The organism is Pseudomonas sp. PvP027 (assembly GCF_017833005.1).
Classification (GTDB): domain Bacteria; phylum Pseudomonadota; class Gammaproteobacteria; order Pseudomonadales; family Pseudomonadaceae; genus Aquipseudomonas; species Aquipseudomonas congelans.
The window spans coordinates 1384118-1499460 of record NZ_JAFIBK010000001.1; the positions used below are offsets into that span (position 1 = coordinate 1384118).

The window sequence follows — 115343 nt, forward strand, 5'->3', positions numbered from 1 at the left end:
CCAGAAGCGGACCGCCGATCAACGCCAGATAGAGGTTCAGCGCGCGATGCATGCAGCCATCTGCACCGGCATGCATGGCATCGATGCTGCCGAGCAAGGTGTCGAGCTTTTTCAGCTTGCCCATCCAGTTGTAGGACGGATCTGAAATCACGTTCGGCCGCTCACCGACACTGCTCTGGGCAGCGGGGCCCCAGACGCTGTCAAAGCCAAGCCGGTCCTGACGCCAGCGCCCTGCGTCGTGCATGTTCAATAGCCGACCATCGAGCAGCTTGCGGATGTCCAGTGCATCGTCGATCCGCGCCGGATTTTTTTCGGAGTGAAGGGCTGGCAGGTCAAGTACGTAGCGCAGGTCGCGCTTTTGCAGGGCGATCAGGGCATCGATGAACTCGCTGAAAAAGTCCTCGGTGAGCGTGTCATAACGCAGCTCAAGCTGACCTTCCAGGCTGATGACGGAATGATCGTTCAGCGATGAATAAAACAACAGCCCGGCGCGTGAAGGCCCCCTCAGCACATGCTCAATGGCCTGAGCCTGATCTCCAAAGCGCAGGAAGCCCGGCTGCGACGAATAGAGAAACGCCGCCGGTGACGCCTCTCCGGGGAAATCGATGAGGAATACGCCGACCAGCTTGACGGGGTCCTGGCCGGCCACGACGACTGATAACCTGCTGACCCTCGGCACCGGCGCAACGGGCGCGCCAGACTGCGAAGGCAGCAGGGTCAGCAGGCAGCGGTATTCAGCCTCGGTCATGGTGCGATGCGCCCTGCCCGATAACAGATGCTGGCGAAAGCACTCGACCAGCGCATCAGCGGTGAGGTCGCGGCGCGTGCGCCCGCCCTGCCCCTGAGACGTCCAATAGTCAGATAGCAATTGCTCATACGCAGTGCCGACTGAAGCAGCCGAGTCTGCCAGAGCATGATCGAAAACGATTGCCAGTGCCTCGGGCAACGCCACCCCCTTGGCATCCAGATAGCGACGTGTCTGGCCTTCCGGTAGAGCTTCGTAGGAAAACGCCTGCATGGCGGCATCGGCAAGGTACTGAGTCCCGATGACTGTAGACGCTGCCGGAGCAGCACCGGGCGCCGTGTGCACAAGCTGGACAGTCTGGGCAACGGCGTCGAGGCCCCTTTCTACCAGCACATCCTGCAAGGCCTTCCCTGTCGCCTCTCGAAGATCGGGCAGCGCCTCCAATCCGGCCGCCAGACGCTGCAGATGTCCGGCTTGCTGGCGCATGACCGTCTGCGTGCACGCGTCAAACAGCGAGCCCTCGATGCGCTGGCTCTCGACGATCGACACGGCAGTAATATCGTCGAATCGTTGCTGCAAGGCGCTGAACAGCGCACTGCGGCTCTCGAACTGCTCGATGCCGAAGGTCAGGGTACTGAGAAAGACCCGTGCCAAGGGGTTGGCTGCATCGCTGATGAACAAGGCTGCGGCCAATTCCGCATTAACGGGCAACTGGTCATTTATCAGCAGTCTGTCGACTCGGGGAACCGCATCGTTGGTTGGCTCGGTACTTTCGGCAGCCAAGAGCTGCAACCACGCACCGTCGTCACGGCTGATTCGGGACTGTCCGACGGCGTCATGAATGTCTTGTGTGAATCGCGCGCGCAGAGTGTCGCTGAAAAAATAGGGAGCTGCTGACATGTACTGTTTCCTTTGGAGGGCGCCTCTGCGCACAGCGCCCAGGCGCGTGACAGAGAAAAGGAAACAGCTTATGGGGATGGACCGAAGCGCCTGCGTTACATAAAGCAATAGATCGGCAGACGCGCTTCGTCAAAAAAATCAGTTGGCGGCAGCCCTGCCGTTCTTGTCGACCCAGGCAGCGAAGGCATCGATGAACTTCTGCAGGAAGGGCCTGGTTTTATCGGACAATGCGCCGGACTCGTCGAAAAAGCTCCCGGCACCGCCAAGATAGGCTTCGGGCTGCTGAAGGCACAGCACGTCCAGAAACACCAGCGACTGGCGCAGATGATGGTTGGCACCAAAGCCACCGACAGCACCCGGCGAGGCACTGATCACTGCGCCCGGCTTGCCGCTGAATGCACTTTTGCCGTAAGGACGCGAGCCCACGTCAATGGCGTTCTTCAGAGCACCCGGCACCGAGCGGTTGTATTCCGGCGTGACAAACAGCACGCCGTCGGCAGCGCCCAGTTGCTCGCGAAAGGTGGTGTATGCAGGCGGCGGTGAGTCGCCATCGATGTCTTCGTTGTACAACGGCAAGTCGCCGATCTCGACGAGATTCAGTTTCAGGCTGGCAGGTGCCAGTTCTGCCAGAGCAAGAGCGATCTTGCGGTTGATGGACTCTTTTCGCAGACTGCCGACCAACACGGCAATGGTATGAACCTGGCTCATGAAAATATCCGTCATCTGATTCAAGGAAAGGTTAGGTATAGAACAGAAGCCGGGTTTAGACGACCTTTGCGCCAGTCAATTCCCTACGCGCTTGAACAGCAGGGATTATTTTTTCCCTCAAAGGCAAACTCACCTATAGATCAGTGGTCTACTAGCCTCGATGGATTCGTAAACCAGCAGTTATATTCAGTTTCAGAGGTTACAGAGCAAATGGCTTCAGTTCTCGTCGGACAATTTCATGCCAGGGACGCCGAAGGTCGCGTTTATCCGGTTCATGAGTTCCAGGAATCGCAGCCGGATGCGGCGCAGGGCGGGCAACCGGTGATCACCTACAGACTGGCAATCGGCGACCGGGTCAAGCATTTGGGTGGTGAGGACTTTGAGCTGGTGCAATCAGGCATAAAGATCACCCGCACACCCACGTAACACCGGCAGCATTCCCGCTCAGGCTGCATGGCCAGCGGGAAGCTGTCAGTCCGAAAAGATCAGATACCAGAAAATTGCCGTTTCACGAGTGTTCGGATCGATGCCCCGATAGCGCATGTGATCCACCCCACCGACTACGTAGCCGCAACTCTCGTACAGCCTGCAGGCACCCAGATTATTGTTCTGCGTTTCCAGAACGATGCCCGGCAGATTGCGCTTGCGAGTCCAGAATTGCGCGGCGTCGAGCAATGAGCGTGCGACGCCATGACGGCGCGCCGACTCGTCTACTGCCAACTCGTCAATGTAGGCAAAGCCGCTCCAGTGAGTGCTCATCACGATATGACCGACGGGATGGTCATCCAGCCAGGCAACCATCACCGAACTGGTAGCGGCGTCGCGATGATCGGCAAATTCCTGAGAGTCGATGCCGTAATTCTTGCTGTACGGCTCGACCAGCTCGACCGGCCATGAATCCACGCGCTCGCCAATACGCGGCTGGGCATAGCCAAGCACTGTAAACGTGAATTCGCTGTTGAGGATGTAGTCCTCGAAGCATTCGTCTGCAACCCGAATGCTCAAAGCAGGATGTGCCACGTTCATGTCACCTTTGCCGCTTGCTGTCAGGAAGATGCCTGTGCTCCCGCTTCCAGCATCTGTACCCAGAGTGGAGAAGCACCGCAAGCCTTGGCGATGGTGCTCATACGCACTTCATGCTCGGCCAGCTCACTTTCAGAGGCGCGAATGATGCGGCAAGGCTTGCGATCGGCGGGCAGGCGGCGAATTTCGCTGCCCCGGTTGCCGGAGCCTTCGCCCGAGCCATTGCCGTCGGAGGCATTGCCAGCCAGCGACAGGCTGGTCTGCCCGCCGGTCATCGCCAGATAGACGTCGGCCAGAATCTCGGAGTCGAGCAATGCGCCGTGCAGCTCACGACCCGAGTTGTCGACGCCGTAGCGCTTGCACAGTGCATCCAGACTGTTGCGCTGACCCGGGTGACGCTCTCGCGCCATCATCAGGGTGTCGAGAATCGAACAGTGCTGAGTGATATCCGCCCTGTCCTGCGAACCCATCAAGGCAAATTCGTTGTTGATGAAACCAACGTCGAACGCTGCGTTGTGAATGATCAGCTGCGCGCCCTTGATGAACTCGAAGAATTCATCGGCGACTTCGGCAAACCGCGGCTTGCCGACCAGAAACTCGTTAGTGATACCGTGAACACCGATCGCGCCTTCGTCACTTTCGCGATCAGGTTGCAGGTAAACGTGAAAATGCCGACCGGTCAGGCGGCGACCGATCAACTCGACGCAACCGATCTCGATGATGCGGTGACCATCCGTCACCGGCATACCGGTGGTTTCGGTATCCAGGACGATCGATCTGTTATCCAGATTTTGCAATGCCATTGACTGTTGCCTCATGTACAGGCCGCGATTCTAGCACGCAGCGGCCGTTGCAAGCCCTTGTGCGTCTAGCCGTGCCGGATGCCACGCACTTCGTCGACGCCACGGTTGGCGAGCTGGTCGGCACGCTCGTTGCCAGGGTGGCCGATATGCCCACGCACCCACTGCCATTTCACCGTGTGGCGACTGACCTGTTCATCCAGAAGCTGCCAAAGATCGGCATTTTTGACCGGCTCTTTGGCGGCGGTTTTCCAGCCGCGCTTCTTCCAGTTGGCCATCCACTCGGTAATGCCTTTCATCACGTACTGAGAGTCGGTCACCAGCGTCACTTCGCAGGGGCGCTTGAGTTCCTCAAGCCCGCGAATCGCACCGGTCAGTTCCATACGGTTGTTGGTGGTATTGGCTTCGCCACCCCACAGCTCTTTCTCGACGCCCTTGCACACCAGCAGGGCTCCCCACCCGCCCGGGCCGGGATTGCCCTTGCAGGCACCATCGGTGAAGAGTTCAACACTATCGCTCATTACGACCTTTCCAGAATGATGGGCTTCATGTGCAGCAAGGCGTTATTCAAGCCTGATCCTGAGTATTGCGGCTGACCTTGGCCATCGGCATGGGGATCAGCTTGCCGATGGGGTCGCGGCGCACCTGGCGCAAGGGCCTGAGACCTACCACCAGTTTGCGCGCTACCAGTACGTAGAAGCCGCCACCAGGGCTCTGACGTCCCTCGCCAAGGCTTTCAAGCCCTGCAAGACGCGACTGCCATGCTGCTGAAGCAAGGGGCGGACGATAGCATCCGAAGCGCCGTTTCTCCAGCGCGAAGCCCAGCAGATTCAGCCAGTCAGCGACCCGCGAGGATGAAATGCAGCGTGCCTTGCGCAACGCATCCCGGGCGAAAACGTGGCGTATGCCCCAGGTGCTCCAGGGGTTGATGCCGATAATCAGCAAGTGCCCGCCCGGCCGCACGCTGCTGGCCGCTTCGCGCAGCAGGCCGTGGGGCGACAGGCAGAAATCCAGGCCGTGCTGCAGCACCACGACATCGGCCGCGTGCTCACTCAATGGCCACGCCTGTTCCTCACAGACGATCTCGACACCCGGCAACGGCGCACCGAGGCGTACATTGCGCTGCACCTGGGGAGCCACCGGCGGGGTTTGCGCCGATGGGCCGTAATGCACCAGATAGCCACCGAAATATCGCCCCAGTTCTTCGTCGAGAACGCGCCGTTCCTCTTCGAGCAGAAGCTGCCCGAGCGGCCCGGAAAGCCATTCGCGGGCAGCGCGGATCAATGCAAGCCACTCAGGATCAGCCTGAGCGAACGCTTCATCGGTCATGAGTTCTCCTCCAGAGGTGCTCGCATACAGCGGCAACAGACTCTAAGATGCACCATTGTCCGCCGCTATGCGAACTGCGCCATGATACAGATCCACGCCCTTCCTGCTTTCAATGACAACTACATATGGTTGTTACAAGACCTTTCGAGCCAGCAGTGCGCTGTCGTCGATCCGGGCGACGCAAAGCCGGTGCTGGGCTGGCTGGCGCAGAATCCCGACTACCGGCTGACCGATATTCTGATCACGCACCACCACAATGATCATGTGGGCGGTGTTGCGGAACTCAAGCAGTCGACTGCCGCCCGCGTGCTGGGCCCTGCGACCGAGACCATACCGGCGCGCGACATCGCGCTGGTCGACAATGACCGGCTGACCGTTCTGGGCCTGGAATTTGTGGTGCATGCGGTTCCAGGCCATACGCTGGGTCATATCGCGTTTTATCATGAAGACGCCACGACCCCCCTGCTGTTTAGCGGCGACACGCTGTTTGCCGCTGGCTGTGGACGGCTGTTCGAAGGTACACCGCAACAGATGCACGATTCGCTCGGCCGCCTGGCCGAGCTGCCGGACAGCACATTGATCTACTGCGCTCACGAATACACGCTGAGCAATCTGCGCTTTGCACAGGCCGTCGAGCCCGACAATGTCGATATTGCCGAACGCCTTGCGGAAGTGACCCGCTGGCGCAGCGAAAATCGCATCAGTCTTCCGTCAAATCTGGCACTGGAAAAACGCACCAATCCCTTTCTGCGTACCGGGGAAACATCCGTTAAAGAAAAAGCGGACGAACGGAGCGGCGGGCAAAACACCTCGCAAAGTGCGGTCTTTGCCTGCTTGAGGGCATGGAAAGATAAGTTCTGACCAGACCGTAAAACCGCAATAAAATTCTGAAAGGTTGACCGACGGCAGGCTGCTTCCTAGAATCGCCCGACATTTTCGTCTGGATGTACCCCCCGAACAATGTCGTCATCTACCAGCAAGCCTTCACATTCGGACGCATTGACTCGGTTGGCTCAGGCCATGGCTGTCACCGCGAGTGCCCTTCTGGCCGGTTGCCAGAGCACCGCCAGCGTCGACCCGGTCAGTAGCCATCGCGCGCCTAACCTGGCCGCCGGCATCAAGCAAAAACCGGTTTTTCTGTCTCACAAGCCTGCCACCCCTCTCGCACCTCCACAGGATGTCTGGGAGCGCATGCGTCAGGGCTTTCAACTGCAACAAGGCAACGATCAGAACCCCCGCATCGATCAGCAGCGCCTGTGGTTCGCCAACAACCCTTCCTTTCTGGAAAACGCTGGCGAGCGCGGCAGCCTGTACATGCACTACATCGTCGAGCGCCTTGAAGAACGCAACATGCCGCTGGAACTGGCCCTGCTTCCGGTCATCGAAAGCGCCTACAACCCGATGGCCGTTTCGCGCAGCCAGGCGGTCGGCCTCTGGCAGTTCATCCCGTCGACCGGGCGTTACTTCAACCTGCGCCAGACCAGCTTTTACGACGGACGTCGCGACATCCAGGCCTCGACCGTTGCGGCACTGGATTACCTGACCCGCCTGCACGACATGTTCAACGGTGACTGGCTGCTGGCCCTCGCCGCCTACAATGCCGGTGAAGGCACGGTGAGCCGCGCCATCGAGCGCAATGACAAGCTTAACCTGCCGACCGACTACTGGAACCTGCCGCTGCCGCAGGAAACCCGCGACTACGTACCCAAGCTGCTGGCCCTGTCCCAGGTGGTGCTATCGCCAGAAGCCTATGGCGTCAACCTGAACCCGATCGCCAACCAGCCCTACTTCGAAGTCGTCGAGCTCAACAAGCGTGTCGACCTGTCCAAAGTCGCCAGCGCCGCCGACATCGACGAAGACGAGCTTATCCAGCTCAACCCCGCCTACAAGAAGCGCCTGACCGTCGATGGCCCCCAGCACCTGCTGGTGCCCACCTCCAAGGCGCAACTGCTGACGGCCAGCCTGCTGACCATGAAACAGGAAGAACTGGTCGCCTGGCAGCCTTACCGGGTGCGTAAGGGCGATACCCTGGAAAGCCTGGCAAGTCGTTATCAGGTTACGGTCAGCTCGCTCAAGGGCAATAACAAGCTGTCCGGCAACCGCCTGAAGATCGGTCAGTCGCTGAGCATACCGGTCAAGCCCGGCATGCAGAATTCACAACCCGTGTTCGAGGCGCTGGCCAGCAATGACAAGCCGGCCCGGACGCGCACCTACAAGGTCAGAAGTGGCGACAACCTGACCACCATCGCGCAGGCCAACAAGGTTGATGTCGAGGACCTGCAACGCTGGAACAAGCTGACCGGCAAAAAGCTCAAGGTCGGGCAGGCGCTGGTCATGCAGGACACCAGCAAACCTGCCGGCAAAGCCGCCAGCAAGGCGGTCGCCAGCACCGGTGGCAAGGACGGCGAAAAGAAATCCATGCAGTACAAGATCCAGAAAGGCGACTCGATGTACCTGGTCGCCAAGCGCTTCAACGTCGAGATGCAACATCTCAAGCGCTGGAATCCACGTAGCGGGCAGGCCCTCAAACCCGGCCAGACCCTGACCGTTTACCTGCCACACTGATGATCCCGGCCACTTGCCCTTCGATAACCTTGGGGCGGGTGGCCGACGCAGCCCCGCCAGTGCCATCACCTGCAGTCTTTTTCCAGCAGGAACAAGCTGTTACTGTTAGCGACCCGAAAGCCCAAGCCGCCTGGATCGTGATACGTCCCTTCCTGCTAACCATCAGCCTGGCCTTGAGCTTCTGCGCCAACGCAGCCATCACTGAAAGTCATGGTTATGCGCAGTTTGGCGTTCTCAAGTACCCGGCCAGTTTCACTCATTTCGACTGGGTCAATCCCGAGGCGCCGAAAGGTGGCACCCTGAGAATGATGGCCTTCGGCACGTTCGACACACTCAACCCCTACACATTCAAGGGCAGCAGCCCGGTCTCGACCGGCAACTTCCTGCAGTATGGCGTCAACGAGCTGAACGAACCGCTGATGGTCGGCACAGGCCAGTACGACCCGTCCGGCGACGAACCGACATCCAGTTACGGGCTGATCGCCCAGTCGGTGGAATACAGCGAGGACCGCAGCTGGGTAGTGTTCAACCTGCGCCCGCAGGCGCGCTTCCACGACGGCAAGCCCATCACCGCCTACGACGTGGCGTTTTCCTACCGGACACTGCTCAAGGACGGTCACCCTCAATACCGCACCGCCCTGCAGGAGGTGCAGCGCGTCGACATCCTCAATCGTCATCGCATCCGGTTTGTTTTCAAGCGCTCAGGCAACCCGCTGCTGATCCTGCGCCTGGGCGAACTGCCGGTGCTGCCGCAGCATTACTGGAAAGACCGGGATTTCAAGGCGACCACCTTCGAGCCGCCGCTGGGCAGCGGCCCCTACCGCATCACCCGCGTCCAGCCTGGGCGGCAACTGGTGTTCGAGCGGGTCAAGGATTACTGGGGCAAGGACCTGCCGGTCAACCGGGGCAAATACAATTTCGACCGGGTCGAGGTCGAGTTCTACCGCGACAGCGACGTGGCGTTCGAAGCGTTCAAGGCGGGCGAATTCGACATCTACATCGAGCATCAGGCCAAGAACTGGGCCAATGGCTATGACTTCCCTGCGGTGGCCAACGGTCAGGTGATCAAGGCGCAGATCCCGCACCGCATACCGACCCAGACCCAGGGCCTGTTCATGAACACCCGGCGCGCCGCCTTCGCCGACATCCGCGTGCGCGAAGCCCTGGGGCTATTGTTCAATTTCGAATGGACCAATCGCACGCTGTTCAGCGACGCCTATGACCGCTCGATCAGCTACTACCCCAACAGCGAATTTTCTGCGACGGGCTTGCCGACCGGGGCCGAATGGCTGCTCCTGGCGCCCTATCGCGATCAACTGCCCGCCAGCCTGTTCACACAGCCGTTCACTCCTTCGAAGACAGATGGCGGCGGGATCCCGCGCGAGACCTTGCGCAAGGCCCTGAAGCTGCTTGCCGAGGCAGGCTGGACGCTGTCGGACAAGGGGTTGCTCAATGCCGACAAGCAACCCTTGCGCTTCGAGATCCTGCTGGTCAACCCCAACCTTGAACGCATTCTGCAGCCTTACATCGAAGACCTGCGTCGCCTGGGGATCAATGCGGGGCTGCGCACCGTCGACCGCGCCCAGTACAAACAACGTCTTGACCGTTTCGATTTCGACATGATTCTGATGACCCTGCAACAGACCCTGAGCCCCGGTCTGGAGCAGTGGCAATACTTCCATTCCAGTCAGGCCGCGATCAACGGCAGCAAGAACTACGCGGGCATCGCCAACCCGGTGATCGATGCCCTGCTGAACAAACTGCTGGCCGCACAGACCCGCGACGAACAGGTCGCCGCAGCGCGGGCACTGGACCGCGTACTGCTGTCGCAGCACTACAGCATTCCCAACTGGTATCTGAACAATCATCGGCTTGCCTATCGCAACCGATTCGCCATGGTCACTACCCCGCCCTACACCCTGGGGCTGCGTGCGTGGTGGCTCAAGACTCTGGAGAAGCCCCGATGAACCCTCTGCACTCCCTGCGCTCGCAGGCAGCCGGTCTGCTGCTGGCCAGCCTCGCCTGCACGGTACAGGCTGCGCCACTGCACGGCGTGACGCTGTACGACGAAGCGCCGAAATACCCGGCTGATTTCAAGCATTTCGACTACGTGAACCCGGATGCTCCCAAAGGCGGCACGCTGCGCCAGGCAGGCTTCGGCGGCTTTGACAGTCTCAACCCATTCATCAACAAGGGCGTACCGGCAGACGACATCGGTATGATCTACGACACCCTGGCCCGCTCGAGCCTGGATGAGCCGTTCACCGAATACGGGCTGGTCGCGGGCAAGATCGAGAAATCCCCGGACAACAGCTGGGTGCGCTTCTATCTGCGGCCCGAGGCGCGCTTTCATGACGGCCACCCGATCCGCGCCGACGATGTCGAATTCAGCTTCAAGACCCTGATGGAGCATGGCTCGCCCATGTACAAGGGCTACTACGCCGACGTCGACCAGGTCATCGTCGAAGATCCGTTGCGTGTGCTGTTCAAATTCAAGCACAAGGGCAGCCGCGAGTTGCCGTTGATCCTTGGCCAGTTGCCGGTGCTGCCCAAGCATTTCTGGGCTGATCGCGACTTCAGCAAAGGCAACCTGGACTTCCCGCTGGGCAGCGGACCTTACAAGGTTGCCGAGGTGAAGGCCGGCCGTTCGGTGAGCTATGAGCGGGTCAAGGACTACTGGGCTAAGGACTTGCCGATCAACAAGGGCTTCTACAACTTCGACGTACTGACCACCGACTACTACCGCGACAACACGGTCGCGCTGGAGGCCGGCAAGGCCGGGCAATTCGACTATTGGATCGAAACCAGTGCCAAGAACTGGGCGACCGCCTACGACACGCCCGCAGTGCGCGACGGCAGGCTGATCAAGGAAGAGCTGCCCAACGGCAACCCGACCGGCATGCAGGGTTTTGTCTTCAACCTGCGCAAGCCGGTGTTTCAGGACGTCAGGGTCCGCGAGGCGCTGACTCTGCTGCTGGACTTCGAGTGGACCAACAAACAGCTGTTCAACGGCTCGTACAGCCGCACCAAAAGTTATTTCGACAACTCGGAAATGGCCGCCAGCGGCCTGCCGTCCGCCGAAGAACTCAAGCTTCTCGAACCGTTGCGCGGCAAGATTCCGGATCGCGTGTTCAGCGAACCCTTCACCCTGCCGGTCACCGATGGCAGCGGCATGATCCGGCCGCAGCAGCGTCGGGCCTTCCAGCTGTTGCAGGAGGCGGGCTGGAAGATCGTCGACGACAAGATGGTCGACGCGCAGGGCAACCCGGTAAAACTAGAGTTTCTGATTGCCCAGACCGAGTTCGAGCGCATTCTGCTGCCTTACAAGCGCAACCTGAGCGACCTGGGTATCGAACTGGTGATTCGTCGGGCCGACGTGTCGCAATACATCAACCGCCTACGCTCGCGGGACTACGACATGATCGTCACGGGCTATCCGCAGTCCAGCTCGCCCGGTAACGAGCAGCGCGTGTACTTCGACTCATCCAGCGCCGACAACCCGGGCAGCCGTAACTTCATGGGCCTCAAGGACCCTGCGGTGGACTCGCTGGTCAACGGCCTGATCAACGCCGACTCACGGCAAAGCCTGATCACCCATACCAAGGCGCTGGACCGCGTGCTGCTGTGGGGCTTTTACGTCGTCCCGAACTGGCACATCAAGACCTGGCGGGTGGCTTACTGGAATCACCTCGACCATCCCAGGGCCAAAGCGCTTTCCGATATCGGCCTGATGACCTGGTGGGCCAAGCCGGATGTCAAACCGGTGACCGCAACCCCGTCAGCCCCTGATCAGGCCAAGCCTGCGAACGCGGAGCAATAACATGCTGGCTTATATTCTGCGACGGCTGCTGCTGATCATTCCTACCCTGCTCGGCATCCTGATCATCAACTTCGTCATCATTCAGGCTGCGCCCGGTGGCCCGGTCGAACAGATGATCGCCAAGATCGAAGGCTTCGATGGCGCCACCAGCCGGATTGCCGGAGGCGGCGCCGAAGTCTCGGTGGCCGGCTCCAACTACCGCGGCGCGCAAGGCCTGGACCCGGCACTGGTCAAGGAAATCGAACGCATGTACGGTTTCGACAAGTCGGCGCCGGAACGCCTGTGGATCATGATCAAGAACTACGCCACGCTGGATTTCGGCGACAGTTTCTTTCGCGATGCCAAGGTCATCGACCTGATTGTCGAGAAGATGCCGGTGTCCATTTCCCTCGGGTTATGGAGCACCCTGATCATGTACCTGGTGTCGATCCCGCTGGGGATTGCCAAGGCCACGCGCCACGGCAGCCAGTTCGACGTGTGGACCAGCTCGGCAATCATCGTCGGCTACGCCATTCCGGCGTTCCTGTTTGCGATTCTGCTGATCGTGGTGTTTGCCGGGGGCAGCTACTTCAACTGGTTCCCGCTGCGCGGGCTGACCTCCAACAACTATGACGAACTGAGCACACTGGGCAAGCTATTCGATTACTTCTGGCATCTGGTATTGCCGGTCACCGCGCTGGTGATCGGCAACTTTGCCACCATGACGCTGCTGACCAAGAACAGCTTTCTCGACGAAATCAGCAAGCAATACGTGACCACGGCCAAAGCCAAGGGCCTGAGCAACCACAAGGTGCTCTACGGCCATGTGTTTCGCAACGCGATGCTGCTGGTGATCGCCGGCTTCCCGTCAGCGTTCATCGGTATCTTCTTCACCGGCTCGCTGCTGGTGGAAGTGATCTTCTCGCTGGACGGCCTGGGCCTGATGAGCTTTGAAGCCGCGATCAACCGCGACTATCCGGTGGTGTTCGGCACGCTGTTCATCTTCACCCTGCTGGGGCTGGTGGTGAAGCTGATCGGCGACATCACCTACACCCTCGTAGACCCGCGCATCGACTTCGAAAGCAGGAAGCATTGATATGAAGCTGTCTCCTCTCAATCGCCGTCGCTTCGAACGCTTCAAGGCCAACAGGCGTGGCTGGTGGTCATTGTGGCTGTTCCTGATTCTGTTCGGCCTGAGCCTGGGCGCCGAACTGATCGCCAATGACAAACCGCTGGCCGTGCGTTATGACGGCAGCTGGTACTTCCCGGTATTCGAGCGTTACCCGGAAACCACCTTCGGCGGCGAATTCCCGCTGGAAGCCAACTACAAGAGCCCGTACATCAAGGAACTGCTCGCTGCGAAGGATGGCTGGACCCTGTGGGCGCCCATCCCGTTCAGCTACCAGAGCATCAACTACGACCTGAAAGTCCCTGCCCCGGCGCCGCCTTCGCGGGAGAACCTGCTGGGCACCGATGATCAGGGCCGTGACGTCCTGGCTCGGGTGATCTACGGTTTCAGGATTTCGGTACTGTTCGCCCTGACCCTGACCATCCTCAGCTCGATCATCGGCGTCATCGCCGGTGCCCTGCAGGGCTACTATGGCGGCTGGGTCGACCTGCTGGGCCAGCGCTTCCTCGAGGTCTGGTCGGGCCTGCCGGTCCTGTATCTGCTGATCATCCTCGCCAGCTTCGTACAACCCAACTTCTGGTGGTTGCTGGGCATCATGCTGCTGTTTTCCTGGATGAGCCTGGTGGACGTGGTACGCGCCGAGTTCCTGCGCGGCCGCAATCTGGAATACGTAAGGGCCGCGCGGGCGCTGGGCATGGAGAACGGCGCGATCATGTTCCGCCACATTCTGCCCAACGCGATGGTATCGACCATGACCTTTCTGCCGTTCATTCTCACCGGCGCCATCGGCACGCTGACAGCGCTGGACTTTCTGGGCTTCGGCCTGCCGGCAGGTTCGCCGTCACTGGGCGAACTGGTAGCTCAGGGCAAATCCAATCTGCAGGCGCCCTGGCTGGGCATCAGCGCCTTCGCTGTGCTGGCCATCATGCTGAGTCTGCTGGTGTTCATCGGCGAGTCCGCCCGCGATGCTTTCGACCCAAGGAAATAAGATGAACAATGACAATCTGATCGAAATCCGCGATCTGGCGGTCGAGTTCGTGACGGGCGATTCGCGGCAACGCGTGGTCGAGAACATCAGCTTCGATATTCGTCGCGGTGAAACGCTCGCGCTGGTCGGCGAAAGCGGCTCGGGCAAGTCAGTCACCGCGCACTCGATCCTGCGCCTGCTGCCCTACCCCATCGCCAGCCACCCGAGCGGCACGATCCGCTACGCAGGTGAAGACCTGCTGAAAGTGGAAGAGAAAAAACTGCGCACGATCCGTGGCAACCGGATCGCCATGATCTTCCAGGAGCCGATGACCTCACTCAATCCGCTGCACTCGGTGGAAAAACAGATCAACGAGGTCCTGGGCCTGCACAAGGGCCTGACCGGCAAGGCGGCCACCGAGCGCACGCTGGAGCTGCTTGATCTGGTTGGCATCCCTGAGCCACGCAAACGTCTCAAAGCGCTGCCACACGAGCTGTCAGGTGGCCAGCGTCAGCGTGTAATGATCGCCATGGCCCTGGCCAACGAACCCGAGCTGCTGATTGCCGATGAGCCGACCACCGCGCTGGATGTGACGGTACAGCTGAAAATCCTCGAATTGCTCAAGCAGTTGCAGGCTCGCCTGGGTATGGCACTGCTGCTTATCAGCCACGATCTGAACGTCGTAAGGCAAATAGCCAATCGAGTATGTGTCATGCAACGCGGTTGCATCGTCGAACAGGCATCGTGCGAAGAATTGTTCCGTTCGCCGCAACATCCGTACACCAGGGTTTTGCTCAGCGCCGAGCCCAGCGGCGGTCCTTCGACCAACCCCGCAGGTGCTCCGCTGCTTGAAATCGAGGACCTGAAAGTCTGGTTCCCGATCAAAAAGGGCCTGCTCAAGCGCACGGTCGACCACGTCAAGGCGGTGGACGGCATACGTTTCAGCCTGCCGGAAGGGCAAACACTGGGTATTGTCGGTGAAAGCGGGTCGGGCAAATCGACGCTGGGCCTGGCGATTCTCAGACTGATCGGCAGCCAAGGCACCATACGGTTCAAGGGCAACGCGCTAGAATCCCTGTCGCAACAGCAGATCCGTCCGCTGCGCAGGCAGATGCAAGTGGTTTTCCAGGACCCGTTTGGCAGTTTGAGCCCACGCATGTCGGTGGCTGAAATCGTTGGCGAAGGCTTGCGAATCCACGGCATGGGTACGGCCGCCGAACAGCAGACGGCGATCATCGAAGCACTCAGGGAGGTTGGTCTGGACCCGGATACCCGGCACCGCTACCCTCACGAGTTCTCCGGTGGCCAACGCCAGCGGATCGCAATTGCACGTGCACTGGTCTTGAAGCCGGCGCTGATTTTGCTGGACGAGCCGACTTCGGCCCTCGACCGGACCGTACAGCGTCAGGTCGTCGAGTTGCTTCGCTCGCTGCAAACCAAGTACAACCTGACGTATTTGTTCATCAGCCATGACCTGGCTGTCGTCAAAGCGCTGAGCCACCAGTTGATGGTGGTCAAGCAAGGCCAAGTGGTCGAACAGGGTGCAGCGCAGGATATCTTTGCCGCACCGCAACATCCTTATACACAGCAGCTGCTGGAGGCCGCCTTTTTGGCGCCGGTAGCTGTCGATTAACCTGAAGAGGAACAACACATGGGTTTTCTCGCCGGTAAGCGCGTCCTGATCGTCGGTGTCGCCAGTAAACTGTCCATCGCATCCGGCATTGCTGCCGCCATGCATCGTGAAGGCGCAGAGCTTGCCTTCACCTACCAGAACGACAAACTCAAGGGTCGTGTCGAAGAGTTCGCCGCAGGCTGGGGTTCGGGCCCTGAGCTGTGCTTCCCTTGCGACGTGGCCAGCGACGAAGAGATCAACAAGGTCTTCGAAGAACTGAGCAAGAAGTGGGACGGCCTGGACGTAATCGTTCACTCGGTCGGCTTCGCGCCGGGCGACCAACTCGATGGCGACTTCACCGAAGCCACCACGCGCGAAGGTTTCCGCATCGCTCATGACATCAGCGCCTACAGCTTCGTGGCCTTGGCCAAAGCCGGTCGCGAAATGATGAAGGGCCGTAACGGCAGCCTGCTGACCCTGTCCTACCTGGGCGCAGAGCGCACCATGCCCAACTACAACGTCATGGGTATGGCCAAGGCCAGCCTGGAAGCCGGCGTTCGTTACCTGGCCGGCAGCCTCGGCCCGGAAGGTACTCGCGTCAATGCCGTATCGGCCGGCCCGATCCGCACCCTGGCCGCGTCAGGCATCAAGAACTTCCGCAAGATGCTGGCTGCCAACGAAGCGCAGACTCCTCTGCGTCGCAACGTCACCATCGACGAAGTCGGCAACGCCGGCGCGTTCCTGTGCTCCGATCTGGCGTCGGGCATCAGCGGTGAAATCATGTACGTCGACGGCGGCTTCAACACCACCGCGATGGGCAGCATGGACGAGTAATACGGTAAACGCCGCTCCTCGCGAGCGGCATTTTCCCGCACTCGAAAAGAAGGCCGCTCAATGAGCGGCCTTTTTTGTTGTCCTGAATTAGCCGGCTAATTCACCTTGCCCCCCCCGAAGCCTTCAAAAATGGATGAAACTCCACATCAGGTATGAAATGCCTTTTCGCTGATCCGTGATATCTCTGGAACCTCTGATGTGATCATTAACCGATTTCCAGTGCACTGATCAGTCCGTCAGTCAGTGCGAACCTGAACCTTGCTACTGCAGGGCTTCCAGGAAATGTTCCACTGAGTCTCACCTTCACAATAACCAGCCCGTCGCTTTCCAGGCTCTCGACAGGCTCGACGGTATATTGATATTTGTGTTTCGCTGCTCGCTTCCACGCCTTGATCGCTTCAATCCCGCAGACCGTCACGCCCTCATCAGTGACACGAGCGTCATGGGTAAACAAGTCCTCCAGCACATCCACGGCTGCGCCTGCTTCGCTGGCAAGATATGCTTCAATGACCGGGTACCGAGTGATGTTCATCGAGATGCCTCATTATTAAATGACGAGGCACTCATGATCATCGCCAAGGGGTAGCCCCACAAGAACGCACGAAAAAGTAAGTGACAGCAATGAGCAATCGAACGCTGTATACACCCGACTCTGCTGCCGAAGATGTCAACAACGTATTCGCGCTGTTGCGCGGCAGGTGGAAACTGGTGATTTTGTTCCACCTGTTCGACGGTAAGATTCAGCGCTTTTCGGATCTCGAACGCCGAGTGAAAGGCATATCGCAAAAAATGCTCGCTCAACAATTACGTAGCCTGGAAAGCGATGGGTTGGTCATTCGAACCGTCCACGACTTCAAACCTCCTCAGGTTGATTATCGCCTTACACCATGGGGACAACGGCTTTGCCCAGTGCTGGATAGCATGCTCGGATGGTCAGAGTCTCGTGAGTGAATACGTGTCATGACTTACCCTGACACGGGTACGTAATCGGCGCCCCGCCGCCACTCCAAAAAAAAGGCCGCTCAATGAGCGGCCTTTTTGTGTGCGCGTTTCGAGATCAGAACTTCTCGATCTTCGCCTTGCTTTCCAGCTGTGCACGGTACGCCGCGAAATCCTGTTGCCCCTCACGGGAGGCGAGGAAGCGACGGTACTGTGCCTTCTCTGCATCAGTCGGCGCAGCCGCCTGATTGACGCCATTGAGACGGACGATCACGAAGCTGCCATCAGAAGCAGTGATGCTGGCGAATTCCGGCTTGTCCTTACCTGTCGGCTTGGGCATGCGGAACAGCGTCTGCAGCACTTGCGGGTCAACCCCTTCCTGACTGCGAGTAACCGCTTCCATCATCTTCCAGTCACGACCTTCCTGCTTGGCCGCCAACGGGATTTTGCCGTCACGCAGACCGGCCAGCAGGGCCTCACCCTTGGTCTTGGCAGCTGCCGAAGCATGCTCCTTGACCAGTTGAGCGCGAATCGAGCTGGCAACGCTCTCTAGTGGCAACTGCTGTGGTTGCAGGTGCTCTTTGGAACGCACCACCACGACCGTTTCCGGATCCAGCTCCAGTGTGTTGCTGTTGGCGCCTTCTTCCAGCACTTCAGGGCTGAATGCCGCCTGGATGACCGCGCGGTTGGCTGTCAGGCCTTCGCCGCCTTCACGACCGAAGGGTGCAGTGGTCTGAACCTTCAGACCCAGGTCCTGTGCCGGCTGGGACAGGTCGGACGATTCGAACGCAGAATCTTCCAGCTGCTTGGTCACTTCGACAAACTTCTGCTCGACCAGCTGCGATTTCAAATCGTTGGTCAGCTTGCCTTTCAGACTGGCGAAGGTCGGCACCGAAGGTGCTTCAACGCCCAGCAGCTTGATCAGGTGCCAGCCGAAGTCGGTACGCACCGGCTGCGAAACCTGGTCCTTGTTCAAGGCATACAATGCCTCTTCGAAAGCCGGGTCATAGACACCCTTGCCTGCGTAGCCCAGATCACCGCCCTTGTTCGACGAACCAGGGTCCTGCGAGTATTCCTTGGCCAGCGCCGCGAAATCCTCACCCTTGGCCAGACGCTGTTGAATTTCTTCAATCTTCGCCTTGGCCTGCTCTTCGTTCAGCTTGTCGTTCACTTCGATCAGGATGTGTGCCGCACGACGCTGTTCGGACAGATTGGCAATTTCCTTCTGATAAGCCGCCTGCAAGTCCTCGTCCTTGACCTGCACCTTGTCGAAGAAAGACGACTTCTTCAATTCGATGTAGTCGAGTACGACCTGCTCAGGGCTCATGAACTCCTTGGCATGCTCGTCGTAGTGAGCCTTGACTTCATCATCGGTCACTTTGACCGCCGAGGTATCGGCAGGCAGGGTCAGCGAGGCGAAATCACGGGTCTGCTTTTCGAGGCGTGCGAAGGCTTCAACCTGTGCGTCGGTTACAAAGGCACTGCCGGCAACACCTGCACGCACCTGGCCAATGAGCATTTCCTGACCAAGCATCTGGCGGAACTGCAGACGGCTGTAACCCAACTGGCGAATCACCTGATCGAAACGGTCTGCGCTGAATTTGCCATCCACCTGAAATTCAGGCGTCTGCAAAAGCTGCTGATCAAGTGCCGCGTCGGAAAACGAGAACTTGGCATCCGCCGCGCCTTGCAGCAGCAGCTTGCGATCGATCAGACCCTTGAGGGCTGACTCGCGCAACAGCTTTTCGTCCAGCATGGCAGGATCGAAATCCTTGCCCAACTGCTGCGAAAGCTGTTGAGCCAACTGGCGGCGCTGCATGTCGACAGCTTGGCTCAACTCATTCTGAGAGATGTCCTCGCCGTTGACTTCAGCCGCGTTCTGCTTGTTGCTGGTAGCGGTAAACATCGCCTCGATGCCGGTGAAGGCCATCAAGGCGATGATGATTCCGATAATTGTCTTGGCAATCCAGCCTTGTGAATTGTCCCTGATGTTCTGCAGCATTGCGTCCCCCAAAACGGTTGTACTGACTAACCAACCGCGGAGCGTGGGTAGAAAGCGGATAGAAGAAAGGCGCATCCGAGGATGCGCCTTCTCGTAACTGACGAAGCGGTAGGGCTCGAACCCTTCGGTGTCGCAACCGAATGCACCACCGCTCCGCTACTGGATCAGGACAGGCCCGATCCAGCGGGCAAAGGCATAGAGAGGCTTAGTTGACAGCTTCTTTAAGGGCTTTACCGGCTTTGAAACCTGGTTTCTTGGCAGCAGCGATTTCCAGCGTCTTACCAGTCTGAGGGTTGCGACCGATGCGAGCAGGACGATCAGTCACGGAGAACGTACCAAAGCCAACCAAAACAACCGAGTCGCCAGCCTTCAGAGCGCCAGTGACGGATTCGATCACTGCGTCCAGCGCACGGCCAGCAGCAGCTTTCGGGATATCAGCAGATGCAGCGATAGCATCAATCAGTTCCGACTTGTTCACTCTAAGTCCCCTTATCTCTATATTGAGTATGTTTCTAAGTTTTAGGTGTTAAGCAAAACGAGCGCTGGAAGGCTTGCCGGTGATTGCTTTAAAGAGCCGCTTTATAACAAGGGCTCTAAAAAGCTGTCAAGGAAGCCTGCCCAGTCTTAATGCGTGCTAATTCTGTCCTTAGAGTCAGACTCGCGCTTCTCTTCCTTGGCGACCAGATCTGTAGCCACGTCCGGCAAAGGCTCCGGCGCGTATTGCAGCGCAATTTGCAGGACTTCGTCAATCCATTTAACGGGCTTGATCTGCAGATCCTGCTTGATATTGTCAGGAATCTCCTTCAAATCACGCACGTTTTCTTCTGGAATGATCACAGTCTTGATTCCGCCGCGGTGTGCAGCCAGAAGTTTTTCCTTCAAACCACCAATAGCCAGCACTTGGCCGCGCAGGGTAATTTCACCGGTCATTGCCACATCCGCCCGCACAGGGATCTGTGTAAGCGCCGAGACAAGTGCGGTGCACATGCCAACCCCAGCACTCGGTCCATCCTTCGGCGTGGCGCCTTCCGGCATGTGGATATGCGTGTCGTGTTTCTCGTGGAAATCAGCTGGAATGCCCAGACTACGGGCACGGCTGCGAACTACGGTCTGGGCTGCTGTAATGGATTCGACCATGACATCACCCAGCGAACCGGTCTTGATCAACTGACCCTTGCCCGATACGACCGCCGCTTCGATGGTCAGCAATTCGCCGCCCACCTGAGTCCACGCCAGACCGGTGACCTGACCGATCTGATCCTGCTGCTCTGCCAGCCCGTAGCGGAACTTGCGCACGCCCAGGAAGTGCTCGAGCATGTCAGCCGTGACCTGCACCGCGAAACGTTTTTCCATCGCGTGCTCTTTGACCGCCTTGCGGCAGACCTTGGCAATCTGCCGCTCAAGCCCGCGCACGCCCGCTTCGCGGGTGTAATAACGGATGATGTCGCGGATCGCTTCCTCGTCAAAGCTGATCTCGCCTTTCTTCAAGCCGTTGGCCTGAATCTGCTTGGGCGAGAGGTATTTGACGGCGATGTTGATCTTTTCGTCTTCGGTGTAGCCCGGCAGGCGAATGACTTCCATCCGGTCCAGCAGCGCTGGCGGAATGTTCATCGAGTTCGACGTGCACAGGAACATCACGTCCGAAAGATCGTAGTCGACCTCAAGGTAGTGATCGTTGAAATTGTGGTTCTGCTCGGGATCAAGTACCTCGAGCAATGCCGACGCCGGATCGCCACGCATGTCGCTGCCCATCTTGTCGATTTCGTCAAGCAGGAACAGCGGGTTGCGAACACCCACCTTTGTCATCTTTTGTATCAATCTTCCTGGCATCGAACCGATATAAGTCCGGCGATGACCACGAATTTCAGCCTCGTCACGCACGCCACCCAATGCCATACGCACGAATTTGCGATTGGTCGCGTTGGCTATGGACTCGGCCAGGGAAGTTTTACCCACACCCGGTGGACCCACCAGACACAGCACAGGACCACGAATTTTCTTCACGCGCTTTTGCACGGCGAGGTATTCAAGGATGCGTTCCTTGACCTCGTCCAGACCGTAGTGGTCGGCATCAAGAATCGCTTCGGCGCGCGCAAGATCCAGACGCACCTTGCTTTGCGCCTTCCACGGCACCTGAACCAGCCAGTCGATGTAGGAGCGCACCACGGTCGCTTCAGCCGACATCGGCGACATCTGCTTGAGCTTGTTCAGCTCGGCATTTGCCTTGGTCAGAGCGTCCTTGGGCAGGCCCGCAGCGTCGATGCGCTTCTTCAGCTCTTCGATTTCGTTGTGGCCTTCGTCGCCATCGCCAAGCTCCTTCTGAATGGCCTTCATCTGCTCATTCAGGTAGTACTCGCGCTGGCTGCGCTCCATTTGCTTCTTCACACGACCGCGAATGCGCTTTTCGACCTGCAGCAGGTCGATTTCGGCATCCAGCAAGGCCAGCACGTGCTCGACACGGGCTGACAGGTCGATAATCTCGAGTATTTCCTGCTTCTGCTCGATTTTGAGCGCCATGTGCGCAGCCATGGTGTCGACCAGGCGGCCAGGCTCATCGATGCTGTTAAGCGACGACAGGACCTCTGCAGGGACTTTCTTGCCCAGTTGCACGTACTGCTCGAACTGAGCCAGCAGGCTGCGCACGAACACCTCGGACTCACGGTCCGGTGCATCGACTTCGTCGATCAGCGCGACGTCTGCGCGGTAGTGGCCATCGACTTCGATGAAACGCTCTACCGAACCGCGCTGCTCGCCTTCGACCAGCACCTTTACGGTGCCATCGGGCAGCTTGAGCAACTGCAATACGGTGGCGATGGTGCCGACGCTGTACAGAGCCTTTTCATCAGGATCGTCGTCAGCCGGATTTCTTTGCGCGAGCAGCAGGATCTGCTTGTCGCCTGTCATTGCCGCTTCAAGGGCTTCGATAGACTTCTCGCGCCCCACGAACAGCGGGATAACCATGTGCGGATAAACCACGACATCACGCAATGGCAAGAGAGGCAATTCAATAGTGGTCTTCATGATTTCGCCTCTACGGCGGCCAATAGGCCGGGACAGATGGAATTAGCTTGAAGCCAAGATGGGGGTAGCGTCCGAAAAAAACAAGCTCTAGAGGCGCGACCCGCAAAGATCAGTTTCTTCATACAATACGAATGAACGGACTAAAAATGCAAAAGGGGACCAAAAAGGCCCCCTTCAGTGTTACTTCACACGCATATGAACATGCGTTTATGCGTCGGGAGCAACCTTGGCAGGCGGCTCGCTGTTTTCGTATATCAACAGCGGCTTGGATGAGCCATCGATGACACTCTCATCGATCACTACCTTGCTCACATCGCTCTGCGAAGGAATTTCGTACATGGTGTCGAGCAGAACGCCTTCCAGAATCGAACGCAGGCCACGGGCACCGGTCTTGCGCTCCAGCGCGCGACGGGCAACCGACTTCAGCGCATCGGTCCGGAACTCGAGGTCCACACCTTCCATCTCGAACAGCTTGGCATACTGCTTGGTCAGTGCGTTCTTCGGCTCGGTGAGGATCTGTATCAAAGCAGCCTCATCCAGCTCGTCCAGCGTTGCAAGCACCGGCAGACGACCCACGAACTCGGGGATCAGACCGAACTTGACCAGATCGTCAGGCTCGACTTCGCGCAACGACTCGCCAACCTTCTTGCCCTCCTCCTTGCTGCGAACCTCGGCGTTGAAGCCGATGCCGCCACGGGTGGAACGGTTCTGAATGACCTTTTCCAGGCCCGAGAAGGCGCCACCGCAGATAAAGAGGATATTGCGCGTGTCCACCTGCAGGAATTCCTGCTGTGGATGCTTGCGACCACCTTGAGGCGGAACGGAAGCCACGGTGCCCTCGATCAGTTTCAGCAAGGCTTGCTGCACGCCTTCGCCGGACACGTCACGAGTGATCGAAGGGTTGTCGGATTTGCGCGAAATCTTGTCGATTTCATCGATGTAGACAATACCCATCTGGGCCTTCTCGACATCGTAATCACATTTCTGCAACAGCTTCTGGATAATGTTTTCGACGTCCTCACCCACATAACCGGCTTCGGTCAGGGTGGTGGCATCGGCGATGGTGAACGGCACGTTGAGCAGGCGAGCCAGTGTTTCGGCCAGCAGCGTCTTGCCGGAGCCCGTAGGGCCGATCAGCAGGATGTTGCTCTTGCCAAGCTCGACGTCGTCGTTCTTCTTGTCACGCTGATTCAGACGCTTGTAGTGGTTGTACACCGCTACTGCGAGAACCTTTTTGGCACGTTCCTGACCGATTACGTACTGGTCAAGGATGCCGCTGATTTCTTTGGGCGAAGGCAATTTATGCGCGCTGCTTTCGGCCTGAGCTTCCTGCACCTCCTCACGGATGATGTCGTTGCACAGGTCGACGCACTCGTCGCAGATAAAGACCGAGGGGCCGGCAATCAATTTGCGCACTTCATGCTGGCTTTTGCCACAGAAGGAGCAATAGAGCAATTTGCCGTTGTCCTCGCCGTTGCGGGTGTCAGTCATTCGATCGATCCAATCCGGTAGGCTTGCAACACAAGATGAAGGCTATTGCGGGCTTTTTCAAGTCCGCAGGCGGTCGGTTGTGCCGACCCCCTACATTTTGAGCCGCTTAGGCAGGCATTTGACGCTTGTTGATCACCGAGTCGATCAGGCCGTATTCGGCTGCACGCTCTGCGCTCATGAAGTTGTCACGCTCGGTATCGCGCTCGATGGTTTCGAGGCTCTGGCCGGTGTGATGCGCCAGCAGCGAGTTGAGACGATGACGAATGTGCAGGATTTCCTTGGCATGGATGTCGATATCCGACGCCTGGCCCTGGAAACCGCCCAGCGGCTGGTGAATCATCATCCGCGAGTTGGGCAGGCAATGACGCTTGCCTTCTGCGCCGCCGGCCAGCAGGAATGCACCCATGCTGCAAGCCTGACCGATACAGATGGTCGAAACGTCCGGCTTGATGAACTGCATGGTGTCGTAGATCGACATGCCTGCAGTCACCGAACCGCCCGGCGAGTTGATGTAGAGATGGATATCCTTGTCCGGGTTTTCCGCTTCAAGGAAGAGCAGCTGTGCCGCGATAAGGTTGGCCATGTAGTCCTCTACCGGACCAACCATAAAGATGACTCGCTCCTTGAGAAGGCGCGAATAGATGTCATAGGCGCGTTCGCCACGGGCGGACTGCTCGATAACCATCGGGACCAGGCCGCCAGCGGCCTGGATGTCAGAGTTCTGCTGAATATAAGAATTGCGGGACATGTCCTGCATTCACTCCCAAATAGTCGAGTCTTGAATACGCACAAGCCAGCGCGAAGGCTGGCTTGTGGGTGTTTTCGCACGAAAAGAGAAATCAGTCGGCTTTTGGAGCTTCCACCGGCTTGACAGCTTCTTCGTAGGAGACCGATTTGTCGGTCACGCTAGCTTTCTGCAAAACAGTATCTACAACTTGCTCTTCAAGCACAACAGAACGTACCTCGTTCATTTGCTGCTCGTTCTTGTAGTACCAGGCCACGACCTGCTCAGGCTCCTGATAGGCGGAGGCCATTTCCTGAATCATTTCGCGAACGCGAGCGTCATCAGGCTTGAGGTCGAACTGTTTGACGACCTCGGCAACGATCAGGCCCAGCTCGACGCGGCGCTTGGCCTGCTCTTCGAACAGCTCTGCCGGCAGCTGGTCAGGCTTGATGTTGCCGCCGAACTGCTGAACGGCCTGCACACGCAGACGGTTGACTTCGTTTTCCAGCAGCGCTTTAGGCACTTCGATCGGGTTGGCGGCCAGCAGACCGTCCATGACCTGATTCTTGACCTTGGACTTGATCGCCTGACGCAGCTCGCGCTCCATGTTCTTGCGAACTTCGGTGCGGAAGCCTTCGATACCGGTTTCCTTGATACCGAACTGCTTGAAGAACTCTTCGTTCAGCTCAGGCAGCTTTGGCTCGGAGACGGTGTTGACGGTCACGGTGAACTCGGCAGCCTTGCCGGCCAGCTCGAGGTTCTGATAGTCCTCGGGGAAGGTCACGTTCAGAACGCGCTCTTCACCGGCCTTGGCGCCAACCAGACCGTCTTCGAAACCAGGAATCATGCGGCCGGAACCCAGAACCAGCTGGGTACCGGTGGCGGAACCGCCAGCGAACACTTCGCCGTCGACCTTGCCGACGAAATCGAGGTTCAGCTGGTCTTCGTTCTGGGCAGCACGATCAGCCACTTCGAAACGAACGTTCTGCTTGCGCAGCACTTCAAGCATGTTGTCCAGATCGCTGTCGGCCACATCGGCAGACAGGCGCTCTACAGAGATGCTTTCGAAGCCGGCAACGGTGAATTCCGGGAATACTTCGAAAGTAGCCACGTACTCCAGATCTTTGCCTTTTTCGAACGACTTGGGCTCTACAGCAGGAGCACCGGCCGGGTTCAGCTTCTGCTCAACCACAGCTTCATAAAAGGTAGCCTGAATCAGATCGCCCAGTGCTTCCTGACGTGCGCCGTCCTCGTAACGCTGACGAATCACGCTCATAGGCACCTTGCCAGGGCGGAAGCCCGGGATCTTGGCTTTGCGCGCGGTCTGTTGCAGACGCTTGTTGACTTCAGTCTCGATGCGCTCGGCAGGCACGCCAATGGTCATGCGGCGCTCAAGAGCGGAAGTATTTTCAACAGAAACTTGCATGGATATTCCTCGTTGCACAGACGTTAGCCGGCCGTTTCCGACCCCAGAATCAAGGGCATGCATTCTAGTGGGTCAAACTCAAGAAGTCACCCTACTGAAAAAGGGCGGGTTAACAAGAAGGAATCGGCATGCAGCCGGAGGAGAAAGGAAAACACCTCGCATCACTCGCGACGTGTCTGGCACGGCCCCTATATAAGGAAGCATCTGCACCGGACGATGACCGAATCCATCTGCATAGCACGCCTCGATCGACCGGCGGCGACAGGGCCGACGGACCAGCGAGGCGATGGAACGAATACGCCAAAACAAAAAAAGCCGCACTAGGCGGCTTTCTTTTGTACCTTTTTGCAACCGAGGCATTGAGAGTCGGCTACATTTATCCTGGTGCGGACGGAGAGACTCGAACTCTCACACCTTGCGGCGCTGGAACCTAAATCCAGTGTGTCTACCAATTCCACCACATCCGCATTTCAGACTTTTAAAGCAAAGGCGCCAGACTATGAATCTGGCGCCCTTCTTAATATGGGGTGGACGATGGGGTTCGAACCCACGACCGCAGGAGTCACAATCCTGTGCTCTACCAACTGAGCTACGCCCACCATATTGCGCGTGACGATACAACTTACTTGCTGTGCCAAAGCTGCCTTGAATGGCGCACCCGGCAGGACTCGAACCTGCGACCATCCGCTTAGAAGGCGGATGCTCTATCCAGCTGAGCTACGGGCACTTATATAATTTGTACTCTTGCGATAACAAACTAAAAGGCTTTCAATCAATCACACCGAGCTGATTTGCAACTCTGCCTGACCGAATCAACCAGTGCTAGCTTAACCAGTGCTGGGGCTCTGCCCGGCAAGTGCGACGAATCTTATAGACGGCCCCTGGGGTCGTCAACCTTTTTTTGAAAAAAATTCAGCTAGATAAAGGAGTTAGCTGAATATGCAAAGCAATCGCCTTTGCCCTCGGGCCATGTCATGAGAGAATGCGCGCTCATTTTTTTCCTCTCGATGGTTAATCACGCGTCATGACTGCAAAACTAATCGACGGCAAGGCGATCGCCGCCAGCCTGCGCCAGCAGATCGCCAAACGTGTCGCCGAACGTAGCCAGCAAGGTCTGCGTACGCCGGGCCTCGCGGTGATTCTGGTCGGCAACGACCCCGCTTCCCAGGTCTATGTCTCTCACAAGCGCAAGGACTGCGAGGAAGTCGGCTTTATCTCCCAGGCTTACGACTTGCCCGCTGATACCACTCAGGCAGCACTGACCGATCTGATCGACCGCCTCAATGAGGATGCCGCTGTCGACGGCATCCTGCTGCAACTGCCCCTGCCTGCACACCTCGACGCTTCGCTACTGCTGGAGCGCATTCGCCCGGACAAGGACGTGGACGGTTTCCATCCTTATAACGTGGGTCGCCTCGCCCAGCGCATTCCGCTGCTACGCCCGTGCACCCCCAAAGGCATCATGACCCTGCTGGAAAGCACCGGTGTCGACCTCTACGGTCTGGATGCCGTCGTCGTCGGCGCGTCCAACATCGTCGGCCGCCCGATGGCGATGGAACTGCTGCTGGCGGGCTGCACTGTCACAGTCACCCACCGCTTCACCAAGGATCTGGCAGGCCACGTGGGTCGTGCCGATCTGGTGGTCGTTGCCGCCGGCAAGCCGGGCCTTGTCAAAGGCGAGTGGATCAAGCAGGGCGCGATCGTCATCGACGTCGGCATCAATCGCCAGGAAGACGGCAAGCTGGTAGGCGACGTGGTTTACGAGACCGCCCTGCCCCGCGCCGGCTGGATCACTCCGGTTCCGGGCGGCGTGGGCCCCATGACCCGCGCCTGCCTGCTGGAAAACACGCTGTACGCGGCAGAAACCCTGCACGACTAATCAGCCCGCAGCAATAAAAAACGGCACCTTGAAGGTGCCGTTTTTTTTACCTCGACAAAACCTTACTTCTTGGCTGCCTCCCAGCTTTTCAGCAGGTCAGCGTAGGCGATGGTTTCACCCTTGGGTTTCTCGTTGGCCAGCTTGCGCTGGGGTGCGAGGAACTTGCCGTTGCTCTCTTCGGCCTTCTTGTACCAGGCTTCTGCAGTGGTTTCCGGATTCATCTTCGGTGCACACTTGCTGGCTTCCTGAACCTTGGAACGCTCGATGCGCGTCATGATTGCATCCTGGTCCTTGGCCAGACCGTCGAGGGCCTCCTGCGCAGTCTTCTCGCCAGTAACCGCTTCGGCAACGTGGCTCCACCACAGCTGTGCCAGTTTTGGATAGTCAGGTACGTTGGTCCCGGTTGGCGACCATTGCACACGTGCCGGGCTGCGATAGAACTCCACCAGCCCACCCAGCTTGGGCGCCAGCGCGGTCATCTCCTTGGAATTGATATCCGACTCACGAATCGGCGTCAGGCCGACGATGGTTTTCTTCAGCGAAACGCTCTTCGAGGTCACGAATTGCGCATACAGCCAGGCGGCCAGACGCTTTTTCTCGTCGGACGACTTCAGGAACGTCCATGAACCCACGTCCTGGTAGCCGAGCTTCATGCCTTCTTTCCAGTAAGGCCCTTTCGGCGAAGGTGCCATGCGCCACTTCGGCGTACCGTCAGCATTCATCACCGGCAGACCAGGCTTGGTCATATCGGCGGTAAAGGCGGTGTACCAGAAGATCTGTTGCGCGACATTACCCTGCGACGGCACCGGACCGGATTCGGAGAAGGTCATGCCCGCAGCTTCAGGCGGTGCATAGGCTTTCAGCCAGTCGATGTATTTTTGCGTGGCGAACACTGCCGCCGGGCCGTTGGTGTCGCCACCGCGGGTAATGCTGGAGCCGACCGGATGACAGTCTTCGACACGAATACCCCACTCGTCCACCGGCAGGCCGTTAGGCAAGCCCTTGTCGCCGCTGCCGGCCATGGAGAACCAGGCATCGGTGAAACGCCAGCCCAGTGACGGGTCTTTCTTGCCATAGTCCATGTGACCGAAGACCTTCTTGCCGTCAATCTCCTTGACGTCTTCGCTGAAGAATTTGGCGATGTCCTCGTAAGCCGACCAGTTGACCGGCACGCCCAGCTCATAGCCGTACTTGTCCTTGAATTTCTTTTTCAGGTCGGGACGTTCGAACCAGTCGGCACGAAACCAGTACAGGTTGGCGAACTGCTGATCAGGCAGCTGATAAAGCTTGCCGTCTGGAGCGGTGGTAAACGAGGTGCCGATGAAGTCTTTAAGGTCCAGCGTCGGCGAGGTGACTTTACTGCCTTCCGGACTGGCCATCAGATCCGTCAGCGACAGGGCCTTGCCGTAGCGGAAATGCGTACCGATCAGGTCCGAGTCGTTGACCCAGCCGTCATAGATGCTCTTGTCCGACTGCATGGCGGTCTGCAGCTTTTCGATGACATCACCTTCCTGCAGCAAGTCATGGGTGACTTTGATACCGGTGATTTCAGTGAACGCCTTGGCCAGGGTCTTCGACTCGTATTCATGGGTGGTCAGGGTTTCCGACACCACCTTGATGTCCATGCCACGAAACGGCTTGGCAGCTTCGATGAACCACTCCAGTTCTTTCAACTGCTCGGCATCGGAAAGCGTGCTCGGTTTGAATTCGCTACCCGCCCACTTCTTCGCCGCATCTTCGTACTGATCCGCCCATGCCGACACACTCAACCCGCTGAGCATGATCATGGTTGCCAGCGTCACGCTATGTTGCAGCTTGTTTTTCTTATTGAACATAGTCATCTCCAGGTTGCTTTCATGTAGTCCCGCTTTTCCAATGCCGCCGACCGGATCACCCCGGCAACCGCGCCCGGCCGCTCTTTAACCCCAACGCATCACCACCAACAGCCACACCAGGGAAGCCCCCGAAGCGATCCAGATGCTCCAGTCCGTCGCGCCGATTACCAGCAAATGCAGATAAGCGCTGCCCAGAAGCCCAATGAAAAGACGGTCGCCACGCGTGGTGGCAATCGGCAGAAAACCACGACGCTCGATACTTGCCGAGCGCAATTCCCATACGGTCATCCCTGCCAGCAGTACCGCAATGCTGATGAAGAAGGCCGCAGTGGGCAGTGTCCAGGACATCCACTCCATTTTTTCGTCTCCTCAGACACGACCAAGAGCAAAGCCCTTGACCACATGGTTGCGAACGAACCAGATAACCAGCATGCCCGGCAGAATGGTCAACACCCCTGCCGCCGCCAGCACCCCCCAATCGATACCCGATGCCGAGACGGTGCGAGTCATCACCGCAGCGATCGGCTTTGCGTTCACCGAAGTCAGGGTGCGCGCCAGCAACAGCTCGACCCAGGAAAACATGAAGCAGAAAAACGCGGTGACACCGATACCCGAGCCAATCAGTGGAATGAAAATTTTCACGAAGAACTTGGGAAAGCTGTAACCGTCGATGTAGGCCGTTTCATCGATCTCCTTCGGAACGCCGGACATGAAGCCCTCCAGAATCCATACGGCCAGCGGAACGTTGAACAGACAGTGCGCCAGTGCAACGGCGATATGCGTGTCAAACAGGCCGATGGACGAATACAGCTGGAAAAACGGCAGCAGGAATACTGCCGGTGGCGCCATGCGGTTGGTCAGCAACCAGAAGAACAGGTGCTTGTCGCCGAGAAAACGATAGCGTGAAAACGCGTAGGCTGCCGGCAGTGCGACGCTCAGCGATATCACGGTATTGAGGCACACGTAATACAGCGAGTTGAGGTAGCCGCTGTACCAGCTTTCGTCGGTGAAGATCACCTTGTAATTGGCCAGGGTGAAATCCTGCGGCCACAGGGTCAGGCCACCGAGGATCTCGGTATTGGTCTTGAACGACATGTTGATCAGCCAGTAGATCGGCACCAGCAGAAACAACAGGTAAATCCACAGCGGTATGGTTTTGCGCAGACTCATGACCAGCCCCTCAATTCTTTTCGCTGTGAGTCATGGCGGTGTAGAACACCCATGACACCAACAGAATGATCAGGAAATACACCAGCGAGAACGCGGCCGCAGGCCCCAGGTCGAACTGCCCGAGCGCCATGGTGGTCAGGGTCTGACTGAGGAACGTGGTCGAGTTGCCCGGCCCGCCACCGGTCAGCACGAACGGCTCGGTGTAGATCATGAAGCTGTCCATGAAGCGCAGCATCACTGCAATCAGCAGCACGCTTTTCATCTTCGGCAACTGGATATGCCGGAAGATCGCCCAGCCTGACGCACGATCGATGCGTGCCGCCTGGTAATACACATCCGGAATGGCCCGCAGCCCTGAATAGCAAAGCAAGGCCACCAGCGAGGTCCAGTGCCAGACGTCGATGACCAGCACCGTCACCCAGGCATCCGAGGCATTGGCGGCGTAGTTGTAGTTGATGCCCAGCACGTTGTTCAGCGTGTAACCCAGCAAGCCGATATCACCACGGCCGAAGATCTGCCAGATAGTGCCGACTACGTTCCACGGGATCAGCAGTGGAATGGTCATCACGATCAGGCACAACGACGACCAGCGCCCCTTGGTCGGCATGGTCAGGGCAATCGCGATACCCAGCGGGATCTCGATCAGCAGTACACAACCCGAATAAATGAACTGACGCAGCAGCGAGTCGTGCAGACGCGGGTCCTGCAGGACCTGCCGGAACCAGTCGGTGCCGACGAAATATCGGCTGGACTGGTCGAAGATGTCCTGCACCGAATAGTTGACCACGGTCATCATCGGGATAATCGCGCTGAATGCCACCAGCAGAAACACCGGCATCACCAGCCACCAGGCCTTGTTGTTCTGAACCTTACGCATGGGACACCTCACTGGCAGGGCCGGCTTCAAGCAGGTAATCATCTGCATAGAGCATCAGCCATTGCCCCGGAAAGCTGATCCAGGCCTGGCCCTGCGGCACCGGTTTGTCTTCCTGCAGACGCACCTTCAGCAGTTGCCCGGCCAGTTTCAGGGTGATGATTTTGTAGGTACCGAGGTCCTCCACATAGGTCACGTCGGCGCACATTGCATCGTCATAAGGTCCGTCCCAGACATGCACGAACTCAGGACGGATACCTGCTTTCAGAGTTTTCCATGGCGTATTGGCGAGCTTTTGCTGCAAAGACTCAGGCAGCGGCAGGTGAATATCGGCAAAACCCACCCCACCCGGCTGCGGCGTGACGTCAATCAGATTCATCCCGGGGCTGCCGATGAAATAGCCGACAAAGGTGTGCGACGGCTTTTCGAACAGTTCCCGCGGCGTGCCGAACTGGACGATCTGTCCGCCATACATCACGGCGATCTTGTCAGCGAAGGTCGACGCCTCCAGTTGATCGTGAGTGACGTAGACCATGGTGATATTGAACTGCTCGTGGATCTGCTTGAGCTTGCGCCGCAGTTTCCACTTCAGGTGCGGATCGATCACGGTCAGCGGTTCGTCGAAGAGGATCGCCGACACGTCATCGCGCACCAGCCCGCGGCCCATTGAGACTTTCTGCTTCTCGTCCGCGCTGAGGTTGCGCGCCTTCTTTTTCAGCAGCGGCTGCAGGTCCAGGACATCGGCAATTTCGTTGACCTTGATGAGAATCCGCGCCTCGTCCAGGCCCTGATTGCGCAACGGAAAGGCCAGATTGTCGAACACCGTCATGGTGTCGTAGATCACCGGAAACTGGAAAACCTGAGCGATGTTACGGCGTTCCGGTGGCAGCTCATTGACCACTTTCGAGTCGAACAGCACCTGCCCCTGCGACGGACTGAGCAGACCGGAAATGATATTGAGCAGGGTTGACTTGCCACACCCGGAAGGCCCGAGCAGCGCGTAAGCACCGCCCTGCTCCCAGACGTGGCTCATCTCGCGAATTGCATAGTCGTCAGGACCAGGCTTGGCGCTGTAGCTGTGCGCCAGATTCTGCAAGCGGATCTCGGCCATCAGGCAACCCTCGCCATACGCAGGCCCGGCGCCTGAATCAGGCCGCCCTGCTGATCGAATACAAACAATTTGTGGGTCGGGATGTACACCCGAATCGCCGCATCGACGTCGTAGGCATGCACGCCCGGCAGATGCAGGACCAGCGAGAACAACTCGTTGCGCACATGCAGGAAAGTTTCCGAACCACTGATTTCCGCCAGCTCGACGGTGACCGCCAGTTCCAGATCATCATCGTTGGACGGCACCAGGCTCAAATGGCTGGGGCGCACGCCGAAACGATACTCGCCATCGCCGACAGCACGCAGGTCGACGTTGAGCGGGAAATGCACGAAATTGGCGAAGCTGACCTCGTTGCCTTCTATGCGGCCCGGCATGAGGTTGATCGGCGGTTCGGAGAACAGCTCGGCGGCCAGCACAGTGGCCGGGCGATGATAGACCTCAGGGGTCTTGCCGCTCTGCACCACCCGACCTTCATGCAGGATGGTGGTGGTGCCGCCCAGCGCCAGCGCTTCATTGGGCTCGGTGGTGGCGTAGATGGCAATGGTGTGTCGAGCGGCGAACAGCTCGCGCATTTCCTGACGCAGCTCTTCACGCAGCTTGTAATCGAGGTTGACCAGCGGTTCGTCGAAGAGGATCAGCTCGGCGTCCTTGACCAGCGCTCTGGCCATCGCGGTGCGCTGCTGCTGCCCGCCGGACAGTTCGAGGGGATGGCGTTGCAGGAACTTTTCGATGCGCAGCATCTTCGCGGTTTCCTGCACACGGCTGTGGATCACGTCTTTGGACAGACCGGCCTGACGCAGCGGCGAGGCGATGTTTTCGAACACCGTCATGCTCGGGTAATTGATGAACTGCTGATAAACCATCGAGACGTTGCGCAGACGAACCGGACGATTGGTGACATCGACCCCGTTCATCAGCACTCGCCCGCTGTCCGGCTTGTCCAGCCCGGCCATCAGGCGCATCAGGCTGGTTTTGCCGGACAGGGTTCGTCCCAGCAGAACGTTGAATGATCCCGGCTCAAAGCTCAGGGAGGCGTTGTCGATCCAGACCTGACCATCGACAGCGCGACTGACATGCTCCAGCGTGAGTGACATAGCGTGCCCTTTGTTGTTTTTTTCTTAAGGGTGAATGCGTGACTGTTTGCAGATAGCGACATTCGTGCCAGCTCAGGCAGATTGCCGGTGACGCCCGAAACAGAGCGTTCGCCCGTATTCATGGGATGAAACGGCTTTCACAGCTGAACAATAATGAACAGAAAAAACTGAACACTTGAACAAAATGAACATTGACTTTGAACAAAACTGAACGACACTGGACGGACGTTGCGGGCAAGGATGGTCACGCCGACGGGACCTAAAAACAAAAACAATACGTCACATTCGCAGGCATCCTCATGTCTCAAACCAGCGCTTCGCTTGCTCACGACATCATCATTCAGGATTCATGGACCCGCTGCCGGGACTTCGGCCTCAGTCATCAGACGCGCCCCTCATTCGGCCAGTTGCCGGGGGCGGAGGTTTCCAGGCTGCTGGAGCGCCACCATGGACTGGTACAGACCACCCATCAGGAGGTCCTGCCGGTCTACGAAAACATTCTCAGCAACTCCAGCTGTCTGATTCTCCTGGCCGACCCGCAAGGTCAGTTGCTCAAGTCATGGGGTGCGCAGCGTTTTGTCGAATCGTCGCAGGCTCAGGGCTTCATGCCCGGTGCCAGCTGGAGCGAACGCGGCACGGGCACCAATGCCATCGGCACGGCACTGGCCTGCGAGCAGGCCATTCATATCGAGCCGGACGAGCATTTCCTCAAGGCCAATCGCTTCATGACCGGCTCTGCTTCACCGATCTTCGACGCGGATCGACGCATGATCGCCGTGCTGGATGTGTCCAGTGACAGCTTCCTGCCACCCTCGCACACACTGGGCATGGTCAAAATGATGAGCCAGTCGGTGGAAAACCGCCTGATCCTCGATCAGTTTCGTGACTCTCATTTCCAGCTGATCTTCAATACCGGCCTGAACAACCTCGACAGCCAATGGGCCGGCCTGCTGATTTTCGACGAGAGCGGCAAGATCCTCTGTGCCAATCGACGTGCCGACACCCTGCTGGGGACAACTCCGTCCGGTGTCAGCATCGAGACGCTGTTCAAATGTCCGATCCTGCAATTGCTCAGTGAGACCGAAGCGCGTCCGTTTGCGCTGCATGCATTTGGCAACAATCGCTTTCAGTGCCTGCTCAAGCGCCCGACTCGCAAACCATTGAAGCTGCATTGCGTGCAGGCTGCTCATGTGCCTACTGCACCACCACGAAACCTTGATCTGCAGGCGATCAGCCTGGGCGACGCGAAGGTCGAGAAGGCTGTGCGTCAGGCGCAGCGGTTGCTGGAGAAAGACATCCCGCTGCTCATTCACGGTGAAACCGGGGTCGGCAAGGAAGTGTTTGTCAAAGCCCTGCATCAGGCCAGTGCGCGCGCCAGCCAGGCGCTGATCGCCGTCAACTGCGCGGCGATCCCGGCCGAACTGGTCGAGGCCGAGCTGTTTGGCTATGAAAGAGGCGCCTTCACCGGGGCCAACCAGAAAGGCAGCATCGGTCTGATCCGCAAGGCCGACAAAGGCATGCTGTTTCTCGACGAAGTAGGCGACATGCCGATGCCGGTACAGGCGCGACTGCTGCGCGTGCTGCAAGAGCGCTGCGTTCAGCCATTGGGCAGCAGCGAGCTGTATCCGGTCGATATACGGTTGATTTCAGCCACCAACCGAGGCCTGCGCGATCAGGTCCAGGCGGGGCTATTTCGCCAGGATCTTTACTACCGAATCAGCGGCCTGAGCATCGAACTCCCGCCCCTGCGCGAGCGGACTGACAAACATGCGCTTATCCAGCGAATCTGGGAGCGGCACCGTGATGCTCACCAGCGCGCGGGCTTTTCCAGAGAAGTGCTTGAGTTGTTCGAGCGTCACCCCTGGCCGGGCAACCTGCGCCAGCTCAACAGTGTGATTCAGGTTGCGCTGGCACTGGCCGACGAACAGCCGATCAGCACTGACCATCTGCCCGAGGACTTTCTGCTCGATGCTCACGCGGACGAGGAATGCCATGCCCCGAGCAAGACTCAGGAATCGGCCACACGCCTTCACTCGAGCGAAGACCTCGGCCAATTGTTTCAAGCGGCAGGCGGGAATATTTCACAGCTGGCCAAACGTCTGGGCGTCAGCCGCAACACACTGTACAAGCGGTTGCGGGAACAGCGGATCGTTTAGTGTTTGACGCTCGGCAGGCCGCACTTCATCTATGACAGGACGCGGAGCGTCCAGAAAAGCATGCCCACGCGGAGTGGGCACGATAGTGTTTCAGGGATAGTCCTCGATCAGTCCGCCAGACGCCAGGTGGTGCCGCCCTTGCCGTCTTCCAGCAGCACGCCCATGGCGGTGATCTGGTCGCGGATACGGTCGGACTCGGCCCAGTCTTTCGCGGCACGCGCAGCCAGACGCGCCTGAATCAGCGCCTCCACTTCAGCCGCATCGACCCGCCCTTCCGCGCCAGCGCGCAAAAAGTCGTCGGCTTCGAGTTGCAGGACACCCAGCACGCTGGCCAGTTGCTTCAAGCGCGCCGCCAGACCCGCCGCCGCTGTGACGTCGGATTCGCGCAGACGGTTGATCTCGCGGACCATCTCGAACAGCACCGCGCAGGCTTCAGGCGTCCCGAAGTCATCGTTCATCGCCGTACTGAAACGCTCGACGAACGCCTCGCCACCCGCAGCTTCGGCGACCGGCAGGCCCTTGAGCGCGTGATAGAAACGCTCCAGTGCCGCCTTCGACTCACGCAGGCTGTCTTCGGAATAGTTGATCGCGCTACGGTAATGGCTCGACACCAGCAGGTAACGCACCACTTCCGGGTGGTATTTCTCCAGCACGTCGCGAATGGTGAAGAAGTTGTTCAGGGACTTGGACATCTTCTCGCCATTGATGCGAATCATGCCGCAGTGCAACCAGGCATTGGCGTAGGTCTTGCCGGTGGCCGCTTCGCTCTGGGCGATTTCGTTTTCATGGTGCGGAAACTCGAGATCGCTGCCGCCGCCATGAATATCGAAGGTCTCGCCCAGGCAGCAGGTCGACATCACCGAGCACTCGATATGCCAGCCTGGACGCCCGGCCCCCCAGGGCGATTCCCAACTCGGCTCGCCCGGCTTGACGCCTTTCCAGAGCACGAAGTCCAGCGGATCTTCCTTGGAATCGTCCACTTCGATACGTGCGCCGATGCGCAGGTCTTCGATCTTCTTGCGTGACAGCTTGCCGTAACCCTGAAACTTGCCGACCCGGTAGTACACATCGCCGTTACCCGGCGCGTAGGCATAGCCCTTGTCGATCAGGGTCTGGATCATGGCGTGCATGCCGGGGATATGATCGGTGGCACGCGGCTCCATGTCCGGCTTGAGGATGTTGAGGCGCGCCTCGTCCTCATGCATGGCATCGATCATGCGCGCGGTCAGTGCGTCGAACGACTCACCGTTTTCCCGTGCCCGGTTGATGATCTTGTCGTCGATATCGGTGATGTTGCGCACATAGGTCAGTTCATAACCGCTGAAGCGCAACCAGCGGGTCACCAGATCGAACGCAACCATGCTGCGGCCATGGCCCAGGTGGCAGTAGTCGTACACGGTCATCCCGCAGACGTACATGCGCACCTTGTTGCCATCCAGCGGCTTGAAAACTTCTTTGCTCTTGGTGAGCGTGTTGTAGATAGAAAGCACGTGCTCCCCCTCAAACGTACAGCATCAGGTCCAGGAATCCCGCAACGTCACGGTGCGGTTGAAGACGGGTCGACCAGGTTTGGAGTCCTTGATGTCCGCGCAGAAATAACCTTCGCGCTCGAACTGGAAACGGTCTTCCGGTTGCGCTTGGCCCAACGAAGGCTCGGCGCGACAACCGGTCAGTACTTGCAGGGAGTCCGGGTTGATGTTGTCCAGAAAGCTTGCGCCCTCTTCGGCTTTTTCAGGGTTCGGCGAACGGAACAGTCGATCGTACAGACGCACTTCGCACTCTACGCTTTCGGCTGCCGGCACCCAGTGCACAACGCCCTTGACCTTGCGGCCTTCAGGGTTCTTGCCCAGGGTGTCCGGGTCGTAGGAGCAACGCAGCTCGACGGTGTTGCCATCGGCATCCTTGATCGCTTCATCGGCACGGATCACATAGCTGCCACGCAAACGCACTTCGCCATTGGGCTCAAGACGCTTGTAGCCCTTCGGTGGCTCTTCCATGTAATCGTCGCGGTCGATGTAGAGCTCCCGCGAGAACGGCAGCTCGCGCATGCCCAGGTCTTCTTTCGGGTGGCGCGGCAGTTCCAGCTTTTCGACCTGACCTTCCGGATAGTTGGTGATGACCACTTTCAGCGGGCGCAATACGCACATGGCGCGCGGCGCGCTGTGGTCCAGGTCGTCGCGGATGCTGAATTCGAGCATGCCGAAATCGACCACACCGTCAGAGCGGTTGGTGCCGATCATTTCGCAGAAATTGCGAATCGATTTCGGCGTGTAGCCACGGCGGCGGAAGCCAGACAGCGTCGACATGCGCGGGTCATCCCAGCCACTGACGTGCTTCTCGTCGACCAGTTGCTTGAGCTTGCGCTTGCTGGTGATGGTGTAGTTCAGGTTCAGGCGCGAGAACTCATACTGACGCGGCTTGCACGGCACCGGCAGGTTGTCGAGGAACCAGTCGTACAGCGGACGATGGCTTTCGAACTCCAGGGTGCAGATCGAGTGGGTGATGCCTTCGAGGGCATCCGACTGACCGTGGGTGAAGTCATAGATCGGATAGATGCACCACTTGTCGCCGGTCTGATGGTGATGCGCATGGCGAATACGGTAGATGATCGGGTCACGCAGGTTCATGTTCGGCGAGGCCATGTCGATTTTGGCGCGCAGTACGCGAGCGCCATCCTCGAACTCACCGGCTTTCATGCGTGCGAACAGATCGAGGTTTTCCTCGACGCCACGCTCGCGGAACGGACTGTTCTTGCCCGGCTCGGTCAGGGTGCCGCGATATTCGCGCGCCTGCTCGGGGGTCAGATCGTCCACATAGGCCTTGCCTGCCTTGATCAGCTCGACCGCCCAGTCGTGCAACTGGTCGAAGTACTGCGAGGCGTAACGCACTTCCCCGGCCCACTCGAAGCCCAGCCACTTGACGTCACTCATGATGGCGTCGATGTATTCCTGGTCTTCCTTGGCCGGGTTGGTGTCGTCGAAACGCAGGTGCGTATCGCCACCGAACTCCTTGGCCAGACCGAAGTTCACGCAGATCGACTTGGCGTGACCGATGTGCAGGTAGCCGTTGGGCTCCGGTGGAAAGCGGGTCACGATTTTGCTGTGCTTGCCCGAGTCCAGGTCTGCCTGCACGATAGGACGCAGGAAATTGGTCGGTACGGCTGGACCTGCCTTTGGATTGGCAGCGGGTTCTGGAGTGGGCTTGCTCATAGGATCCTTGGACATACGTGCGCGGCCAGGGTAGGCCGACTAAATCAAAGCGCTTATCATAGCCGAAGCTGTCAAGTCCCTGACAACAGACTGCGTATTTGAAGGCATAAAAGCTGCAAAAGCGCTGAAAAATGTAACCTCGTCTGTAAACTGCGCGTCAGGGTCATAATCTGCCCATTCATGCATGACTAGAGAGCGACTTCCGAAATGCCTAATGTAAAGCTGACTACCAACCACGGCGACATCGTGCTGCAACTGAACGAAGAAAAGGCGCCACTGACCGTCGCCAACTTCATCGAATACGTTAAGGCCGGCCATTACGAAAACACGGTTTTCCACCGTGTGATCGGTAATTTCATGGTCCAGGGCGGCGGTTTCGAGCCTGGCATGAAAGAAAAGAAAGACAAGCGTCCGAGCATCCAGAACGAAGCCGACAACGGTCTGCCGAACAAGAAGTACAGCGTAGCCATGGCCCGCACCATGGAGCCGCACTCGGCTTCTGCGCAGTTCTTCATCAACGTCGCCGACAATGCCTTCCTCAACCACAGCGCCAAGACCGTTCAGGGCTGGGGTTACGCTGTGTTCGCTGAAGTGATCGAAGGCACTGACGTCGTCGACAAGATCAAAGGCGTGGCGACTTCCAGCAAGGCCGGCCATCAGGACGTCCCGGTAGAAGACGTGATCATCGAGAAAGCCGAGATCGTTGAGTGATACTGCTGATCTCCGATCTGCACCTTGAACAGGAGCGCCCGGACATTACCCGGGCGTTTCTGGATCTGCTCGCAGGACGCGCTCGCGAAGCCGAGTCGCTGTATATCCTCGGGGATTTCTTTGAAGCCTGGATCGGTGACGACGCGATGTCGCCGTTCCAGCTTTCGATCTGCAAGGCCCTGCGCGAATTGAGCGACAGCGGCACACGAATTTTTCTGATGCACGGCAACCGTGATTTCATGCTCGGCAAGGGTTTTTGCAAGGCAGCGGGCTGCACGCTGCTGAGCGACCCCAGTGTCGTGGAGTTGAACGGTGAGCCGGTGCTGCTGATGCACGGCGACAGTCTGTGCACCCGCGATGAAGGCTATATGCGGATGCGCCGTTATCTGCGCCATCCGCTGACGCTGTTCATTCTGCGCCATTTGCCGCTGGGCACCCGCCACAGGCTGGCGCGCAAGCTGCGTAATGAAAGCCGTGCACAAACCCGTATGAAGGCCAATGATATTGTCGATGTGACGCCGGACGAGGTGCCGCGGGTCATGCAGCAGTTCGGTGTGCGCACGCTGGTCCACGGCCACACTCATCGTCCGGCGATTCATAAGCTGCAGATTGGCGATCAGGCCGCCAGACGCATTGTGCTGGGTGACTGGGATCGTCAGGGTTGGGTGCTGCAGGTGGATGGGCAGGGATTCAATCTGAGTTCGTTCGACTTTGTGCCCGAGACGACTGCGCTGTTGAACTGATGACGCGGTAATGCGGCTGTTCTGCGACATCAGGTAGATTGGGATTCGACTCAGATTCTCGTTCCCACGCTCCGCGTGGTAATGCAGTTCGTGACGCTCTGCGTCACACGGCGGGTTTTCTTTGTCAGGTGGATTGGGGTCCGGCTCAGGTCACCTTTTCGCCCCTCGGCGACCTACTTTGATGGGGCCAAAGTAGGCAAACCCCCAAGCTCCGTTTCCGGCCCGACTTCGTCCTGACACTGATCCGGGGGTCGCCGCACCGGGCCATCCATGGCCCGGTGCGGCTAGCCTGGCGTCCTGCCAGGCTACCCCCGGGATCAGCGCCAAGACTCAGCCGTCACTAACGTCGCACTCTGCGTCGTCAGTGCCATCGTGGTTGAAAAGCACTTTTTCGGCAGTGGCTGCAGGTAAGACATGGGATTGTTTTGACTATCGTTCCTCACGCTCCGCGTGGGAATGCAGTTCGTGACGCTCTGCGTCACATAGCGGTTCTGCGATGTCAGTGCCATCGCGGTTGAAAAAGCACTTTAGAGCAGTTTGGCCGAAGGCACGGTTCAGATAGACGCACAAGAAACTAGTGCCCGCCCCCTGCCGCAGGCCCGGCCTTGGCGGCGAATGGGGGTTTAGCAAGCCAGACGAGCAGGATCAGTCCTGCGAATATCCAGCCCAGCAGGTAGAAGTAATCCACTGTGGACATCATGTAGGCCTGTGCGTTGAGGGTCTGCTCCAGTTGCGCATACGCTTGCGGGCTGGCGCCGCCCAGGCTGTCGAGGGCGTGGCGGGTGGCGGGGTCGAAGGTGCTGATGTTTTCACTCAGGTAGGCATGATGCTGGTTGGCGCGGCGGATCCAGATCCAGGTGGTCAGCGACGCTGCGAAGCTGCCGCCGAGGGTGCGCAGGAAGGTTGCCAGTCCGGAGCCATCGGCGATCTGATCGGGCGGCAGGTCGGACAGCAGAATGCTCAGGGTCGGCATGAAGAACAGTGCCACGCCGATGCCCATGAACAACTGCACCATGGCCACGTGTTCGAAATCCACGTCGGTGTTGAAGCCTGCACGCATGAAGCAGCTCAGCCCCATCGCCAGGAACGCCAGGCCAGCCAGCAGCCGCAGGTCGAACTTGTGCGCGTACTTGCCGACAAAGGGCGACATCAGTACCGGCAGGATACCAATCGGTGCAACGGCCAGCCCCGCCCAGGTCGCGGTATAGCCCATCTGGGTCTGTAACCACTGCGGCAGGATCAGGTTGATGCCGAAGAAGCCGGAATAGCCGCCGATCATGACCAGCGTGCCGATGCGGAAATTGCGGTAGGCAAACAGGCGCAGGTTGACGATCGGGTGCTTGTCGGTCATTTCCCAGATGACGAAGAAGACCAGCGCGACCAGCGAAATCAGCGAGCCGAAGATGATGAAGTTCGATTCGAACCAGTCCAGATCATTACCCTTGTCGAGCACTATCTGCAACGCGCCGACACCGACGATCAGCGCCAGCAAGCCAATGTAGTCCAGCGGTTGACGCGCTGTGGTGACCGGCCTTTTGGCCATCTGGGTGCGCACCACCAGCACGGCAAACAGGCCGATGGGAATGTTGATGAAGAAGATCCACGGCCAGCTATAGCTGTCGGTGATCCAGCCACCGAGGATCGGCCCGGCGATGGGCGCCACCACCGTCACCATCGCCAGCAAGGCCAGGGCCATGCCCCTTTTGGCAGGCGGGTACACCGCAATCAACAGGGTCTGACTCATCGGATACAGCGGGCCGGCGACCATCCCCTGCAGCGCCCGGAAGCCCACCAGTTCCGGCATGGACTGGGAAATACCGCACAGAAACGAGGCGATCACGAACAGAATAGTGGCCCACAGGAACAGCTTGACCTCACCGAAGCGGCGACTGAGCCAGCCGGTCAGCGGCAAGGCAATCGCGTTGCTGACCGCAAACGAGGTGATCACCCAGGTGCTCTGCTCCGAGCTGACCCCCAGGTTGCCGGCGATAGTCGGCAGCGCCACGTTGGCAATGGTGGTATCGAGCACCTGCATGAAGGTCGCCAGCGACAGACCGATGGTGCACAGCAACAGGCTTGGCGGGGTAAAGGAAGCGGGGGCGTTGTTGCTCATCGCAAATCCCTGAAGACGAATGCGACACCCCGGCCAGCGGACCGGGGCTCACGGATTGGCGGTTCAGCGCTGAACGGCAGTCTTGCCACCGGGCGCACTGTTCTCATGAATCAGGCGGGCGATCAGCGCGTCGGCGTCTGCCAGTTGCTCGGTGTACACCTGAGTGCTGAACGCGGCCTGCTTGCGTGGCTGTTGCGCCAGCACCGGACCGCTCTGATCATGCAGGTTGACTTCAACCGTGGTCGACAGGCCGATGCGCAACGGGTACTTCGCCAGCTCTTCAGCGTTGATGTGCACCCGCACTGGCACGCGCTGGACAATCTTGATCCAGTTGCCGGTCGCGTTCTGCGCAGGCAGCAATGCAAAGGCACTGCCGGTACCGGCCCCCAGGCTGTCGATGGTGCCGCTGTATTTCACATCGCTGCCATACAGGTCGGAGCTGATCTCCACCGGCTGACCGATGCGCATCTTGCCCAACTGGGTTTCCTTGAAGTTGGCATCAATCCACAACTCATCCAGCGGGATGACCGCCATGGTTGCGGTGCCCGGCTGAATGCGTTGCCCCAGTTGCACGGTGCGCTTGGCTACATAACCGGTGACCGGTGCGACCAGCGTCGAACGTGCGTTGGCCAGGTAGGCCTGACGCAATTGCGCGGCCGCGGCCTTGACGTCCGGGTGCGAGGACACCACGGTGTCGTCGACCAGCGCCACACTGGTGCTCAATTGCTGCTGAATGTTGTTCAGAGCGCTCTGCGCGCTGGTCAGGCTGTCTCTGGCGTGCGACAGCTCTTCCTGGGAGATCGCCCCCCCGGCGGCGAGGCTGCGACGACGGTTGTAGTTGTCCTGAGCGGTCTGCACGGCAGCACGCTGCGCGGCCAGTTGCGCCTTCATGCCATCGACATTGCTGTACAGGCCGCGCACCTGGCGCACGACCTTGCCCAGATTGGCCTCGGCACTTTGCAGCGAGACTTCGGCGTCGCTCGGGTCGAACTTGAGCAGAACCTGTCCTTCGTGCACCAGATCACCATCGTCCGCACCAATACTGATGACGGTTCCGGTGACCAGCGGGGTGATTTCGACCACGTTGCCATTGACATAGGCGTCGTCGGTCTCTTCGCTCCATTGGCCGTAGATCTCGTACCAGGCCCAGATACCCAGCGCGAGGATCACGACGACAATGGCAAGCCCGATCAGCATGAACTTGCGCTTGCCAGACTTAGGCGCCTGTTGAGGAGCCTGGGCAGATGTGTTTTCAGCGGCAGCAGTGGCCATGGCAGTTACCTTTAATCAGCGAAGCGACGGAACGACGGCGATCAGGCTCGCGCCTGCCAACACGTCGGCCGCTCAGCTTTTAGCTTTGGGGTTGAAGCTCAAACGAGTCAGAGTGATGTGGTCATCAGCAGCCACCAGCACCTTGGTGAGAATTCTTTTCAGGCTCTCGACCTCCTCACTGTCGAGCGCCGCGAACGTGTCGTTCATCGCGTCCGCGCCAATCTGCGGCAGCAGATCGGAGAGCGCCTGTCCCTGCTCGGTCAGCGCCAGACGCACCTGACGACGATCGGTCGCGGAACGCTTGCGTACCACCAGCCCTTTCTGTTCCAGACGATCGAGCATGCGGGTCATCGAACCGCTGTCCAGCGAAAGGTGCCGACACAATTCCACGGGGGTATCGGTGGAAAACTGGGCAATGATGATCAGCACCTTGAACTGCGCGAACGTCACGTCATAGGGCAGCAGGTACTTGTCGAGCATGCGGTCTTTGAGCGCATTGGTACGACCGACCAGCAGCCCGATGAGGCTGGATTCGAAATTGTCGGGGCTGAAATGTTTCACGGATTGACCCAGATAGCTGCCTAGGCAGTGATTGCAAAATATTACTGCCTAGGCAGCCGTTGTCAAAGCATTTATTAGCATGCTTGCTAAATCCCCATAAAAAAACGACCGCTGGCAAGACGGTCGTTTTCGAGTGTGCGTGCGGGAGGAATCAGGCGGCGACAGGTACGCCACTGTGAAAGCGGAACTCTTCGTCAGGACTTTCGATCAGTTCACGCTCGGCCAGACGGATCTCCTCGATCTTGGCATCGACATCCGCCTTGTCGCCGTAGCTGTACGCCAGCTTGAGGTAGTCCTGAAAGTGTCGCGCTTCGGACTTCAGCAGACCGCCATAGAATTTGGCCAGTTCTTCGTCCAGATGCGGCACCAGCGCCGCGAAGCGCTCGCAGGAACGAGCCTCGACGATGGCACCGACGATCAGCGCGTCGGTCAGCCGGTAGGGGTTGTGATTGCGCACCAGCTTGCGCAGCGCCCCGGCGTACCGGGCCGAGCTGATGTTGGCCATGGGGATCTGGCGCTTTCTGATAATGCTGATGACCTGCTCGAAATGGCGCAGCTCTTCCCGGGCCAGACGTGACATCTTGCTCAACAGGTCGAACTTGTCGTTGTACTGAAACATGAACTGAAACGCTGCCCCGGCGGCCTTCTTCTCGTTGTTCGCATGGTCGATCAGCAGGATGTCCAGATTGCTCAGTGCGGCCTGGACCCAGCTGTCAGGGGTGCGGCAAAGCAGGAAGGCTTCGATTTCAGGGATCGGGTACATAGGCTCACAGAATGACGGAGAGGCACGGCCGGGCATTATACGAGGAGCAACGATGCCTCGCGACACAAAAGCATGCCGGAGTTGTCAGGCGCCGAATGCGTCGCGCAGAAAGCCTGGCGCGATATAGCGCTGATAGTGCGCCTCGGACAGCAGGAAAAACTCGCGGTCGATCGCATCGCGCAGCTCCGGCAGCGTCCAGTCGCGGAACTCCGGCAACAGCACGAAACCGTAGGCCTCGACCTGGCTGATCACCCGCGCGCCACGGGCGATCAACTGGTAAGCCCAGCAATATTCGGACTGGTGCGGCACAAAACGGATCTTGCGCTGGGTGAGCTGCGCACGCAGCTTGTCGGCATCGAAGACTTCGAGCTTGGCAGTCATCACCTGGACCAGCAGTTGCTCCAGACGCAGCCAGACCGCTCTTTTTTCATCTTCGTTATAGCCGTTCCAGTGAATGACCTCGTGGTGGAACCGCTTGCAGCCACGGCACACCAGATCCCCGTAAACAGTGGAGCAAAGGCCGACGCAGGGGGTTTTGATAATGTAATCGGGCATGTCAGGCAGGACTGGGGAAGGCGAAACAAGGGCTCATGTTAGCCCTTTGTCTAAGCAAGTTCACCCCCGAAGATGTAGGGGCTAACTTACCTTCGGCAAAGTTTTGGCGTAGAATCAGCGAGCCTTTTAAGGCGCCAATGTCCGTTGGAAGCTGTTTTCAAAGCGTCACGAGCACAGTCAAGTTAATCCCGCAGTGCGGCGTCGACAGGCCATTCCCTCATCACGAATGGCCGTGTCGACCGCCACTCCCCCCGCCCTGCAGGCGTAAAACTTTGAAAACAGCTTCTGTTAGGAATCACCGATACCCTGCCAACAAGGCTCAATAAGCCTTGCGTGGGTACGGGCGATTTCTGGATGAGCGTCCCGGACACCCATTTGGGACCACTGATGAGGGTTAATACTGTGCTTGAAGCCTACCGTAAACATATCGAAGAGCGTGCCGCCCAGGGCATCGTGCCCCAGCCGCTTAACGCCGAACAAACTGCAGGCCTGGTCGAGCTGCTGAAGAATCCCCCGGCTGGCGAAGAAGCTTTCCTTGTCGATCTGATCACCAATCGCGTTCCGCCAGGCGTTGACGAAGCTGCCTACGTCAAAGCCGGTTTCCTGTCTGCCCTGGCCAAGGGCGAAGCCACTTCTCCCCTGATCGACAAAAAACGCGCCACCGAACTGCTCGGCACCATGCAGGGTGGTTACAACATCGTCACCCTGGTTGAACTGCTCGACGACGCCACCCTCGCACCGGTCGCTGCCGAACAACTCAAGCACACCCTGCTGATGTTCGACGCCTTCCACGACGTGGCCGAAAAAGCCAAGAACGGCAATGCCCACGCCAAGGCTGTCCTGCAGTCCTGGGCTGACGGCGAGTGGTTCAAGAAGCGCCCGACGCTGGCCGACAAGATCAGCCTGCGCGTTTTCAAGGTCACCGGCGAAACCAACACCGACGATCTGTCCCCTGCCCCTGATGCCTGGTCGCGTCCAGACATCCCGCTGCACGCACTGGCCATGCTGAAAATGGCCCGTGAAGGCATCGTTCCTGACGTTCAGGGCTCCATCGGCCCAATGAAGCAGATCGAAGAAATGCGCGGTCAGGGCTTCCCGATTGCCTACGTCGGTGACGTGGTCGGTACGGGTTCCTCGCGTAAATCGGCAACCAACTCGGTACTCTGGTTCTTCGGCGACGACGTCCCTTACGTCCCGAACAAGCGTGCCGGCGGTTTCTGCTTCGGCAGCAAAATTGCTCCGATCTTCTACAACACCATGGAAGATGCCGGCGCTCTGCCAATCGAATTCGATGTCTCGAACATCAACATGGGTGACGTGATCGACGTCTATCCCTACGCCGGCAAGGTCTGCAAGCACGACAGCGACGAAGTCATCACCACCTTCGAAATGAAGACTCCGGTGCTGCTCGACGAGGTCCGCGCTGGCGGCCGTATTCCACTGATCATTGGCCGTGGCCTGACCAGCAAGGCTCGCGCCGAACTGGGCCTGCCGGAGTTCGACCTGTTCAAGACCCCTGACCAGCCAGCCGAAAGCACCAAGGGCTATACCCTTGCGCAGAAGATGGTCGGCAAGGCGTGCGGCGTAGCAGGCGTTCGTCCGGGCACCTACTGCGAACCGAAGATGACCACTGTCGGCTCCCAGGACACCACTGGCCCGATGACTCGCGACGAACTGAAAGACCTGGCGTGCCTGGGCTTCTCGACCGACCTGGTCATGCAGTCGTTCTGCCACACCGCGGCCTATCCGAAGCCTATCGACGTCAAGACGCATCACACGCTGCCTGACTTCATCATGACCCGCGGCGGCGTTTCCCTGCGTCCGGGCGACGGCATCATCCACAGCTGGCTGAACCGCATGCTGCTGCCGGATACCGTCGGCACCGGTGGCGACTCGCACACCCGCTTCCCGATCGGTATCTCCTTCCCGGCCGGTTCCGGTCTGGTCGCGTTCGCTGCTGCAACGGGTGTCATGCCGCTGGACATGCCTGAATCGATCCTGGTTCGCTTCAAGGGCAAGATGCAACCCGGCATCACCCTGCGCGACCTGGTTCACGCCATTCCTTACTACGCAATTCAGGCTGGCCTGCTGACCGTAGAGAAGAAAGGCAAGAAGAACGCGTTCTCCGGTCGCATCCTGGAAATCGAAGGCCTCGACAACCTGAGCATCGAACAGGCTTTCGAGCTGTCTGACGCCTCTGCCGAACGTTCGGCTGCCGGTTGCACCATCAAGCTGGCCAAAGAGCCAATCATCGAATACCTGAATTCGAACATCACCCTGCTGCGCTGGATGATCGAACAGGGTTACGGTGATCCTCGCACCCTGGAGCGTCGTGCTCAGGCGATGGAAGCCTGGGTTGCCAACCCGGAGCTGCTGGAAGCCGACAAGGATGCCGAATACGCCGAAATCATCGAAATCGATCTGGCCGACGTCAAGGAGCCTGTGCTCTGCGCGCCGAACGACCCGGACGATGCACGCCTGCTGTCTTCGGTACAGGGCGAGAAGATCGACGAAGTGTTCATCGGTTCCTGCATGACCAACATCGGCCACTTCCGCGCTGCGGGAAAGTTGCTGGATCAGGTCAAGGGCCAGCTGCCTACGCGTCTGTGGCTGTCGCCGCCTACCAAGATGGACGCTCACCAGCTGACCGAAGAAGGCTACTACGGCATCTACGGCAAGGCTGGCGCACGTATGGAAATGCCGGGCTGCTCGCTGTGCATGGGTAACCAGGCACGCGTGGAACCGAACTCGACCGTGGTGTCGACGTCGACCCGTAACTTCCCGAACCGTCTGGGTGACGGCGCGAACGTCTACCTGGCCTCGGCCGAACTGGCGTCCGTTGCTTCGATTCTGGGTCGCCTGCCGACCGTTGAAGAGTACATGGGTTACGCCAACCAGATCGACACCATGGCAGCGGACGTGTACCGATACCTGAGCTTCGATCAGATCGCCGAGTTCCGTGAAGCCGCTGCGAACGCCAACATCCCGGCCGTTCAAGTCTAAGCACGAAAGCTGGCAGCAAAAGAACCCCATCCTCGTGATGGGGTTTTTTTGCCCTCACTCGACCTCGTACATATATTTTTCACATTCACATGGCTATAGTGGCGGCCCTTGTTGGGGAGTAGCCTGCTCTTGACTCCGGTCACAGAGCGTTCGTATCAACATTCTCGGCAGCATGCCGTGGTGCGAACACCTTCTGGTTGGCGAGACCAACGATGCATCCATGCCTAAAGTCGGGCGTGTGGTTGCGTCGTTGACTCATAGCCCGACTGGATATAACCGTGAACCCGATTTCCCTCCTCTTTCTCGCGCTTGCCATGTCCACGGACGCTTTTGCTGCGGCCCTTGGTAAAGGAGCAAGCCTGCATAAACCGCGCTTTCTCGAAGCGTTGCGCACGGGCCTCATATTCGGCGCCATCGAAACCATCACGCCGGTCATCGGCTGGGGCATCGGCCAGGTGGCTGCGCGCTTCGCCGAGAGCTGGGACCACTGGATCGCCTTCACACTGTTGCTGGTGCTCGGCCTGCACATGATCTACAACGGTATCAAGCACGACGATGACGAAGAGCAGGAAAAGCCGGGGCAGCATTCTTTCTGGATTCTCGCCGTCACCGCATTTGCCACCAGTATCGATGCACTGGCGGTCGGCGTAGGTCTGGCATTTGTCGACGTCAATATCGTGGTTGCCGCCCTGGCCATTGGCCTCGCGACTACTGTCATGGTCACTATCGGCGTGATGCTGGGCCGGGTACTGGGTTCGATGGTCGGCAAACGCGCTGAAATCGTTGGCGGTATCGTGTTGATCGTGGTGGGTGCGACGATTCTTTACGAGCACCTGTCGGCGGCGCAGTAATCGGCTGATCGAACGTATCAGGCAGGCACAAAAAAAACCCGCATCTTTCGATGCGGGTTTTTTATGGGTACAGCCTTTTACAGCACGCTTACACGGTAATGCCCTGCCCGCTCATGGCCAGGTCCAGCAGCTCGCGGTTGGCAACGGCGTACATCGCGTAATCCGTGCCGCTTGCCGCACGCAGCTCGACCAGCATGGCACGCCAGCGCTCGACCATCAGCGTGTGCTGTTCCAGCCACAGGGCCAGACGCGCGTCGATTTCCGAAGGACCATCGGCCATCTGCAGAACCGATACGGTGATCGCCCGCTGTTGCCAGTCGACATCGTCACGGAACGCTTCACGCGCCAGAGCCTGCCAGTTGTTTTCCACCGGCAGACTGCTGATCTGCTGCAGGTACCAGGTAATGTCCAGCGCGCTGCCGACGGCGAAGTACGCCTTGGCGACGTCGGCAGCGTTCTGCCCGGTGACGTCGGAGGCTTCGATGATCGGCAACAGCGTATACAGATGCGTCGTACCGGCGACCATGCGCGCCAGCAATTCCGGCACACCGGCTTCGACATAGGCCTGATAACGCGTCTGCCAGATCTCGCGGGTAGGCCCTTCCAGCAGTTCGTCAAGCTTGAGACCCAGTGCGGCGAGGTGCGGACCGAAGTGCGCCACATCACGACCAGCGTCCAGCTCGTTGCGACGGCTACGCAGGAACCAGCGCGTTGCACGACGCCCCAGACGCATCAGCTCATCCATCAATGCCAGCTGGATTTCGGCCGAAACCTTGTAATCCAGTGCCTCTATCTGACGGAACCAGTGCGGCAGGTGGAAGATGTCACGCACGATCACGTAGGCGCCGGCCACCGCCGCAGCGCTCATGCCGGTCGACTCCTTGAGCCGCTGCACGAAGGTGATGCCCATGTGGTTGACCAGATCGTTGGCGATCTGCGTGCTGACGATCTCGCGCTTCAGGCGATGGCCGCGCATGGCCGTGGAAAACTTGGCACTCAGCGAAGGCGGGAACGCGGTTTCCATATCGCGCGCCAGATAATCGTCATCCGGCACACGGGATTCCAGCAGCGCTTCCTTGAGATCGATCTTGCTGTACGAGATCAACACTGACAGCTCGGCACGACTCAAGCCCTGCTTGGCCGCAATCCGCTCGGCAATCTGCTCTTCGGCAGGCAGGAACTCGATAGCGCGATCAAGCTTGCCACGCGCCTCCAGGTCACTCATCAGGCGCTTGTATTCGGCAATCCGCTCGTAAGCGCGACGTGCTGCCAGCGACAACGCCTGCGTCTGCTTGTAGTTGTTGCCCAGCACCAGGTGGCCCACTTCGTCGGTCATGCTTTCGAGCAGCTGATTGCGCTGCTTCTCGGTCATGTCACCGGCCTGCACCACTTCGTTGAGCAGGATCTTGATGTTCACTTCGTGATCGGAGCAGTCCACACCGCCCGCGTTGTCGATGAAGTCGGTGTTGGTCGCGCCGCCATTAAGGCCGAACTCGACACGGCCCAGCTGGGTCATGCCCAGGTTGCCGCCCTCGCCCACCACCTTGCAACGCAGCTCGTTGCCGTCGACGCGCAGCGCATCATTGGCCTTGTCGCCGACATCCGCGTGCGACTCCTCGCTGGACTTCACGTACGTGCCGATACCGCCGTTCCACAACAGATCTACCGGTGCCTTGAGCAACGCGTGCAGCAGTTCGGTCGGGGTCAGCTTGTCGGCCTTGATGTCGAAGCGCGCCTTCATCTGTTCGGTGATGGCGATACTTTTCAGGCTGCGCGGGAAAATCCCGCCGCCAGCGGACATGATGCTGGTGTCGTAGTCGGTCCAGGACGAGCGCGGCAGATTGAACAGGCGCTGACGCTCTGCAAAGCTGGTGGCCGGGTCCGGATTCGGATCGATGAAGATGTGCAGGTGGTTGAACGCAGCGACCAGTTGCAGCTTGTCAGACATCAGCAGGCCGTTGCCAAACACGTCACCGGCCATGTCACCGATGCCGATCACGCTGATGCTGTCCTGCTGCACATTGATGTCGCGTTCACGGAAGTGACGCTGCACGCCCACCCATGCGCCCTTGGCGGTGATGCCCATCTTCTTGTGGTCGTAACCGGCAGAACCACCGGAAGCGAAAGCATCACCCAGCCAGAAGCCGTAGTCGATGGCAATTCCGTTGGCGATGTCCGAGAACGTCGCGGTGCCCTTGTCGGCAGCCACCACCAGATACGGGTCATCGTCGTCATGACGCACCACGTTGACCGGCGGCACCAGCGCGCCTTCCTTGAGGTTGTCGGTGATGTCCAGCAGCCCGGAGATGAAGATGCGGTAGCAGGCGATTGCCTCGGCCTGCACCTCGTCGCGGTTGCCGGTGGTCGGCAGGCGACGCGGCACGAAGCCGCCCTTGGCACCTACCGGCACAATGACCGAGTTCTTCACCTGCTGGGCTTTTACCAGGCCCAGCACTTCGGTACGGAAGTCTTCCTCGCGGTCCGACCAGCGCAGGCCGCCACGCGCCACGTTGCCGAAACGCAGATGCACGCCCTCGACACGCGGTGAGTAGACGAAAATTTCAAACTTGGGCACCGGCTTGGGCAGCTCGGGGATCAGGCGCGGGTTGAACTTGAAGCTGAAATAGCTCTTGCTCTGCCCGTTGGCATCGGCCTGATAGAAGTTGGTCCGCAGGGTGGCCTTGATCAGGTCCAGATAGCGACGCAGGATGCGGTCTTCATTGAGCACCTGCACGTCGTCCAGCGCAGTCAGAATCGCCTGTTCCAGACGCAACTGCTTGTCGTCGAGATCGTCGGAACCCAGCTTGCGCGCCAGATAGAAACGGGTCTTGAACAGACGCGTCAGCTCGCGGGCGATGTCGGTGTGGTTGTTCAGTGTGGTGGCGATGTAACCCAGGTCAAAGCCCAGACGAATCTGCTTCAGATAGCGTGCATAGGCGCGCAGCAGCGCCACGTCGCGCCACGGCAGGCCGGCGGTGAGTACCAGACGGTTGAACGCATCGTTTTCGGCATCGCCGCGCACGATGTGCACGAACGCATCCTGCAGGGTGTCATTGAGCTGCTGGATATCGAGGTTCAGACCTTCGCCGTAGGTGAAGGCGAAATCGTGAATCCAGAACTCGCGGCCATTGGCATGATGCAGGCGGTACGGGAACTCGCCCAGCACGCGCAGGCCGAGGTTTTCCAGAATCGGCAACACATCGGACAGCGCCAGCGGTGTATCGGCGTGATACAGCTTGCAATGCAATTGCTGGCGGCCACCGGCCAGTGGCTGGTAGAAGCTCATAACCAGCGGATTGGCTTCGCTGAGGCTCAGTACGTGCTGCATGTCGACGACTGCCGAATGCGCCGCAAAGCGCTCGCGGTAGCCGGCCGGGAAGCCTTTCGGGAAGTCGGCCAGCACGTTGGTGCCCTGGGCTTCACCGAAGCTTTCGACCACCAGACTGGCGTAGTCGTCCTTCCACGAACGGCACGCCTGAATAACTTCGTTTTCCAGCTGGGCGACGTCGATTTCCAGGTTGATCTTCGGGTCCACGCGCAGAATCAACTGCACCCGCGCCAGCACCGATTCAGAGAAGAACGTCCAGAATTCGCAATCGCTGGCCTTGAGGCGATCCATCAGGACCTGCTGGATCTTCTGGCGTACTTCGGTGGAGTACACGTCGCGCGGCACATAGGCCAGGCAGTAGCAGAAACGGCCGTACGGGTCCTTGCGCAGGAACACGCGAATCTTGTTGCGCTCCTGAATCTGCACGATCGACATGACCGTGGTGAACAGTTCGTCCACCGGAGTCTGGAACAGGTCGTCACGTGGCAGCACTTCGACCACCTGCGCCAGTTCCTTGCCCAGGTGCGCCTTGGCGTCGAAACCGGAGCGGCGCTCGACCTCGGCGACCTTACGACGGATGTACGGAATCTGCCGCACGCTTTCGCCATACACCGACGAGGTGTACAGGCCCATGAAGCGACATTCCTTGATGACCTTGCCCGACGCGTCGATCTGCCGGATCGAAACGTAATCCGGGTACGCCGGACGGTGTACGCGGCTTGGGTGCGCCGCCTTGGCAAACGACAGCAGCACCGGTTCCTGCAGGTATTTCACCGCGTAATCTTCGATGTGCAGTTCTTCGCGGGTCAGGCCAGGGCGCAGCAGTCGGGTCAGCCCCAGGAAAGACGACTCGTCGTAGACCAACTGGCCGCCTTCGGCGTCGTTGCGCACTTCGAATTCTTCGTAGCCCAGGAAAGTGAAGTGGTTGTCCACCAGCCATTGCAGGAAGACCTTGATCTCGGCCTTTTCCTCGACGTCGGTGTTGGACTCGTTGGCATCGATACTGGCCAGCAGCTCGTGCAGGCGCGCTTTCATCGGCCCGAAATCTTCGACGGCAGCGCGCACTTCGCCAAGCACCTGCTCCAGCTCGCGCGCCAGCACGTTCAACTCGCTGACGTTGGCGCAGCGGTCGATCTCCAGGTACATCAGCGATTCCTGCAGCACGTCTTCGCCGGTGGTGCCCTTGGGCAGCATCTCGAGCAGTTCGCCAGCAGCGCCGCGACGCACGCTCAGTACGGTGGTCTGCAGGGTATGGATGCTGTAGCCGCGGCGGTTCAGCTCGGTACGTACGGAGTCGACCAGAAACGGCAGGTCGTGATGCAGCACTTCAACGGCAGTATGAGTCGATTGCCAGCCGTGGCGCTCGTAATCGGGGTTGTAGACACGGACCTGCGGGTGAGCATGTTCGAAACGCTCCAGCAGGCGCCACGCGGACAAGGTGCAGCCTGCCAGGTCGGAAAGCCGCCGCTGGGTGAGTTCGTCGAGGGAAATGATGCCGAAGAATTGCTCGGCAAACAGCGCCACTTGTGGCAGTGCCTGTTCGCTGATGTGCTGAGCCAGTGCCGCTTGCAGTTGATGCTGGAAGTCGGCCTTGCTGGCTGCGGTGAAGAACGCCATCTGTGGTACTCCGCTTTGGCTTTTATTGGGGAGGCTTGAAGAAGGTGTTGAAACCGGTGTGCCCTTGCATTCAATCGCGCGGGCATAACCTGATCGAGTGTAAAGCTAAAGTAGTAACGCGCGCTGTGTCAGGGTAGTCACATTTGTATATCGCGGTGAAAAAACGCTACGCGCACCCGACACCGTACACCACTCGTCTGTCATGCAGCTTAACGAGAGCTGAGCGCACACTGCTTACGAGGCTGCGACATATTCGGTCATCAGGTCGCGATACACTGCGCACGATGGTGCCAATATCGCCCGACAATATTTACCCGGGACTGGCAAAATCCCCTCACGCCTCACCTGGACAGACCCGGAGCCACCCATGCAAATCAAGACCGCCAGCCTCATCGCCAACCCGTGCGACGACGAATACGACGATATGGCACTGCTCTGCTGCCACGCAGAAAACGGCATGCTGTTTTCCCTGACGCGTTTCCCGGACGAGAACGAAGTGGAAATCACCGTCAGCGACGACAAGTCACTGAATGTGTCCAGCCTGAACGTCACCTTCAGTGCCGAGCGCCTGTTGGTGGAAATCGACCCACAGGACGCCAAGCAGCTCGATGGCCACCATCAGTATGAAATTCTCCACGCCACCGATGCAGGCGAGTTGCACGACGTACACCAGACGTTACAGATCATTCTCGAAAACGTCGGTGAGTACGCCAGCACAATCAGCTGACGGGAAAAAAGCGCTAGAGTGAGCACTTCGCCGAACAGGAGTGTGTCATGAACCGCATTTTCGACGCCCACTGCCACATCATCGATCCGCATTTCCCGCTGATCGCCAATAACGGCTATCTGCCGGAGCCGTTCGGTGTCAGTGACTACCTTGCGACGGTCAAGCCTCTGGGCGTTCAGGGCGGCGCCGTTGTGTCGGGCTCCTTTCAGGGCTTTGACCAGGGTTATCTGCTTCAGGCGCTGCGTCTGCTGGGACCGGGCTTCGTCGGTGTCACGCAACTGCCCGCCAGCGTCACCGATGCAGAGCTGGACGCCCTGAATACGGCAGGCGTGCGCGCCTTGCGCTTCAACCTCAAGCGCGGCGGCTCGGAGCAGCTCGACCAGTTGGAGGCACTGGCCGTGCGTGTCCATGAACGCGCAGGCTGGCACTCGGAGCTGTACATAGACTCGCGGGAACTGGCGCACATCGAAACACGCCTGCGCAAACTCCCGGCCCTCAGCATCGACCACCTGGGGCTGAGTGCCGAAGGGCTGCCCGTGATCCTGCGCCTTGCGGAGCGCGGCGTACGGATCAAGGCCTGTGGTTTCGGGCGCGTGGACTTTCCGGTGCGCGAAGCCCTCAGGGATATCCACGCCGCCAACCCGAATGCCCTGATGTTCGGTACCGACCTGCCATCGACCCGCGCACCCCGCCCCTTCCGGCCCGACGATATCGAACTGTTGATCGACGCACTGGGCGAAAGCGGCGCTGGTCAGGCGCTGTGGGATAACGCGGCGAGCTTCTATCGAATCTGACGCTGCGGCTTCGACGAACAGAGCCAATCGCCCTACATGAACACCTATTGATCATGTAGGACAATGCCAGCATAAATGACAGGCACTTCTCTAAATGCAATAAAAAACGCGGGAGTCGTTAGTCGATACCTGCCTGGATGGATTAAAGTATCGCCCCCAGCTCAGCAGTCACCAGACACAGCTGTTCACCCTGCCAGGAACCGTCACCGATGGAACATCGTGAAGCGCTGATTGCGCTGCGAACTTTTCTCTCAACGCAGATCCTTGGCCAGGAAAAGCTGATCGAACGCCTGCTCATCGCCCTGCTTGCCGACGGCCACATGCTGGTCGAAGGCGCTCCCGGCCTGGCCAAGACCAAGGCGATCAAGGAGCTGGCAGAAGGTATCGAAGCCCAGTTCCACCGCATTCAGTTCACCCCCGACCTGCTGCCTGCCGACATCACCGGTACGGAAATCTATCGCCCGGAAACCGGCAGCTTCGTGTTCCAGCAGGGGCCGATCTTCCACAACCTGGTACTGGCCGACGAAATCAACCGTGCGCCGGCCAAGGTCCAGTCGGCGCTGCTCGAAGCCATGGCCGAACGGCAGGTCAGTGTCGGGCGCAGCACCTATGACCTGTCGCCGCTGTTTCTGGTCATGGCGACCCAGAACCCTATCGAGCAGGAAGGCACCTACCCGCTGCCCGAAGCCCAGCTCGACCGCTTTCTGATGCACGTCAAGATCGGTTTCCCGGATGCCGCCGTCGAACGCAAGATCCTTCAACAGGCGCGTGGCGAAGCCCTGAATGGCGAAACCAAACCGGAGCGCCGCGTCAGCCAGCAGGCGATCTTCGCTGCACGCAAGGAAATCCTTGGCCTGTACATGGCCGATGCGGTCGAGGAATACCTGGTGCAACTGGTCATGGCCACCCGCACCCCGGCCAAGTTCGATCCGGAACTGGCCGAATGGATTGCCTACGGTGCCAGCCCACGAGGCTCCATTTCACTGGACCGCTGCGCCCGTGCGCATGCCTGGCTGGCCGGACGCGACTTCGTCAGCCCCGAAGACATTCAGGCGGTGCTGTTCGATGTGCTGCGCCACCGGGTCATCCTGTCGTTCGAGGCCGAAGCTGCCGGTATCGATCAGGATCGCGTGATTCAGCGCATCCTCGACGTCGTGGCCGTCGCCTGACCCCATGCAACCCTACCTGATCCCCCAGCCGGGCATCCGCGTCAGCCTCAGCGAGCTGATCGAGATGCGTCATCGGGTGCGGGAAGTGCAGCTGTTTTCGACCCCCAGCCAACGCAGCCCGCTGATCGGCCTGCACCATTCCAAGCTGCGCGGTCGTGGCGTGGACTTCGATCAGGTGCGGGTCTATCAGGCCGGAGACGACGTGCGCAGCATCGACTGGCGCGTGACGGCGCGCACGCAGGAGCCGCACACCAAGCTGTTCCATGAGGAACGCGAGCGGCCCATCTTCATTCTGGTGGAGCAGAGCCGACGGCTGTTCTTCGGCTCCGGCCTGATGTTCAAATCGGTACTCGCGGCTCAGGCGGCCGCGCTGATCGGCTGGGCGGCGCTGGAACACAATGACCGGGTCGGCGGGTTGGTATTTGGCGATAACGAACACTACGAGATCAAACCGCGACGCAGCAAACAAAGCCTGCTGCAGTTGCTCAACCGCCTGGTGCGGGTCAATCAGTCGTTGCATACCGAGATTCCGCCAGACCGCGATGCGTTCGGCACTGCGCTGCGCCGCGCCCGGGAAGTGCTGCGCCCCGGCAGTCTGGTCATCGTCCTGTGCGACGAGCGCGCCCTGTCCGATGCCGCGGAACAACAACTGAGCCTGCTGTCACGGCACAGCGACCTGCTGTTGCTGCCGCTGTCCGACCCACTGGACCGCGCCCTGCCCGCTGCCGGTCTGCTGCGCTTTGCCGAACGCGGCGCGCAACTGGAGATCGACACCCTCAACCCAGAACTGCGCCGCGCCTATCGGCAACAGGGCGAGGAGCGCACGGCGCGTTGGGAGTTGCTGGCGCAGAAGCTGCGGGTATTGCTCATGCCGTTGAGCACCCAGGCGGAGCTCGTCGAACAACTGCGCGAATACCTCAATGCGCGTCGTCCGGTGAAGCGCAAATGAATCCGCTGGATCAACTGGAGCCGCTGATTGCGCCCGAAGCCGTCGGCTTCTGGCCGCTTGCGCCGGGCTGGTGGCTGCTGCTGTTGCTGCTCCCCTTGGCTGGCTGGGGGCTGTGGCGCTTGCGCAAACTGCTGCCGGCCAAGGCCCGCAAAGTGCGCAGCGAACAGCCGCTGGACCCGGTTCGCCTCGCCGCGCTGGCGGAACTGGCCAGCCTGCCGAAACCCTACGACGGCGCGCCGGCCGGTGCCTGGCTGCAGCAAATCAACGGTCTGCTCAAACGTCTGTGCCGTAACCATTACCCGCACAGCCAGAGCCATACCCTCAACGGCCGCAAATGGCTGGCGTTCCTCGACAACCGCTGCCCGGCTGCCGGTCTGACGCGCTGGATGATTCTGGTCGAAGGCGCTTACAAGCCAGAGTGCAAACTGGACGACAAGGCCATCAGCGGCCTGACTCAAGCGGTCGATACCTGGATCCGCAAACATGTTTGAGTTCGTCTGGCCGTGGGTGTTCGCCCTGCTGCCATTGCCGTGGCTGATGCGCGCCCTGCTGCCCATGGCCGACAGCGGCGAGCCCGCGCTCAAGGTCAGCTTTCTCAGTGAACTCGAAGGCCTGAGCGGTCGCCGCGCCAAAGCCAATCTGCCGGTCTGGAGACAACGTGCACCGTTTTTGTTGATCTGGCTGTTGCTGCTGATCGCCACAGCGCGACCGCAGTGGCTGGGCGAGCCACTGCCAGTCGCCGCCAGTGGCCGCGACCTGCTGGTGGCGGTCGACGTGTCCGGGTCAATGGACTACCCGGATATGCAATGGAAAAGTGACGAGGTCAGCCGGCTGGTGCTGGTGCAACAACTGCTCGGTGACTTCCTCGAGGGCCGCAAGGGTGACAGGGTCGGTCTGATCCTGTTCGGCACCCAGGCGTTTGTCCAGGCGCCACTTACTTATGACCGCCGCACCGTACGTATCTGGCTCGACGAGGCCAGGATAGGCATTGCAGGCAAGAACACTGCACTGGGCGATGCCATCGGCCTGGCCCTGAAACGCCTGCGCCTGCGCCCGGCCACCAGCCGCGTGCTGGTGCTGGTCACTGACGGCGCCAACAACGCCGGTCAGATCGATCCGATCACCGCCGCGCGGCTGGCGGCCGAAGAAGGCGTGAAAATCTACCCCATCGGCATCGGCTCGGACCCGGACAAGGACGCGCTGCAAAGCGTGCTTGGCCTCAACCCCAGCCTTGATCTGGACGAACCGACGCTCAAGGAAATCGCCAGCCTCAGCGGTGGCCAGTATTTCCGCGCGCGCGATGGCGACCAGCTGGAAAAGATCCGCGCCACCCTCGATGCCCTGGAGCCGGTTGCACAGCAGCCCACCCAGGCGCGCCCGGCACAAGCGCTTTATCAATGGCCACTGGCGACGGCTCTGCTGTTGAGTGTGCTGCTGGTGCTGCGTGAGTTGTGGCCGAACAACGCACTGCAACGCCTGCTGACGATGGTGCGGTCCATCAACTGGCGCGAGCGCTGCAAAAGCCTGTGGAGGTCGCGATGATCAGCGCGCTCTGGCCGCACTGGTTTCGCCCGGAATGGCTGCTGATCACGCCATTGCTGGCGCTGCTGATCTGGCGACTCTGGCATCGGCAGAAACGCGCAGGGCGCTGGCAAATGCTGCTGCCCGTTCACTTTCATGAGGTGTTGCTCAACGGTGGGCGCGGCAGCAACAGCAAGCTGCCATGGGTCGCGCTGGGGCTTGCCTGGTTGCTAGCCCTTTTTGCATTGCTGGGCCCCAGCTGGCAGCGCGTCGAACAGATCAGCCAGAAACCGGTCGATCCGTTGGTGGTGATTCTCGAACTCACCCCGCAGATGCTCGCCACCGATACGCCCCCTACCCGTCTGGAACAGGCAAGACGCAAGCTGCTGGACCTGTTGCAAAAGCGCAGCGACGCGCAGACCGCCATCGTCGTCTACGCAGGCAGCGCACATACCCTGGTGCCGCTGTCCGATGACCTGGTCACCAGCCACAATCTGCTGGAAGCCATCAGACCGTCGATCATGCCGGTGACCGGCCAGCGTGCTGATCTGGCCGTGCAGAAAGCGCTGCACCTGCTCAAACAGGGCGCATTGGGTCAGGGGCGGATTCTGTTGATCACCTCGTCGCTCAGCGAACAGGAACGTCAGGGCATCCGCAGCGCATTACGCGGGCAATCGCCACCGCTGCTCATCCTCGGAGTCGGCACGGCGGAAGGCGCGCCGGTCACGCAGGAGAACGGCAGCCTGCTCAAGGACGACCAGGGTGCGATTCTGGTGCCGCGTCTGGACAGCACCAGCCTCAACGAATTCGCCGATCAGGTCGGTGGCAGCTATCGTCAGGCACGCGGTGATGAAGAAGACTTGCGCAGCCTCGGTCTGCTGGCCAGCCCTCGACACATGAGCCGCGACGGACAGGTCGTCCAGCTCGACACCTGGGCTGATCAGGGCCACTGGTTGCTGTTGCCGCTGCTGTTGATCGCGGCACTGGCCGGCCGGCGTGGCTGGCTGTTCTGCCTGCCATTGATGTTCATGTTTCCGCAGAACAGCCAGGCGTTCGAGTTTCAGGACCTGTGGCTGCGTCCCGATCAACAGGGCCAGCGGCTGCTGGAACAGCATCGGCCAGCCGAGGCCGCGCAACGCTTCGAAGACTCGCGCTGGAAAGGCGTGGCGTTGTACCAGGCGGAAGACTACGCCAGCGCCGCCCGGCAGTTTGCCGAAGGCAACAGCGCCGCCGACCACTACAATCGTGGCAATGCCCTGGCTCGCAGCGGCGAGCTGGCAGCGGCACTGGATGCCTACGAGCAGGCCCTGGACCGACAGCCCGACTTCCCTGCGGCACAAACCAATCGGGCGCTGGTGCAAAGCCTGCTGGATCAGGCCGACGAGCAGAAGCCTGCTCAGGACGAACAGAACAAGGCCGATCAGGGCGAAGAAGGTCAGCAGGCGTCGCAAGACCCCAATAGCAGCGCATCGCCAGCCGAGCAGAACCCGTCCCGATCGGATCAACCCGGCACCAGCGAAAGCCTGCCGCCGGACACCAGCGGCCAGGCCACCTCGGGCGAGTCGACGGACGACGAACAGACCACCCGCCCGCCGCAACAGTCCGCCGACAGCCCCATGACCGGCGAGCGGCGCCAGGAACTGGAGCAGTGGCTGAGGCAGATTCCGGATGACCCGGGCGAACTGTTGCGGCGCAAATTTCGCTACGAACAGCAACATCAGGAAAAGACCCGATGAGTCGCGTGTACACCTTATTGATCGGCCTGCTGCTGAGCCTGGTCACCTTGTCGCTGCAGGCTGCGCAACTGACCGCCAGCGTTGACCGCACGCGCCTCAACGCGGGGGAAACCGTCGAGCTGACCCTGGAAACCGACGATGTGACGCAGTTCGGCAAGCCGGACATGAGCGCGCTGGAAAGCAGTTTCGAGGTGCGTGACACGCGTCAGCTCAACAGCCTGAAAACCCTGGACGGCAGCAGCCAGGCCACGACGCGCTGGATCGTGACCCTGCTGCCTCGCGAAACCGGAAGCGTGTTGATTCCGTCGCTGCAACTGGGCGAGCTGAAAAGCCAGCCGCTGACCCTGCAGGTCATGCAGAGCGAGCCCCAGGAGCAGGGCAACCATCTGGCGTCGATCTTTATCGAAGCGAGCCTGGATCAGGACAGCGTGTATGTTCAGGCGCAGGCCGTGCTGACCCTGCGCGTCTACCATTCGGTATCGCTGTTCGACGACAGCAGCTTGAGCCCCCTGCAAGTACCGGACGCACGGGTCGAAAAGCTCGGCGACTCGCGCACCTACGAAAAGCTGATCAACGGCGTACGCCACGGGGTGATCGAGACACGCTACGCGATCTACCCGCAGCAGAGCGGCGTGCTCAAGATACCGGCGCAAGTGTTCAGCGCCACGCTGGTGCAGACGCCTGCCGAGGGTTCGCAAGCCCAGGACGCCAATCCTTTCGGGCCGCAGCCGGGCCGATCGGTGCGGGTCAAGTCCGCCGAAGTGCCGTTGACCGTCAAGCCCAAGCCTGCCGACTACCCGGCCGATGTCGCCTGGCTGCCGGCACGCAGTATCAACCTGGAAGAAAACTGGAGCCCGGAGCCCGGCACTACGCAGGTCGGCGATTCGCTGACCCGTACCCTGACGCTCAAGGCCGAAGGGCTGGCGGGCGCGCAGCTGCCCCCCCTGCCGCCCACAGAAGTACCCGGTCTGCGGCGTTATCCGGATCAGCCACAACTGCGCAACCTGCCCAGCGAACGCGGCCTGATCGGCACGCGCGAGGAACGCGAGGCTCTGGTGCCCGCCCGCGCCGGCGCAATCGACCTGCCTGCGGTTGAAGTGACCTGGTGGAATACCCGCGAAGATCATCTGGAGCACAGCAGCCTGCCCGCACGCACCCTGCAGATCAGCAGCAACCCCGGTCTGGCGGTGGATACACCGGTGAACAATGACATGGGCGGCGTGACCGTGATCGGCCCGCCAGTCTGGCCGTGGCAGATGAGCACATTGCTGCTGGTCTGCACCACCCTGCTCGGTTTCGGCTTGTGGTGGCGCGCCCGTGGACAGCCGGCAATCGCCCGGGCCGTGCAGACCGGGCCCAGCCCGCGTACGGTACTGGATGACCTCAAACGCGCCTGCCTGGCCAACGACCCGCAGGGCACGCGTCAGGCACTCGACGCCTGGGCACGCCAGCAGCCGGAAACCCTGGCCGAAATGGCTGCGCGCTTCGTGCCGCTGTCCGATGCCCTGGATGGTCTCAACGGTGCGCTTTACAGCGAAACCGGCAAGCTGTGGCTGGGCGAGGACCTCTGGCGCGCGGTGCGCAAGCTGCCCGCCGCCGAACATATTCAGGACCCGGCAGGTGATGCCGGGTTGCCGCCGTTGTATCCCAAATAAGGATGCAGCTCGGGCAACACCCCTATACGACAAGGTAAACCAATGCGTCTGTTTCACACCTCTGACTGGCACCTGGGTCAGAACCTGCACGGCCAGGAGCGGGATTTCGAACACGGCTGCTTTCTGACCTGGCTGCTGGCCCGTCTGGCCGACCGTAAACCGGATGTACTGTTGATCGCGGGCGACATCTTCGACACCGTCAACCCGCCGGTCAAAGCGCAGGAACGCCTGTACGACTTCATCGTCAACGCCCATGAGCAGCAGCCGCTGCTGACCATCGTGATGATCGCGGGCAACCATGACTCCGGCTCGCGCATCGAGCTCCCCGCCCCCCTGATGCGCCGCTTGCGTACTCACGCGCTGGGCAGGGTGATGTGGCTGGACGACGGCGTGCTGGATGCCGAACGCCTGCTGCTGCCATTGCCGGACGCCAATGGCGACATCAAGGCCTGGTGCCTGGCGCTGCCCTTCCTGCGTCCCGCCGAAGTCACCGGCCCGACCCTGGGCGATGACTACCTGCGTGGCATCGGCCGGGTTCATGAGCTGCTGATCGCAGCGGCTGACCTCAAGCGCCAGCCGGGTCAGGCATTGATCGCCATCAGTCACGCCCACATGGCAGGCGGCTCGGTCTCGGAAGACTCCGAGCGCAGCCTGATCATCGGCAACGCCGAAGCGCTGCCGGCCAGCCTGTTCGGGCCAAGCATCACCTATGTTGCGCTGGGCCACCTGCACAAACCGCAGCGGGTCAACGGCGAAGAGCGCATTCGCTACAGCGGCTCGCCGATTCCGCTGTCCTTTTCGGAAATCAGCTACCAGCACCAGATTCTCGAGATCAATTGCGACGGTGAGACGCTGACCAGTGTCGAGCCGTTGCTGATCCCTCGTGCCGTCAACCTGCAACGCCTCGGGCCTGCGCCATTGGCCGACCTGCTGGTACAACTCAAGGCGCTGCCGGACATCGACCTGCTCGCCGACCCGGATCGCCAGCCTTGGCTGGAAGTGCGCGTGCGTCTGGATGAACCCCAGCCGGACCTGCGCAACCAGATCGAAAACGCACTTCAAGGCAAGGCCGTGCGGCTGGTGCGCATCGGTGCCGAATACGCCGGCAAAGGCAGCGCGGACGGCAGCGAGGGTGACGCCACGCTGATCGAACTGGACCAGCTCACGCCTCAGGAACTGTTCAGCCGTGCCTGGCAGGACAACTTCGGCAGCGAGGTCGACGAACAGACGCTGACCGACTTCGCCACGCTGCTGCGTGAAGTCCAGCAGGAGAGCGAGCAGCCATGAAAATCCTCGCCATCCGCCTGAAAAACCTGGCCTCGCTGGCCGGCCCCTTTGAAATCGATTTCACTGCCGAGCCGCTGGCCAGCGCCGGACTGTTTGCCATCACCGGCCCTACCGGCGCGGGCAAAAGCACCCTGCTCGATGCCTTGTGCCTGGCGCTGTTCGGCGCGATTCCGCGGCTAAGCAACATCGGCCAGTCCAAGGTCCCGGACATCGACGGCGACATCACCACCAGCGACCCGCGTACCCTGCTGCGCCGTGGCACGGGCAGCGGTTACGCCGAGGTGGACTTCATCGGCATCGATCAGCGGCGTTATCGTGCGCGCTGGGAAACCAATCGCGCGCGCGACAATGCCACCAAAAAACTGCAGGCCAGTCGTCAGACCCTGACTGATCTGGACAGCGAGCAAATCCTCAGCAACCAGAGCAAACGCGAATTCGAGCAACTGATCGAAAACCGCCTGGGCCTGAATTTCGAACAGTTCACCCGCGCCGTGATGCTCGCCCAGAGCGAGTTCAGCGCGTTCCTCAAGGCGGATGACAAGGAGCGCAGCGAGCTGCTGGAGAAGCTGACCAATACCGCGATCTACAGTCAGCTCGGTCGACGCGCCTACAGCAAGAGCAAAGAAGCCGAAGACGCCCTGAAAACCCTGACCGCGCAGGCCAGCAACATCATCCCGCTGGCCCCGGAACTGCTGGCTGAACTGGAGCAGCGCCTGAGCGATGCGCAGCAGCAGCTCAAGGCCCATCAGACACAGCAACGGCAACTGGAAATCAAACAGCAGTGGCTGACCGAGCTGCACCGTCTGCGTGACGAACAGCTCGCGGCCCAGGAGGCACTGAACAGTGCGCAACAGGCCTGGGACGACCACAGCGGTGCACGTCAGACCCTCGGCCAGCTGGAACGCCTGGGCCCGCAGCGCCATCGTTTCGCGCGTCGGGTCACGCTGAACGCCCAGCTTGAACCTTTGGCTGAACAGATTCGCCAGCATCAGCAACAACAGACCTCGCTGCACGAACAGCAGCAACAGCTGGAAAGCCGCCGCAGTCAGGCGCAGACCAGCCTGCTGGAAGCCCAGCAAACCCACAGCAGCGCGAAACCGCTGCTGCTGCAGGCTTTCGAGGCACAGAACACCCTGAATCACCTGGCCCAGGAACTGGCCAAGGCGTCCGACCTGCACCAGCAGAGCGAGCAGCTCTGCATCCAGGGCCAGACCAGCCTGCAAACCCTGCTTGATCAGCAACAGCAAGTAGCGCAACGTCTGGAGCGCATCGCTGGGCAACTACAGCACAGCAGCGAACTGGCGCCGCTGGCCCAGGCCTGGAACGCGTGGCGTGACCGCCTGAAATCCCTCACTCTGATCGCCAATCGTCTCAAGCACGGCCACAGTGAGCTGCCTGCGCTGCAGCAACGTGCCAACGCTGCCGATCAGCAACTGACCGAGCAACGCAGCGCGCTGGAGTTGCTGTACCGCGAAGCCGATTGCGAAGTGGCGGCAGTGACCGAGCAGGTGCAGATTCTCGGCAGCCTGCTGCAGGACAACCGCAAACAGCAACGTGCATTCGAGGAGCTGGCCCGTCTATGGGCCAGTCAGCAGGAAGTCGACCGGCAGCTTGCCGACCTCACACAACAACAGCAAAGCGCCCAGCAGCAACGCGAACAGCTCAACAGCGAAGGCATCCGCGTTCGTGATGAACTGACCGTCGCCGAGCAGACCCTGAGCGTCACCCGGCAACTGCTGGAGCGCCAGCGCTTGGCCCGCAGCGCCAGTGTCGAGGAGTTGCGCGTGCAGTTGCAGGACGACCAGCCCTGCCCGGTCTGCGGCAGCATCGAACACCCCTGGCATCAGCCGGAGGCGCTGCTCGAAAGCCTCACGCAACACGACGACAACGAGCAGGCCAGCGCGCAGAAAGCCGTGGACCTGCTGACCGAGCAACGCAATCAGTTGCGCGAGCAGGTTGGCGGCGTGATCGCCCGGCAGAAAGAGCTGCTGCGCCAGCACGAGCAGCTCACCGCGCGCCATCAGGCTTTGGCACCGGACCTGGAGTCACATCCCCTCGCCGCCCAGTTGCTCGACCGCGACGCCGACAAGCGCGACGGCTGGTTGAGCCAGCAGTTGAGTCAACTGAGCGAAGTCATCAGCCGTGACGAGCAACGTCAGCAAGCCTTGCTGACCCTGCAAAAAGACGCTGCGCGCCTGCAGCAGCAGCTTCAGGTGGCGACCGAAGCCAGCCAGACCGCTGCGGGCCATGTTGCCGAGCAGCTCAAGCAACTGGAGACCGACGGGCAGCGACTGGAAGAAGAACTGACGGCATTCACGCCGCTGGTATCGCCCCAGGTGCTTGAAGGGCTGCGCAGCGATGCATCGGCAACCGTGCTGCAGCTTGAACAGCAGGTGACCCAGCGTCTCGATCAGCTGGAGCAACAACATGAAGAGCAGCAGGAGCAAACCGAGCGCCAGCAGAAGATCGAGAAGCAGCAGGTCGAGCAACAGACTCGCCTGCACCGCCAGACCGAACTGGCGCAGGAAGTCACCCGGCTCGGCGAGCAACAGCAGACCAGTCAGCAGACGCTTGCAGGTCTGCTGGGCGACCACGCCAGCGCAGAGCAGTGGCAGCAGGCGCTGGAGCAGACCATCGAGCAGGCCAGACAGGCGGAAAGTCTGGCGGCGCAGGCTCTGCAGGACATCCACAATCAGCTGATTCAACTGGCTGCCGAGCTCAAGTCCGGACAGCAACAACAGCAGTCCCTGCAACAGGAACTGGCTGAACTTGACGTGCAGATCAGCGAATGGCGTGCTCAGCATCCGCAGCTGGACGATAGCGCCCTGAACACCTTGCTGACCTACGACGACGCGCATGTCGAGCAACTGCGTGCGCAATTGAGCAGCACCGACAAGGCGCTGGAACAGGCAAAAGTGTTGCTGCAGGAACGCGATCAGCGCCTGCAACAGCATCAGGCGCAACACAGTGACCTGACCGACAGTGCGCAACTGGCGGCAGCGCTGCAACAAGCCCATGAACAGTCGGCGCTCAGTGAGCAGCACTGCGCCGACTTGCGTGCCGAGCTCAGTGAAGATCAGCGTCGCCGCAACGCCAACAGCGAACTGCAGGCGCGCATCGCCGATGCCAACAGCGAATACCTGCGCTGGGCACGTCTGGCGTCGTTGATCGGCTCGGCAGAAGGCGACAGATTTCGCAAAATCGCCCAGGCCTACAACCTTGATCTGCTGGTCCATCATGCCAATGCACAGCTCAGGCAACTGGTGCGCCGCTACCGCCTGAAACGCGGCGGCAGCATGCTCGGTCTGCTGGTCATGGACACGGAAATGGGCGACGAACTGCGCTCGGTTCACTCGCTGTCCGGCGGGGAAACCTTCCTTGTCTCGCTGGCACTGGCGCTGGGCCTCGCCTCCATGGCGTCCAGCACCTTGCGCATCGAGTCACTGTTCATCGACGAAGGCTTCGGCAGTCTCGACCCGGAGTCACTACAACTGGCGATGGACGCCCTCGACGGCCTGCAGGCGCAGGGTCGCAAGGTCGGCGTGATTTCCCACGTGCAGGAAATGCACGAACGAATCCCGGTGCAGATCAAGGTGCGTCGTCAGGGCAATGGATTGAGCACCATCGAGGTGGGTCACTGAGAGACCTGTGACGCGGGACGTGAGGCACGGCAGTTGGTTATCGCTCCTCACGCTCCGCGTGGGAATGCCGTTCTGGACGCTCTGCGTCCGCTCTTGAATGTTGTGCCATCAGCGCTTTCGCGAACAGGCTCGCCTGACAGTCTCCGCATGGTCTGCCACGCATTGGGCAGTGGTCGCAGGACCTGTGTGGGCGAACATGCTCGCGAAAGCGTGACGGCTAATGAATCATTGAGCGGATTTGTGATCCAGCGCTGCGTAGAAATTAGCGCTCTGTTGCAGGTATTTGCTGGTGTAGGTCGAAGTGTAGGTCTGAGCGGCGTGAGCTTTCTTGTCGTTCACTTCGACGCTGGCGCTGGCCGGAAGAGCGACGCTTGCCGAGATAGCAGATGCAGCGATGATGGAGAAAAGATTGAAATTCATGTCGGTCACCCCTCTTGTCTGTCTTTACGCTGGTTTGAAGTCCTGACCGTTATGGCCGTGACTCAAACTTACGCCCGAGGGTGGTTCAGCAGAAATCTTTTGTAGCACTAACCCATATCATCAAGAATGATAACGGCTCCAGCCCTTGTATCGCGCGGGCTGGAGCCGGGGCGGCTTACTTGTCGGTCAGAAAACGCAGATAAGACGGTGCATCTGCATCGAATTTCTGTACCGTTTCACCGATCTTCCCGCTCTGCGGATCACGGCGCACGGTCACGATCTGGTTGCTCTTCTGATTGGCGAACAGCATGAACTTGCCGCTCGGATCAAACGCGAACTCGCGTGGCTCCTTGCCTTCCAGGGAACGCCGCTGAATTTCTTCGAGCTTGCCGCTGGCCTGATCGATCCGGAACACCACGACCTGATTCGCGTCACCACGATTAGTCACGTACAGAAACTTGCCATCCGGTGAAGTGTGCAAGGCGCCACCACCGTTCTTCTCTTCCACGCCCTTGTTCTTCATGTCGACCAGTTGGGTCTGCTTGAAGCCGCCGTCATGGTAGTCGAACACCGCGACCTGGGCGGTCATTTCCAGTACCAGCCAGGCATGCTTGCCGTCGCCGCTGAAAAGCGTATGACGGGGTCCGGAACCGCCCGGCAACTGCACGAACGGCACCTTGGCTGGCTGCAGTGGCTTGGCCTGGCTTGCGTCGTATTGATACACGAACAGCTTGTCGGCGCCCAGGTCGGCAGTCACCACGTACTTGTCATCCGGGGTCGGCACGGCCAGGTGCACATGTGACGACATCTGCCGCTCACTGTTGACCTTGCTTCCAGGCCCCAGCGGCAGCACCTGAACGGCTTCGTTCAACGTGCCATCCTTGCCCACCGGCACCACGGTCAGCGCGCCGCCCGGGTCAGGGTTTACCGCGTAGTTGGCCACGAACAGGTAGCGGCCGTCGTAGCTCAGGCTGGAATGCGTCGGTTCTTCACCGCGGCTTTGAACCTGATTGATCGGCGTGATCTGACGGGTTTTCGGGTCGATCGCGAAGCTGCTGACCTTACCGACCGCGTCTTTTTGTCCAGGGCCGTTTTCATTGACCGCGAACAGATAGCGCTGGTCTCTGGAGACGGTCAGCCACGACGGGTTTTCGGCTTTGACCACTTGCAGTGGCTTGGCGTCGATCATCCCGGTTTTGCTGTCGAAGGCAAAACGATAGATCCCTTCACTCTTTCCTTGCGTGTAGGAACCTATCAGCAATTCAGTATCGGGCATGGCTTGGGCCTGCAGGGTAAATGCGCTCATAGCACTGGCAATCGCCAGCCACGGCAGAAATTTATGGGGCATGGGGGCATCCCTTGTTATCGAAGTTATTGATGCCTGTTACGGCACTGTCGGGGTCTATGACAGCGCCAGCCCGCATTTACTCAATCCTGCGCGGAATCATCTTCATCGGAGGGGGTAAAGGCATCCAGGCAGATGATTCGGTGATCGGCGTTGCCGTCATTGATCACCCAGCTTTGCAGGGACTCATCGAAGGTCGCAGCGTCGACTTGCGCCTTGGTGAAGCGCCATACCTTGCGCTCGCGGCCGTCCATGCATTCGACGTTCAGTTCCTCGCCCAGAGAGAATTCCCAGGCGTGCAGACCGTCGATTTCCAGCATGGTGGTGGTTTCGAGGGCGGCGAGCAGTGTGGTGGGTGTGGTAGTCATGAAATTCATCCGGCCAGCAAAAGCGCGAATGATAGGGCAAAAGGCAGGCGCAGATACAGTCGGAGCGGAAGTAGAGCCGTACCAACGCCGAGCGCTGGCACGGTGAGCAATCAAACAGGTACTGCGCGTCTGCGCTTACAACTTGCCGATGCCGCCTGGCTGAAACACTGGCTCGCTCGGTGCCAGGCCGTTGACCAGCGGCTTACCGAACTCGGCCTGACTGATCTCGAAATGATCGCCAGGCTGTGTGCGCACGCCGTCGGCAAACGACAGGGTCGCAGTGCCGAAGAAATGCACATGCACGTCACCGGGCCTGAGAAACTGTGCGTACTTGAAGTGGTGGTATTCGAGGTTTTCCAGGCTGTGGCACATGTTCGCTTCGCCACTGAGAAACTCTTTCTCCCACAGCACCTTGCCGTCGCGCCAGACCCGGCTGGTGCCCGACAGGCTTTGCGGCAAGTCGCCCACGCGCAACTCCGGCCCGAACGAACAGGCGCGCAGTTTCGAATGCGCCAGATACAGGTAGTTGCGACGCTCCATGACGTGATCGGAGTATTCGTTACCGATGGCGAAGCCCAGGCGATAAGGCTTGCGGTCATGACCGATCACATACAGGCCGCTCAGTTCGGGTTCTTCCCCGCCGTCTTCGGCAAAGGGCGGCAGCGAAAACGAATGTCCGGGGCGCACGACAATGCTGCCGTCACCCTTGTAGAACCACTCTGGCTGAACACCGGCCTGCCCCGCTGCCGGCTTGCCGCCTTCGACGCCCCATTTGAAGATTCGCATGGTGTCGGTCATCGTGGCTTCGTCGCCGGACTGCTGGTGCATCTTGTCACGCGCCGACGCACTGCCCAGGTGTGTCAGCCCGGTGCCGCTGACCAGCAGGTGCGCCGGATCAGGATGGTCGAGCGGTGGCAGGATCCGCAGCTCCTCAAGCAACTGCGAATAGTCGTGCGTCTCGCCAACGCCACGCTGCTCGACCTGATGCGCCAGAGCCGAACCTGCCTCGATCGCCGCCAGCGCCAGCTCGCGAACACTCTCGACACCCTGGACCTCTCGCACCTGGTCACCGTCGACCAGCCCTACACGGCGCTGGCCATCGCTCAATTCAAACTGTACTAACCGCATGAAATTCTCCTTCCAGAATAATGGGCCGCTGAAAACCTATCTCGCCTTGGCACTCGCCGCGAAGTCGGACACTGGCAGCACATGCTTGCGCTCCAGCACGTGATAAACGATGCCGGTCAGCAGCAGCCCGAAGACCATGACACCCGACAGGAAATAGAGGCCCGATGCCAGACTGCCGGTGATTTCCTTCAACGCACCGATCACGAACGGACCGATGTAGCCGCCCAGGTTGCCGACCGAATTGATCAGCGCGATACCGGCTGCGGCACTGGCACCGGCAAAGAACCGCCCCGGCAAGGTCCAGAACACCGCCGTACAGGAGAACAGCGCAAACGCCACGACGCACAATGCGGCCAACTGCGCCACCGGCATGGTCAGCCAGGCGCTGCAGAACAGGCCGATGGCGCCCAGCACATAAAGCACCGCCAGATGCCCGTAACGGTCGTTGAGGCGGTCGGAACTGCGCGGCACGATCAGCAGGCCGATGATGCCGAAAATGTACGGCACCGAAGACACGAAGCCGGTGGTCAGGTCACTGCCACCGAACTGTTTGATCAGCGTCGGCAACCACAGGCCCAGACCGTAGATGCTCAAGGTCACCGGCAGATAGAACAGCGCCAGAAGCAGCACGCGCTTGTCTTTCAAGGCATGCAACGGATTGCCGTGGCGAGTCTGGCCATACTCTTCAAGATCCCTTTTCAGCTCACCGGTCAGCCAGTCCTTCTCGGCCTGGTCCATCCATGTGACCTGCTGCGGACCATCCGGCAGCCAGCGCAGCACCGGCCAGGTCAGCAGAATCGCCGGCGTGCCGATGACGATGAACAGCCACTGCCAGCCATGCAGGCCGAGTATGCCGTCCATGCCCAGCAAACCGCCGGAAACGGGCCCGGTGATCATCATGGCGATGGGTTGCGAAAGGATGAAAAGTCCGAGAATCTTGCCGCGATGGCGCACCGGAAACCACTGGGTGATGTAGTACAGCACACCGGGAAAGAAGCCCGCCTCGGCGGCGCCGAGCAGAAACCTCATCACGTAAAAGCTGTGCGGCCCCTGGACGAAGGCCATGCCGATGGTGATCGCACCCCAGGTGATCATGATCCGCGCGAACCAGCGACGCGCGCCGAAACGTTCGAGCATCAGGTTGCTGGGGATCTCCAGCAGGAAGTAACCGATGAAGAACAGGCCGGCACCCAGCCCGTAGGCCGCGTCGCCGATGCCGATGTCCGCGCCCATGTGCAGCTTGGCAAAGCCCACGGCAGAGCGGTCTACATAAGCGATCAGGTACAGCAGGATAAGGAAAGGAATCAGTTTCAGCGTGATGCGGCGTATAAGCCGCAATTCCTGGCTCATGTAGGCGGTCTCCCATTGTTTTTGTTATGGAACCTGCGGGGATCGCCTCTGTGCCTGGGGGCTGAATAACGCTGCACATGCGCCAGGATGATCCCTCGTCTACGATCGACTATATAGTAATACTATTTAAACTGACAACTCTTCCAATACGCGTTTTTTAGGCTTACCTTAGCCAGCAGTATCGCCATTAAGTCTTACAATAAGAGAGCCGATCATGTCTGACTCCGATAAAAAACCGACCCTCCGTTCTGCCCAGTGGTTTGGCACTGCCGACAAGAACGGCTTCATGTACCGCAGCTGGATGAAGAATCAGGGCATTGCCGACCATCAGTTTCAGGGCAAGCCGATCATCGGCATCTGCAATACCTGGTCGGAGTTGACCCCCTGCAACGCGCATTTCCGGCAGATCGCCGAGCATGTCAAACGTGGCGTGATCGAAGCAGGCGGCTGGCCGGTCGAGTTTCCGGTGTTTTCCAACGGCGAATCCAACCTGCGCCCTACCGCTATGTTCACCCGCAACCTGGCGAGCATGGACGTTGAAGAAGCGATTCGCGGCAACCCCATCGATGGCGTCGTGCTGTTGACCGGCTGTGACAAAACCACCCCTGCCCTGTTAATGGGGGCTGCGAGTTGCGACATCCCCGCCATCGTCGTCACCGGCGGACCGATGCTCAACGGCAAGCATGAAGGCAAGGACATCGGCGCCGGAACCATCGTCTGGCAGATGCACGAGTCCTACAAGGCCGGGACCATCAGCCTGGACGAATTCCTCTCCGCCGAAGCCGGAATGTCGCGCTCGGCTGGCACCTGCAACACCATGGGCACGGCCTCGACCATGGCCTGCATGGCCGAAGCGCTGGGCACTTCGCTGCCGCACAACGCGGCCATTCCGGCGGTGGATTCGCGGCGTTACGTGCTGGCGCACATGTCCGGCATGCGGGCCGTCGACATGGTCCGCGAAGACCTGCGCCTGTCGAAGATTCTCACCAAGGCCGCTTTCGAAAACGCCATCCGGGTCAACGCGGCCATCGGTGGCTCGACCAACGCCGTCATCCACTTGAAAGCCATCGCCGGGCGCATCGGCGTCGACCTGGACCTGGATGACTGGTCACGCATGGGCCGGGGCATGCCGACGATTGTCGACCTGCAACCTTCGGGGCGCTTCCTGATGGAAGAATTTTATTACGCCGGTGGCCTGCCCGCCGTGCTGCGGCGCATGAACGAAGCCAAGCTGCTGCCCAACCCGGATGCCTTGACCGTCAATGGCAAAAGCATCGGCGAAAACACCTGCAACTCCCCCATCTATGGCGAAGATCAGGTGATCCGCGCGCTGGACAACCCGATCCGCGCCGACGGCGGGATTTGCGTGCTGCGCGGCAACCTCGCGCCGCTGGGGGCCGTGCTCAAGCCTTCGGCCGCAACGCCGGCACTGATGCAGCACCGTGGCCGCGCAGTGGTGTTCGAGAATTTCGAGATGTACAAATCGCGAATCAACGATCCGGATCTGGACATTGATGCCAACTCGGTCATGGTGCTCAAGAACTGCGGTCCCAAGGGCTATCCGGGCATGGCCGAGGTCGGCAACATGGGCTTGCCAGCCAAGCTGCTGGCGCAGGGCGTGACTGACATGGTGCGCATTTCCGATGCGCGCATGAGCGGCACGGCTTACGGCACAGTGGTTCTGCATGTGGCGCCAGAAGCCGCAGCCGGCGGCCCGCTGGCGGTGGTCAAGGAAGGCGACTGGATCGAGCTGGACTGCGCTGGCGGGCGTCTGCATCTGGACATCCCGGAAGCCGAACTGGCGGCACGCCTCGCCGACTGGCAGGCACCGCCGCAACTGTTGCTTGGTGGCTATCGTCAACTGTACGTAGACCGGGTTATGCAGGCGGATCAGGGCTGCGATTTCGACTTCCTGGTCGGTTGCAGAGGCGCCGAAGTCCCTCGTCACTCGCACTAAACGAAACGGCGGCTGCCTGACGCAGGCAGCCGCCGCAAGTGTTACGCAATGGTATGATGCCCAGCAATTACCGCCAGGACCGACCAGCGTTCCCATGGATTATCGAAAGCCTTCCGACCGAAAAAGCATGCACGCACGCATTGTCCAGGAACTGGGCATGCAAATCGTGTCCGGCCGTTTCAAGCCTGACGAAAAGCTACCTGCCGAAGCAATGCTCTGCGAAGAGTACGCCGTCAGCCGCCCGGTCCTGCGTGAAGCGACACGGGTTCTGGTGGCCAAGGGTCTGGTCTATTCGCGCCCGCGTGTCGGCACGGTGGTCAAGGCGCGCCGCGAATGGCATCTGCTGGACCCGGACGTGCTGCACTGGGTCATGCAAAGCTCGCCGCAGAATGAGTTCTTCCATCTGCTGACCAGCGTACGCGCGGTCATCGAGCCGGCGGTTGCAGCGCTGGCCGCACAGCATGCCACCGACGCAGAGATCGAATCGATCCACGAAGCTTATCTGCGCATGGAAGCTGCACCGACGCCGGAAGACCTGCTGCAACCCGACCTCGACTTCCACAGCCGCATCGCCGACGCCACCCACAACGATCTGCTGGCGCACTTGTGCAACATGCTGTCACTGGCATTGCGCGAAGCGCTCAAATACTCCAACAAGCGCCCCAACCTGCACGAACTGGCCATGCCACGCCACAAGGCGATCCTCACCGCCATCCAGAACCGCGACGCGCTGGGCGCACGCCACGCGTCACTGGTGCAACTGGACGATGCGCGCAATGCGCTGAGTGTGGTGCTCGGGGGCGGTTGATCGACAGGTTCGACTGAATCGAGAACTTCCTGCGCCTGTCTATGCGTCGTGTTTATTAATCAGGCATGGCGAACCCTGACGATTGCTGATACCCGCCGCTGAACGTTCTATTTCCGCGGGAAATATCCAGTTCATTCGTAAGATCTTTACTAGCCCAGCGTAAGCTCAGTCCTTAATCACTCCAGATAGCGAGTCTGCTATTTGCGAACATATAAAGTAATGATATCTCTCCCTGCACATTAATTAACACACTGCGCCTGTTCATACACGTCGATTAAACCTGTCGAACGTCAGGGATTCGTGCAGCTGATAAAAAAGTGTGCAGGGAGCATTGCATGAAACTTCTGTCCATCGTTCAGGGCGATACCACAGACCACGGAGGGTCTGTTATCAACGGCGATCGAACAAAGCGTATTAACGGTTTCCAAGTAGCACACAGGGGCTGTGACGTCATCTGTCCGCTGCATGGCGCCAGTAAAATCATCGGCGAAGAAAACAACTTCCATATCGAAGGAAACATCATCGCACTGGAAGGCGACCTGACCAGTTGCGGGGCTCGGTTGGTATCCAGGCAACAAAACTTCTTTCGGGTCGAAAGGCTGTCCAGTGCTGTGAGGTCTGCGCCCGAAACTTCGGCCGGTCATCATCAGGAGGTGGCCAGCGAAGGTGTGGTGGATGGCGGTGTGGAGGCCGTTGATTCGTTGCTGAGCCCGCAGAACTCAATGGCATGCGACGAACGTTTTCGTCTGTTTAACCAACAGCGTTCCAACCTTGGCCATCTGGGCTATGTGCTGATGCAAGACCAACGCTGCACTGCCGTCGGCGCGCTTGACCTGCAAGGCTACAGCCGCAGCCATAAAAGCCCTGCGGTCATCGCTCTACAACTCGCAACCACCGCACCCTGGCCGGTCATGGGGTGATCCCGATGTCTCTGAACGATTTCCAGCGCACCAACGCCTTGGGCCCCGACACCTACTTCGCGTTGCCCCAAGGCGCCTCACACACCTACGCCCCGACAGACACCCCGGCCAAAGAAGTCATTATTCAAAGCCTGGCCCTCTCTCGCATCCCCGGAGCCATGCGCAACATGGGTTGGAATACGGCGGCAGCGCTGATGCAGCGATGGTTTGACAGTCCAGCGTGGGAGATGCCGGAGGAGTGGAAGGAGCGAGAAACGCAGCCAGACCCAATGAGCCTGTCTCCCGCGCAGTGCGATGAAAGCATCGTGAAGATGGAATGGGCAATGCAGTTTGAGCGATGCAGGCAGGCTGTTGAGGTGGCTGAGTCAAGATTGAACACAGCTAAGGATGCTCCGATCAACTTGCTGCGCAGCGGCGGCGAGTCGCAATTTGCCCGGCACCCAGCGCTATTTGCTGAAAATGGCCTGATGCAGCGCGCGTTGAGGGCGTTTCCGCCCGGTTTTCCGTGTTAAACGCGCAACTCACCCATACCCATCAGCTGTTTTCGAGCCATCCACAGATTCGACAGGGCGAACAGCGTGGTCAGCTGAGCTGTGTTTTTCATCAGCCCACGAAAGCGCACTTTCACGTAGCCAAACTGACGCTTGATTACGCGAAACGGATGCTCGACCTTGGCCCGTGTCTGAGCTTTGCAGTACTCGATCTTGCGCTTGGCCTTGTAGAGCACGCTGCGTTTATTGAGCCTGGAATACGTGCTGCGCCGCGCAGCGATTTGCCAGATGACCTCACGATTTTCATGCTCTTCACGCTTCTCGACACCGGTGTATCCCGCGTCTGCATACACCGCGTTTTCTTCGCCGTGGAGCAGTTCGGCGACCTGCGTGACATCGGCCACATTGGCCGCAGTGCCATGAACATGATGAACCAGGCCCGACTCCGCATCGGCGCCGATATGCGCCTTCATCCCGAAGAAGTATTGGTTACCTTTCTTCGTCTGATGCATCTCGGGATCACGCTTTCCTTCCTCGTTCTTGGTCGAGCAAGGGGCATGAATGATGGTGGCATCGACGATGGTGCCCTGGCGCAGGGACAGGCCTTTCTCTTGCAGATAACCGTTGATGACCGCGAGGATCGCAGGGGCCAGTTGATGCTTTTCCAGCAGGTGCCGGAAGTTCATGATCGTGGTGTCTTCAGGTATCGGGGCGCTCAAGGTCAGGCGTGCAAACTGGCGCATGGGCGTGATTTCGTAGAGCGCTTCTTCCATGGCCGGGTCGCTCAGGGAGAACCAGTTCTGCAGCAGATGAATGCGCAGCATGGTTTCCAGAGGATAAGGTTTTCTGCCTCCGCCGGCCTTGGGGTAGAACGGTTCGATCAGGCCCAGTAGACCTGTCCAGGGCACGACCTGATCCATCTCGGCGAGGAAGCGTTCGCGGCGTGTCTGCTTGCGCTTACCGGCATATTCGAAATCGGAAAAGCTCATCTGGCTCATGGGCGGCTCGGATCAGGTGGTCAGGCGTATTTCAGCACATTTGAAGACTTGTTCGGAGATTCCCTAACGCCGTCAATCGATTGAAAGAACTGCTAAAAGAAGCTGGCTGGCGTGATCACATTGACTGCCAACTGGGTTCAAACACGGTGTCCGCCAGACAAATGGACGCTTGTGCTCAAGTAAACTTCGCTAAATTCGGTAGTGCATGGAGCACGCTGGATGATATGTACGGAGCATTGGGCTTTGCAACGATGAAAGTAGGTGTAACAGGAAAAACCTTCAGCAAGGAAATTTCTGGCACCCAACATCGTCAACACTACTTTCAAGTTGAGCATGTAGGTCTTTATATCCGAGATCATTACGACTTCAATGGCATACAATACTTGGGCACATGGACAGAAGATCGCGTACTCACCAAATCGGAAACACTCATAACCTTGCACCCTCAAGGAAACTTGATAATCAGATTGAAAGATGGGCCCTTTGCTGCAATCACAAACGCAAACTTTCGAAACTATCGTGTAGAACAAATCAAAGGGGGCGACTTCATAATTTATTCGGACATCATGTGGAAGAAATCCGATCAAATCATTGAGCTAGGAACATGGCTATGAAAAAATCATCTCGCACAATAGTATTTTTTTTGTCATACGTCATCATCGCAGGCGGTCTCTGGATCGCTTCTGAATGGTGGGAAAAAGGACTGGCTGAAAAATCGAGCGGCCCGCATGTAAGTCCGGGTGGATGTTATCGAGTAGATATATTTAAACCATTTTGGGTCTTACCTATGATGTTTCATCGAGAATCCGATCCCAACGAAGATCAACCACCCACGTGGTTTCCCTGGTGGGGCTACCCGGCGTTTTTTCGACTTTACGATCACCGCACTGGCGTATTGATTTCAGAGACGAAGATTTACGATCTGGAATCAGCGGGCGATAAACTGTCGTGGGGAAGTGGATCGGGAGTGGTAATGTCCGGTTTGATCTTAATTGGCCCCAATCTCCCTGATTGCATGGGTGATCGCCCTACTCGCGTAAAGCCTCAATGAAAGTGGCATCGGGACGCTGGGTATTTTTTCTGGCCTACATAACTATCGCAGGCAGTCTCTGGAACGCATCGGAATGGTGGGAAAAGGATTAGCGGAACGCTCTGGCGAACCTGACATAAGCCCTGGAGGCTGTTACCGAGTAGAGCTGTTCAAACCATTCTGGGTTCTTCCGATGATGTTTCATTCGATGCCGCATCCGGATAGTGAGGTCCCAAGAAGGTGGCTACCCTGGTGGGAATACCCTGCGTTTTTTCGGCTCTACGATCATCGCACTGGAGAGTTGATTCCAGAGACCGAGGTTTACGATCTGGCGTCAGCGAGCGGACCGCTGGACTGGGGAGACGGATCGGGTGAGGTATCGGCTGGAATGATCTCAATTGGCCCCAATATCCCTGACTGCATGAATGATCACCCTGCTCGCGTGAACCCTCAATAACGAGAGCATTACGATGCTGGACATTTTTAAATGATCGTTCCAACGCTACGCATTGGCACGATAGTGACTAGGACACCGAGTTACAGGCCGCCACAGCCTCAATGCGAAAACAACGAATTCCCCACCTTCCCCGCCATTTTCTCCGGTTTGATCAGAAACCGCGCCAGCGCGGGCAGCAGCCATAGTGCGCCGAACATGTTCCACAGCAGCATGAAGGTCAGCATCAGGCCCATGTCGGCCTGGAACTTGATCGCCGAGAAGATCCAGGTGCACACACCGATGGCCAGACACAGGCCGGTGAACAGCACGGCCTTGCCGGTGGATTTGAGGGTTTCATAGTAGGCCTCCTGCAACGGCAGGCCGGCGCGCAGGAAGCTTTCCAGACGGCTGTAGATGTAGATGCCGTAATCGACGCCGATGCCCACGCCCAGCGCCACCACCGGCAGGGTTGCGACCTTGACGCCGATCCCCATGAAGGCCATCAGGGCGTTACCGAGCACCGAGGTCAACACCAGCGGCAGGACGATGCACAGGGTGGCTGCCCATGAGCGGAAGGTGATCATGCACATCGCTGCCACGCAGAGGTAGACCAGCACCAGAATCACCAGCTCGGACTGCCTGATCACTTCGTTGGTCGCGGCCTCGATGCCGGCGTTGCCGGCAGCCAGCAGAAATTGCAGGTCCGGCGTGTCGTTCTGTTTGGCGAAGTCCTGCACTGCATGCACCGCCCGGTCGAGGGTTTCGGCTTTATGGTCGTTAAGGAACACCAGCAGCGGCGCCAACGAACAATCGGTGTTGTACAGACCGTCGGCGCGGGCGATGGAGTTGTTCAGCACGTCCTTGTTACGCGACAGGCTCTCCCATTTCAGGTTGCCCTCGTTCATGCCCTTGATCATCTGTCTCGACACCGTCACCAGCGAAATGGCCGACTGCACGCCCTGAGTGTTTTCCATCCTCCAGGCCAGCTCGTTGATCGCTGACAGGGTCGAATACGCCGAGCACCCCTCTGGGGCTGTCTTGACCATGACCACCAGCACATCGGAACTGGTCGAGTAATGATTGATGATGAACGCGTTGTCCTGGTTGTAACGCGAGTCGGGGCGCAGTTCTGGCGCGCCCTGATCCAGATCGCCTATCTTCAGGTTCTGGCTGTACCAGAGCCCGCCACCGAAGGCCAGCAGCGCCAGCACAAGTGAAACCGGCGCGACTCTGGCGCTGGCAAAGTTCGCCAGCAATCGCCAGAAAGGATGCTCGGAGACCGCATCCTGCTTGCTGCGGCTCACGGCCTTTTTGCTGATACCCACGTAGGAAATCGCTACCGGCAGCAGGATCAGGTTGGTGAACACGATCACCGCCACACCAATGGAAGCACCGATGGCCAGCTCGCGGATCACCCCGATGTCGATAATCAGCAGCGTGATGAAGCCCACCGCATCGGCCAGAATCGCGATCATGCCGGGTAGAAACAGCTGACGAAACGTCCGCCGTGCAGCGGTCAGGGCGTTGTCGGCCTCGCTGGATTGCAGGGCAATACCGTTGATCTTCTGGACACCGTGGGAGATGCCGATGGCGAAGATCAGAAACGGCACCAGCATCGAATAAGGGTCGATACCGAAGCCGACCACATGCATCAGCCCCAATTGCCAGATCACCGCAATCAGCGTGGTGCTCAGTACCGCCACCGTGCTGCGGATACACCGGGTAAACCAGATCAGCAGCACCAGCGTGATCAGAAAGGCGATGCCGAAGAACATCACCACCATGAACAGGCCATCGATCAGATCGCCGACTTTCTTGGCGAAGCCGACGATGTGAATCCTGATGTCGGGGTTTTGCGCCTGATACTTGTCGCGGATCTTTTCTTCGAGCTGGTGGGAGAATTGCTGATAGTCCAGCGCCAGTAACCTGCCCTGGTCTGCCGGGTCCGGGTAAAACTCCTGCAGCGGAACGTCGATGATGCTCGACCTGAAATCGTTGGCAACCAGACGCCCGACCTGCCCGGACTTGAGCACGTTATTGCGCAACTGGTCCAGACTGGCGTCCGAGCCGTCGTAACTCTGCGGTATCACCTCGCCTCCCGCAAAGCCCTCCTCCGTGACTTCGGTCCAGCGCACGCTGGGGCTCCACAGCGACTTGAGCCCGGAGCGGTCCACGCCGGGGATGTAAAACACCTCGTCGCTGATCTGGCGCAGGGTCTCCATGTAGTCTTTGGAGAAGATGTCGCCGTCCACCGCCTCGACCGAGATGCGCACCGTATTGCCAAGGTTCGCCAGGTCGTTGCGATGCTTGAGCATGTTCTGAATGAACGGATGAGACAGCGGGATCATCTTCTCGAAACTGGTGGAAGGCCGCACCTGCGTGGCTTGCCAGAACAGAAAGAGGCTGGCCAGCAGGCAGAGGATGATCACTGCCGGGCGATGGTTGAAAATCAGGCGTTCAAGGAAGGTTGCCTTTTCATCCGAATCTTGCGCGTGTTGGTGCGTGCTCATGCCTGAATATCCCCGCCCTGAAAGGTCTTATTGTTGGGTCGTATCGGCGCCCGTCGGCGAGGTGAGGCGAACGCCGCCCTGTCCTACCAGAATCAGATTGCCCTGAGGGTTGCCGGTGACCCCGGCCAGCGAGATGCGATCAGGTCGATTGAAGACCGCGAATGTTTCACCGTTATCGGTGCTGCGCATGACACTGCCGCCATTGCCGACCAGCACCAGCGAGTCATCGGCCAGCAGCGTGGCGCTGGCCAGACCGAACTCGAGCGGCCCGCGCGCGCCCTTCAGTTCGATCGGTTGCCAGCTGTCACCAAAATCGCTGGAGCGAAACAGATTGCCGCGCAGACCATAGGCCAGCAGCGTGGACGGCTGAGCCGTGCCGATCACGCCGAATAACGAGCCTTGGTACGGACCGTCGATTTTCTCCCAGGTCTGCCCCTCGTCACGGGAGCGAAACATGCTGCCCGCTTCGCCGACAATGAACAGGCCGGCGTCCTTGACCTGAGCGATGCCGTTCAGGTGGTACTGGTCCTCGTTGTCCAGCCGGTCGCTGACATCTTCCCAGTGCTGCCCGCCATCGGCCGTGCTCAGCAGCAGGCCGTAGGCACCGATGGCCAAGCCGTTGTCGAGGTCCTTGAACCAGACATCCAGCAGCGGAGCCTCGCGCTTCAAGTCCTCGAACTGCTTGTTCCAGCTCTTGCCGCCATCGCTACTGGCCAGTACTTGGGCGTCGTGACCGACCGCCCAGCCATGCTGTTCATCCACAAAAAATACGGCCGTCAACAACTGGCGGGTAGGCACGCGGGCCTGACTCCAGGTCTTGCCCTGATCATCGGAAAGCAGAATATGCCCATGGTCACCCACCACGACCAGCCGCGCACCCGCATGGGCGACGTCCAGCAGCAACGTGCGTGAGGCCTTGGCCGACTCGATGGCGTAAACGGGAGTGTCTGCAGCTGCGGCAGTAGATACCGGCTCGGCCCCGGCCGTGGCTGGCAGCGCAAAAAAAGATGACGAAACAACTGCCAGGGACATGACCGCGCATAACCGGGTGCGACGATGGAAAGACTCACGCATGGACTTTTCCGCTCTTATTATTATCAGGTGGCTGTTATCGGGTGCCGGTGCCGGACCGTTCTTGTCGATGCCGACGCCCGCAGCGGTAGGGCGTTACCTGTCTGGAAACTCAGCCATCCTAGGCAGCTTTGCAAATGCCTGACAATCGACATGTCGTTATCTTTTGTTAAGCGCGCTGAATGTGATTGATGAATCATCACGACGGTTGATCGGGCAGCCTGACCAGACGCCTGTCAGCGAATGCTCCTGCGCCGCAAGGCCGCTGGTTTGAAAGCATTCACGCTGGGCACCGGCTGAGAGAAATCACTGGTGCCAGGCTCCTGATTGTCGAGGTTCTGTACGTGATAACGCCGCGCCTGCAAGTCATGGAAAACGTCCAGTGCGGACCAGGTCGTCGGCAGTTCGTAATAGTTCTTCAGGTACGCCATGGAAACCCGCCACAACTGCCCCCGAGCATCGTACTGATCGACGATTGCAGCCTGCCAACTGTCCTCGTCCAGGTACAGCGTGCGTCTTGAATAGACATGACGCGCGGTCGGTTTGAGCGTGCCCTCCACCACCCATACACGATGCAACTCATGGCGCGTATAGGCCGGGTTGAGATGACCCACCTGCAATAATTGCCGATAGGTAATGTCGGGGCTGGAAATCCGATAGTTGTTGTAGGGAATATAAATCTCGCGTTTGCCCAGTAACGTCCAGTCGTAACGATCCGGCGAGCCGTTGAACATGTCGGTGTCGTCGGCCGTGCGCAATCCTTCAGAGGCCGGGATCGGCATGTCGTAGGCCAGGCTCGGCGCCCGGCGGACCCGACGTTGCCGCGCACTGTAGGTCCACGCCTGCCGGGGCTCCTGGATCTGGTCCAGTGTTTCATGGACCAGCACGGCAGAACCGGCCATGCGCGTCGGGCACTGGATAAACGACAGGTAATAGAACAGCACGTTATCCAGACTGGCAAAGCTGCCCGCTGGATCGTAGAAGCGAAACAGCACTTCCTGACGCGAAGTGTTCAGCTTGAAATTGCCGTCGCGCTGTATCGCGACTTCCGAAGTGCGCCGCACCGCGTAATGGCCGCGATACCGGGCGATGTGATTCCACACGGCCTGAATACCCTTTTCCGGAAGGGGAAATGGAATGCCGCCGTAGGCATCGACAAAACCATTGCCGCCGCCGATCAATCTGGCTTTCTGCGCATTGCGGCGGGTGTTGTCGTACACCCATTGCGGCGCCGATCCGGAACGCCGGGTCGGGTATACCGGCATACGGTAGCTGTCGGGATAGGCTTCGAACATCGCTACTTGCCCAGGCGTCAGGTGCGTGCGGTAGTGCTGCATATTGGCGTGGGTGATGGTGAACAAGGGCTTGTCAGCGGCATACGGATCGACATGCCGAGTACCCGAGCCCTTGTATCCGGGCGGGGGCCGGGTGATCCCGCCCGTCCAGGGCGGAATGGTCCCCGTGGCATTACCTGCCCTCTCGCCTCCCAGCGGGGTCAAACGGCTCCCGAGCAACGTGGTATCGACTGCCTGGCAGGTGTTGATCGCGAACAGCAGCGTCAGCGCGCCGCCCAGCCGTTGTTTCATGAGCATGTGGGCTCTCCTTGCATGGCCACGTCGGGACGCGTGTCTGGCGTCCAGGCCGGGAATAGTTCCGTGTAAACGGCATATTGTAAGGGCGACACGGTTATTGACGATTGGCCAATAACCGTGTGTTTAACAGGCAAACAGAGTTGCTCACGTATTCTTATCGCGAACAGGTTATTTATCGGGTATACGTCTGTAGGAAACTTCACAGAATAAGAAGAATGGACAACACGCTGTTAAACACCAATGGAACAGGCACCCGGAATCGCCCACAGTAATGCAACGTGAATGCCAACAGGCCATAAAGAACAGATCGCAACTTATATAAGATACAGATTTGAAACGTCGTGCGCCCGCGTGATGACCAGAATAAAAAACAACGACACACTCTGTTTGATTGTCAGACACCCCACTCACAAGACAACTCGTTATGACTGTTTATTAGCGGGGGATATGAACGCGTGGTAACAACAAGAGTGTTACGTGCTCGAAGCCAGTAACACCGGGTGACGACAGGCAGGGCTCAGTCGATGACGACGTGTGGCAGGAAGCGACTGGTGTCCTTGGTAATCAGGCTGTCGTCTTCACGAATACCGATCCCGGACGCAAGATCGCCGATGACCCAGGAGCCGATCAGCGTGTAGCTGTCGCCAAATCGCGGGAGCGGCGAGTACGCCTGCAGAATGTAGGGCGCATCGGTATAGGGCCCATCGACCGAGATCACCTCATCGCCGGGCGTGCGCATTTCAATGTTAGCGCCCTCACGGGAAAAGTACGGTTTGCGCACCCAGCCTTTGGGGACCGCTTTGCTCGGGTCCCGGTCGACGTGTGCAGGCAGCAGGTTCGGATGGCCTTCGTTGAACTGCCACAACAGCGGCAGGATTCCCTTGTTGCTGAGAATTGCCTTCCACGCGGGTTCGACAAACTGGGTACCACTGGCTGCCACGTGCTGGCCGAATTCCTCGTGAAAGATGTGCTCCCACGCGTGCAGCTTGAACAAGCGCTCGATCCAGAGCCCGTCCAGGTCGACAAAACGCCCGTCAGCGCTGAGCCCGATGTCTTCGATATCGATGTGCCTCGCATCGATGCCGACGTGTGCCGCCATGCGCCGCAGAAAATCGGTGGTGCCACGGTCTTCGACGGAACCGGACATCGCCGAAAAGTAGAACGGAGTCGTACCGGGAAACTCGGCAAAGGCCCTGACCAGGTCCTCGGCAATCGAGTTGAACTGGGTGGCATGCGCAGGCAACACGCCGCGCGCCATCTGCTCTTCCAGCCAGAGCAGTTGCACCGCGCCGGCTTCCATCAGACTGGTCGGCGTATCGGCATTGATTTCGTACATCTTCGCCGGGCCCGTACCGTCGTAGGCAAAATCGAAGCGCCCGTAAAGATGCGGATGTCCCTCCTTCCATGAGGTCTGGATCACGTCGAAGAACGCTTCCGGAATCGCCAGTTGATGGAGCAGCGCTTCGCTGTCCACCACTCGCGCCACAGCGTCCATGCACATCAGGTGAAGCTCCTGAGTGGGCGCTTCAAGATCGCGGGTAATCTGCTGTTCGCTGAACAGGTAATACCCGCGCTCATCCCAGTAACGCTCACCGTCGATGGTGTGAAAGTTGAACCCTTCACGTTCGGCGGTCGAACGCCAGTCCGGACGTTCCTCGATGCTGATCTTTTTCATGCCGCGAACCGTCAGCCTCCGAAACTGCTGCTGCCACCGCTGCTCTTGCCACCCCAGCCACTGCGCGCCGAGGCCTGGCTGCCGAAGCCGCCGCGCGAGATGGTCGATGACACCGAAGACGAGCCGGCCCCCGAGCTGCCCAGGTTGCGCCCCAGGGTGCTCTTGCCGTAGCTGCGATCCGGGCTGGATTGCGCCTGGGTCGAGCGCCCGAAGGTCTTGCCGCGATCGATCTGACTGGGCAGGGACGAGCTGTAATAACCACCCCGGCCATCGCGCGTCTGGTAGATGGGCTGCGAGTAGTAGCGGTTATTACCGAAGCCGTTGCTGAGCAGATTGCCGATCAGCAGCCCGGCCATCAGACCGGTGGTGCCACTCATGCCTGCCGGAGCAGACTGGCTGACTTCCTGATTGGCCCGGTCCAGTGCCTCTTTCGGCACTTGTCCGGAAAAGCCCAGTTCGAAGCCGCCGAGCTTGGGTATGTACTTGCCGTCAGAGGTGACCTGGCAATAATCCGGGACGAAGTCCGCGTCGCAGGACGCCTTGTCATCATAAGTCGGCGCAATGCGGCGATGATCGGACAACGCCTGCATGTAGGCATCCGAACAGACATTCACCGGCACCTTGGCGTCGACGCACTCCTGCACCGAACTGAAGTTGGCCTTGGCGTTGACGGTATCCTTCTGCTCGGACGGACCGCACCCGGCAAGGGCCAGCGGCAGCGCGCCGGCGAGCACCAGTTTTACTGAACTACGTCTCATCGTGAGTCTCCTTGTTCAAGGCTGCCGTCAGACCGACGGGGTCATGCAGGCTGCGTTGAGAAGACCGACGCTGATCGCGACGCTGGCCGAATAGATGGCTGCTGCCATTTCGCCCTTGGCGATACGCGTCGACAGGCCCTTGAGCACCAGGCTGGTAACGCCGAACGCCAGCAGTTGCACAACGGCGGCAATCACTGCCCAGACGATCACGTCCAGAATGCTGATGCTGTAGCTGATGATGTTACTGGCCGGCAGCGCGAAACCGATCAGCGAACCACCCAACGCCAGCGCGGCGGCGCTGTTGTTCTCGCGAATCAGCGCAAATTCCTTGTGTGGCGTGATCCGGCTGTAAATGAACTGGAACAGCGCGAACAGAATCGCTGCCACCAGGATGTACATGACGAAGCCGAACACAGCGGTGGCATTGAGCGACATACGCAGCGCGTCGATCATGAGGATTTCCTTGTCAAAGAACGTTGATATCAGTGGATTGCAGCGTTATGCCGACCGCCGTGGTGAGCGTGATGCTGCCCTCCTCGTCTTCCTCTACGGAAAACAGCAGAAACTCACGGCGGTTGATCAGTCCCGTTTCGCGGGCGTACAGCATGCTCAGGTGCTTGACGCGATAAGTCGCGTCAGGACTGACGATGTCTTCATCGAGTGGCGTCAGTTCGGTCTGACCGGGTGAAGTCCCCCATTGCCGCTCGAAGACCTCACCGTCGTGCTCGTAGGTCGGCAGGCCGATCTTCGACGACGGGCCGGTCAGGCGCAGCAATTCATCCTTGCTGGTGATCGGCTCGGCGCTGTAGTAGCCGAACAGGATGATGTCCTGCACGTCTTCCGGGGTGGGGCCGTCGCTGACCACTTGCAGAAAGTAGTCCTCGTTATCGAGGTAAAAACGATGCAGCGCCATGGACTGACCAAGATCGATATGCCCTACGGACCAGACCTTTTCATCGCCCGGGACGACCACTTCCGAGTGACCGTCGAGCAACAGCTTCAGTGAACTGTCCAGGCACAGCATCCGTCCGGACGCCAGCCCCAACGGACAGACCGTGCTGACCGGTTGTGCGCCGTCCCGGCCTGATGCCTTGGGGGCTTCCAGGCCCATGGCCCTTTTGAACCAACTCATAATCCATTTCCTTGCAGTCGACGGGTGACGATATATAACGCTCTTCAAGCGCAACAGGCGCAACAGGCGCACTGCCTGCGCGCGAATGGCTCAGTTCTCCGCCAGCAATGCCTTGGAATGCATCAGCCAGGCCACACAAACGCCCGCGAGTGCACCAGCGATATGTGACTCAAACGACACGCCGGCCACCGGAACGAAGCCGAATACCAGCCCGCTGTAAGCGGCCAGTACCAGCAGCGCGATCATCACGCTGGCGATACTGCGCTGATACCACGCACGTGCCAGCAGATAAGCCCACAAACCAAAAATCAGACCGCTTGCGCCGACATGGATATTGCTGCGACCGAAGCTCCAGACCAGCAGCCCGCCCAGCAGGCAGACCAGCCCGGCAACCCACGCATAACGCCTGACACCCTCGGTCGCCACCAGCCAGCTCAGCACAATGAACGGCAACAGATTGCTGAGCAAGTGCTGAATCGACCCATGCAGAAAAGGGGCAAACACAATGCCGCGCAACCCGGTGAGGCTGCGCGGCATGATACCGAAATGGACCAGACTGTTGCCGGTGATCGAGTTGATTGCCTGTACCGCAATCAACACGGCCGACAGGACGAGGATGACCTTGAGTCGTCGGGAAAACGCCATTAACCACCCTCGCCTGCCTTGTTGCAGCGCTTACTGAGCCGGCGTCTGATTTTTGGCTTTCAGGCGCGCCAGAACATCTTGCGCACCGCCGCTTTTGGCACCGATTCCGGCATCCTGCAGACGACGCTCCAGATCGCTGCCGCTGGACTGGCTGGCCAGTTCTTCAGCGGCTTCGAGCTTGGCGTCCTGTTCATCCTGGCGCTGCTTGAGGCGCGCCAGCGAGCCGACTGCAGTTTCCACGGCGCCACTGGCACCACCGGTTGCGGTGGCCGTCGCGACGCGGGCCTTTTGTACAGTTTCACGGGCCTTGGCCATCTCGACCTGCTGCTTGAGGCTCTTGATTCGCGACTCGGCCTTGATCACCTGATCCTGCAGCAGGTTGACCTGCTTGCTGAACTGGTCGGCAAGCTCCTGCTCCTGATCACGCAAGGCTTCGATTTCGGCGATCTTGTTCGCGCATTCTACGGCCAGCGCTTCTTCACCCTTGTTCAGGGCCTGCATGGCGCGACCTTCCCAGTTGGCGATGCTGGTGGCGTGCTCTTCAAGGCGCTGTGCCGAGAGTTTGTGCTTGGCCTTGATAGTAATCAGCCCGTCGCGGGCCTTGACCAGCGCGTTCTCGGCGTCACGGATTTCCTGGTCCAGAATACGGATGGCGTTGGCGTCGGCAATCGACTCGCCCACTTCGGAAGCGCCGCCACGAACAGCGGTCACCAGTTTTTTCCAGATACTTGTAGTCATGAATGTTCTCCGCCTGACAGCGCTGTTCAGTAGATGAAATGATCTTCAAAAGCATCGGCCGCGCGAATGACGTTGTCCGCGAGGGTGAGGATTTCCTGCACCACGACCGTGAGCGACGATGCCGCACTCAATGCGCCGAACAGGCAGTAGACTTCCTGACCGCCGCCCAGCTTTTCGATGCCGACCGACGACAACGGAAACAGATCGCGGCTGCGCAGGACAACGTCGTTGAACGCTTGTACGTTCTTGATCTTGTTCACTTCGATCAAGGTCGCATCGGCGAGAATCTGCTCGCCTTCCACGGCGATGTAGATCGGCAGGTCGCCGTAGTCGGCCATGGTCAGCCTGATCCCCGAGGCATCACCCTCGGTCACGTCGAGCTCGATCTTGCCGTTGGTCACCAGTTCCAGTTCGCTGAGGGCCTTCTGCAGAGAGCTGATGGTCCAGTGGGTATTCTCGGTCATGAAGTCCTCCAGTTTTATTCTGTCGCCCAAAAAGGGCTGTCTTAAGGCTTTTTCGATACCCCGCAGGGCATCGACATTTTCCGGCCGGATCCAGAATTCGCGCTTCACCAGCCCCGCCTCCTTGAGCCGCAGGCGCATTTCACGCATGTAATCGGTGGAGCTCTTGGAAACCTTGGCCGGGACCGCTGCGTTGTCGCCCTGGGTTTTACGAGGCATTGGCGCTCCCCTCTGCTGCTGGCCGTGGATCAGGTGAGCAACGTAGCAGATGTTTCTGAAGATAGATATGCATCACATGTGAGATTTTTTGAGCCACGACAATTCTCGTTCCCACGCTCCGCGTGGTAATGCATTTCGTGACGCTCCGCGTCACATCAAAACCCGCCCGGCGACGCACACTTCGCATAAAAAAAGCGCTGTCCGCAGCAGCGGACAGCGCCTTTGTCACAAGTGCCTGTCAGGCCCTGGGCAACCCTTATTCAGCCAGGCTTTTGCTCACTACTTCATACACGTCCGCCGACAGCTTGCCGGAGGCGAGGATGCGTTCCAGCTCGGTTTTCATCAGCGCCTGACGGGCGCTGTCGTATTTGCGCCAGCGGGTCAGTGGTGCCAATTGACGAGAGGCGATCTGTGGGTTCAGCGCGTTCAGTTCGATGACCAGGTCCGCCAGGAAACGATAGCCGGAGCCATCTGCCGCGTGGAAGTTGACCAGGTTCTGACCGGCGAAGGCACCGATCAAGGCGCGCACCTTGTTCGGGTTCCTGATGCTGAAGGCCGGGTGTTTCATCAGTTCCTGCACACGCTGCAGACCGCCCGGCAGAGTGCTCGCTGCCTGGACGCTGAACCACTGATCCATGACCAGCGCATTGCTCTTGAAGTTCTCGGCAAACACGGCGAGCGCCTTGTCACGCTCCGCAGTGAACGGCGAGTTGACCAGCACGGCCAGCGCGGTGAGGCGCTCGGTCATGTTGTCGCTGGTGTCGAACTGATCGATAGTGGCTGCCAGTACCTCCGGCTTGCCGCTGAGCATCAGGTACGACAACGCGATGTTCTGCAGCGCACGACGGGCGAAGTGCGCGGCCTCAGCAACATAAGGCGTGACCTTCGACACTTCACGGTTGGCCTGATAGCGCGCCAGCAGCCCGTCGAACAACCCCTCTGCCAACTGCTGACGGGCAAACTCGCGAGCAGCGTGAATGGCATCGACATCGGCCACTTCGCTGATTTCGGCCAGATAGGCTTCGCCCGGCAACGAAAGCATTTCCGCGACCATCGCCTGATCCAGATCATCATCCGCCAGCACGGTGCCCAGTGCAGTGATCAGACGCTGATCCATGACCAGTGGCTGGCCTTGCTGATGCTGGCCGATCAGTTCCTGCAATACCTGAACCGACAACTGCTGCCCGGCATCCCAGCGATTGAAACCGTCGCTGTCGTGCTGCATCAGGAACATCAGTTGATCGCGGTCATACGGGAAGCTCAGCTTGACCGGTGCAGAGAAGCCGCGCAGCAGCGAAGGCAGCGGCTTTTCGGCGACATCGACGAAGGTGAACGTCTGCTCGGCTTCGGTAACCGACAACACCCGCGTGGTGCCGGTCGCCGCTGTTTCGTTCGCCAGACGCAGGGCAATCTCGCCGCCCTTGCTGTCCAGCAGCCCCAGTTCGACCGGGATCACGAACGGTTGCTTCTGATCGCCAGGCTGGCCTGGTGTAGTCGGGCAGCTCTGGCGGAAAGTCAGGCTGTAGGTCTTGGCCGCAGCGTCGTACGACTCGCTGACCGCCAGACGCGGCGTGCCCGCCTGGCTATACCAGCGCTTGAACTGGGTCAGATCGACGCCATTGGCGTCTTCCATAGCCTTGATGAAGTCGTCGCAGGTCACGGCCTGGCCATCGTGGCGCTCGAAATACAGATCACTGCCCTTGCGGAAGCCTGCAGCCCCCAGCAGGGTGTGAAGCATGCCGACCACTTCCGAGCCCTTTTCGTACACGGTCAGGGTGTAGAAGTTGGAGATTTCGATGAAGCTGTCCGGGCGCACGGCGTGCGCCATCGGGCCTGCGTCTTCGGCGAACTGGTGGGTACGCAGGTAAGCAACATCCTGAATACGCTTGACCGTGGCCGAGTTCATATCGGCCGAGAAACCGGCGTCGCGGTACACCGTGAAGCCTTCCTTGAGCGACAGCTGGAACCAGTCACGGCAGGTCACGCGGTTGCCCGACCAGTTGTGGAAGTATTCGTGGGCGACGATCGCTTCGACACGCTGGTGTGCGGCATCGGTCGCTGTCTCGGCACGCGCCAGCACGGCACTGGAGTTGAAGATGTTGAGGCCCTTGTTCTCCATCGCGCCCATGTTGAAGTCGTTGACCGCGACAATCATGAAGATGTCCAGGTCGTACTCGCGACCGTAGGTCTCTTCATCCCAGCGCATGGACTTCTTCAGGCTGGTCATGGCGTGCTGGCACTTGTCGATGTTTTCCGGCTCGACATAAATGCGCAGGATCACTTCCCGCTGGCTCTTGGTTGTGAATGTGTCTTCGATGCACCACAGATCACCAGCCACCAGCGCAAACAGATAGGCCGGTTTCATGAACGGGTCTTCCCACGTCGCCCAGTGCCGGCCACCCTCTTCTTCGCCGCTGGCCACCGGGTTGCCGTTGGACAGCAGGATCGGGAAGCCCTGCTTGTCGGCGCTGACGGTGGTGGTGAACTTGCTCATCACGTCAGGACGGTCGAGGTAATAGGTGATCTTGCGAAAGCCTTCCGCTTCGCACTGGGTGCAGAACATACCGCTGGACTTGTACAGCCCTTCCAGCGCGGTGTTGGATTCCGGATGGATGCGTACGGTGCTGTCAACCGTGAAGCTGTCAGCCTGTGGGTGCAGGGTCAGGTGGTCGTCGGTCAGCTGATAATCCGCGGCGCTCAGCTCGACATCGCTCAGCTTGACCGAAACCAGTTCCAGGTGCTGGCCGTCCAGCACCAGCGGTGGCAGGCCTGCGCCACGCTCGGGGTTGCGGCGCATGACCAGTTGCGCGTGGACCAGCGAGTGGTCGTCGAACAGTTCGAAGGTCAGGTTCGTCTCATCGATGAGGTACTCGGGAGCCTGGTAATCCTTCAGGTAGATCATTTTCGGTTGTTCGGTGCGCATGCTGGAATCCTTCTACTGATGCACGGCCAGCTGATAGGCCGTGTATTTGCGAATATTGATCACGCCGGTGTCGAAAATCAGGTATTGGCCCTTGATCCCCAGCAGCGTGCCTTCGGCAATCGGGTTCTTGTCCAGATTGAAGCTGACAATCTTGGTCGGATACGCCTCGACCGGGTAACGAAACTCGACAGGCTCGGCGTCATGTAGCAATTGGATGGCCTGCAGCCCGAATCGTTCTTGCAATCCCAGCAGCCCTGCGCCGCAACTGTCGAACAGCTCCTGGCGAATGGCCTTGAGGTCAACGGGTTGAGCATCGCCCTTGAGCAGGGCACGCCAGTTGGTACGATCAGCCACCTGGCTGCGCAGCAGGTCTTCGACGAAGCCGGACTGTTGACGGGTTGCCACGCGCAGGATCGGCAGTGCCTGGCTTGCACCCTGGTCCAGCCAGCGGGTCGGCAACTGCGTAGAGCGGGTAATACCGACCTTCACGCCTGACGAGTTGGCCAGGTACACGATGTGATCGGTCATGCAGAACTGCTCGCCCCACGCCGGATCACGGCAAGTGCCCTGATCGTGATGGCATTTTTCCGGGCTCATGATGCACAGGTCGCACTGCGCCAGCTTGAGCATGCACGGGTAGCAGTAACCCTGGCTGTAGCTGGACTTGGTCTTGCGCCCGCAATGACTGCAATGAATGGCGCCGAGAAACTCCAGACGCAGCGTCTTGCCGATCAGCGGGTTGACCGCTATCTCGGTCTCGCCGAGGCGAAAAGCGTATTGCACACACGACGTGTCATCCTGACGCGCCGACATTTTGTTGACTGCTCCGCGACCAATTTCGATCAATGAATAGCATCCGATTTGAACAGGATATTGGACACTGGTGCCGATTTGGAGGCGCATTCCTGCGGCCCCATGTAGCCAGTGCGCTGGTCTTCCGGCAGGTTCTGCGCTTCCCAGGCGATCAGCGCCTGCAGGGACAGCTCACGCTGCTCCTGAGTGAGCTTGCGACCGTCGGACCATTTGCCGATTTCCACAGCCAGTTTCAGGCTCTCGTAGATATCCGGGGTGATGTTTTCGATCATTTCTATAAAAGACGACATGGCGCACTCCAGAAAATAGCGGGTAATTCTAGGCCTTGCGGCGCGCAATCGCACCACCCAGCAGCCCGGTGACACAACCGATGATCAGCCCGCCGACATGCGCACCGTTGGCGATTTCGCCGAAGCCGAGCATGCTCACCAGCCCGGACAGGCACAACGCCAGCCAGACCAGCATCATGATCAACACCCCGCGCGGCAGGCGATAGACCGGATTGGGCGCCAGCATCTGGAAAATCCAGCAATGCCCGAGCAGGCCATACAGCACGCCGGACAGTCCGCCAAACAGGCTGGGGCCGCTGAACAGGTATTGCACGTAATTTGAAACCGAAGAGAACAGCAGGGTCAGCAACAGCAGCGACAGGCTGCCCTGGCGAATTTCAATCCGCCGCCCCAGCTCCCAGAACCACATGCCGTTCATGGCCAGGTGCAGGATGCCGAAGTGGATGAGCATGGGCGAGATGATCCGCCACCACTGCCCGGACGCCAGGCTTTCGGACAACGGCAGAAACGTTGCGTACTCGCCATGGATGCGGAAATCCTGAAAGGTCAGCCAGCGGACGGCTTCGAGGTTGTCACCCAGCAGCGTCATGCCGGCCACCAGCAAGGTGACCAGCAACACCAGGGCCGTCACCGGGCTGTTGCGTAACTGCTCGATCAGGCCGGGCGGCTTGTAGGTGGAGCTCCCGATGTCTTGCGTCAGCTGAACGTGCTCGTCGCCTTCGGGGAAGCGCGTGTACAACTCGCGCACCTCCTCGACCAGTCGCGGCGCGTCCGGCACCCACAGGACCTGCTCGCCAGCCTCTTCACTGACCCGATGAGGAATCTGCAAGCGCAGCAATAGCCTGACAAAACCGCTCAGGTCGGTGGTCAGCGGCAAACGCAGGACAGCGACAGGACTCATTCTCAAACCTCGGGACGCTGCACGTCGACCCAGACGAATTTGTCCGGATCGATCTGTGTTTCCTGGTCCAGCCGATAGGCGACCAGCTTGCCGTAGAGTACGGCGCTGTAATCCAGACAGGCCAGGTTCGGCCGGATAGGCGCAGGGATGCCGCTGCGCCAGTAATGACCGACAAACAGCAGCGGCTCATTGATGCCGTAGCGCAGCAAGGCGTTCTTCTCCGACGTGGACAGCGGCGTCTTGGCGACCCCTTCGGGCAACGCGTCGGGCTGAAAGACTACGTCGCCATAGGTCTGCGGGTCATCCTCCCAGAACTTGGTGCGGAAGAATTCGCGGGTCAGTCCATCACCGCCAGTCAGGGTCAGGCCGTGCGGCAGACGCATGTCGGTGCCACGCAGCAGACGGTTGAAGACATTACTGGCGAAGCTGCCGGGCACCGCCGACGCCTGGACAAAATGCTTGTCGATACACCCTGTGCCATGCAAGCCACGCAATGGATCGATCAGCGTCGCATCCCAGCAAGCGTGCACGACCCTGAAGCGACCGGCATCGAGGTACAGCGGTAACTCGTAGAACCAGTTGACGAACTCGCTCCACTCATCCGGATACTGCTCGAACTGCGCCAGGGTCTCGCCGATCAACCGCGCATGACGCGGGGTGTGCTCGCGCACGAACTGGTGACCGCTTTCGGACAGGGCCGGTGTCACCCAGCCCAGCGCGTTGAACTCATGGTTGCCCATGATGCACAGCGCCTGACCGGCCTGAACCATGTCGCGGACGATGTGCAGCGATTCGCGAATACGCGGGCCGCGGTCGATGATGTCGCCGAGGAAAATGACGATGCGCTCGGGATGGCGCCACACGCCGGCCTGCAGACGGTAACCGAGAAGCTCCAGCAAGTGCTCGAGGGTATGGGCACACCCGTGCACGTCACCGATCAGATCATAGCCACGCGCCGGATCGAGCATTAATCGCCCCCGCCGCCGAGCTTGCTGCCCCAGCCGAGCTTGGTGCGGCAGACCTCGTAATAATTGTGATCCAACGGGTGGATCAGACGCAGTTTCTGCGGCTTCTTGCTGACCGTAATGGTGTCACCCGGCGCACAGGTGAAGTGATTCTGACCGTCGCACGACACTTGCGGGTAAATGGTCATGTCCTTGGACACCACGATTTTCAGCTCGCTGTTGCCGTCGACCACGATGGGCCGCCCGGAGAGCGTGTGCGGGTACATCGGCACGATGACGATGGCGTCGAGCTTGGGGTGCATGATCGGCCCGCCTGCCGACAGCGCATAGGCCGTCGACCCGGTCGGCGTGGCGACGATCAGGCCGTCGGCCTTCTGACTGCACACGAACTGACCGTCAATGTAGATCTCGAACTCGATCATTCGCGTGGACTTGCCGGGGTGCAGCACCACGTCGTTGAGCGCATCGCCCTGGCCGATGGCCTCGCCGTGGCGGCGCACTTCGGCCTGGAGCAGGAAGCGGTTTTCAACCAGGTAATGCCCATCGAGCACTTCGGCGCATTTGACCTCCAGCTCGTCGGGGCGGATGTCAGTCAGAAAGCCCAGGCTGCCACGGTTGATGCCCAGCACCGGAACGTTATGCCGGGCCAGTGCCCGCGCCGCACCCAGCAGACTGCCGTCGCCGCCGACCACAATAACCATGTCGCAGACCTCGCCGAGCATCTTGCGCGATGAGGTCTGCAGGCCATGACCGGGCAGGACCTCGGCGATCGTCTCTTCGAGAATGACGTGCAGATGGCGATCCAGCAGGAATCTCTTAAGTCGGCGAACGGTCTCGAGCACCTGAACACTGCCCAGGCGACCGATGATGCCGATATTGCGAAATTGCTCCATGAGGCTCCTGCTGCGGGTTCGATACGACTTGAAAAACGTGATTATGGGCGAAAGGGCCTGACAGCAGCAAACCGGGGTTTAAAAAGCACGTCGCGGACCTTGCGGGCTTTTGCACGGGTGGCGGAACGCAAGCCGGTGCCTAGCGGGTCAACGCGGTGTTTTCATCGTACTCCGTACTCATGCTGCCGGGTTGAAGAATGCCTATCTGCGCGCCTCGCCAGAATGCCCGGTCCTTGCCGCCGCGCTTGGCCTGATACAAATTGATGTCGGCGGTCTTGAGCACTGCCGAGCTGTCCGCTGCCGCCGTGATGTCTGCCAGCCCGGCACTGCAGGTCAGCGGGCTCACAGCGGATGATTTTCTGATGCAGTCCAGCAGGCTCAGCACATAATCCCGAGCGTCATCGTCACTGCACATTGGCAGGATCACGCCGAACTCCTCTCCGCCCATTCGCCCAAAGGCAAGACTGCCCACGGTCTTTTGCAGGCAGCCAGCCATCACGCGAAGCGCCTGATCACCGGCGTCGTGGCCGAATTGATCATTGATCGTTTTGAAGTCATCAATGTCGAGCATCAGAAAATAACCCGCGGAGTTATTCAGCACATGATTATCCAGTGCCTGCATCAGTGCCCGGCGATTCAATATAGCGGTCAGGTCATCGGTCAACGACAGTTCACGAAACTGATGTTCCAGACTCAATACGGTACGAAGTGTGCGCGTGTAAGTGTGATTCATCACACTGCCCAGACTGACCGACGTGATAAAGAACAGCGTCATGAACATAGTCGCAACACTGTCGGTATCGACCCCCTGGGCGGGGGAGAGAATACACCAGGCGAGTATCGCCACCAGAAGATAATCCCGGGTATACACCACTAACAATGTCGAACACAGGATAATCATCACGGCGACCGAGAGTGACCAGTTGATGTCCGTCCCGGTGCGCAAATGTCCCGCCCTTGAAAAGCACAGTGCCACAATGATCACGAATGCCATGCCCACACAGCGCCAGACCCTGAAGTCAACCGCCCGGTATTGCAATGCGCACGCCCCCAGCAGGCCAAGGGTCAGCAGCATTTCCGGCGGACCGAATTGCAGATATGGCGTGACCGAGAGAACAATCAGCCAACACACGATGGCAATACATTGCACACGCGCAATGGCGGGTGAGAGCAGCTGTTTTATCCGGGTCTGCATGTCACCGTTCATAGAAAACTCCAGGCATCCGATTTGCCGAGTCGAATATCCGCCGCCTGAAGACCACCTATATTAAGCAGCCCAAGAGTCGACCGACTGATTGAATGACATTCACCACCAGGTGACCATCATTGAGACACACCGGGCAATGAACATCATTGACCGGCGCCTGAACTGTTTGACGCAAACAATATACTGGATATGAATGACAGTTTGCACAAAGAGAAGGCGCCTAATAACTCTCAATAACGTTTCTTTATTCAATGAACATCTTGTCGCACGTCGTACGTCATATGCTGTCTGCGAAGCAGAAACTCCGGCGCGAATGGGCCGCTTGCCGAACACACTGTCTGTCGGCGGCGACTCACGCTATCCTCGGCGCATGACTCTATTCCCCGGCCTGATCGATCTCCCCCGCCAATTGCGGCATTCCGAAGTGCGCGACCTTGCCTGGGTGATCCTCGCACCGCCCATGCTTGAAACCGCACCCTGGCCGCAGCGCCACCCACTGGCGGGCAGCGACTGGGTAAAGGCCCCACAGCAACTGGCGGATTTTCTCTGGCAACTGGACCGCGACAGCCGCCCGCTGGAAGACTGGCTGGCGCAGGCCACCACGCGAAGACTGGGCCGCTATTACGAACGGCTCTGGCAATTCGCCGTGCAACATGCGCCGGGGGTGGAAATAATCGCAGCCAACCTGCCGATCAGGCTTGGCAGCCAGACTCTGGGCGAGCTGGACATGCTGCTGCGTGATGCTGAAGGCGTGCACCACGTCGAACTGGCGATCAAGCTCTACCTCGGGCCGCAGGACGGCGATGGCAGCGATCCGGCGCACTGGCTGGGGCCTGGCTGTCAGGATCGGCTGGACCGCAAGCTGGCCCATCTGAGCCAGCATCAGTTGCCGATGTCCGCGCGCCCGGAAAGCCGGGCGACGCTGGAAGCGCTGGGCGTCGAAGCGTTCAGCGCGCGGTTGTGGCTGGGCGGCTACCTGTTGTATCCGTGGCCAGGCTCATGCCAATCCCCTGCCGGCGTTCATCCGCAGCACCTCAAGGGGCTCTGGCTGCATCAGCGTGACTGGAGGTCGTTCCTGGCGCAAAGCCAGCCGGGACGCTGGCAGCCCCTGCCGCGCCATGCCTGGCTGGCGCCTGCACTCTACAACCAGGCGTGGAGCGATCAGCAGTTGCAAGACTGGCTGAATGAACTCGATCCGCTGGCCCCGGCGCAGCTATTGGTGCGCCTCAGGGAGAATGCCGAGGGCCACTGGGAGGAAGCCGAGCGGCTGTTTCTGGTGTCGGACATGTGGCCGAATCTGGCCGACACCAGTCATCCGCTCAACTCAATCGCAATGCCAGCGCAGCCAGTGTGACCAGCAGCACAGGCACGGTCAGCACGATACCGACCTTGAAGTAATAGCCCCAACTGATGGTGATGCCCTTGCGCTGCAGCACATGCAGCCAGAGCAGCGTGGCCAGACTGCCGATAGGCGTGATTTTCGGGCCGAGGTCGCTGCCGATCACGTTGGCGTAGATCATCGCTTCCTGGATGGCGCCGCTGGCATGACTTGCGTCGATGGATAGCAGCCCGATGAGTACCGTGGGCATGTTGTTCATGATCGAAGACAGGAACGCAGTCATCAGGCCGGTGCCCATCGCCGCGCCCCAGATGCCATAGCCCGCGAACCAGTCCAGCAAGCTGGCCAGGTAATCGGTCAGCCCGGCGTTACGCAGGCCATAGACCACCAGGTACATACCCAGCGAAAAGACCACGATGTGCCACGGCGCTTCTTTCATCACCTTGCTGGTCTTGATGGTATGCCCTTTGGCGGCGATGCCCAGCAGCAACACTGCGCACACCGACGAGATCGCACTGATCGGGATGCCCAACGGCTCAAGGGCAAAACAACCCACCAGCAGAATCAGCAGCACCGCCCAACCGGCCAGAAACGTGGCGCGGTCATGGATAACCGTTTCCGGCTTGTCCAGATGCTCGGGCTCGAACTCGGCGGGAATGTCCCGACGGAAGTACCACATCAGCACGGCCAGGGTGGCGGCGACACTGGCCAGATTCACCGGCACCATGACGGCTGCATAACGGTTGAAACCGATCTTGAAGTAATCCGCCGAGACGATGTTCACCAGGTTCGAGACCACCAGCGGCAGGCTGGCCGTATCGGCGATGAAACCGGCCGCCATGACGAATGCCAGCGTCGAGGCAGGCGAAAAGCGCAATGCGAGCATCATGGCAATGACGATCGGGGTGAGGATCAGCACTGCACCATCGTTGGCGAACAAGGCCGACACCAGCGCACCGAACAGCACGAACAGGGCAAACAGACGGCGTCCGTTACCCTTGCCCCAGCGCGCCACATGCAGCGCTGCCCAGGCAAAGAAACCGGCCTCATCGAGCAGCAGCGTAATGATGATCAGCGAAATGAACGTCGCCGTGGCATTCCAGATGATGCCCCACACCACAGCGATATCACTGAAGTGCACGACGCCTGTCAGCAACGCCAGTATTGCCCCCAGTACGGCACTCCAGCCTACGCCCAGACCCTTGGGTTGCCAGATGACCAGCGTGATGGTGAACAGGAAAATCAGCGTTGCTATCAGCATTATTTGGTCCGAGGCAGAAGAATCGCGAGGATGCCGAGCAGCGGCAGGTACGAGCACAGCGTGTAGACGAACAGGATGCCATGGCTGTCGGCCAGATAGCCGAGCAAGGCAGCGCCGATGCCGCCGAAGCCGAACATCAGGCCGAAGAACAGCCCGGCAATCATGCCCACGTTGCCAGGCACCAGCTCCTGGGCGTAGACCACGATGGCGGAAAAGGCCGAGGCCAGGACAAAGCCAATGATCACACTGAGTACGCTGGTCCAGAACAGATCCGCATAGGGCAGCGCCAGGGTGAATGGCGCAGCGCCAAGAATCGAGAACCAGATCACCGCCTTGCGGCCAATGCGGTCACCGATCGGCCCGCCGAAAAAGGTCCCCGCCGCCACGGCGCCCAGAAACAGGAACAGGTGCAGCTGCGAGCTGGCGACCGACAGGCCAAATTTCTCGATCAGGTAGAAGGTGAAATAGCTGGTCAGGCTGGTCATGTAGAAAAACTTGGAAAACACCAGAAACGCCAGCACTGCCAACGAGGCAATCACGCGTTTTCTGGACAGACCATGAGTGGCAGCCTGACCAGCCTTGAGCTTGAACAGGTTGAGGTGTGCGCGATACCAGCGGCTGATTGCATACAGCAGCCCCAGCGAGAACAACGCAAACAGCCCGATCCAGGCGACATTGCCCTGGCCGAACGGGATGATGATCGCCGCGGCCAGCAACGGTCCGAACGCAGTGCCTGTGTTGCCACCGACCTGAAAGGTCGATTGCGCGAGCCCGTAGCGACCACCTGAGGCCAGTCGCGCGATACGCGAGGCTTCCGGGTGGAACGTTGACGAGCCGATGCCGATCAATGCGGCGGCCAGCAGAATCAAGGGGAAGCTGCCGACCAGCGACATCATCACGATACCGATCAGCGTGCAGATCGATCCGACGGGCAGTACCAGCGGGTTGGGATGGCGGTCAGTGTAATAACCGACCCAGGGCTGCAGCAGCGATGCCGTGATCTGAAATGTCAGGGTAATCAGGCCGATCTGGGTGAAGCTCAGGTCGTAGCTGGCCTTGAGCATCGGGTAGATCGACGGAAGGATGGCCTGAATCAGGTCATTGACCAGGTGCGCGAGGGCGACGGCACCGATGATGCGCATCACCAGCGGGCTGGTTTGAGGGGTGGTCGAGGCCTTCGCCGTCACGGGCGGAGCACTGGTCGCCATGGTATTCATCCGTAAAAGGGTTCGCGGTTCGCCCGGCACAGATGATTACAAGATGTGTCACGTGTACCAGGGCGCGCCAATGTGCCATTTTTCGGGGCGACTGTGCCACGTTTTGTTGCGTTTTTGCTGACGGGTAGGCAAGTGTTCTGCCGGGCATGGCTTTTCCTGTGTTCGGCTGGTGCGCCGATGCTGCGCATTGGCATGCAGTTCATGAGGCTCGGCGTCACAAACTCTGCGCTGCGCCACCTGTTCAAGACCGGACGCGGAGCGTCCAGAACTGCATGCCCACGCAGAGCATGGGCACGATAGGTGTTCTCAGGAGCACCTCTCGTTCCTCACGCTCCGCGTGGGAATGCAGTTCGTGACGCTCTGCGTCACACAGCGGTTCTGCGATGTCAGGTGGATTGGTGTTTGGCTCAGGTCACCTTTGCGCCCTTACGGCGCCTTACTTTGAGGGACCAAAGTAAGCAAAGTCCCCGCTCCTGTTTCCTGCCCTTGTCCTCAGGCAATTGACCCCACCACCGACTCTTCGCCTGTAGCGGGTACATCATGCAGCGAGATTTTCGAGGTTTCCGGCAGGGCCATGCCGCCGGCCATTGCAAGTGCTGCCACGGCGATGAGGTAGAACGCTGGCGACAGGTTGCTGCCGGTCATGCTGATCAGCCAGGTTGCCATCAGCGGCGCAGTACCGCCGAACAGGGTGTAGGCCATGTTGTAGGTGATCGCCGAGGCGGTGTAGCGGGTACGGGTGGGAAAGGTTTCCGACAACAGTGCGGCTGTTACCACGCCGCATAGTACTGCGCCCACGGCGAGCAGCATGACGCCGATGATCGAGGCGATGAACGAACCGGAGCTGGCCATCAGGAATGATGGAACCACTACGACCATCAACAGAATGCAGGCCGTTGCCATGGTGACCCGGCGCCCTACCCGATCCGAATAGGCACCGGCCAGTGGGCAGAGGGCGGCGGCAAAGGCCAGAGCGATCAACGAAACCAGCAGCGCCGTTGCCCTGCTCAGTCCACCGGCCACTTGCAGGTAGGTCGCGAAATAGGTGGTGAACATGTAGAACGACAACGCCGTCAATGACACGAATGCGCCCAGACAGCACATCGCCGCTGCGTGATGGCGCAAGGTGTCCTTGAGCGGCGAGTGAGCGACGGCATGTTCTTCAGCGACCGCCTGAAACGCCGGGGTTTCATCGAGCTTCCAGCGCAGGTACAGCCCGACCAGCCCCAGCGGTGCAGCAATCAGAAACGGCAGACGCCAGCCCCAGTTGCCCATGGCCTCGGTCGACAGAAACGACTCCAGCGCGTAGGCCACCACTGCGGCGGCAGCGAATGCGGAGAACGTCGAGACCGGAACGAAACTGCCGTACCAGGCACGTTGCGTGCGCGGGGCATGCTCCATGAGGTAGGCGCAGGCACCGGCATACTCCCCGCCGGCCGAGAAACCCTGCGCACAGCGAATGATGGTCAGCAGAACCGGCGCCATCACGCCGATCGCGGCATAGGTCGGTAACAGGCCGATCAGCGTGGTGGCACCGGCCATCAGCAGGATGGTCATCGCCAGGGTTTTCTTGCGCCCGATCCGGTCACCCAGCATGCCGAAGAAAATCCCGCCCAGCGGTCGAAATGCGAAGGCCACGGCGAACACGGCAAAGGTTTTCAGCAACGCCGCACTGCTGTCGCCGCTGGGAAAAAACTGCAGTGCGATCGTCGTCGCCAGAAAGCCATACACAGCAAAATCGAACCACTCGACAAAGTTGCCGATGGCCGCAGCGACGATGACTTTTTTCAGCGTGGCAGGATCGACTTGCTCTACGGTAGTAGTTGTCATGGCTGACCTCGGCGTCTTGATCTGGAATGGATCGATTATCGAGACAGCGACCCGGATGCCCCGCTCCAGGAGTGTCATCCACATAGTCATGGCCGACGTCTCGCCACTGATCTGCGCAGAATTCATGCCAAAGGCTCTGCTACGTGGCTTACAGGCCCATTGCGCGCCGCCCCTGAAGGCCTCCGGTGTGGACGAAGACCAGGCGGGTGCCGGCCTCGAAACGACCAGCCAGCACATCATCATGCAGGGCCAGCAACGCCTTGCCGGTGTACAGGGGTTCCAGAGGTACGCCGCTCTGCGCCTCACTGTCGGCAATGAAACCGAGCAGCGCCGCGTCGGTTCTGGCGAAACCGCCGCGGCTGGCATCGAACAGAACACAGGTCGGTGGCAGGCAATGCGCGACATCGGCCTGTGCGCCAGCCGCCTCATTCAGCACAGCCATGATGTTTTGCGCGACCCCATGACCCTCGGGCACAGCCATCGCCCCATAAACCGGGCGAGCGCCCGCCTCTGCCAACAGCAAGCCGGCAAGCGTGGTGCCGGTGCCTGCAGCCAGCCACCATCCGTGATAATCGTCCCAGCCAAGATGCGCGAGCTGCTCGTCGAGCATTGTCCGCAACCGACCGCAACCCGACGCACCGGCAAGCCCGCCACCGCCTTCGGCAATCGGACAAAGACCTGGATAGCGGGCCTGCCAGGGCGACCAGAAGCCCGCAGCATGTCGCTGACGATAACCGGCGTAACCCAGCCAGTGCAGTTGCATGCCGAAAGCCTGCAGATCGAGCACCGTCGGCGTCTGCTGAGCATGACCGCGCAACAGGCCGACTGTCGGGAAACCGAAGCGCTTGCCTGCAGCAGCCAGGGCATGCAGATGATTGGAGTGCGCACCGCCGAGGCTGATCAATCCCTCGGCACCCGCGTCGACAGCCAGGCTCAGGTGCTCGCTGAGTTTGAACCATTTGTTGCCGCTGATCAGCGCGTCTATAAGGTCCAGGCGCAGAATCGCAACCTCGACCCCGGCCTCTTGCAGCCAGGGCAGGTTCAAGCGTTCGAGGGGAGCAGTAGGTTGCCAGCCGAGGGCGTCGAGCATCATGCGCCGCAGTTTACAGACAAGCCGTTTCAGGGTCTTCGCCGATCAGCGGGCTGCGTCGCGAAGCCCTTGATCAGGCATTGTCTGTCACAGGGTGGCGGCCAGGCGTGAGCCCTGGTCTATGGCGCGTTTGGCGTCCAGCTCGGCGGCCACATCCGCTCCGCCGATCAGGTGCACGCTTTGCCCGGCATTGAGCAGATCGTCATACAGTTCGCGCAACGGGTCCTGCCCGGCACAGATCACCACGTTATCCACCGCCAGCAGCTGTTCTTCGCCGTCTTCGCCAATGCGAATATGCAGCCCTGCATCGTCGATTTTCAGGTACTGCACAGCATTGAGCATCTGTACCTGTTTGTTCTTGAGCCCCGTGCGGTGAATCCAGCCGGTGGTCTTGCCCAGGCCGTCGCCGACCTTGGAACTCTTGCGCTGCAACAGAAACACCTGACGTGCCGGCGCGTGGACTTCGGGTTTGACCCCGGCGACACCGCCGCGAGCCTGCAACGTCGTATCGATACCCCACTCTTTCCAGAAAGCCTCGCGATCCAGGCTGGTGGCCACGCCCTGATGCACGAGAAATTCCGACACATCGAAACCGATGCCACCCGCGCCAATCACCGCCACCCGGCGCCCGACGGGCTTGCGCTGCAATATGACGTCCAGATAGCTCAACACCATGGGGTTATCGATGCCGGGAATGGCCGGTGTGCGCGGAGCGATGCCGGTCGCCAGAATCACCTCGTCAAAGCCTGCGCCCAGCAAGTCTGCAGCGGTTACCCGATTGCCGAGACGCAGCTGAACACCGGTCTCCTGCACTTTGTTACGGAAGTAGCGCAGGGTTTCGGCGAACTCCTCCTTGCCCGGCACACGCTTGGCGATATTGAACTGGCCGCCGATTTCGCTGGCCGAATCGAACAGCGTCACCTCATGCCCGCGCTGTGCGGCAACGGTTGCAGCGGCCAGACCGGCAGGACCGGCGCCCACTACGGCAATTTTCCTGATCTGCAGGGTGGGCAGGTAATTGAGCTCGGTCTCGTGGCAGGCACGCGGATTGACCAGACAGCTGGTCAGCTTGCCGCCGAAGGTGTGGTCAAGACAGGCCTGATTGCAGCCGATGCAGGTGTTGATGCGTTCGGCATGGCCGGCAGCGGCCTTGTTGACGAACTCGGGATCGGCCAGAAACGGACGAGCCATCGAAACCATGTCCGCATCACCTTCGCTGAGAATGCGCTCGGCAACTTCCGGTGTGTTGATCCGGTTGGTGGTAATCAGCGGGATGCTCACCGAGCCGCGCAGCTTGGCAGTGACCTTGCTGAACGCGGCGCGCGGGACCTTGGTGGCGATGGTCGGAATGCGCGCTTCATGCCAGCCGATACCGGTGTTGATCAGGGTCGCACCGGCCTGCTCGACTGCCTTGGCCAACGCGACGATCTCTTCCCAACTGCTGCCGCCTTCCACAAGATCGAGCATCGACAGGCGAAAGATGATGATGAACTGCGCCCCGACCGCCTCACGCACGCGCCTGACGATCTCGACCGCCAGACGCATGCGGTTTTCATAGCTGCCGCCCCAGCGGTCGGTCCGGTGGTTGGTATGCGCGGCCAGGAACTGATTGATGAAGTAGCCTTCCGAGCCCATGATTTCGACACCGTCATAACCAGCACTGCGGGCCAGCGTCGAACAGGTCACAAAATCAGCGATCTGCTTTTCGATGCCCTCTTCGTCCAGCTCTCGCGGCGTGAACGGGTTGATCGGTGCCTGAATGGCACTCGGCGCGACTTGCTTGCGGCTGTAGGCATAGCGACCGGCGTGGAGGATCTGCAGGCAGATCTTGCCGCCAGCCTCGTGTACCGCACGCGTCACGATGCGATGGCGATCCGCTTCTTCAGCGTTGGTGAGTTTTGCCGCGCCATCATAGACACCGCCTTCTTCGTTGGGCGCAATGCCGCCGGTGACCATCAGCCCGACCCCGCCACGGGCGCGCTCGGCAAAATAGGTCGCCATGCGCTCGAAGCCACCCGGCCGCTCTTCAAGACCGGTGTGCATCGAGCCCATCAGGGTGCGGTTGCGCAAGGTCGTGAAGCCCAGGTCCAGCGGGGCCAGCAGGTGCGGATAATGAGCAGCAGTCATGGCGAAGCTCCATCGAGTCAATCACGGAATAGCAAGGACCTCTGCGGATCCTCTGATTCATTTGGCAACAGTAAAGACGCATACCGCCACACACTCAATGACCGAAAGTGACAAGTTATTGATCCAAACGCGCAGCGGCACTTGGCAAGCGCCCGGCGCCGCCCTACCCTAGTCGACAATTTCCCGATGGCCATCATTCGATCTGTTTATGCGCAAACTCTTCGCCATCTGTCTGGTTCTGCTGAGCGTTGCCAGCCTCGTCAGCTACGCGATCTGGACCGGACAACGTCCGGCGGGTCACTACCTGTCCGATCTGCGCATCCGCCTGGCCATCAATGAAGGCCAGCCCGGTGAGCGCGGCAATCTGCTGGGGATCGAGCCCGAGCTGTTCCCCACTGATTATCAGAACCCCGAGCGACTGCACCGCAAGCTCGCCGCTTATCTGCAACAGGCCCGCGACAATGGGCTGATCAATCCGCGCACGGTGGTGGTGCTGCCGGAACATATCGGCACCTGGCTGTTCGCCAGTGGCGAGAAGGATCAGCTCTATCAGGCCGCGACGGTGGATGAAGCCATGGAATGGTTGTCGTGGAGCAATCCGCTGCAATTCATCAAGGCGATGCTCGAGGCCGAAGGCAGGGACCGTCTGGATGACGCCTACCTTCGGATCAAGGCCCGATCAATGGCGCGAGACTATCAGGCGCTGTTTGGCGGCCTGGCCAGAGAGTTTGGCGTCACGCTGGTGGCAGGCTCGATTGTGCTGCCCGATCCCAGCGTTGAAGGCGGTCAACTGAAAGTCGGCAGCGGCGCCCTGTACAACAGCAGCCTGACGTTTGGCAGCGATGGCCTGCCGCTCGGCCAGCCGCAGCGGCAGTTGTACCCGGACCGCTATCAGAAGCGTCATGTGCGCACGGCAAGCGACGCGCCGTTGAATGTGATCGACACCCCGGCCGGGCGTCTGGGTGTGCTGATCGGCAGCGACAGTTGGTACCCGGAGAATTACGCGCGCCTGAACCGTAGCGGCGCACAATTGATTGCGGTGCCGGCCTTTGTGATCGGCAAGGCCGCCTGGTCCGAAGCGTGGCGCAAGCCGCGGCATTCAGACATTGACGTGCCGAACGACAGCCCTAGCGAGGGCGAAGCCTGGCATCAGCTGACGTTGACCGGGCGTGCTCCGCAAAGCACTGCGCAGGCGGGGATCAGTGTGTTCATGCGCGGGCAGTTCTGGAATCAAGGCGTGGCCGGGCAAAGTTTTGCCAGCCACGCAGGACAAACGATCGCCGAGCCGCCGCAGGAAAATGCTGCCGTTGGCGGTGCGCGCCTGATCAACCTCTGGCTTTGACGATGCCGACCCCGACCCTGCGCCTCGGTGATCTGTCGGTGGGTTTCATCCAGAGCCTGACCGATGCAGTCAACAGTTTCGACAGCAGCCCTGACGCACTCCTGGAGCAGTACGGTCTTGACCCCATTCGCCTGAGCCAGGCCGGGGCGCGGCTGTCGATTCCGCGCTACATGCGCCTGGGACATGCAGCCATCCAGCTGACCGGCCAGCCCGGGCTGGGCCTGCGCATGGGCCAGCTCAGTCGTTTCGCGCAGGCCGGCCTGGCCGGTATCACCGCTGCCCAGGCACCCAACGTGCGCGAGGCGGCACGCAACCTGATCCGCTTTGAACCCTTGTACGGCTCCAATTATCGCGGCCAGTCGAGCTTCCACGAGGATGCCGGCGGCGCCTGGATGCGCTTCTATTCAATCAGCCCCTATAACGCTTACAACAGGTTTGTAGTGGACTCGATTTTAGCTGGCTGGCTGGGTCAGCTTTCGACGCTGGCAGGTACAGAACTGCGCGCACAACGCGTCGAGATCGAATTCGAAGCGCCTGACTATGCCGCGCAATACGCCGTATTGAGTGATAACCCGGTGGTGTTTGGCGCGGCGACCAATCAACTGCGCCTGGATCAGAGCAGTCTGGCATTGCGCAACCCGGACCATTGCCCGAGCACCTGGCGGCACCTGTTGCAGTTATGCGAAGGAGAACTGGAGCAACAGACCCGCACCCGCAGCCTGCGTGAACGCATCATTCAATTGCTGGGGCCGCTATTGAACGGCGGAAGTGAACCGGATCTCGAAGAAGTGGCGACGAGGCTCAAGCTGCCGACCTGGACGCTGCGTCGCAAGCTGGCCGAGGAAGGTACCTGCTTTCGCGCAGTGCTCAATGACACGCGGCGCGACCTGGCAATGACTTACATTCGCGACACTGAACTGGCGTTCGGGGAGATCGCCTACCTGCTGGGGTTCGCTTCTGCAGAGGCGTTTCAACGCGCCTTCAAACGCTGGAACGGGCAGACTCCGGGAGAGTTTCGCCGCAGCCAGCGTCAAAGCGCATGAAGCCGTTCACAGTTCGGTAGCGTCGTCGGCAGGCTCTACCGGGTCCAGTTCCGATGCACGGTATTCAAGCAGTTCTTCCTGGTATTCGTCCATTTCTTCGCCCTCTTGGCTGAGTGAGTGGGGGTGATAATCAAAGCTGAAATAACTGACCGCAAGATCAACATTAAAGTGCCAATGTGAAATAAAAATGTTGATTCCTGTCAAACAGACGAAAAAGACCGTGACCGATTCAGCATCCTTGTCGCCTGTGTAGCGGACTGACGCTATTGACTTGCATGCCGGTGTCGACCTAACCTCCAGCCCATGAACCTCATCAAGCACAACCTCGGCCAGATTATTATTACCGTCATTCCAGTCATGGCGGGTTAGCCGACGTTTGCAAAAAACCCGCCCTGGAGGCGGGTTTCTTCTGTCTCCCGGGCAACATTGCCGAATCAGGAGTCAGACATGATCGTAATCCCTCGCTCTATCGCCCTTCTCGCCGCTCTGGACCTGATTATTGATTTGCCTTGCGCATTCGCCCAGTTTCCAGGCGCGACGACGTATAAAGGGGCGACGCGATGAGCCAGGACCCGCACGATCTGCTCAACTATTACGTACGCAAAATCCTCACCTCCCGCGTCTACGACGTCGCCATCGAAACGCCGTTGCAAGGCGCTCGTCAGCTGTCCGAACGGCTGGGCAATCAGGTGCTGCTCAAGCGCGAAGACCTGCAGCCGGTGTTCTCGTTCAAGATTCGCGGCGCGTACAACAAGCTCGCGCAATTGCCCGCAGAGCAGACTGCGCGTGGGGTAGTGACGGCATCAGCGGGCAATCATGCACAGGGCCTGGCGCTGGCGGCGCGTGAGTTGGGGATCAAGGCGACCATCGTCATGCCGCGCACCACGCCGGAGATCAAGGTCGAAGGCGTGCGATCGCGGGGTGCCACTGTGGTGCTGCACGGCGACTCCTTCCCGGAAGCGCTGGCCTACTCGCTGAAGCTGGTCGATGAGCAGGGTTTCGTCTACATCCATCCGTATGACGACCCTGACACCATCGCCGGGCAAGGCACCGTGGCGATGGAGATTCTTCGCCAGCAGCCGGGCCAGCTGGATGCGATCTTTGTCCCGGTCGGCGGTGGCGGTCTGATTGCCGGTATCGCGGCCTACGTGAAATACCTGCGTCCGGAGATCAAGATCATCGGCGTCGAGCCGGACGACTCCAACTGCCTGCAGGCGGCGATGGCCGCCGGGGAGCGTGTGGTGCTGAGCCAGGTCGGGCTGTTTGCCGACGGAGTGGCGGTGGCGCAGATCGGCCATCACACCTTTGAAGTGTGCCGCCATTATGTCGATGAAGTCATCACCGTCAGCACCGACGAGATCTGCGCGGCGATCAAGGACATCTACGACGACACCCGCTCGATCACCGAGCCCTCCGGTGCACTGGGCGTCGCCGGGATCAAGAAGTATGTCGAGCAGCGCGGCGTCAGCGGCCAGACGCTGGTGGCGATTGACTCCGGGGCCAACGTCAACTTCGACCGCTTGCGTCACGTGGCCGAACGCGCCGAACTGGGCGAAGGTCGCGAGGCGATCATTGCCGTGACCATTCCCGAACAACCGGGCAGCTTCAAGGCCTTCTGCGAGGCCATCGGCAAGCGGCAGATCACCGAGTTCAACTATCGCTATCACACCGACCGCGAGGCGCACATCTTCGTCGGCGTCCAGACCCATCCCGAGAACGACCCGCGCAGCGCCCTGATTGCCAGCCTGACCGGGCAGGGTTTCCCGGTGCTGGACCTGACCGACAACGAACTGGCCAAACTGCACATTCGCCACATGGTCGGCGGGCATGCCGAGCGGGTGAATGATGAAGTGGTGCTGCGCTTCGAGTTCCCGGAGCGACCGGGCGCGCTGTTCAACTTCCTCAACCGCCTGGGCGGGCGCTGGACCATCTCGATGTTCCACTACCGCAACCACGGCGCAGCTGACGGCCGAGTGGTTGCCGGGCTGGTGGTTCCCGAGGAGGAGCGGCATCTGGTGGGTGCTGCGCTGGACGAGATTGGTTACCCGTATTGGGACGAAAGCGAGAACCCGGCGTACAGACTGTTTCTGGGCTGAGGCCGTGGATACTTCTCGTTCCTCACGCTTCGTGTCACAAGAGGACGCGGAGCGTCCAGACCGGCATACCCACGCGGAGCATGGGCACGATAGTGTTCTCCCTGACGACTATCGTTTCTCACGCTCCAGCGTGGAAATGCAGTTCACGACGCTCTGCGTCGTAAGAGGACGCAGAGTGTCCAGACCGGCATGCCCACCGGAGCATGGGCACGATAGCGATCCCTGACGACTATTGTTCCTCACGCTCCAGCGTGGGAATGCAGTTCACGACGCTCCGCGTCGCAAGAGGACGCGGAGCGTCCAGACCGGTATGCCCACGCGGGGCATGGGCACGATAGTGTGATCCCTGACGACTATCGTTCCTCACGCTCCAGCGTGGGAATGCAGTTCACGACGCTCTGCGTCGCAAGAGGACGCGGAGCGTCCAGACCGGTATGCCCACGCGGAGCATGAGCACGATAGTGTTATCCCAGACGACTATCGTTCCTCACGCTCCAGCGTGGGAATGCAGTTCACGACGCTCTGCGTCGCAAGAGGACGCGGAGCGTCCAGACCGGTATGCCCACGCGGAGCATGGGCACGATAGTGTGATCCCTGACGACTATCGTTCCTCACGCTCCAGCGTGGGAATGCAGTTCACGACGCTCTGCGTCGCAAGAGGACGCAGAGCGTCCAGACTGGTATGCCCACGCGGAGCATGGGCACGATAGATGTTCTCTGGAGACCTATGATTATCGTCTCCGCGCTACACCTTACTGCGCCGGAGTGGGCTCGACTGGCGTGGGGGCGGTGCTTTCTGCAGGTTCGGCGGCCGGTGGTTCAATCGTTTCTGCCTTGAATGAAGCAGGTTCGGACGGCGCAGGCACAGGTTCGCTTGCAGCAGGCGCAACAGGTTCGGCAGCAGGCTCGGTCTTCGGCGCGCTTTCTGAAGACGCAGGCGCCAGCTTCGCAGGCTCGGCAGCCTTGGCGGGGGCTGCGGGAGCCGTGTCAGGCACACCGAGGTCGGCCTTGGGCTTCTCGACAATATGCGCAGCCTTTTTCACCTCCGGCGGCAGGAAGTTTTCCACCAGACCGAAAAAGCGCTCGTAGAACTTGGCCGACGAGACGGTCTCGCTGGCGACCTTGACCATCGAGTCGTCGGTAGAGCCTATCGGCATCGAGACGGAGCCCAGCACGCCCACGCCGAGACTTGCCGAGTTGTTGGTCTTCTTCAACGCGTAGCGATCCTGCAGGGCGTTGGCGAACATGGTGGAATTGCCATCCTTCGCATCGGCGGCGCACACCAGATTGAAGCTGATTTCGATATGCGTATCGCCGGTCTGCTGAAAGCTCTTGCGACCGGCAATCATCTTCGGGTCACTGCTGGTGATGATATAGCCCTGACTCAGCAAGGCACGCCTTCCTGCCTCGCAGTAGGCCATGTCGGTCGCAGGGTAGCTTCGGGAGAAGGTCCCGGCGTCGTCGAAGTGTTCATGGTCATACACCGCCTGCTTGGGCGATGAACACCCGGCTGCCATCAACACGGCAGAAATCCAGAAAGCGGTACGAACGTTCAGTAGCTTAAACATCGAAAATCCTGAGGAAGGAAAAGACTGCCAGCAAGACTGCGAACTGGGAAATGGCGGTAAGTCTGCAACAAGGCCGACGCTGGATCAACGCACAGTTCAAAAGGATTTGGATACAGCCCATGCTCAAGCGAACCCAATGTACCTGCAGGCACACAAAACGCAGGCAACAAAAAAGCGACCCTAGGGCCGCTTTGTTGTTTGCTTCAAGGAGTTCAAGGGCCTTGAAACGGTGTATGGCGCAGCGGACGGGACTCGAACCCGCGACCCCCGGCGTGACAGGCCGGTATTCTAACCGACTGAACTACCGCTGCGTATCGCTGTAAACCTTCTTGAAACAAACCTTTGATAGTTTGCTTCCTGTACATGTGACTGAAAGACCCTTGGGCTTTTCGATCGCAGACCCGGCAAACCCGATCTGTACAAATATGGCGCAGCGGACGGGACTCGAACCCGCGACCCCCGGCGTGACAGGCCGGTATTCTAACCGACTGAACTACCGCTGCGCATTGTGGACTTGCGTCCGTACCAGCTTTGTAAAATCACTTTTGAAAGCCCTCGTACCTCAGCTTTCAAACTCAACGATGGTGGGTGATGACGGGATCGAACCGCCGACCCGCTGCTTGTAAGGCAGCTGCTCTCCCAGCTGAGCTAATCACCCTTTGCTTCGTTGAGGCCGCGAAATTTACGCACCTAACGAACCTAAGTCAATAGCCTGATTGAAGTTTTTTTAAAAACCACCTCAATCAGAAAACCCTCATCACACACCAAAAGCACAAGCAATAGCTCAATCGAAGCTGACCCGCACAAACTACTCGGCGTACACCATCTTGCGCGTCATGCCACCATCGACCACGAACTCCTGCCCGGTTACGAAACCGGCGTTTCTGGACAACAGCCAGGCAACCATCGCCGCAACGTCTTCTACCGTCCCTACCCTGCCGGCCGGGTGCTGGGCGTGATCGGTCTCGGACAACGGCTCGGCTCTGCGCAACGAGGGGTCGCGCGCGTCGATCCAGCCAGGGCTGACGGCGTTGACACGAATCTCCGGACCCAGGCTGATCGCCAGCGCATGTGTCAGCGCCATCAGGCCGCCCTTGCTGGCCGCATAAGCTTCGGTATCGGCCTCCGACTGACGAGAGCGTGTGGAGGTCAGGTTGACGATGCTGCCGCAGTGGGCACGCAGGTAAGGCGCGCAATGCTTGGCCAGCAGCATCGGGCCGCCGAGGTTGACTGCCAGAACCCGATTCCAGTGCGACAGCTCAAGGCTTTCCAGCGTAGTGTTGTGCGGATCGGCAATCGCTGCATTGCACACCAGCGCATCAAGACGACCGAACTGCCGAAGCACCTCGGCCACGCCCGCTGCGACCTGCTCTTCACTGGCAACGTCCATGGCAATGAACAGGGCATTTTCACCCAGTGCACTGGCCACTTTCGAGCCACGCGCACGGTCCAGATCGGTCAGCACCACTTGCCAGCCTTCGGCAATCAGCCACGCGGCTATACCGAGCCCGATACCGCGAGCGGCACCGGTCACCAGGGCGACACGACCATTGTGGACGCTGGCAAACTTCAACGCCCACTCCTCGCCCGGCTTGCCACCGGCCGGACTGCTGGCCTCGCTACTCACAACGCCGCCAGACCACGGGCCAGGTCCGCCTGCAGGTCAGCCACATCTTCCAGCCCCACTGCAACCCGAATCAGGCTGTCACGAATACCGGCAGCTTCACGCTCCTGAGGCGCCAGACGACCGTGAGAGGTGGTGCTCGGGTGAGTGATCGTGGTTTTGCTGTCACCCAGGTTGGCAGTGATCGAAATCAGTCGCGTGGCATCGATGAAGCGCCATGCGCCCTCCTTGCCGCCCTTGACCTCGAAGCTCACCACAGCGCCAAAGCCCTTTTGCTGACGCTGGGCCAACTCCTGCTGCGGGTGACTCTTCAGTCCGGCGTAATGGACTTTCTCGATGCCGTCCTGCTGCTCGAGCCATTCGGCCAGCGCCTGAGCATTGGCACAGTGAGCGCGCATCCGCAGGTTCAGGGTTTCGAGCCCCT

Annotated in this window: 93 protein-coding genes, 6 tRNA genes and 3 pseudogenes (2 of these 102 running past the window's edge); 37 read left to right on the forward strand and 65 right to left on the reverse strand. The window is 59.7% G+C overall.

Translation table 11 applies throughout. The annotated features are described in order from the left end of the window. Both JOE33_RS05340 and JOE33_RS05345 read right to left on the reverse strand, forming a co-directional pair. Window positions 1-1645 carry the start of a DUF6543 domain-containing protein gene (locus tag JOE33_RS05340; protein WP_187625685.1) on the reverse strand. It extends 3569 nt beyond the left edge of the window, so the window shows 1645 of its 5214 coding nt (coding positions 1-1645); the start codon lies at window positions 1643-1645; the stop codon falls past the left edge of the window. A 138-nt stretch (window positions 1646-1783) separates the two neighbouring features. Beyond that, a complete protein-coding gene (locus tag JOE33_RS05345) occupies window positions 1784-2353 on the reverse strand; it encodes an NADPH-dependent FMN reductase (protein ID WP_096126081.1) in 570 nt (189 codons plus the stop codon). Between the two features lie 210 nt (window positions 2354-2563). Here JOE33_RS05345 and JOE33_RS05350 point away from each other — a divergent pair, with 210 nt between their 5' ends. Then, window positions 2564-2779, forward strand: a complete 216-nt coding sequence (locus JOE33_RS05350) for a hypothetical protein (RefSeq protein ID WP_010434382.1) — start codon at window positions 2564-2566, stop codon at window positions 2777-2779. A 45-nt stretch (window positions 2780-2824) separates the two neighbouring features. Here the strand turns inward: JOE33_RS05350 and JOE33_RS05355 are convergent, their stop codons facing one another. The 4 genes from JOE33_RS05355 to JOE33_RS05370 all read right to left on the reverse strand — a co-directional run bounded on the left by JOE33_RS05355 (window position 2825) and on the right by JOE33_RS05370 (window position 5505). Then, entirely contained in the window at window positions 2825-3379 is a 555-nt protein-coding gene (locus JOE33_RS05355) for a GNAT family N-acetyltransferase (RefSeq protein ID WP_010434385.1), read from the reverse strand. Window positions 3380-3399: 20 nt separating this feature from the next. After that, complete coding sequence (gene dnaQ / locus JOE33_RS05360; RefSeq protein WP_032612033.1) at window positions 3400-4179, reverse strand: DNA polymerase III subunit epsilon; 780 nt, start codon at window positions 4177-4179, stop codon at window positions 3400-3402. Window positions 4180-4244: 65 nt separating this feature from the next. Then, complete coding sequence (gene rnhA / locus JOE33_RS05365) at window positions 4245-4697, reverse strand: ribonuclease HI (RefSeq protein ID WP_010434387.1); 453 nt, start codon at window positions 4695-4697, stop codon at window positions 4245-4247. A gap of 46 nt (window positions 4698-4743) precedes the next feature. Beyond that, window positions 4744-5505 (reverse strand): methyltransferase domain-containing protein, encoded by a 762-nt coding sequence (locus JOE33_RS05370; RefSeq protein ID WP_010434389.1) that lies wholly within the window; start codon window positions 5503-5505, stop codon window positions 4744-4746. A gap of 81 nt (window positions 5506-5586) precedes the next feature. Between JOE33_RS05370 and gloB the strand changes: the two genes are divergently transcribed. The 8 genes from gloB to fabI all read left to right on the forward strand — a co-directional run bounded on the left by gloB (window position 5587) and on the right by fabI (window position 16411). After that, on the forward strand, window positions 5587-6366 hold the full coding sequence (gloB, locus tag JOE33_RS05375; protein WP_187625686.1) for a hydroxyacylglutathione hydrolase: 780 nt from the start codon (window positions 5587-5589) through the stop codon (window positions 6364-6366). A 99-nt stretch (window positions 6367-6465) separates the two neighbouring features. After that, window positions 6466-8070 carry a LysM peptidoglycan-binding domain-containing protein gene (locus JOE33_RS05380; RefSeq protein ID WP_010434394.1) on the forward strand — a complete coding sequence of 535 codons (1605 nt, stop codon included), beginning with the start codon at window positions 6466-6468 and terminating at the stop codon, window positions 8068-8070. Window positions 8071-8207: 137 nt separating this feature from the next. Continuing rightward, window positions 8208-10037, forward strand: coding sequence for an extracellular solute-binding protein (locus JOE33_RS05385; protein WP_096126075.1), 1830 nt, complete (start codon window positions 8208-8210; stop codon window positions 10035-10037). Next, window positions 10034-11890 (forward strand): extracellular solute-binding protein, encoded by a 1857-nt coding sequence (locus JOE33_RS05390; protein ID WP_122528777.1) that lies wholly within the window; start codon window positions 10034-10036, stop codon window positions 11888-11890. The genes JOE33_RS05385 and JOE33_RS05390 overlap by 4 nt, the downstream gene beginning before the upstream one ends. A gap of 1 nt (window position 11891) precedes the next feature. Then, complete coding sequence (locus JOE33_RS05395) at window positions 11892-12965, forward strand: microcin C ABC transporter permease YejB (RefSeq protein ID WP_003409733.1); 1074 nt, start codon at window positions 11892-11894, stop codon at window positions 12963-12965. A gap of 1 nt (window position 12966) precedes the next feature. Beyond that, window positions 12967-13986, forward strand: a complete 1020-nt coding sequence (locus JOE33_RS05400; protein WP_010434404.1) for an ABC transporter permease — start codon at window positions 12967-12969, stop codon at window positions 13984-13986. Between the two features lies 1 nt (window position 13987). Next, a complete protein-coding gene (locus JOE33_RS05405) occupies window positions 13988-15598 on the forward strand; it encodes an ABC transporter ATP-binding protein (RefSeq protein WP_010434407.1) in 1611 nt (536 codons plus the stop codon). An 18-nt stretch (window positions 15599-15616) separates the two neighbouring features. After that, window positions 15617-16411: an enoyl-ACP reductase FabI gene (gene fabI, locus JOE33_RS05410; protein ID WP_003368564.1), complete on the forward strand. Its 795-nt coding sequence runs from the start codon at window positions 15617-15619 to the stop codon at window positions 16409-16411. 205 nt (window positions 16412-16616) lie between these two features. On the opposite strand, the gene JOE33_RS05415 is transcribed toward fabI, so the two are convergent. After that, on the reverse strand, window positions 16617-16943 hold the full coding sequence (locus JOE33_RS05415) for a nuclear transport factor 2 family protein (protein ID WP_187625687.1): 327 nt from the start codon (window positions 16941-16943) through the stop codon (window positions 16617-16619). Window positions 16944-17032: 89 nt separating this feature from the next. Between JOE33_RS05415 and JOE33_RS05420 the strand changes: the two genes are divergently transcribed. Next, entirely contained in the window at window positions 17033-17362 is a 330-nt protein-coding gene (locus JOE33_RS05420) for a helix-turn-helix domain-containing protein (RefSeq protein ID WP_187625688.1), read from the forward strand. Window positions 17363-17468: 106 nt separating this feature from the next. Here JOE33_RS05420 and JOE33_RS05425 read toward each other — a convergent pair whose 3' ends face one another. From JOE33_RS05425 to JOE33_RS05465, 9 genes are all read right to left on the reverse strand, one after another. Beyond that, window positions 17469-19352, reverse strand: coding sequence for a SurA N-terminal domain-containing protein (locus JOE33_RS05425; protein ID WP_010434419.1), 1884 nt, complete (start codon window positions 19350-19352; stop codon window positions 17469-17471). 205 nt (window positions 19353-19557) lie between these two features. Beyond that, on the reverse strand, window positions 19558-19830 hold the full coding sequence (locus tag JOE33_RS05430; RefSeq protein ID WP_002552737.1) for an HU family DNA-binding protein: 273 nt from the start codon (window positions 19828-19830) through the stop codon (window positions 19558-19560). A 146-nt stretch (window positions 19831-19976) separates the two neighbouring features. Next, window positions 19977-22373 (reverse strand): endopeptidase La, encoded by a 2397-nt coding sequence (gene lon, locus JOE33_RS05435; RefSeq protein WP_003409729.1) that lies wholly within the window; start codon window positions 22371-22373, stop codon window positions 19977-19979. Window positions 22374-22580: 207 nt separating this feature from the next. Beyond that, entirely contained in the window at window positions 22581-23864 is a 1284-nt protein-coding gene (clpX, locus tag JOE33_RS05440) for an ATP-dependent Clp protease ATP-binding subunit ClpX (RefSeq protein ID WP_032612051.1), read from the reverse strand. A gap of 106 nt (window positions 23865-23970) precedes the next feature. After that, window positions 23971-24612, reverse strand: coding sequence for an ATP-dependent Clp endopeptidase proteolytic subunit ClpP (gene clpP / locus JOE33_RS05445; protein ID WP_002552734.1), 642 nt, complete (start codon window positions 24610-24612; stop codon window positions 23971-23973). A gap of 91 nt (window positions 24613-24703) precedes the next feature. Then, window positions 24704-26014 carry a trigger factor gene (gene tig / locus JOE33_RS05450; RefSeq protein ID WP_187625689.1) on the reverse strand — a complete coding sequence of 437 codons (1311 nt, stop codon included), beginning with the start codon at window positions 26012-26014 and terminating at the stop codon, window positions 24704-24706. Window positions 26015-26396: 382 nt separating this feature from the next. Continuing rightward, window positions 26397-26481 (reverse strand) — tRNA-Leu (locus JOE33_RS05455). Window positions 26482-26537: 56 nt separating this feature from the next. Further along, window positions 26538-26613: transfer RNA gene (locus JOE33_RS05460), tRNA-His, on the reverse strand. 51 nt (window positions 26614-26664) lie between these two features. Then, window positions 26665-26741: transfer RNA gene (locus tag JOE33_RS05465), tRNA-Arg, on the reverse strand. Between the two features lie 297 nt (window positions 26742-27038). Between JOE33_RS05465 and folD the strand changes: the two genes are divergently transcribed. Then, on the forward strand, window positions 27039-27893 hold the full coding sequence (folD, locus tag JOE33_RS05470; RefSeq protein WP_010437123.1) for a bifunctional methylenetetrahydrofolate dehydrogenase/methenyltetrahydrofolate cyclohydrolase FolD: 855 nt from the start codon (window positions 27039-27041) through the stop codon (window positions 27891-27893). A gap of 62 nt (window positions 27894-27955) precedes the next feature. Here the strand turns inward: folD and JOE33_RS05475 are convergent, their stop codons facing one another. The 6 genes from JOE33_RS05475 to JOE33_RS05500 form a co-directional block, all read right to left on the reverse strand. Then, the gene (locus tag JOE33_RS05475; RefSeq protein ID WP_096131525.1) at window positions 27956-29728 is read right to left on the reverse strand and encodes an ABC transporter substrate-binding protein; all 1773 of its coding nucleotides are present in this window, start codon (window positions 29726-29728) and stop codon (window positions 27956-27958) included. Window positions 29729-29812: 84 nt separating this feature from the next. Further along, window positions 29813-30085 (reverse strand): DUF2160 domain-containing protein, encoded by a 273-nt coding sequence (locus tag JOE33_RS05480; RefSeq protein WP_010437138.1) that lies wholly within the window; start codon window positions 30083-30085, stop codon window positions 29813-29815. 12 nt (window positions 30086-30097) lie between these two features. Next, the gene (locus tag JOE33_RS05485) at window positions 30098-30898 is read right to left on the reverse strand and encodes a carbohydrate ABC transporter permease (protein ID WP_004414065.1); all 801 of its coding nucleotides are present in this window, start codon (window positions 30896-30898) and stop codon (window positions 30098-30100) included. Between the two features lie 10 nt (window positions 30899-30908). Further along, window positions 30909-31775 (reverse strand): sugar ABC transporter permease, encoded by an 867-nt coding sequence (locus JOE33_RS05490; RefSeq protein ID WP_002552729.1) that lies wholly within the window; start codon window positions 31773-31775, stop codon window positions 30909-30911. Beyond that, window positions 31768-32883: an ABC transporter ATP-binding protein gene (locus JOE33_RS05495; protein ID WP_032612053.1), complete on the reverse strand. Its 1116-nt coding sequence runs from the start codon at window positions 32881-32883 to the stop codon at window positions 31768-31770. The genes JOE33_RS05490 and JOE33_RS05495 overlap by 8 nt, the downstream gene beginning before the upstream one ends. Beyond that, window positions 32883-33977 carry an ABC transporter ATP-binding protein gene (locus tag JOE33_RS05500; RefSeq protein WP_032612054.1) on the reverse strand — a complete coding sequence of 365 codons (1095 nt, stop codon included), beginning with the start codon at window positions 33975-33977 and terminating at the stop codon, window positions 32883-32885. The genes JOE33_RS05495 and JOE33_RS05500 overlap by 1 nt, the downstream gene beginning before the upstream one ends. 299 nt (window positions 33978-34276) lie before the next feature. On the opposite strand from JOE33_RS05500, the gene JOE33_RS05505 reads away from it, so the two are divergent. Further along, window positions 34277-36133 carry a sigma-54-dependent Fis family transcriptional regulator gene (locus JOE33_RS05505; protein ID WP_187625690.1) on the forward strand — a complete coding sequence of 619 codons (1857 nt, stop codon included), beginning with the start codon at window positions 34277-34279 and terminating at the stop codon, window positions 36131-36133. Between the two features lie 107 nt (window positions 36134-36240). Here JOE33_RS05505 and cysS read toward each other — a convergent pair whose 3' ends face one another. Both cysS and JOE33_RS05515 read right to left on the reverse strand, forming a co-directional pair. Then, on the reverse strand, window positions 36241-37623 hold the full coding sequence (gene cysS, locus JOE33_RS05510; protein WP_187625691.1) for a cysteine--tRNA ligase: 1383 nt from the start codon (window positions 37621-37623) through the stop codon (window positions 36241-36243). 24 nt (window positions 37624-37647) lie between these two features. Further along, window positions 37648-39342, reverse strand: a complete 1695-nt coding sequence (locus tag JOE33_RS05515; RefSeq protein WP_187625692.1) for a glutamine--tRNA ligase/YqeY domain fusion protein — start codon at window positions 39340-39342, stop codon at window positions 37648-37650. 207 nt (window positions 39343-39549) lie between these two features. On the opposite strand from JOE33_RS05515, the gene JOE33_RS05520 reads away from it, so the two are divergent. Then, the gene (locus tag JOE33_RS05520) at window positions 39550-40053 is read left to right on the forward strand and encodes a peptidylprolyl isomerase (protein WP_010437159.1); all 504 of its coding nucleotides are present in this window, start codon (window positions 39550-39552) and stop codon (window positions 40051-40053) included. Then, window positions 40050-40796 (forward strand): UDP-2,3-diacylglucosamine diphosphatase, encoded by a 747-nt coding sequence (lpxH, locus tag JOE33_RS05525; RefSeq protein WP_010437163.1) that lies wholly within the window; start codon window positions 40050-40052, stop codon window positions 40794-40796. The genes JOE33_RS05520 and lpxH overlap by 4 nt, the downstream gene beginning before the upstream one ends. 574 nt (window positions 40797-41370) lie before the next feature. Here lpxH and JOE33_RS05530 read toward each other — a convergent pair. The 5 genes from JOE33_RS05530 to JOE33_RS05550 form a co-directional block, all read right to left on the reverse strand. Beyond that, window positions 41371-42930: a DHA2 family efflux MFS transporter permease subunit gene (locus JOE33_RS05530; protein WP_260676607.1), complete on the reverse strand. Its 1560-nt coding sequence runs from the start codon at window positions 42928-42930 to the stop codon at window positions 41371-41373. 42 nt (window positions 42931-42972) lie between these two features. Next, window positions 42973-44181 (reverse strand): HlyD family efflux transporter periplasmic adaptor subunit, encoded by a 1209-nt coding sequence (locus tag JOE33_RS05535; protein ID WP_187625693.1) that lies wholly within the window; start codon window positions 44179-44181, stop codon window positions 42973-42975. Window positions 44182-44253: 72 nt separating this feature from the next. After that, on the reverse strand, window positions 44254-44742 hold the full coding sequence (locus JOE33_RS05540) for a MarR family transcriptional regulator (RefSeq protein WP_003368537.1): 489 nt from the start codon (window positions 44740-44742) through the stop codon (window positions 44254-44256). Window positions 44743-44893: 151 nt separating this feature from the next. Beyond that, the gene (gene miaE, locus JOE33_RS05545; RefSeq protein WP_010435763.1) at window positions 44894-45505 is read right to left on the reverse strand and encodes a tRNA isopentenyl-2-thiomethyl-A-37 hydroxylase MiaE; all 612 of its coding nucleotides are present in this window, start codon (window positions 45503-45505) and stop codon (window positions 44894-44896) included. Window positions 45506-45589: 84 nt separating this feature from the next. Next, complete coding sequence (locus JOE33_RS05550; protein ID WP_002554470.1) at window positions 45590-46060, reverse strand: DUF1289 domain-containing protein; 471 nt, start codon at window positions 46058-46060, stop codon at window positions 45590-45592. Window positions 46061-46462: 402 nt separating this feature from the next. Here JOE33_RS05550 and acnB point away from each other — a divergent pair, with 402 nt between their 5' ends. Both acnB and mntP read left to right on the forward strand, forming a co-directional pair. Next, window positions 46463-49063, forward strand: a complete 2601-nt coding sequence (acnB, locus tag JOE33_RS05555) for a bifunctional aconitate hydratase 2/2-methylisocitrate dehydratase (protein WP_010435760.1) — start codon at window positions 46463-46465, stop codon at window positions 49061-49063. Window positions 49064-49341: 278 nt separating this feature from the next. Beyond that, the gene (gene mntP, locus JOE33_RS05560) at window positions 49342-49914 is read left to right on the forward strand and encodes a manganese efflux pump MntP (RefSeq protein WP_010435757.1); all 573 of its coding nucleotides are present in this window, start codon (window positions 49342-49344) and stop codon (window positions 49912-49914) included. Between the two features lie 88 nt (window positions 49915-50002). Here the strand turns inward: mntP and JOE33_RS05565 are convergent, their stop codons facing one another. Continuing rightward, on the reverse strand, window positions 50003-54859 hold the full coding sequence (locus tag JOE33_RS05565; RefSeq protein ID WP_010435754.1) for an NAD-glutamate dehydrogenase: 4857 nt from the start codon (window positions 54857-54859) through the stop codon (window positions 50003-50005). A gap of 367 nt (window positions 54860-55226) precedes the next feature. On the opposite strand from JOE33_RS05565, the gene JOE33_RS05570 reads away from it, so the two are divergent. From JOE33_RS05570 to JOE33_RS05615, 10 genes are all read left to right on the forward strand, one after another. Continuing rightward, on the forward strand, window positions 55227-55586 hold the full coding sequence (locus JOE33_RS05570; protein ID WP_187625694.1) for a hypothetical protein: 360 nt from the start codon (window positions 55227-55229) through the stop codon (window positions 55584-55586). Between the two features lie 47 nt (window positions 55587-55633). Beyond that, a complete protein-coding gene (locus tag JOE33_RS05575) occupies window positions 55634-56380 on the forward strand; it encodes an amidohydrolase family protein (protein ID WP_187625695.1) in 747 nt (248 codons plus the stop codon). A gap of 209 nt (window positions 56381-56589) precedes the next feature. Further along, on the forward strand, window positions 56590-57549 hold the full coding sequence (locus JOE33_RS05580) for a MoxR family ATPase (protein WP_003342804.1): 960 nt from the start codon (window positions 56590-56592) through the stop codon (window positions 57547-57549). Window positions 57550-57553: 4 nt separating this feature from the next. After that, window positions 57554-58498 (forward strand): DUF58 domain-containing protein, encoded by a 945-nt coding sequence (locus tag JOE33_RS05585; protein ID WP_003318876.1) that lies wholly within the window; start codon window positions 57554-57556, stop codon window positions 58496-58498. Continuing rightward, complete coding sequence (locus JOE33_RS05590; RefSeq protein WP_122528784.1) at window positions 58495-58989, forward strand: DUF4381 domain-containing protein; 495 nt, start codon at window positions 58495-58497, stop codon at window positions 58987-58989. Before JOE33_RS05585 ends, JOE33_RS05590 begins: the two co-directional genes overlap by 4 nt. Beyond that, a complete protein-coding gene (locus tag JOE33_RS05595; protein WP_032614256.1) occupies window positions 58982-60040 on the forward strand; it encodes a VWA domain-containing protein in 1059 nt (352 codons plus the stop codon). Before JOE33_RS05590 ends, JOE33_RS05595 begins: the two co-directional genes overlap by 8 nt. Beyond that, a complete protein-coding gene (locus JOE33_RS05600; protein WP_122693667.1) occupies window positions 60037-61755 on the forward strand; it encodes a VWA domain-containing protein in 1719 nt (572 codons plus the stop codon). The genes JOE33_RS05595 and JOE33_RS05600 overlap by 4 nt, the downstream gene beginning before the upstream one ends. Next, window positions 61752-63410 carry a BatD family protein gene (locus JOE33_RS05605; RefSeq protein WP_122693666.1) on the forward strand — a complete coding sequence of 553 codons (1659 nt, stop codon included), beginning with the start codon at window positions 61752-61754 and terminating at the stop codon, window positions 63408-63410. The genes JOE33_RS05600 and JOE33_RS05605 overlap by 4 nt, the downstream gene beginning before the upstream one ends. Window positions 63411-63452: 42 nt before the next feature. Beyond that, window positions 63453-64697: an exonuclease SbcCD subunit D C-terminal domain-containing protein gene (locus tag JOE33_RS05610; protein WP_032614251.1), complete on the forward strand. Its 1245-nt coding sequence runs from the start codon at window positions 63453-63455 to the stop codon at window positions 64695-64697. Next, on the forward strand, window positions 64694-68338 hold the full coding sequence (locus tag JOE33_RS05615) for an AAA family ATPase (RefSeq protein WP_187625696.1): 3645 nt from the start codon (window positions 64694-64696) through the stop codon (window positions 68336-68338). Before JOE33_RS05610 ends, JOE33_RS05615 begins: the two co-directional genes overlap by 4 nt. Window positions 68339-68563: 225 nt before the next feature. Here the strand turns inward: JOE33_RS05615 and JOE33_RS05620 are convergent, their stop codons facing one another. The 5 genes from JOE33_RS05620 to JOE33_RS05640 all read right to left on the reverse strand — a co-directional run bounded on the left by JOE33_RS05620 (window position 68564) and on the right by JOE33_RS05640 (window position 72949). Continuing rightward, window positions 68564-68758 (reverse strand): hypothetical protein, encoded by a 195-nt coding sequence (locus JOE33_RS05620; RefSeq protein ID WP_010435723.1) that lies wholly within the window; start codon window positions 68756-68758, stop codon window positions 68564-68566. Window positions 68759-68933: 175 nt separating this feature from the next. After that, on the reverse strand, window positions 68934-70106 hold the full coding sequence (locus JOE33_RS05625; protein ID WP_187625697.1) for a lactonase family protein: 1173 nt from the start codon (window positions 70104-70106) through the stop codon (window positions 68934-68936). Window positions 70107-70186: 80 nt separating this feature from the next. Further along, window positions 70187-70471, reverse strand: coding sequence for a DUF5629 family protein (locus JOE33_RS05630; protein WP_010435716.1), 285 nt, complete (start codon window positions 70469-70471; stop codon window positions 70187-70189). Between the two features lie 135 nt (window positions 70472-70606). Next, window positions 70607-71599, reverse strand: coding sequence for an AraD1 family protein (araD1, locus tag JOE33_RS05635; protein ID WP_187625698.1), 993 nt, complete (start codon window positions 71597-71599; stop codon window positions 70607-70609). A gap of 36 nt (window positions 71600-71635) precedes the next feature. After that, complete coding sequence (locus tag JOE33_RS05640) at window positions 71636-72949, reverse strand: MFS transporter (RefSeq protein ID WP_032614245.1); 1314 nt, start codon at window positions 72947-72949, stop codon at window positions 71636-71638. A gap of 214 nt (window positions 72950-73163) precedes the next feature. On the opposite strand from JOE33_RS05640, the gene JOE33_RS05645 reads away from it, so the two are divergent. The 4 genes and pseudogenes from JOE33_RS05645 to JOE33_RS05660 all read left to right on the forward strand — a co-directional run. Next, complete coding sequence (locus JOE33_RS05645; RefSeq protein WP_010435711.1) at window positions 73164-74906, forward strand: IlvD/Edd family dehydratase; 1743 nt, start codon at window positions 73164-73166, stop codon at window positions 74904-74906. Between the two features lie 94 nt (window positions 74907-75000). Further along, on the forward strand, window positions 75001-75714 hold the full coding sequence (locus tag JOE33_RS05650) for a FadR/GntR family transcriptional regulator (protein ID WP_010435709.1): 714 nt from the start codon (window positions 75001-75003) through the stop codon (window positions 75712-75714). Window positions 75715-76049: 335 nt separating this feature from the next. Beyond that, window positions 76050-76634 (forward strand): PAAR domain-containing protein, encoded by a 585-nt coding sequence (locus tag JOE33_RS05655; RefSeq protein ID WP_122693664.1) that lies wholly within the window; start codon window positions 76050-76052, stop codon window positions 76632-76634. A 5-nt stretch (window positions 76635-76639) separates the two neighbouring features. Further along, window positions 76640-77008, forward strand: a pseudogene (locus JOE33_RS05660) (DUF6402 family protein); the annotation flags it as partial. A 134-nt stretch (window positions 77009-77142) separates the two neighbouring features. Here JOE33_RS05660 and JOE33_RS05665 read toward each other — a convergent pair. Then, window positions 77143-78123: an IS5 family transposase gene (locus tag JOE33_RS05665; RefSeq protein WP_105223850.1), complete on the reverse strand. Its 981-nt coding sequence runs from the start codon at window positions 78121-78123 to the stop codon at window positions 77143-77145. A 65-nt stretch (window positions 78124-78188) separates the two neighbouring features. Between JOE33_RS05665 and JOE33_RS05670 the strand changes: the two are divergent. The 3 genes and pseudogenes from JOE33_RS05670 to JOE33_RS25730 form a co-directional block, all read left to right on the forward strand. Further along, window positions 78189-78737: pseudogene (locus tag JOE33_RS05670) on the forward strand (DUF6402 family protein); the annotation flags it as partial. After that, window positions 78734-79174 (forward strand): hypothetical protein, encoded by a 441-nt coding sequence (locus tag JOE33_RS05675; RefSeq protein ID WP_163009641.1) that lies wholly within the window; start codon window positions 78734-78736, stop codon window positions 79172-79174. The pseudogene JOE33_RS05670 and the gene JOE33_RS05675, both read left to right, overlap by 4 nt. After that, window positions 79171-79610 (forward strand): annotated as a pseudogene (locus tag JOE33_RS25730) (hypothetical protein). Before JOE33_RS05675 ends, JOE33_RS25730 begins: the two are co-directional and overlap by 4 nt. 98 nt (window positions 79611-79708) lie before the next feature. Here the strand turns inward: JOE33_RS25730 and JOE33_RS05680 are convergent. The 17 genes from JOE33_RS05680 to JOE33_RS05760 form a co-directional block, all read right to left on the reverse strand. Further along, entirely contained in the window at window positions 79709-82099 is a 2391-nt protein-coding gene (locus tag JOE33_RS05680; RefSeq protein ID WP_122693663.1) for an RND family transporter, read from the reverse strand. A 27-nt stretch (window positions 82100-82126) separates the two neighbouring features. After that, window positions 82127-83173, reverse strand: a complete 1047-nt coding sequence (locus JOE33_RS05685; RefSeq protein ID WP_187625281.1) for a YCF48-related protein — start codon at window positions 83171-83173, stop codon at window positions 82127-82129. Window positions 83174-83406: 233 nt separating this feature from the next. Next, a complete protein-coding gene (locus JOE33_RS05690; RefSeq protein ID WP_187625282.1) occupies window positions 83407-84762 on the reverse strand; it encodes a DUF1329 domain-containing protein in 1356 nt (451 codons plus the stop codon). Between the two features lie 517 nt (window positions 84763-85279). Continuing rightward, window positions 85280-86437 (reverse strand): glutathionylspermidine synthase family protein, encoded by a 1158-nt coding sequence (locus tag JOE33_RS05695; RefSeq protein ID WP_187625283.1) that lies wholly within the window; start codon window positions 86435-86437, stop codon window positions 85280-85282. 11 nt (window positions 86438-86448) lie between these two features. After that, on the reverse strand, window positions 86449-87195 hold the full coding sequence (locus JOE33_RS05700) for a DUF1190 domain-containing protein (protein WP_054993565.1): 747 nt from the start codon (window positions 87193-87195) through the stop codon (window positions 86449-86451). 27 nt (window positions 87196-87222) lie between these two features. Next, window positions 87223-87648 carry a DUF350 domain-containing protein gene (locus tag JOE33_RS05705; RefSeq protein ID WP_032614232.1) on the reverse strand — a complete coding sequence of 142 codons (426 nt, stop codon included), beginning with the start codon at window positions 87646-87648 and terminating at the stop codon, window positions 87223-87225. Window positions 87649-87661: 13 nt separating this feature from the next. After that, the gene (locus JOE33_RS05710; protein WP_187625284.1) at window positions 87662-88327 is read right to left on the reverse strand and encodes a DUF2491 family protein; all 666 of its coding nucleotides are present in this window, start codon (window positions 88325-88327) and stop codon (window positions 87662-87664) included. A 90-nt stretch (window positions 88328-88417) separates the two neighbouring features. After that, window positions 88418-88972 (reverse strand): rhomboid family intramembrane serine protease, encoded by a 555-nt coding sequence (locus tag JOE33_RS05715; RefSeq protein ID WP_122528793.1) that lies wholly within the window; start codon window positions 88970-88972, stop codon window positions 88418-88420. A gap of 30 nt (window positions 88973-89002) precedes the next feature. Next, complete coding sequence (locus JOE33_RS05720; protein ID WP_003409660.1) at window positions 89003-89710, reverse strand: PspA/IM30 family protein; 708 nt, start codon at window positions 89708-89710, stop codon at window positions 89003-89005. A gap of 26 nt (window positions 89711-89736) precedes the next feature. Then, window positions 89737-90390 (reverse strand): YjfI family protein, encoded by a 654-nt coding sequence (locus JOE33_RS05725; protein ID WP_003346660.1) that lies wholly within the window; start codon window positions 90388-90390, stop codon window positions 89737-89739. Window positions 90391-90646: 256 nt separating this feature from the next. Next, the gene (pepN, locus tag JOE33_RS05730) at window positions 90647-93313 is read right to left on the reverse strand and encodes an aminopeptidase N (protein WP_187625285.1); all 2667 of its coding nucleotides are present in this window, start codon (window positions 93311-93313) and stop codon (window positions 90647-90649) included. Window positions 93314-93325: 12 nt separating this feature from the next. Beyond that, window positions 93326-94159: a DUF2797 domain-containing protein gene (locus JOE33_RS05735; protein ID WP_024639083.1), complete on the reverse strand. Its 834-nt coding sequence runs from the start codon at window positions 94157-94159 to the stop codon at window positions 93326-93328. Beyond that, window positions 94156-94416 (reverse strand): DUF1315 family protein, encoded by a 261-nt coding sequence (locus JOE33_RS05740; RefSeq protein WP_187625286.1) that lies wholly within the window; start codon window positions 94414-94416, stop codon window positions 94156-94158. Before JOE33_RS05740 ends, JOE33_RS05735 begins: the two co-directional genes overlap by 4 nt. A gap of 28 nt (window positions 94417-94444) precedes the next feature. After that, complete coding sequence (locus tag JOE33_RS05745; RefSeq protein WP_096102866.1) at window positions 94445-95317, reverse strand: rhomboid family intramembrane serine protease; 873 nt, start codon at window positions 95315-95317, stop codon at window positions 94445-94447. A gap of 2 nt (window positions 95318-95319) precedes the next feature. Continuing rightward, the gene (locus tag JOE33_RS05750; RefSeq protein ID WP_003409653.1) at window positions 95320-96285 is read right to left on the reverse strand and encodes a metallophosphoesterase; all 966 of its coding nucleotides are present in this window, start codon (window positions 96283-96285) and stop codon (window positions 95320-95322) included. Further along, on the reverse strand, window positions 96285-97175 hold the full coding sequence (locus tag JOE33_RS05755) for an NAD(+) kinase (RefSeq protein WP_003409651.1): 891 nt from the start codon (window positions 97173-97175) through the stop codon (window positions 96285-96287). The genes JOE33_RS05750 and JOE33_RS05755 overlap by 1 nt, the downstream gene beginning before the upstream one ends. Window positions 97176-97314: 139 nt before the next feature. Beyond that, complete coding sequence (locus JOE33_RS05760) at window positions 97315-98382, reverse strand: GGDEF domain-containing protein (RefSeq protein ID WP_187625287.1); 1068 nt, start codon at window positions 98380-98382, stop codon at window positions 97315-97317. Window positions 98383-98752: 370 nt separating this feature from the next. Between JOE33_RS05760 and JOE33_RS05765 the strand changes: the two genes are divergently transcribed. Continuing rightward, a complete protein-coding gene (locus JOE33_RS05765) occupies window positions 98753-99736 on the forward strand; it encodes a DUF1853 family protein (protein ID WP_054993569.1) in 984 nt (327 codons plus the stop codon). Here JOE33_RS05765 and JOE33_RS05770 read toward each other — a convergent pair. The 5 genes from JOE33_RS05770 to JOE33_RS05790 all read right to left on the reverse strand — a co-directional run bounded on the left by JOE33_RS05770 (window position 99702) and on the right by JOE33_RS05790 (window position 107246). Next, window positions 99702-100982 (reverse strand): arsenic transporter, encoded by a 1281-nt coding sequence (locus JOE33_RS05770; RefSeq protein WP_010435658.1) that lies wholly within the window; start codon window positions 100980-100982, stop codon window positions 99702-99704. The genes JOE33_RS05765 and JOE33_RS05770 overlap by 35 nt on opposite strands. Next, window positions 100982-102190: an MFS transporter gene (locus JOE33_RS05775; RefSeq protein WP_010435655.1), complete on the reverse strand. Its 1209-nt coding sequence runs from the start codon at window positions 102188-102190 to the stop codon at window positions 100982-100984. The genes JOE33_RS05770 and JOE33_RS05775 overlap by 1 nt, the downstream gene beginning before the upstream one ends. Before the next feature lie 501 nt (window positions 102191-102691). Then, on the reverse strand, window positions 102692-104029 hold the full coding sequence (locus JOE33_RS05780) for an MFS transporter (protein ID WP_187625288.1): 1338 nt from the start codon (window positions 104027-104029) through the stop codon (window positions 102692-102694). 148 nt (window positions 104030-104177) lie between these two features. Next, on the reverse strand, window positions 104178-105122 hold the full coding sequence (locus JOE33_RS05785) for a pyridoxal-phosphate dependent enzyme (protein ID WP_187625289.1): 945 nt from the start codon (window positions 105120-105122) through the stop codon (window positions 104178-104180). A gap of 84 nt (window positions 105123-105206) precedes the next feature. After that, the gene (locus JOE33_RS05790; protein WP_122693657.1) at window positions 105207-107246 is read right to left on the reverse strand and encodes an NADPH-dependent 2,4-dienoyl-CoA reductase; all 2040 of its coding nucleotides are present in this window, start codon (window positions 107244-107246) and stop codon (window positions 105207-105209) included. Window positions 107247-107454: 208 nt separating this feature from the next. Here JOE33_RS05790 and JOE33_RS05795 point away from each other — a divergent pair, with 208 nt between their 5' ends. Further along, complete coding sequence (locus JOE33_RS05795) at window positions 107455-108588, forward strand: carbon-nitrogen hydrolase family protein (RefSeq protein ID WP_010437307.1); 1134 nt, start codon at window positions 107455-107457, stop codon at window positions 108586-108588. 2 nt (window positions 108589-108590) lie between these two features. Then, window positions 108591-109631 (forward strand): AraC family transcriptional regulator, encoded by a 1041-nt coding sequence (locus JOE33_RS05800; RefSeq protein ID WP_032614761.1) that lies wholly within the window; start codon window positions 108591-108593, stop codon window positions 109629-109631. Window positions 109632-109637: 6 nt separating this feature from the next. Here JOE33_RS05800 and JOE33_RS05805 read toward each other — a convergent pair whose 3' ends face one another. Then, window positions 109638-109952, reverse strand: a complete 315-nt coding sequence (locus tag JOE33_RS05805) for a hypothetical protein (protein WP_054993573.1) — start codon at window positions 109950-109952, stop codon at window positions 109638-109640. A 239-nt stretch (window positions 109953-110191) separates the two neighbouring features. Between JOE33_RS05805 and ilvA the strand changes: the two genes are divergently transcribed. Next, window positions 110192-111727 (forward strand): threonine ammonia-lyase, biosynthetic, encoded by a 1536-nt coding sequence (gene ilvA, locus JOE33_RS05815; RefSeq protein ID WP_209924045.1) that lies wholly within the window; start codon window positions 110192-110194, stop codon window positions 111725-111727. Between the two features lie 752 nt (window positions 111728-112479). On the opposite strand, the gene JOE33_RS05820 is transcribed toward ilvA, so the two are convergent. From JOE33_RS05820 to JOE33_RS05845, 6 genes are all read right to left on the reverse strand, one after another. After that, a complete protein-coding gene (locus JOE33_RS05820; RefSeq protein ID WP_122529160.1) occupies window positions 112480-113295 on the reverse strand; it encodes a DUF2242 domain-containing protein in 816 nt (271 codons plus the stop codon). Between the two features lie 234 nt (window positions 113296-113529). Continuing rightward, window positions 113530-113606: transfer RNA gene (locus JOE33_RS05825), tRNA-Asp, on the reverse strand. A gap of 115 nt (window positions 113607-113721) precedes the next feature. Beyond that, window positions 113722-113798: transfer RNA gene (locus tag JOE33_RS05830), tRNA-Asp, on the reverse strand. A gap of 79 nt (window positions 113799-113877) precedes the next feature. Further along, a tRNA-Val gene (locus JOE33_RS05835) sits at window positions 113878-113953 on the reverse strand. 150 nt (window positions 113954-114103) lie between these two features. Next, window positions 114104-114868 carry an SDR family oxidoreductase gene (locus tag JOE33_RS05840; protein ID WP_162091526.1) on the reverse strand — a complete coding sequence of 255 codons (765 nt, stop codon included), beginning with the start codon at window positions 114866-114868 and terminating at the stop codon, window positions 114104-114106. Between the two features lie 50 nt (window positions 114869-114918). Then, window positions 114919-115343, reverse strand: partial view of an O-succinylhomoserine sulfhydrylase gene (locus JOE33_RS05845; RefSeq protein WP_010432494.1) — the end only. Its footprint extends 787 nt past the window's final position; the window shows 425 of its 1212 coding nt (coding positions 788-1212); its start codon lies beyond the right edge, outside the window — the gene reads right to left on this strand; its stop codon occupies window positions 114919-114921.

Bases quoted from the DNA above. Each gene is read 5' to 3' on its own strand.
- JOE33_RS05345 (WP_096126081.1), bottom strand. From the start codon at position 2,353: ATGAGCCAGGTTCATACCATTGCCGTGTTGGTCGGCAGTCTGCGAAAA.
- JOE33_RS05350 (WP_010434382.1), top strand. From the start codon at position 2,564: ATGGCTTCAGTTCTCGTCGGACAATTTCATGCCAGGGACGCCGAAGGT.
- JOE33_RS05355 (WP_010434385.1), bottom strand. From the start codon at position 3,379: ATGAACGTGGCACATCCTGCTTTGAGCATTCGGGTTGCAGACGAATGC.
- dnaQ (WP_032612033.1), bottom strand. From the start codon at position 4,179: ATGGCATTGCAAAATCTGGATAACAGATCGATCGTCCTGGATACCGAA.
- rnhA (WP_010434387.1), bottom strand. From the start codon at position 4,697: ATGAGCGATAGTGTTGAACTCTTCACCGATGGTGCCTGCAAGGGCAAT.
- JOE33_RS05370 (WP_010434389.1), bottom strand. From the start codon at position 5,505: ATGACCGATGAAGCGTTCGCTCAGGCTGATCCTGAGTGGCTTGCATTG.
- gloB (WP_187625686.1), top strand. From the start codon at position 5,587: ATGATACAGATCCACGCCCTTCCTGCTTTCAATGACAACTACATATGG.
- JOE33_RS05380 (WP_010434394.1), top strand. From the start codon at position 6,466: ATGTCGTCATCTACCAGCAAGCCTTCACATTCGGACGCATTGACTCGG.
- JOE33_RS05390 (WP_122528777.1), top strand. From the start codon at position 10,034: ATGAACCCTCTGCACTCCCTGCGCTCGCAGGCAGCCGGTCTGCTGCTG.
- JOE33_RS05395 (WP_003409733.1), top strand. From the start codon at position 11,892: ATGCTGGCTTATATTCTGCGACGGCTGCTGCTGATCATTCCTACCCTG.
- JOE33_RS05400 (WP_010434404.1), top strand. From the start codon at position 12,967: ATGAAGCTGTCTCCTCTCAATCGCCGTCGCTTCGAACGCTTCAAGGCC.
- JOE33_RS05405 (WP_010434407.1), top strand. From the start codon at position 13,988: ATGAACAATGACAATCTGATCGAAATCCGCGATCTGGCGGTCGAGTTC.
- fabI (WP_003368564.1), top strand. From the start codon at position 15,617: ATGGGTTTTCTCGCCGGTAAGCGCGTCCTGATCGTCGGTGTCGCCAGT.
- JOE33_RS05415 (WP_187625687.1), bottom strand. From the start codon at position 16,943: ATGAACATCACTCGGTACCCGGTCATTGAAGCATATCTTGCCAGCGAA.
- JOE33_RS05420 (WP_187625688.1), top strand. From the start codon at position 17,033: ATGAGCAATCGAACGCTGTATACACCCGACTCTGCTGCCGAAGATGTC.
- JOE33_RS05425 (WP_010434419.1), bottom strand. From the start codon at position 19,352: ATGCTGCAGAACATCAGGGACAATTCACAAGGCTGGATTGCCAAGACA.
- lon (WP_003409729.1), bottom strand. From the start codon at position 22,373: ATGAAGACCACTATTGAATTGCCTCTCTTGCCATTGCGTGATGTCGTG.
- clpX (WP_032612051.1), bottom strand. From the start codon at position 23,864: ATGACTGACACCCGCAACGGCGAGGACAACGGCAAATTGCTCTATTGC.
- clpP (WP_002552734.1), bottom strand. From the start codon at position 24,612: ATGTCCCGCAATTCTTATATTCAGCAGAACTCTGACATCCAGGCCGCT.
- tig (WP_187625689.1), bottom strand. From the start codon at position 26,014: ATGCAAGTTTCTGTTGAAAATACTTCCGCTCTTGAGCGCCGCATGACC.
- folD (WP_010437123.1), top strand. From the start codon at position 27,039: ATGACTGCAAAACTAATCGACGGCAAGGCGATCGCCGCCAGCCTGCGC.
- JOE33_RS05475 (WP_096131525.1), bottom strand. From the start codon at position 29,728: ATGTTCAATAAGAAAAACAAGCTGCAACATAGCGTGACGCTGGCAACC.
- JOE33_RS05480 (WP_010437138.1), bottom strand. From the start codon at position 30,085: ATGGAGTGGATGTCCTGGACACTGCCCACTGCGGCCTTCTTCATCAGC.
- JOE33_RS05485 (WP_004414065.1), bottom strand. From the start codon at position 30,898: ATGAGTCTGCGCAAAACCATACCGCTGTGGATTTACCTGTTGTTTCTG.
- JOE33_RS05490 (WP_002552729.1), bottom strand. From the start codon at position 31,775: ATGCGTAAGGTTCAGAACAACAAGGCCTGGTGGCTGGTGATGCCGGTG.
- JOE33_RS05495 (WP_032612053.1), bottom strand. From the start codon at position 32,883: ATGGCCGAGATCCGCTTGCAGAATCTGGCGCACAGCTACAGCGCCAAG.
- JOE33_RS05500 (WP_032612054.1), bottom strand. From the start codon at position 33,977: ATGTCACTCACGCTGGAGCATGTCAGTCGCGCTGTCGATGGTCAGGTC.
- JOE33_RS05505 (WP_187625690.1), top strand. From the start codon at position 34,277: ATGTCTCAAACCAGCGCTTCGCTTGCTCACGACATCATCATTCAGGAT.
- JOE33_RS05515 (WP_187625692.1), bottom strand. From the start codon at position 39,342: ATGAGCAAGCCCACTCCAGAACCCGCTGCCAATCCAAAGGCAGGTCCA.
- JOE33_RS05520 (WP_010437159.1), top strand. From the start codon at position 39,550: ATGCCTAATGTAAAGCTGACTACCAACCACGGCGACATCGTGCTGCAA.
- JOE33_RS05535 (WP_187625693.1), bottom strand. From the start codon at position 44,181: ATGGCCACTGCTGCCGCTGAAAACACATCTGCCCAGGCTCCTCAACAG.
- miaE (WP_010435763.1), bottom strand. From the start codon at position 45,505: ATGTACCCGATCCCTGAAATCGAAGCCTTCCTGCTTTGCCGCACCCCT.
- JOE33_RS05550 (WP_002554470.1), bottom strand. From the start codon at position 46,060: ATGCCCGATTACATTATCAAAACCCCCTGCGTCGGCCTTTGCTCCACT.
- JOE33_RS05565 (WP_010435754.1), bottom strand. From the start codon at position 54,859: ATGGCGTTCTTCACCGCAGCCAGCAAGGCCGACTTCCAGCATCAACTG.
- JOE33_RS05570 (WP_187625694.1), top strand. From the start codon at position 55,227: ATGCAAATCAAGACCGCCAGCCTCATCGCCAACCCGTGCGACGACGAA.
- JOE33_RS05575 (WP_187625695.1), top strand. From the start codon at position 55,634: ATGAACCGCATTTTCGACGCCCACTGCCACATCATCGATCCGCATTTC.
- JOE33_RS05580 (WP_003342804.1), top strand. From the start codon at position 56,590: ATGGAACATCGTGAAGCGCTGATTGCGCTGCGAACTTTTCTCTCAACG.
- JOE33_RS05585 (WP_003318876.1), top strand. From the start codon at position 57,554: ATGCAACCCTACCTGATCCCCCAGCCGGGCATCCGCGTCAGCCTCAGC.
- JOE33_RS05590 (WP_122528784.1), top strand. From the start codon at position 58,495: ATGAATCCGCTGGATCAACTGGAGCCGCTGATTGCGCCCGAAGCCGTC.
- JOE33_RS05595 (WP_032614256.1), top strand. From the start codon at position 58,982: ATGTTTGAGTTCGTCTGGCCGTGGGTGTTCGCCCTGCTGCCATTGCCG.
- JOE33_RS05600 (WP_122693667.1), top strand. From the start codon at position 60,037: ATGATCAGCGCGCTCTGGCCGCACTGGTTTCGCCCGGAATGGCTGCTG.
- JOE33_RS05605 (WP_122693666.1), top strand. From the start codon at position 61,752: ATGAGTCGCGTGTACACCTTATTGATCGGCCTGCTGCTGAGCCTGGTC.
- JOE33_RS05610 (WP_032614251.1), top strand. From the start codon at position 63,453: ATGCGTCTGTTTCACACCTCTGACTGGCACCTGGGTCAGAACCTGCAC.
- JOE33_RS05615 (WP_187625696.1), top strand. From the start codon at position 64,694: ATGAAAATCCTCGCCATCCGCCTGAAAAACCTGGCCTCGCTGGCCGGC.
- JOE33_RS05620 (WP_010435723.1), bottom strand. From the start codon at position 68,758: ATGAATTTCAATCTTTTCTCCATCATCGCTGCATCTGCTATCTCGGCA.
- JOE33_RS05625 (WP_187625697.1), bottom strand. From the start codon at position 70,106: ATGCCCCATAAATTTCTGCCGTGGCTGGCGATTGCCAGTGCTATGAGC.
- JOE33_RS05630 (WP_010435716.1), bottom strand. From the start codon at position 70,471: ATGACTACCACACCCACCACACTGCTCGCCGCCCTCGAAACCACCACC.
- araD1 (WP_187625698.1), bottom strand. From the start codon at position 71,599: ATGCGGTTAGTACAGTTTGAATTGAGCGATGGCCAGCGCCGTGTAGGG.
- JOE33_RS05640 (WP_032614245.1), bottom strand. From the start codon at position 72,949: ATGAGCCAGGAATTGCGGCTTATACGCCGCATCACGCTGAAACTGATT.
- JOE33_RS05645 (WP_010435711.1), top strand. From the start codon at position 73,164: ATGTCTGACTCCGATAAAAAACCGACCCTCCGTTCTGCCCAGTGGTTT.
- JOE33_RS05650 (WP_010435709.1), top strand. From the start codon at position 75,001: ATGGATTATCGAAAGCCTTCCGACCGAAAAAGCATGCACGCACGCATT.
- JOE33_RS05655 (WP_122693664.1), top strand. From the start codon at position 76,050: ATGAAACTTCTGTCCATCGTTCAGGGCGATACCACAGACCACGGAGGG.
- JOE33_RS05665 (WP_105223850.1), bottom strand. From the start codon at position 78,123: ATGAGCCAGATGAGCTTTTCCGATTTCGAATATGCCGGTAAGCGCAAG.
- JOE33_RS05675 (WP_163009641.1), top strand. From the start codon at position 78,734: ATGAAAAAATCATCTCGCACAATAGTATTTTTTTTGTCATACGTCATC.
- JOE33_RS05680 (WP_122693663.1), bottom strand. From the start codon at position 82,099: ATGAGCACGCACCAACACGCGCAAGATTCGGATGAAAAGGCAACCTTC.
- JOE33_RS05685 (WP_187625281.1), bottom strand. From the start codon at position 83,173: ATGCGTGAGTCTTTCCATCGTCGCACCCGGTTATGCGCGGTCATGTCC.
- JOE33_RS05690 (WP_187625282.1), bottom strand. From the start codon at position 84,762: ATGCTCATGAAACAACGGCTGGGCGGCGCGCTGACGCTGCTGTTCGCG.
- JOE33_RS05695 (WP_187625283.1), bottom strand. From the start codon at position 86,437: ATGAAAAAGATCAGCATCGAGGAACGTCCGGACTGGCGTTCGACCGCC.
- JOE33_RS05700 (WP_054993565.1), bottom strand. From the start codon at position 87,195: ATGAGACGTAGTTCAGTAAAACTGGTGCTCGCCGGCGCGCTGCCGCTG.
- JOE33_RS05705 (WP_032614232.1), bottom strand. From the start codon at position 87,648: ATGATCGACGCGCTGCGTATGTCGCTCAATGCCACCGCTGTGTTCGGC.
- JOE33_RS05710 (WP_187625284.1), bottom strand. From the start codon at position 88,327: ATGAGTTGGTTCAAAAGGGCCATGGGCCTGGAAGCCCCCAAGGCATCA.
- JOE33_RS05715 (WP_122528793.1), bottom strand. From the start codon at position 88,972: ATGGCGTTTTCCCGACGACTCAAGGTCATCCTCGTCCTGTCGGCCGTG.
- JOE33_RS05720 (WP_003409660.1), bottom strand. From the start codon at position 89,710: ATGACTACAAGTATCTGGAAAAAACTGGTGACCGCTGTTCGTGGCGGC.
- JOE33_RS05725 (WP_003346660.1), bottom strand. From the start codon at position 90,390: ATGCCTCGTAAAACCCAGGGCGACAACGCAGCGGTCCCGGCCAAGGTT.
- pepN (WP_187625285.1), bottom strand. From the start codon at position 93,313: ATGCGCACCGAACAACCGAAAATGATCTACCTGAAGGATTACCAGGCT.
- JOE33_RS05740 (WP_187625286.1), bottom strand. From the start codon at position 94,416: ATGTCGTCTTTTATAGAAATGATCGAAAACATCACCCCGGATATCTAC.
- JOE33_RS05745 (WP_096102866.1), bottom strand. From the start codon at position 95,317: ATGAGTCCTGTCGCTGTCCTGCGTTTGCCGCTGACCACCGACCTGAGC.
- JOE33_RS05750 (WP_003409653.1), bottom strand. From the start codon at position 96,285: ATGCTCGATCCGGCGCGTGGCTATGATCTGATCGGTGACGTGCACGGG.
- JOE33_RS05755 (WP_003409651.1), bottom strand. From the start codon at position 97,175: ATGGAGCAATTTCGCAATATCGGCATCATCGGTCGCCTGGGCAGTGTT.
- JOE33_RS05760 (WP_187625287.1), bottom strand. From the start codon at position 98,382: ATGAACGGTGACATGCAGACCCGGATAAAACAGCTGCTCTCACCCGCC.
- JOE33_RS05765 (WP_054993569.1), top strand. From the start codon at position 98,753: ATGACTCTATTCCCCGGCCTGATCGATCTCCCCCGCCAATTGCGGCAT.
- JOE33_RS05770 (WP_010435658.1), bottom strand. From the start codon at position 100,982: ATGCTGATAGCAACGCTGATTTTCCTGTTCACCATCACGCTGGTCATC.
- JOE33_RS05775 (WP_010435655.1), bottom strand. From the start codon at position 102,190: ATGGCGACCAGTGCTCCGCCCGTGACGGCGAAGGCCTCGACCACCCCT.
- JOE33_RS05780 (WP_187625288.1), bottom strand. From the start codon at position 104,029: ATGACAACTACTACCGTAGAGCAAGTCGATCCTGCCACGCTGAAAAAA.
- JOE33_RS05785 (WP_187625289.1), bottom strand. From the start codon at position 105,122: ATGATGCTCGACGCCCTCGGCTGGCAACCTACTGCTCCCCTCGAACGC.
- JOE33_RS05790 (WP_122693657.1), bottom strand. From the start codon at position 107,246: ATGACTGCTGCTCATTATCCGCACCTGCTGGCCCCGCTGGACCTGGGC.
- JOE33_RS05795 (WP_010437307.1), top strand. From the start codon at position 107,455: ATGCGCAAACTCTTCGCCATCTGTCTGGTTCTGCTGAGCGTTGCCAGC.
- JOE33_RS05800 (WP_032614761.1), top strand. From the start codon at position 108,591: ATGCCGACCCCGACCCTGCGCCTCGGTGATCTGTCGGTGGGTTTCATC.
- ilvA (WP_209924045.1), top strand. From the start codon at position 110,192: ATGAGCCAGGACCCGCACGATCTGCTCAACTATTACGTACGCAAAATC.
- JOE33_RS05820 (WP_122529160.1), bottom strand. From the start codon at position 113,295: ATGTTTAAGCTACTGAACGTTCGTACCGCTTTCTGGATTTCTGCCGTG.